At 42.0% G+C, this 115343-nt stretch carries 111 protein-coding genes, 1 tRNA gene and 1 pseudogene (2 of these 113 cut by a window edge); 84 read left to right on the top strand and 29 right to left on the bottom strand.

What is annotated here, in order from left to right; translation table 11 throughout:
- Both bamJ and mnmC2 read right to left on the bottom strand, forming a co-directional pair.
- Positions 1 to 354, bottom strand: partial view of a BamJ family beta-barrel-assembly machinery protein gene (gene bamJ, locus ATH1_RS18715; protein ID WP_029163888.1) — the start only. It extends 462 nt beyond the left edge of the window; 354 of the gene's 816 nt are visible here — the first part of the coding sequence; its start codon is at positions 352 to 354; the stop codon falls past the left edge of the window.
- Between the two features lie 108 nt (positions 355 to 462).
- On the bottom strand, positions 463 to 1134 hold the full coding sequence (gene mnmC2 / locus ATH1_RS0100830; RefSeq protein WP_010416249.1) for a tRNA (5-methylaminomethyl-2-thiouridine)(34)-methyltransferase MnmC2: 672 nt from the start codon (positions 1132 to 1134) through the stop codon (positions 463 to 465).
- A gap of 602 nt (positions 1135 to 1736) precedes the next feature.
- On the opposite strand from mnmC2, the gene dinB reads away from it, so the two are divergent.
- Positions 1737 to 2804, top strand: a complete 1068-nt coding sequence (dinB, locus tag ATH1_RS0100820; protein ID WP_010416243.1) for a DNA polymerase IV — start codon at positions 1737 to 1739, stop codon at positions 2802 to 2804.
- 197 nt (positions 2805 to 3001) lie between these two features.
- Here the strand turns inward: dinB and ATH1_RS0100810 are convergent, their stop codons facing one another.
- Positions 3002 to 4099: a nucleotidyltransferase domain-containing protein gene (locus ATH1_RS0100810; protein WP_010416240.1), complete on the bottom strand. Its 1098-nt coding sequence runs from the start codon at positions 4097 to 4099 to the stop codon at positions 3002 to 3004.
- A gap of 476 nt (positions 4100 to 4575) precedes the next feature.
- Between ATH1_RS0100810 and ATH1_RS0100805 the strand changes: the two genes are divergently transcribed.
- The 5 genes from ATH1_RS0100805 to folK all read left to right on the top strand — a co-directional run bounded on the left by ATH1_RS0100805 (position 4576) and on the right by folK (position 7448).
- A complete protein-coding gene (locus ATH1_RS0100805) occupies positions 4576 to 5094 on the top strand; it encodes an RNA polymerase sigma factor (RefSeq protein ID WP_010416238.1) in 519 nt (172 codons plus the stop codon).
- A gap of 422 nt (positions 5095 to 5516) precedes the next feature.
- Positions 5517 to 5990 carry a GAF domain-containing protein gene (locus ATH1_RS0100800; protein ID WP_010416233.1) on the top strand — a complete coding sequence of 158 codons (474 nt, stop codon included), beginning with the start codon at positions 5517 to 5519 and terminating at the stop codon, positions 5988 to 5990.
- A complete protein-coding gene (locus ATH1_RS0100795) occupies positions 5987 to 6706 on the top strand; it encodes an SDR family oxidoreductase (protein ID WP_010416230.1) in 720 nt (239 codons plus the stop codon). The genes ATH1_RS0100800 and ATH1_RS0100795 overlap by 4 nt, the downstream gene beginning before the upstream one ends.
- 8 nt (positions 6707 to 6714) lie before the next feature.
- The gene (locus tag ATH1_RS0100790) at positions 6715 to 7071 is read left to right on the top strand and encodes a dihydroneopterin aldolase (protein WP_010416227.1); all 357 of its coding nucleotides are present in this window, start codon (positions 6715 to 6717) and stop codon (positions 7069 to 7071) included.
- Positions 7071 to 7448, top strand: coding sequence for a 2-amino-4-hydroxy-6-hydroxymethyldihydropteridine diphosphokinase (gene folK, locus ATH1_RS0100785; RefSeq protein ID WP_010416224.1), 378 nt, complete (start codon positions 7071 to 7073; stop codon positions 7446 to 7448). Before ATH1_RS0100790 ends, folK begins: the two co-directional genes overlap by 1 nt.
- Positions 7449 to 7672: 224 nt before the next feature.
- Here folK and ATH1_RS0100775 read toward each other — a convergent pair whose 3' ends face one another.
- Positions 7673 to 9478: a glycoside hydrolase family 15 protein gene (locus ATH1_RS0100775; RefSeq protein ID WP_010416219.1), complete on the bottom strand. Its 1806-nt coding sequence runs from the start codon at positions 9476 to 9478 to the stop codon at positions 7673 to 7675.
- A 110-nt stretch (positions 9479 to 9588) separates the two neighbouring features.
- On the opposite strand from ATH1_RS0100775, the gene ATH1_RS0100770 reads away from it, so the two are divergent.
- From ATH1_RS0100770 to ATH1_RS0100755, 4 genes are all read left to right on the top strand, one after another.
- A complete protein-coding gene (locus ATH1_RS0100770; RefSeq protein WP_010416217.1) occupies positions 9589 to 11814 on the top strand; it encodes a bifunctional alpha,alpha-trehalose-phosphate synthase (UDP-forming)/trehalose-phosphatase in 2226 nt (741 codons plus the stop codon).
- A gap of 28 nt (positions 11815 to 11842) precedes the next feature.
- Positions 11843 to 12856, top strand: coding sequence for an FtsH protease activity modulator HflK (gene hflK / locus ATH1_RS0100765; protein WP_010416214.1), 1014 nt, complete (start codon positions 11843 to 11845; stop codon positions 12854 to 12856).
- Positions 12857 to 13136: 280 nt separating this feature from the next.
- Positions 13137 to 14078, top strand: coding sequence for a protease modulator HflC (gene hflC, locus ATH1_RS0100760; RefSeq protein WP_010416211.1), 942 nt, complete (start codon positions 13137 to 13139; stop codon positions 14076 to 14078).
- 663 nt (positions 14079 to 14741) lie between these two features.
- Entirely contained in the window at positions 14742 to 21506 is a 6765-nt protein-coding gene (locus tag ATH1_RS0100755) for an aminotransferase class I/II-fold pyridoxal phosphate-dependent enzyme (RefSeq protein ID WP_010416210.1), read from the top strand.
- Positions 21507 to 21902: 396 nt separating this feature from the next.
- On the opposite strand, the gene ATH1_RS0100750 is transcribed toward ATH1_RS0100755, so the two are convergent.
- A complete protein-coding gene (locus ATH1_RS0100750; RefSeq protein ID WP_010416206.1) occupies positions 21903 to 22934 on the bottom strand; it encodes a DUF4097 family beta strand repeat-containing protein in 1032 nt (343 codons plus the stop codon).
- Positions 22935 to 23324: 390 nt separating this feature from the next.
- On the opposite strand from ATH1_RS0100750, the gene ATH1_RS0100745 reads away from it, so the two are divergent.
- The 4 genes from ATH1_RS0100745 to ATH1_RS0100725 all read left to right on the top strand — a co-directional run bounded on the left by ATH1_RS0100745 (position 23325) and on the right by ATH1_RS0100725 (position 27358).
- A complete protein-coding gene (locus ATH1_RS0100745; RefSeq protein ID WP_010416202.1) occupies positions 23325 to 24608 on the top strand; it encodes a S28 family serine protease in 1284 nt (427 codons plus the stop codon).
- Between the two features lie 708 nt (positions 24609 to 25316).
- On the top strand, positions 25317 to 25598 hold the full coding sequence (locus tag ATH1_RS0100735) for a hypothetical protein (RefSeq protein WP_010416197.1): 282 nt from the start codon (positions 25317 to 25319) through the stop codon (positions 25596 to 25598).
- A gap of 466 nt (positions 25599 to 26064) precedes the next feature.
- Positions 26065 to 26259: a hypothetical protein gene (locus ATH1_RS0100730; protein ID WP_010416195.1), complete on the top strand. Its 195-nt coding sequence runs from the start codon at positions 26065 to 26067 to the stop codon at positions 26257 to 26259.
- A gap of 184 nt (positions 26260 to 26443) precedes the next feature.
- A complete protein-coding gene (locus tag ATH1_RS0100725; RefSeq protein ID WP_010416192.1) occupies positions 26444 to 27358 on the top strand; it encodes a patatin-like phospholipase family protein in 915 nt (304 codons plus the stop codon).
- On the opposite strand, the gene ATH1_RS0100720 is transcribed toward ATH1_RS0100725, so the two are convergent.
- Positions 27359 to 28579: a hypothetical protein gene (locus tag ATH1_RS0100720; RefSeq protein ID WP_010416190.1), complete on the bottom strand. Its 1221-nt coding sequence runs from the start codon at positions 28577 to 28579 to the stop codon at positions 27359 to 27361.
- A gap of 182 nt (positions 28580 to 28761) precedes the next feature.
- Between ATH1_RS0100720 and ATH1_RS0100715 the strand changes: the two genes are divergently transcribed.
- Entirely contained in the window at positions 28762 to 29877 is a 1116-nt protein-coding gene (locus tag ATH1_RS0100715) for a hypothetical protein (protein WP_010416188.1), read from the top strand.
- A gap of 282 nt (positions 29878 to 30159) precedes the next feature.
- Here ATH1_RS0100715 and ATH1_RS0100710 read toward each other — a convergent pair whose 3' ends face one another.
- The 3 genes from ATH1_RS0100710 to ATH1_RS18710 all read right to left on the bottom strand — a co-directional run bounded on the left by ATH1_RS0100710 (position 30160) and on the right by ATH1_RS18710 (position 31261).
- Positions 30160 to 30420: a hypothetical protein gene (locus ATH1_RS0100710; protein ID WP_010416185.1), complete on the bottom strand. Its 261-nt coding sequence runs from the start codon at positions 30418 to 30420 to the stop codon at positions 30160 to 30162.
- Complete coding sequence (locus tag ATH1_RS20985) at positions 30386 to 30622, bottom strand: hypothetical protein (RefSeq protein WP_139035162.1); 237 nt, start codon at positions 30620 to 30622, stop codon at positions 30386 to 30388. Before ATH1_RS20985 ends, ATH1_RS0100710 begins: the two co-directional genes overlap by 35 nt.
- Before the next feature lie 159 nt (positions 30623 to 30781).
- Positions 30782 to 31261 carry a helix-turn-helix transcriptional regulator gene (locus tag ATH1_RS18710; protein ID WP_010416178.1) on the bottom strand — a complete coding sequence of 160 codons (480 nt, stop codon included), beginning with the start codon at positions 31259 to 31261 and terminating at the stop codon, positions 30782 to 30784.
- A gap of 156 nt (positions 31262 to 31417) precedes the next feature.
- On the opposite strand from ATH1_RS18710, the gene ATH1_RS0100700 reads away from it, so the two are divergent.
- The 29 genes from ATH1_RS0100700 (at position 31418) to ATH1_RS19985 (ending at position 50672) form a co-directional block, all read left to right on the top strand.
- On the top strand, positions 31418 to 31627 hold the full coding sequence (locus tag ATH1_RS0100700) for a helix-turn-helix domain-containing protein (RefSeq protein ID WP_010416171.1): 210 nt from the start codon (positions 31418 to 31420) through the stop codon (positions 31625 to 31627).
- 11 nt (positions 31628 to 31638) lie between these two features.
- Positions 31639 to 31881 carry a hypothetical protein gene (locus tag ATH1_RS0100695; protein WP_010416168.1) on the top strand — a complete coding sequence of 81 codons (243 nt, stop codon included), beginning with the start codon at positions 31639 to 31641 and terminating at the stop codon, positions 31879 to 31881.
- Positions 31871 to 32107 carry a hypothetical protein gene (locus ATH1_RS0100690; RefSeq protein WP_010416166.1) on the top strand — a complete coding sequence of 79 codons (237 nt, stop codon included), beginning with the start codon at positions 31871 to 31873 and terminating at the stop codon, positions 32105 to 32107. Before ATH1_RS0100695 ends, ATH1_RS0100690 begins: the two co-directional genes overlap by 11 nt.
- 2 nt (positions 32108 to 32109) lie before the next feature.
- On the top strand, positions 32110 to 32307 hold the full coding sequence (locus tag ATH1_RS0100685; RefSeq protein ID WP_010416164.1) for a helix-turn-helix domain-containing protein: 198 nt from the start codon (positions 32110 to 32112) through the stop codon (positions 32305 to 32307).
- Between the two features lie 25 nt (positions 32308 to 32332).
- Positions 32333 to 33268, top strand: a complete 936-nt coding sequence (locus tag ATH1_RS18705; RefSeq protein WP_010416161.1) for a recombinase RecT — start codon at positions 32333 to 32335, stop codon at positions 33266 to 33268.
- A gap of 53 nt (positions 33269 to 33321) precedes the next feature.
- Complete coding sequence (locus ATH1_RS0100675; RefSeq protein ID WP_010416159.1) at positions 33322 to 34272, top strand: YqaJ viral recombinase family nuclease; 951 nt, start codon at positions 33322 to 33324, stop codon at positions 34270 to 34272.
- Positions 34273 to 34334: 62 nt separating this feature from the next.
- Positions 34335 to 34958, top strand: coding sequence for a phage antirepressor KilAC domain-containing protein (locus ATH1_RS0100670; protein WP_010416156.1), 624 nt, complete (start codon positions 34335 to 34337; stop codon positions 34956 to 34958).
- Between the two features lie 57 nt (positions 34959 to 35015).
- Positions 35016 to 35720: a helix-turn-helix domain-containing protein gene (locus ATH1_RS19990; RefSeq protein WP_010416153.1), complete on the top strand. Its 705-nt coding sequence runs from the start codon at positions 35016 to 35018 to the stop codon at positions 35718 to 35720.
- Between the two features lie 228 nt (positions 35721 to 35948).
- Positions 35949 to 36614, top strand: a complete 666-nt coding sequence (locus ATH1_RS0100660; RefSeq protein ID WP_211208047.1) for a hypothetical protein — start codon at positions 35949 to 35951, stop codon at positions 36612 to 36614.
- A gap of 282 nt (positions 36615 to 36896) precedes the next feature.
- Positions 36897 to 37343, top strand: a complete 447-nt coding sequence (locus ATH1_RS0100650; protein WP_139035160.1) for a hypothetical protein — start codon at positions 36897 to 36899, stop codon at positions 37341 to 37343.
- Positions 37344 to 37370: 27 nt separating this feature from the next.
- A complete protein-coding gene (locus ATH1_RS0100645; protein ID WP_010416143.1) occupies positions 37371 to 37802 on the top strand; it encodes a hypothetical protein in 432 nt (143 codons plus the stop codon).
- A gap of 48 nt (positions 37803 to 37850) precedes the next feature.
- Positions 37851 to 38567 carry a DUF2303 family protein gene (locus tag ATH1_RS0100640; RefSeq protein ID WP_010416141.1) on the top strand — a complete coding sequence of 239 codons (717 nt, stop codon included), beginning with the start codon at positions 37851 to 37853 and terminating at the stop codon, positions 38565 to 38567.
- Between the two features lie 50 nt (positions 38568 to 38617).
- Entirely contained in the window at positions 38618 to 39064 is a 447-nt protein-coding gene (locus ATH1_RS0100635) for a single-stranded DNA-binding protein (RefSeq protein WP_010416137.1), read from the top strand.
- Positions 39065 to 39361: 297 nt separating this feature from the next.
- Positions 39362 to 39859, top strand: coding sequence for a class I SAM-dependent methyltransferase (locus tag ATH1_RS0100630; RefSeq protein ID WP_010416135.1), 498 nt, complete (start codon positions 39362 to 39364; stop codon positions 39857 to 39859).
- Positions 39860 to 39882: 23 nt separating this feature from the next.
- Positions 39883 to 40011 carry a hypothetical protein gene (locus ATH1_RS22410; protein WP_010416131.1) on the top strand — a complete coding sequence of 43 codons (129 nt, stop codon included), beginning with the start codon at positions 39883 to 39885 and terminating at the stop codon, positions 40009 to 40011.
- Between the two features lie 313 nt (positions 40012 to 40324).
- The gene (locus ATH1_RS20260) at positions 40325 to 40660 is read left to right on the top strand and encodes a hypothetical protein (protein WP_081467407.1); all 336 of its coding nucleotides are present in this window, start codon (positions 40325 to 40327) and stop codon (positions 40658 to 40660) included.
- 14 nt (positions 40661 to 40674) lie between these two features.
- Positions 40675 to 41157 (top strand): hypothetical protein, encoded by a 483-nt coding sequence (locus tag ATH1_RS0100610; RefSeq protein WP_010416125.1) that lies wholly within the window; start codon positions 40675 to 40677, stop codon positions 41155 to 41157.
- Between the two features lie 7 nt (positions 41158 to 41164).
- The gene (locus ATH1_RS21335; RefSeq protein WP_010416123.1) at positions 41165 to 41326 is read left to right on the top strand and encodes a hypothetical protein; all 162 of its coding nucleotides are present in this window, start codon (positions 41165 to 41167) and stop codon (positions 41324 to 41326) included.
- Positions 41319 to 41585: a hypothetical protein gene (locus tag ATH1_RS0100600; RefSeq protein ID WP_010416120.1), complete on the top strand. Its 267-nt coding sequence runs from the start codon at positions 41319 to 41321 to the stop codon at positions 41583 to 41585. Before ATH1_RS21335 ends, ATH1_RS0100600 begins: the two co-directional genes overlap by 8 nt.
- A 50-nt stretch (positions 41586 to 41635) precedes the next feature.
- On the top strand, positions 41636 to 42127 hold the full coding sequence (locus tag ATH1_RS0100595) for an META domain-containing protein (protein WP_010416116.1): 492 nt from the start codon (positions 41636 to 41638) through the stop codon (positions 42125 to 42127).
- A 132-nt stretch (positions 42128 to 42259) separates the two neighbouring features.
- Complete coding sequence (locus ATH1_RS0100590; RefSeq protein WP_010416113.1) at positions 42260 to 42625, top strand: PDDEXK family nuclease; 366 nt, start codon at positions 42260 to 42262, stop codon at positions 42623 to 42625.
- Positions 42626 to 42678: 53 nt separating this feature from the next.
- The gene (locus ATH1_RS0100585; protein WP_010416110.1) at positions 42679 to 44226 is read left to right on the top strand and encodes a DNA methyltransferase; all 1548 of its coding nucleotides are present in this window, start codon (positions 42679 to 42681) and stop codon (positions 44224 to 44226) included.
- A complete protein-coding gene (locus ATH1_RS22680; protein WP_029163884.1) occupies positions 44153 to 44434 on the top strand; it encodes an S-adenosylmethionine decarboxylase family protein in 282 nt (93 codons plus the stop codon). Before ATH1_RS0100585 ends, ATH1_RS22680 begins: the two co-directional genes overlap by 74 nt.
- A gap of 1 nt (position 44435) precedes the next feature.
- Entirely contained in the window at positions 44436 to 45053 is a 618-nt protein-coding gene (locus ATH1_RS0100575) for a hypothetical protein (protein ID WP_010416107.1), read from the top strand.
- A 64-nt stretch (positions 45054 to 45117) separates the two neighbouring features.
- Positions 45118 to 45414, top strand: a complete 297-nt coding sequence (locus ATH1_RS0100570) for a hypothetical protein (protein ID WP_010416104.1) — start codon at positions 45118 to 45120, stop codon at positions 45412 to 45414.
- A gap of 22 nt (positions 45415 to 45436) precedes the next feature.
- Entirely contained in the window at positions 45437 to 46516 is a 1080-nt protein-coding gene (locus ATH1_RS0100565; protein WP_010416102.1) for a phage terminase large subunit family protein, read from the top strand.
- A gap of 20 nt (positions 46517 to 46536) precedes the next feature.
- Positions 46537 to 47871 (top strand): phage portal protein, encoded by a 1335-nt coding sequence (locus ATH1_RS0100560; protein WP_010416099.1) that lies wholly within the window; start codon positions 46537 to 46539, stop codon positions 47869 to 47871.
- Between the two features lie 13 nt (positions 47872 to 47884).
- Positions 47885 to 48079 (top strand): hypothetical protein, encoded by a 195-nt coding sequence (locus tag ATH1_RS0100555; RefSeq protein WP_010416096.1) that lies wholly within the window; start codon positions 47885 to 47887, stop codon positions 48077 to 48079.
- Positions 48072 to 50672 (top strand): hypothetical protein, encoded by a 2601-nt coding sequence (locus ATH1_RS19985; RefSeq protein WP_010416094.1) that lies wholly within the window; start codon positions 48072 to 48074, stop codon positions 50670 to 50672. The genes ATH1_RS0100555 and ATH1_RS19985 overlap by 8 nt, the downstream gene beginning before the upstream one ends.
- 77 nt (positions 50673 to 50749) lie before the next feature.
- Here ATH1_RS19985 and ATH1_RS0100545 read toward each other — a convergent pair whose 3' ends face one another.
- From ATH1_RS0100545 to ATH1_RS0100530, 4 genes are read right to left on the bottom strand one after another with little or no spacing between them, the layout of a single operon-like run.
- Entirely contained in the window at positions 50750 to 51589 is an 840-nt protein-coding gene (locus ATH1_RS0100545) for an ADP-ribosylglycohydrolase family protein (RefSeq protein WP_010416091.1), read from the bottom strand.
- A gap of 35 nt (positions 51590 to 51624) precedes the next feature.
- Positions 51625 to 52023 (bottom strand): hypothetical protein, encoded by a 399-nt coding sequence (locus ATH1_RS20250; protein WP_010416089.1) that lies wholly within the window; start codon positions 52021 to 52023, stop codon positions 51625 to 51627.
- 58 nt (positions 52024 to 52081) lie between these two features.
- Positions 52082 to 53224, bottom strand: coding sequence for a hypothetical protein (locus ATH1_RS0100535; RefSeq protein ID WP_010416086.1), 1143 nt, complete (start codon positions 53222 to 53224; stop codon positions 52082 to 52084).
- A 34-nt stretch (positions 53225 to 53258) separates the two neighbouring features.
- Positions 53259 to 53516, bottom strand: a complete 258-nt coding sequence (locus tag ATH1_RS0100530) for a hypothetical protein (protein WP_010416084.1) — start codon at positions 53514 to 53516, stop codon at positions 53259 to 53261.
- Between the two features lie 148 nt (positions 53517 to 53664).
- On the opposite strand from ATH1_RS0100530, the gene ATH1_RS0100525 reads away from it, so the two are divergent.
- The 16 genes from ATH1_RS0100525 (at position 53665) to ATH1_RS0100445 (ending at position 71923) form a co-directional block, all read left to right on the top strand.
- On the top strand, positions 53665 to 54309 hold the full coding sequence (locus ATH1_RS0100525) for a hypothetical protein (protein ID WP_010416082.1): 645 nt from the start codon (positions 53665 to 53667) through the stop codon (positions 54307 to 54309).
- Between the two features lie 6 nt (positions 54310 to 54315).
- Complete coding sequence (locus ATH1_RS0100520) at positions 54316 to 54705, top strand: hypothetical protein (RefSeq protein ID WP_010416079.1); 390 nt, start codon at positions 54316 to 54318, stop codon at positions 54703 to 54705.
- 27 nt (positions 54706 to 54732) lie between these two features.
- Entirely contained in the window at positions 54733 to 55827 is a 1095-nt protein-coding gene (locus tag ATH1_RS0100515; RefSeq protein WP_010416076.1) for a major capsid protein, read from the top strand.
- A gap of 13 nt (positions 55828 to 55840) precedes the next feature.
- Positions 55841 to 56173, top strand: a complete 333-nt coding sequence (locus tag ATH1_RS0100510) for a hypothetical protein (protein ID WP_010416073.1) — start codon at positions 55841 to 55843, stop codon at positions 56171 to 56173.
- Positions 56170 to 56487: a hypothetical protein gene (locus tag ATH1_RS0100505; protein WP_010416070.1), complete on the top strand. Its 318-nt coding sequence runs from the start codon at positions 56170 to 56172 to the stop codon at positions 56485 to 56487. Before ATH1_RS0100510 ends, ATH1_RS0100505 begins: the two co-directional genes overlap by 4 nt.
- A 1-nt stretch (position 56488) precedes the next feature.
- The gene (locus tag ATH1_RS0100500) at positions 56489 to 56929 is read left to right on the top strand and encodes a hypothetical protein (protein WP_010416067.1); all 441 of its coding nucleotides are present in this window, start codon (positions 56489 to 56491) and stop codon (positions 56927 to 56929) included.
- The gene (locus tag ATH1_RS0100495) at positions 56926 to 57330 is read left to right on the top strand and encodes a hypothetical protein (RefSeq protein ID WP_010416064.1); all 405 of its coding nucleotides are present in this window, start codon (positions 56926 to 56928) and stop codon (positions 57328 to 57330) included. The genes ATH1_RS0100500 and ATH1_RS0100495 overlap by 4 nt, the downstream gene beginning before the upstream one ends.
- 12 nt (positions 57331 to 57342) lie before the next feature.
- Positions 57343 to 57834, top strand: a complete 492-nt coding sequence (locus tag ATH1_RS0100490) for a hypothetical protein (RefSeq protein ID WP_139035159.1) — start codon at positions 57343 to 57345, stop codon at positions 57832 to 57834.
- A 3-nt stretch (positions 57835 to 57837) separates the two neighbouring features.
- A complete protein-coding gene (locus ATH1_RS0100485; protein WP_010416060.1) occupies positions 57838 to 58314 on the top strand; it encodes a hypothetical protein in 477 nt (158 codons plus the stop codon).
- A 253-nt stretch (positions 58315 to 58567) separates the two neighbouring features.
- A complete protein-coding gene (locus tag ATH1_RS0100475) occupies positions 58568 to 62758 on the top strand; it encodes a tape measure protein (RefSeq protein WP_010416054.1) in 4191 nt (1396 codons plus the stop codon).
- Positions 62755 to 63579 carry a hypothetical protein gene (locus ATH1_RS0100470; protein ID WP_010416051.1) on the top strand — a complete coding sequence of 275 codons (825 nt, stop codon included), beginning with the start codon at positions 62755 to 62757 and terminating at the stop codon, positions 63577 to 63579. Before ATH1_RS0100475 ends, ATH1_RS0100470 begins: the two co-directional genes overlap by 4 nt.
- A gap of 12 nt (positions 63580 to 63591) precedes the next feature.
- Positions 63592 to 69990, top strand: coding sequence for a discoidin domain-containing protein (locus tag ATH1_RS19980; RefSeq protein WP_139035158.1), 6399 nt, complete (start codon positions 63592 to 63594; stop codon positions 69988 to 69990).
- 28 nt (positions 69991 to 70018) lie between these two features.
- On the top strand, positions 70019 to 70543 hold the full coding sequence (locus tag ATH1_RS0100460) for a hypothetical protein (RefSeq protein ID WP_010416044.1): 525 nt from the start codon (positions 70019 to 70021) through the stop codon (positions 70541 to 70543).
- 166 nt (positions 70544 to 70709) lie between these two features.
- Positions 70710 to 71201 carry a phage holin family protein gene (locus ATH1_RS0100455; protein ID WP_010416041.1) on the top strand — a complete coding sequence of 164 codons (492 nt, stop codon included), beginning with the start codon at positions 70710 to 70712 and terminating at the stop codon, positions 71199 to 71201.
- Positions 71170 to 71655: a hypothetical protein gene (locus tag ATH1_RS0100450; RefSeq protein ID WP_010416038.1), complete on the top strand. Its 486-nt coding sequence runs from the start codon at positions 71170 to 71172 to the stop codon at positions 71653 to 71655. Before ATH1_RS0100455 ends, ATH1_RS0100450 begins: the two co-directional genes overlap by 32 nt.
- A 25-nt stretch (positions 71656 to 71680) precedes the next feature.
- Positions 71681 to 71923, top strand: coding sequence for a hypothetical protein (locus tag ATH1_RS0100445; RefSeq protein WP_010416036.1), 243 nt, complete (start codon positions 71681 to 71683; stop codon positions 71921 to 71923).
- A 121-nt stretch (positions 71924 to 72044) separates the two neighbouring features.
- Here ATH1_RS0100445 and ATH1_RS0100440 read toward each other — a convergent pair whose 3' ends face one another.
- Both ATH1_RS0100440 and ATH1_RS0100430 read right to left on the bottom strand, forming a co-directional pair.
- Positions 72045 to 73241, bottom strand: a complete 1197-nt coding sequence (locus tag ATH1_RS0100440; RefSeq protein ID WP_010416033.1) for a site-specific integrase — start codon at positions 73239 to 73241, stop codon at positions 72045 to 72047.
- A 164-nt stretch (positions 73242 to 73405) separates the two neighbouring features.
- Positions 73406 to 73480 (bottom strand) — tRNA-Pro (locus tag ATH1_RS0100430).
- Between the two features lie 192 nt (positions 73481 to 73672).
- Between ATH1_RS0100430 and ATH1_RS0100425 the strand changes: the two genes are divergently transcribed.
- The 6 genes from ATH1_RS0100425 to trxB all read left to right on the top strand — a co-directional run bounded on the left by ATH1_RS0100425 (position 73673) and on the right by trxB (position 80629).
- A complete protein-coding gene (locus tag ATH1_RS0100425) occupies positions 73673 to 74275 on the top strand; it encodes an RNA polymerase sigma-70 factor (protein ID WP_010416030.1) in 603 nt (200 codons plus the stop codon).
- A gap of 101 nt (positions 74276 to 74376) precedes the next feature.
- Positions 74377 to 74550, top strand: coding sequence for a hypothetical protein (locus ATH1_RS21800; protein ID WP_010416028.1), 174 nt, complete (start codon positions 74377 to 74379; stop codon positions 74548 to 74550).
- A gap of 87 nt (positions 74551 to 74637) precedes the next feature.
- Complete coding sequence (locus tag ATH1_RS0100415; protein WP_010416026.1) at positions 74638 to 75615, top strand: FecR family protein; 978 nt, start codon at positions 74638 to 74640, stop codon at positions 75613 to 75615.
- A 38-nt stretch (positions 75616 to 75653) separates the two neighbouring features.
- Positions 75654 to 78314 carry a TonB-dependent receptor gene (locus tag ATH1_RS0100410; protein WP_139035157.1) on the top strand — a complete coding sequence of 887 codons (2661 nt, stop codon included), beginning with the start codon at positions 75654 to 75656 and terminating at the stop codon, positions 78312 to 78314.
- 7 nt (positions 78315 to 78321) lie between these two features.
- Positions 78322 to 79242 carry a DUF4249 domain-containing protein gene (locus ATH1_RS0100405; protein ID WP_245531673.1) on the top strand — a complete coding sequence of 307 codons (921 nt, stop codon included), beginning with the start codon at positions 78322 to 78324 and terminating at the stop codon, positions 79240 to 79242.
- 373 nt (positions 79243 to 79615) lie between these two features.
- Positions 79616 to 80629 (top strand): thioredoxin-disulfide reductase, encoded by a 1014-nt coding sequence (gene trxB / locus ATH1_RS0100400; protein WP_010416020.1) that lies wholly within the window; start codon positions 79616 to 79618, stop codon positions 80627 to 80629.
- A gap of 106 nt (positions 80630 to 80735) precedes the next feature.
- Here trxB and nadD read toward each other — a convergent pair whose 3' ends face one another.
- The 3 genes from nadD to ATH1_RS0100385 form a co-directional block, all read right to left on the bottom strand.
- Positions 80736 to 81323, bottom strand: a complete 588-nt coding sequence (nadD, locus tag ATH1_RS0100395) for a nicotinate (nicotinamide) nucleotide adenylyltransferase (protein WP_010416018.1) — start codon at positions 81321 to 81323, stop codon at positions 80736 to 80738.
- Positions 81324 to 81591: 268 nt separating this feature from the next.
- Entirely contained in the window at positions 81592 to 82164 is a 573-nt protein-coding gene (gmk, locus tag ATH1_RS0100390; protein WP_010416015.1) for a guanylate kinase, read from the bottom strand.
- Between the two features lie 203 nt (positions 82165 to 82367).
- Positions 82368 to 83243, bottom strand: coding sequence for a YicC/YloC family endoribonuclease (locus ATH1_RS0100385; RefSeq protein ID WP_010416013.1), 876 nt, complete (start codon positions 83241 to 83243; stop codon positions 82368 to 82370).
- A 466-nt stretch (positions 83244 to 83709) separates the two neighbouring features.
- Here ATH1_RS0100385 and ATH1_RS0100380 point away from each other — a divergent pair, with 466 nt between their 5' ends.
- Positions 83710 to 84603 carry a MerR family transcriptional regulator gene (locus ATH1_RS0100380; RefSeq protein WP_010416011.1) on the top strand — a complete coding sequence of 298 codons (894 nt, stop codon included), beginning with the start codon at positions 83710 to 83712 and terminating at the stop codon, positions 84601 to 84603.
- A gap of 33 nt (positions 84604 to 84636) precedes the next feature.
- Here ATH1_RS0100380 and ATH1_RS0100375 read toward each other — a convergent pair whose 3' ends face one another.
- The gene (locus tag ATH1_RS0100375) at positions 84637 to 85971 is read right to left on the bottom strand and encodes an MATE family efflux transporter (protein ID WP_010416009.1); all 1335 of its coding nucleotides are present in this window, start codon (positions 85969 to 85971) and stop codon (positions 84637 to 84639) included.
- 359 nt (positions 85972 to 86330) lie between these two features.
- Here ATH1_RS0100375 and ATH1_RS0100370 point away from each other — a divergent pair, with 359 nt between their 5' ends.
- Entirely contained in the window at positions 86331 to 87851 is a 1521-nt protein-coding gene (locus ATH1_RS0100370; protein WP_029163881.1) for a DUF3078 domain-containing protein, read from the top strand.
- A 519-nt stretch (positions 87852 to 88370) separates the two neighbouring features.
- Here the strand turns inward: ATH1_RS0100370 and ATH1_RS0100365 are convergent.
- The gene (locus ATH1_RS0100365) at positions 88371 to 89999 is read right to left on the bottom strand and encodes a DEAD/DEAH box helicase (RefSeq protein WP_010416006.1); all 1629 of its coding nucleotides are present in this window, start codon (positions 89997 to 89999) and stop codon (positions 88371 to 88373) included.
- A gap of 816 nt (positions 90000 to 90815) precedes the next feature.
- On the opposite strand from ATH1_RS0100365, the gene ATH1_RS0100360 reads away from it, so the two are divergent.
- The 6 genes and pseudogenes from ATH1_RS0100360 to ATH1_RS22070 all read left to right on the top strand — a co-directional run bounded on the left by ATH1_RS0100360 (position 90816) and on the right by ATH1_RS22070 (position 96413).
- Positions 90816 to 91829: a GntR family transcriptional regulator gene (locus ATH1_RS0100360; RefSeq protein WP_010416004.1), complete on the top strand. Its 1014-nt coding sequence runs from the start codon at positions 90816 to 90818 to the stop codon at positions 91827 to 91829.
- A 70-nt stretch (positions 91830 to 91899) separates the two neighbouring features.
- The gene (locus ATH1_RS0100355) at positions 91900 to 93384 is read left to right on the top strand and encodes a xylulokinase (RefSeq protein WP_010416003.1); all 1485 of its coding nucleotides are present in this window, start codon (positions 91900 to 91902) and stop codon (positions 93382 to 93384) included.
- A 6-nt stretch (positions 93385 to 93390) separates the two neighbouring features.
- Positions 93391 to 94716 carry a xylose isomerase gene (gene xylA, locus ATH1_RS0100350; RefSeq protein WP_010416001.1) on the top strand — a complete coding sequence of 442 codons (1326 nt, stop codon included), beginning with the start codon at positions 93391 to 93393 and terminating at the stop codon, positions 94714 to 94716.
- A gap of 77 nt (positions 94717 to 94793) precedes the next feature.
- Positions 94794 to 94996: pseudogene (locus tag ATH1_RS22530) on the top strand (hypothetical protein).
- Positions 94997 to 95023: 27 nt separating this feature from the next.
- Positions 95024 to 95722 carry an MFS transporter gene (locus tag ATH1_RS22075; RefSeq protein WP_245531672.1) on the top strand — a complete coding sequence of 233 codons (699 nt, stop codon included), beginning with the start codon at positions 95024 to 95026 and terminating at the stop codon, positions 95720 to 95722.
- Positions 95682 to 96413, top strand: coding sequence for an MFS transporter (locus tag ATH1_RS22070; protein ID WP_342626172.1), 732 nt, complete (start codon positions 95682 to 95684; stop codon positions 96411 to 96413). The genes ATH1_RS22075 and ATH1_RS22070 overlap by 41 nt, the downstream gene beginning before the upstream one ends.
- A gap of 536 nt (positions 96414 to 96949) precedes the next feature.
- Here the strand turns inward: ATH1_RS22070 and ATH1_RS0100340 are convergent.
- A complete protein-coding gene (locus ATH1_RS0100340) occupies positions 96950 to 97354 on the bottom strand; it encodes a DUF134 domain-containing protein (RefSeq protein ID WP_029163880.1) in 405 nt (134 codons plus the stop codon).
- 609 nt (positions 97355 to 97963) lie between these two features.
- Between ATH1_RS0100340 and ATH1_RS0100325 the strand changes: the two genes are divergently transcribed.
- The 9 genes from ATH1_RS0100325 to ATH1_RS22065 all read left to right on the top strand — a co-directional run bounded on the left by ATH1_RS0100325 (position 97964) and on the right by ATH1_RS22065 (position 103891).
- Complete coding sequence (locus ATH1_RS0100325; protein ID WP_010415991.1) at positions 97964 to 98164, top strand: DUF5320 domain-containing protein; 201 nt, start codon at positions 97964 to 97966, stop codon at positions 98162 to 98164.
- Between the two features lie 105 nt (positions 98165 to 98269).
- A complete protein-coding gene (locus ATH1_RS0100320; protein ID WP_010415989.1) occupies positions 98270 to 98608 on the top strand; it encodes a NifB/NifX family molybdenum-iron cluster-binding protein in 339 nt (112 codons plus the stop codon).
- A gap of 10 nt (positions 98609 to 98618) precedes the next feature.
- The gene (locus ATH1_RS0100315) at positions 98619 to 99476 is read left to right on the top strand and encodes a damage-control phosphatase ARMT1 family protein (protein ID WP_010415986.1); all 858 of its coding nucleotides are present in this window, start codon (positions 98619 to 98621) and stop codon (positions 99474 to 99476) included.
- Positions 99477 to 99542: 66 nt separating this feature from the next.
- Positions 99543 to 100748: a tRNA 2-thiouridine(34) synthase MnmA gene (gene mnmA / locus ATH1_RS0100310; RefSeq protein WP_029163879.1), complete on the top strand. Its 1206-nt coding sequence runs from the start codon at positions 99543 to 99545 to the stop codon at positions 100746 to 100748.
- Positions 100745 to 101239 carry a metallophosphoesterase family protein gene (locus ATH1_RS0100305; RefSeq protein ID WP_010415980.1) on the top strand — a complete coding sequence of 165 codons (495 nt, stop codon included), beginning with the start codon at positions 100745 to 100747 and terminating at the stop codon, positions 101237 to 101239. The genes mnmA (ATH1_RS0100310) and ATH1_RS0100305 overlap by 4 nt, the downstream gene beginning before the upstream one ends.
- 408 nt (positions 101240 to 101647) lie before the next feature.
- On the top strand, positions 101648 to 102280 hold the full coding sequence (locus ATH1_RS0100300; protein WP_010415978.1) for a peroxiredoxin: 633 nt from the start codon (positions 101648 to 101650) through the stop codon (positions 102278 to 102280).
- Positions 102281 to 102375: 95 nt separating this feature from the next.
- Entirely contained in the window at positions 102376 to 102501 is a 126-nt protein-coding gene (locus ATH1_RS22405; protein WP_010415977.1) for a hypothetical protein, read from the top strand.
- Between the two features lie 45 nt (positions 102502 to 102546).
- Positions 102547 to 103578, top strand: coding sequence for a tRNA lysidine(34) synthetase TilS (gene tilS / locus ATH1_RS18665; protein ID WP_010415976.1), 1032 nt, complete (start codon positions 102547 to 102549; stop codon positions 103576 to 103578).
- A gap of 109 nt (positions 103579 to 103687) precedes the next feature.
- The gene (locus ATH1_RS22065; RefSeq protein ID WP_010415974.1) at positions 103688 to 103891 is read left to right on the top strand and encodes a tRNA lysidine(34) synthetase TilS C-terminal domain-containing protein; all 204 of its coding nucleotides are present in this window, start codon (positions 103688 to 103690) and stop codon (positions 103889 to 103891) included.
- Positions 103892 to 103922: 31 nt separating this feature from the next.
- Here ATH1_RS22065 and mnmA (ATH1_RS0100290) read toward each other — a convergent pair whose 3' ends face one another.
- The 8 genes from mnmA (ATH1_RS0100290) to ATH1_RS0100255 all read right to left on the bottom strand — a co-directional run bounded on the left by mnmA (ATH1_RS0100290) (position 103923) and on the right by ATH1_RS0100255 (position 114260).
- Entirely contained in the window at positions 103923 to 104996 is a 1074-nt protein-coding gene (gene mnmA / locus ATH1_RS0100290; protein ID WP_010415972.1) for a tRNA 2-thiouridine(34) synthase MnmA, read from the bottom strand.
- Between the two features lie 7 nt (positions 104997 to 105003).
- Entirely contained in the window at positions 105004 to 105780 is a 777-nt protein-coding gene (locus ATH1_RS0100285; RefSeq protein WP_010415970.1) for a prephenate dehydrogenase, read from the bottom strand.
- Positions 105777 to 106889: a bifunctional 3-deoxy-7-phosphoheptulonate synthase/chorismate mutase type II gene (locus ATH1_RS0100280; protein ID WP_010415967.1), complete on the bottom strand. Its 1113-nt coding sequence runs from the start codon at positions 106887 to 106889 to the stop codon at positions 105777 to 105779. Before ATH1_RS0100280 ends, ATH1_RS0100285 begins: the two co-directional genes overlap by 4 nt.
- A gap of 2 nt (positions 106890 to 106891) precedes the next feature.
- On the bottom strand, positions 106892 to 108055 hold the full coding sequence (locus ATH1_RS0100275) for a pyridoxal phosphate-dependent aminotransferase (RefSeq protein ID WP_010415965.1): 1164 nt from the start codon (positions 108053 to 108055) through the stop codon (positions 106892 to 106894).
- A 276-nt stretch (positions 108056 to 108331) separates the two neighbouring features.
- A complete protein-coding gene (locus tag ATH1_RS0100270; protein WP_044114724.1) occupies positions 108332 to 109252 on the bottom strand; it encodes a prephenate dehydratase in 921 nt (306 codons plus the stop codon).
- A gap of 319 nt (positions 109253 to 109571) precedes the next feature.
- Positions 109572 to 111440 (bottom strand): ABC-F family ATP-binding cassette domain-containing protein, encoded by a 1869-nt coding sequence (locus ATH1_RS0100265; RefSeq protein ID WP_010415961.1) that lies wholly within the window; start codon positions 111438 to 111440, stop codon positions 109572 to 109574.
- Between the two features lie 519 nt (positions 111441 to 111959).
- Positions 111960 to 112955 (bottom strand): L-glyceraldehyde 3-phosphate reductase, encoded by a 996-nt coding sequence (gene mgrA, locus ATH1_RS0100260; RefSeq protein ID WP_010415959.1) that lies wholly within the window; start codon positions 112953 to 112955, stop codon positions 111960 to 111962.
- 12 nt (positions 112956 to 112967) lie between these two features.
- Complete coding sequence (locus ATH1_RS0100255; RefSeq protein WP_010415957.1) at positions 112968 to 114260, bottom strand: M64 family metallopeptidase; 1293 nt, start codon at positions 114258 to 114260, stop codon at positions 112968 to 112970.
- A gap of 840 nt (positions 114261 to 115100) precedes the next feature.
- On the opposite strand from ATH1_RS0100255, the gene ATH1_RS0100245 reads away from it, so the two are divergent.
- Positions 115101 to 115343 carry the 5' end (the start) of a mechanosensitive ion channel family protein gene (locus ATH1_RS0100245; protein ID WP_044114699.1) on the top strand. Its footprint extends 1044 nt past the window's final position, so only the first 243 of its 1287 coding nucleotides appear in the window; its start codon is at positions 115101 to 115103; the stop codon falls past the right edge of the window.

Raw genomic sequence — 115343 nt, 5'->3', positions numbered from 1 at the left:
AATATCTGCAGTCATATCCGTAAAATATGATTTATCGTATGCTAATTCGTTGAAGAAGCCTTTTTTAAACATCTCTATGTCGATGGTGTCGAGTTGGTTTTTTCGAAAATCGATGTAGTTATCAACCAGTTCGGAATTTTTAAATGCCAATGCAACATATTTATAGTCGATGGTATCAAATGGCAGTTTTTCGAAATGTTGTTTCCAGCTGGTTGCTTCGTAAAATCCTAAAGCATAACTTAAACTGTCGAGTTGGTTTTCGAGTTTGGCTTCTCCTGTGTAGGGAACACGGTTACAGCTTGTTAGAATAATCATTGCTGTTATCAGGATAATTCCCGGTTGTTTTCTTTTCATGATAAAAAATAAATTTTGTTGATACAATGTTTTTAAATGCGGGTGAAAGTAAGAAAAAATATGGATAAACTACCTTTTGCCTGAAGGGGAATTTAGTGGCTTGTACCATTATTTTTTAAAAGCCCGGAGCATTTCTCTTTTGCCCGGGGGGCCTGGAATTTTTTCAATAATTAAACCCGCTTTTTGCATAGCCCTTTTCACACTTCCCTTAACGCTGTATGTCGTAAGAATTGCACCGGCATTCATGCCGGCTGAAATAGTATTGAAAATTTCAGGCTCCCATAGTTCAGGTTGTTTGTCCGGACTAAAAGCATCGAAATAAACAAGATCAAATTTTGTATCCGGATGAAAAGATGTCAGGTCCGTTTCTTCCTTATAAAGACTGAATTCAGGCGTTATTTCGACTATAGAATTCCACGGAGCTTTGTGTAATTGATCGAAATACGTTTTTGCATGAACGTTTTGAATATGCTGCGGATGGTTTATTTTTGAAACTAATTCCCCGGGAAGAGGGTACTTCTCAACGGCATGGTAATATATCTTATGGTCTTTTATGTTTATCAGGGTAAGTAATGCATTAAGACCGGTTCCGAATCCTACTTCGAGGATGTTTAAATGTTTTGCCGGATGATGCATCAGCCCGGCATTAATAAAGACATGCATCGATTCCTGAATGGCACCGTGGATCGAATGATAATGTTCTTCAATGTCCGGTCGGTAAAGGGTTGATGAACCGTCTTCTGAAGTTTTTAATATTAACCCTGGAAATGGTTTGTTCATCCGTATAAAATTTATTTTTAAGGTCTGATGCAACTCGTTCCGGCTTATCGGGACTCAGCTTATTATATTTTAATTGATGTTAGATTCTTCGCTTCGCTCAGAATGACAGACAGCTAAGGTTAAGGTTGAGGTTGAGAGTTCACCATAGTTGACGCAGATGAACACAGATTATTTTTATTAACTTCAATAAAAATCACATTTTAGTCTGTTTGCTTTTTTTAAATTCTCTCCCTTCGTCAGAATGACAAAGGGCCTCTTGTCATTCTGAGGAGGTAACGACGAAGGATCTGTTCCCTTTTTTTGGTTTCTTTGATTATTAGTGGTTAGCTGGTGTTTTATACCTGTTCTTATTGTGACAGTCTTATCCGTGCTCGTTTCATTTGGGTGCCTGTTTAATACAAAGATAATCTTATCTAACTTTGAGCCCCGTCTAAAAAGCATCTTTGTTGCCAAACTCGTTGTTGTTTTAAATTTTTGCATCCTCATTAACAATAAGTTAACTCCGGTACAAAAATTTAAAACGCCATGATTTTGACAAAAATATGCTTTTTATACTGCACTCAACTTTATGTCCCGCCACAAAAAATGGTTAAAATTGTAACATGTTGCGTAAAATTATCCATATCGATATGGACGCTTTTTTTGCTTCGATAGAGCAACGGGATGATCCTTCTTTACGTGGGAAACCGGTTGCTGTCGGCGGAAATACCGATCGTGGGGTGGTTGCCGCTGCCAGTTATGAGGCACGTAAATACGGTGTTCACTCGGCCATGCCTTCCAGAATTGCGGCCAGGAAATGCCCGGGGCTTATTTTCGTAAAGTCGCGGTTTGATGTTTACCGGGCGGTCTCTGCTACCATTATGGATATTTTTCGTGATTATACCGACCTGGTGGAGCCTTTATCCATCGATGAAGCTTTTTTGGATGTGACCACCAATAAGATGGGAATGCCCTCGGCAACATTGATTGCCCGTGACATAAAACGTCGTATTTTTGAAACTACCGGACTTACGGCCTCTGCCGGTGTCAGTATAAACAAGTTTATGGCTAAAATTGCTTCCGAGCAGGATAAACCTGACGGATTGTTTGTTATTAAGCCCGAAGAAGTACTGGATTTTATCGGCAATTTGCCGGTGGAAGAGTTTTATGGGGTGGGACCGAGTACAACGCGAAAAATGCATGATCTTCAATTATTTACTGGTCAAGATATTCGGAATGCTGATTTGTCAATGTTGACCAGAAATTTCGGAAAAGCAGGAATATTTTTTCATCAGATTGCCAACGGCATCGATGATCGTCCGGTTGTTCCACATCGTGAGCGGAAATCGGTTGGCATCGAAAAAACTTTCCTGAAGGATATTGATACCACTGATGAGATGTTGACAGAATTAGGTGACTTGGAAGAGGGATTATGGAAACGGATAAAAAAGCACAATGTTTTTGGCAAAACAATTACTTTAAAGGTTAAATATAATGACTTTGAACAGATTACCCGTTCTCTGACTTTTTTGAGTCCGTTGAAAAATCAGAAAGAGCTGCATGCTGTGGTTAGGGACTTATTAAAAATTGCAAATCCCCGTAAACCGGTTCGCCTTTTGGGAATATCCATTTCCAATTTTGAAGAAAAAGAACGTCCGAAGGAGGTGCAGCTGACTATTAATTTTGATTAACATGAATGCGGTATAAAAAGATGCTTTTCAGACCTTGATATTAATATTAATTGGCTATTAGTGAGCGTATTAAATTCCTTGTTGCTATAGAAGCCGAGGCAATGCCACTAATCAAAAAATTCGGACTTACCGAAGATGCTGTGTTTTCCCCTAAATTACCAATGCGAGCCTGGAAAGGCAAGTATTCCCTTTCTGGCTCAGAACCCTGATATTCGCCTGAAGTAAAGTTTCAGTAATGAAAATCCCCGGTGCCGGCCGTATTGTTGATCCATATATGCTTTTTCCGGGAAAAACTCTCTGAAGAGCATCAATATTTTTTTGTGTATTCCGGAGAGTCTTGAAATTTCGCGTAGTACAATGAATTTGTGTTTCTTTTCGGTTTCTACTTCTCTGTGAAAAATTGCCTCATCGGGAAACGGAACTGATGGATGAATATGCCATGGCACATCTTTTAAAAGAAGTGAGCTCCAATATATGGCCGATTCAATTTGTTTTTTGGACGTGGGATTTAGTGCAATAACTTTGTTAATAAATTCCGGGTCTGATACATTCCTTTTTAGCACAAGGGCAATGTCGAGCAACCATCCCAGGCGCATTCCTCCCATTTGAAATCCTTTAAAGGCATGGGCAGCCAGGTGATAGGTCTGCATGATGTCATCGAATATCAGTATATCAGATTGATTGGGAGGGTGGGTCGTGTGCGCGAAAAGATCGATACTATCGGGGTTTAACGGATTGCCCAGCGCAAACAGGCGTTGATGAGGCTCTATCATGATATTTTGCCAGCGGATAGCCGGAACATGTGCATTCACTTTGGCGTGAAGTTGAGAAATGGGAGCATAAAGTTGTTGTGCTCCGTTTCGGTACATGATTTCTTTAAATTTTTCGATCTGATTCTCTGGCAGCAGGATGTCGATGTCGCCCATGGGACGCAGTGATTCCTGGGGATATAGCGTAAAGGCAAGTGCTGTCCCTTTCAGCGGTATTATTTTTATGCCATGTTGTTGCGCTAAAAAATTTATGTCTCCGAAAACTTTCCATTTTTGCTGGTTCATAACCAGGGTTTGGAGATATTGCATCCTGAATTTGTTCTCTATCTCCCTGGGCAATTGAACTCCTTTGTCCAATTTTTTGTTTAACTGAAAATAGAACCAGGGGGCAACACCATTTCGGGCGGCAAAATCGAAAAGCTGCGATGCCAATTCGGGATTATCCGGAAGATCGGGTGGAGAAGTGGTGCCTGGACGACACCATTCGAAAACAATGCTGGCAATTTTCGAATAAAATGGTGGCATATAAATAATTTTTGTTTGAACCCAAATTTAGCAATTGTTCGCGGTAATGTTGATCTCACCAACCCTTTCTTGGCAATCATTAAAGGAACATGAGGAAAGACTGTACCGGACAAATGGTTTTTTTTTAAGAAGGATGGTTCGGACATTGTTGAACAAACGCTGGATGAAGAAAAGGACTCAAGGGCATCTGATAAGTCTGATGATAAATTGTAATCATTCTAAATTGCTCTTTCTGTTCTTATATTAGAACGCATTTTTCTTGTTTAACATTAAACACTATTGACATTTCTTCTTTTTTGATGTAATTTAGAAACTTGTTATTGTTTAAAATATAAATTCCAGATAATGAGGTTGTAGTGTGAATTATTATTTAGAATTAAACTAAATAGAGTTGAAGATGGATTGTTGAGTTATTTGGAAGCGTTTATTTTTTTTGTATTTTTGTTAGACGGAAAACAAATAAAAACCAATACACCATGACATCAATTCAATTCAACAATCGCTTGTTGGGGCTGCAAGACAAGCTCTTGTATTTTGCCCTGAGTCTGACTTCAAACGATGAAGACGCTCATGATTTGTTGCAGGAAACAATCCTTAAAGCGTTGACTTATCGGAACCAGTTTGTTGCAAATACCAACTTTAAGGCCTGGGTGTTCACCATTATGAAGAACACTTTTATCAATAACTATCGCCGTAATCAGAAAACCAGAAACACTTTTGACGGGTCTGACGATGCCTTTAAACATGCGTTCCGGAAAAATTTTGCATCTGAAACACCCGAAATGGTTCATTCCGTGACCGAAATGAACAAGTATATTGAACAACTGGGTGATGAATTTCGTGTTCCTTTCAGGATGCACACCGATGGATATAAGTACAAAGAAATTGCCGAAAAACTGGATTTGCCCATCGGCACTGTGAAGAGCAGAATTTTCTTTACAAGGAAAAAATTGCAGGTTATGTTGAGGGATCGTGAAGGTAGTTATGCAGTTTGATTTTTTTATTATCTTTAAACAGGTATTTGAGTGCCTGAATGATTTTTTTGTATTCGTTTAAGGTTTGGGTTTAGTGGATGAGTGGACAGCCGGTCATTTGTTTTAATACAATGGCCGGTTGTTTTTTGTTGTAGAATTGGAGAGAAGCGTAAATCCTGAAGGCCTTATAGCTAAATTCCCGTGAACAAAAAATGTAAAAGTCCGTGCGGATTGGGCGCAAAAAAGTTAAATACATTTTTGTCGGATAATAGCGCTTTTTTCTATCTTTAAGTGAAAATCTTATTATTTGCAGTGTGGAGTTATGGAGATGGCGAGTTTGTTTATTCACAATTCTCTGTTGATCTTTGTAATAAATTTCAACAATAAGATTGACAAAAAGAGACTTTCATGTGTGTACCCAAAACAATCTATTAAAGAAAAATATGAGCAACAAAACCAAAACCGGTCGATACCAGCGGATTTTCAGACAAATCGAGGGATTAATAGGAGCAACCAGGAGCCCGTGGTCACGAATGAGTACAATCGTTGCATTGCTGCATCACAAAATGCCGGATTTTTTCTGGACCGGATTTTATTATCTCGACAATGGCGATCTTGTTGTCGGGCCTTATCAGGGACCTGTTGCCTGTCTTAAGCTAAAAAAGAATACCGGCGTCTGCTGGACAGGTATCAATGAAAAAAGGAGCCTTATTGTGCCTGATGTGGAAAAGTTTCCTGGTCATATTGCCTGTTCGTCATTAAGTAAGTCTGAAATTGTGGTACCCGTTTATAACAAAACCGGCAAAATTTTGGCTGTTTTGGATGTGGACAGTAAAAAGCTGAATGCCTTTGACGAAATAGACCAGAGAGAACTTGAGAAAATTGTTGCTTTGATATATGAACCTTCTTCAACATGAAGCAAACAGTTTTAATTACCGGGTCGGCAAAAAGAGTAGGTGCAGCCATTACCCGCTTTCTGGCAGCCGAAGGATGGGAAGTAGTGTTGCACTATAACCACAGTCGTGATGAGGCGCTCGGTCTTTCCAAAGAATTAAAGGAAAATTATGGAGACCGGGAATTTCCAGTTATACAATGCGATTTAAGTAATATTGATGCTGTTTTGTCGCTTTTTGGCAGATTGCCTGAAGGGATTGACAGATTACATGCTTTGGTAAACAATGCCAGTACTTTCCATTCAGGCAGTATTGAAGAGACTTCCCCTTCTTTTTTACGAAAAGAAATGGCAGTGAACTTTGAAGCACCTTTCTTTTTGCTCCAGTCGTTCAGAAATTCCTTTAATTCCGGATGTGTTGTTAATATGCTCGATGCCAAGATAACAACCAACGAAGCATCTCATGCTGCTTATCTTTTGGCCAAGAAGAACCTGGAAGCCCTAACCAGAATGGCCGCATTATCTTTTGCGCCCGGGATTAGAGTGAATGCTGTGGCTCCAGGACCTGTACTGCCGCCATCGCGCAAAAGCGATGATTACCTGAAGCACGTTGTCGACAGAACACCGCTGAAACGCAGGGTTGATACTTCCGATATTGCTGCTTCAGTCTCTTTTTTGTTGAACAGTTCCTCTGTTACCGGTCAAATTATTTATTGTGACAGTGGGTTACATCTTCTATGACAATGACTATGGCTACAATTTTTATTAAAGACCTTTTGTTGCGTACTCAGGTTGGTTTCAATCCGCATGAATTGGGGAAAAATCAGGATTTACTGCTGAATATATCCATTAATTATCTTACTCAGGGCGAAGAACTGAGTGATGAACCGGGTGAGGCTTTGGATTACAGAGAAATATGTAAACAGATAATTGCCCTGGTAGAGGGAAACAGCTTTAACCTCCTGGAGAAAGTGGCCAATGATGTTGCCGATCTGATTTTGTCCATTCCAAGGGTACAGTCGGTCGAAATTGAAGTGGACAAACCGCATGCTTTAAGGTTTGCGCGGAGCGTCTCATTCTCCCTTTCCAAAAAAACCGGTCAGTAATGGGCAACCGTGTGATCATAGGACTAGGAAGTAATATAGATGCCCATTTAAACTTGAAACGGGCAGTTGATCTATTGCAGCAAAATTTCAGGCTATTGAAGCGGTCTTCCGTTCTCAGGACTGCCCCTGTAGGCATTATCAACCAGCCCGACTTCTATAACTCTGCCGTTCTACTGGAAACCGATCTTGAAAGGGACGAATTGTCAATACGACTAAAAGAGATGGAAGATATTCTTGGACGTAACCGTTTACGCCCAAAGTTTGGACCCCGCGAAATAGATATCGACATTCTGGTCTGGAATGATGAAATTGTGGACGACGATTATTACCATAGAGATTTTCTGCAACAGTTGGTTTCAGAAATAACTGCAAAGTGAGAAATTTTCAGGAATGATAATAGGATACGCGCGTGGGGTTCCCCTTAAAGGGGGTCAGGGGGCAGTGCGCTGGAGGATAAAAGAACTAATAAACTTCTGCAACGCCCATTGCAGACAGCTTCCGTATAGACATAAAAAATATTTTGCCAAAAAACACAAATATCAGGAGGAAGCGCCTGACACCCCCTAACAATCTAACAATCTAACAATCTAACAATCTATTATTATCCTATATTTCCCAAAATTTTCTCTTCGCTCGACATTTCCCCACCGGCAAGAAGCATGGCTACATCAATCAGTGCAAGATGTGAATAGGCCTGCGGAAAATTACCCAGCAGTCGCTTGCTTTCAAAATCCAGGTCTTCACTAAAAAGGCCCAGGTGATTGGAATATTTGAGCAGTTCATCAAACTTTCTTTGGGCTTCTTCCTTCTCGCCAATTATGTAAAGACTACGGATGAGCCAGAATGAACAGATGGTAAATGCCGATGAAGGCTGTCCGAAATCATCACGGTTTTTGTATCTGAACATAAGTCCTTTGTATTCCAGTTCTTTTTGAATTGCTTTCACCGTACTTCTGAATTTAGGATCATTTCCGTCTAAAAAGCCGAAAGACTCCATGAGCAGCGCAGAAGCGTCAAGGTCTTCAATGCCATAGGCTTGAGTGAAGGATTGTTTCTTTTCCGACCAGGCATTTTTCAGAATATCGTTCTTGATTTTATTCCGCAAGCGACTCCATGACTGGATATATTCTTTCTGGTGGAGTAGCTCTGCAATTTTGATACCCCGGTCGGCTGCTACCCAGCAAAGCACTTTACTGAATGTGAAATGTTTGGTACTGTGGCGGATTTCCCAAATTCCTTTATCGGGCTTTTGCCAGTTGGTCTCGACCACTTTTATGATATTACGTGTGATGGTCCACAGCTCTTCGCTGTGTTCAAGCGAAGTGGCGAACAGGTGAAACAACTGATAGATGACATCCACCAATATTCCGTAAATATCGTTCTGTTTTTGTTTATAGGCTGCATTTCCTATTCTTACAGGTTTGCTGTCTTCATACCCCGAAAGATGCGGCAATTCATATTCGGTGAGTTTTTTCTCACCATTTATGCCGTACATTATCTGGATTTTTTCTCCCTTGTCGGGGAGCAGGTCGATGATGAAATTCAAATATCTGTGTGCTACATTGAAGTGCCCCAGTTTTGTCATTACTTTGATGACCATTGAGGCGTCCCTTATCCAGCAAAAACGGTAGTCCCAGTTTCGTTCTTCCCCAATCGTCTCGGGAATTGATGTGGTTACAGCGGCAAGAATGGCACCCGATTTCTGATAACTCAACAATTTCAAAAGCAGGGCACTGCGCATAATTTCATCATTGTATTTTTTGAAACGGGTAGTTCGTTCCGCCCAGTTGAGCCAATAGACTTTTGTTCGTTGTAACTTCAGATAGGCTCTGCTAATAGTTTGTGCCAGTAACTTCTGATTATAGCTGATCAGAATAAACTCATCTTTTTCTATCGTAATGGGTAACTGCCCTACCACAGATAATTTGTCCATGCTCGTATACAGGTAGAGGGAATCGTAGCTTCCCTTGGAGGTATAGGCTTTTACATATTTCCCGTTAAAAGTGATATTGGTTCCAAATTTGGCATATTCCAACCGGGGATCAAATTGGATTTTGATCTTCGGTTTGCCTTCAATCCACTTAATGTATCTGATCAAATCGGGGGGTATGTAATACGAGCCGTTATCCGTTTTATACCGGGGCATGAAATCATGTATTTCAAAGGTACCGTCTGCACATTCAAAACGAGTTACCAAAATATTCGAGTGAAATTCATATCTTTGAGTAATTTCTGCTCCGGCAACAGAGATAATAGAAAAATGACCCCCTTTCTCCTTGTCGAGAAGAGAAGCAAAAACAGAAGGAGAATCAAATTTTGGTAAACACAACCAGTCAACGGATCCTTTGTCTGATATCAGTGCTGCACTTTTCCCGTTGCCGACAATGCCATAGTTTAGATTGTTCATGCGCTTTTAAGTGTTCAATTTGTTCGGTTTTCGTTTTATTTTGACGCTGCAAAGTTTGTAAAATAAAGAAAAAAGAACTATACTTTGAATAAAATAAAAATCATAATCCTATGAAAAAATTGCACATCGTTTCTAATCGATTGCCATTCAGCATAGTTTCCGATAATAAAGAATTGTCATTAAAGCCGAGCGTAGGGGGACTGGCCACCGGTATGAAATCGGTCTATAAGGATTTCGAAGGCCGGTGGATTGGCTGGCCGGGTATATCTACCGAGAGTTACACCAGTGATCAGTTCCGTGAAATTGAAAAAATGCTGAATAAAGAGGGATGTGAAATAGTTCCACTTACAGCCGATGAGGTACGTACCTTCTATGAAGGCTTTTGCAATCGAACAATATGGCCCCTTTTTCATTATTTCAATCAGTTTGTTGATTATTCATCCGAATTTTGGGAGTCGTACGTAAAAGTTAACCAAAAGTTTGCCGATAAAACACTTGAAGTTGTTGAAGAAAATGATTATGTGTGGGTTCACGATTATCAGCTGATGCTTGTTCCAGGCATGATAAAAGAGAAAAGACCCGATATCACTATTGGGTTCTTTTTGCATATTCCTTTTCCCTCTTACGAGGTATTCAGAGTTCTACCCTGGCGGAATGAGATTCTCAGGGGTTTGCTGGGGGCCGACTTAATTGGTTTTCATACCTACGACTATGAACGTCACTTTCTGAGTAGTGTACGCCGACTGTTTGGATATGAGATTACTTTTAACCAGATACATATTGAAGAGCGAATTGTGTTGGTCGATGCTTTCCCCATGGGGATCGATTACGACAAGTTTCATGATGCTGCGCTGAAGACAATGTCCAGGCCACTTCAGGAAAAATCAACTTTACACCAGGAACTGGAAAAGTATTTTCTTGTTTCTCCTGACCGCAAACTAATCCTCTCCATCGATCGTCTGGATTATTCTAAAGGAATTCCAAACAGACTGAAAGCATTTGGGAAATTCCTGGAGAAATATCCGGAGTATCGTTCTAAAGTAACTTTGGTAATGCTGGCAGTACCTTCGCGTAATTCAGTGCCTCAATATCAGCAGCTGAAGCGGGAGGTCGATGAACTGGTCGGGCGAATTAATGGTTTGTACGGTTCGGTAAATTATTCTCCTGTCTGGTATTTTTATCGTTCTATGCCATTCGAAAATCTCGTGGAACTTTACTGTATGAGCGATGTGGCATTGCTAACCCCTGTGCGCGACGGAATGAACCTGGTGGCAAAAGAATATGTAGCTTCACGTACCAATCAGACCGGGGTGATGATTATTAGCGAAATGACAGGTGTTGTAAAAGAAATGGGAGAGGCCATAGTGATTAATCCCAATAATGAAGACGAAGTGGCCGATTCTATTAAGCAGGCACTTGAGATGCCCGTGGAAGAGCAAAAGGCGAGAATGTCGGTGATACAGAAGCGCCTTAAACGGTATAATGTATTTAAGTGGGCCGAGCAATTCGTTGCGTCTCTTAAGCGGATTGCTCAAATTCAGAGTGATTTTCTCGCTAAGAAAATAACGCCTTCGCTGGCCCAAAAACTGTTGGATGATTTTTCAAAAGCTAAATCGCGTGCCATATTTCTCGATTACGACGGGACTCTTACCCATTTTAAGAAGGCCACACGTGAAGAGGAATCCAGTGCTGCGCCTGACGATACGCTTCAAGAAATTCTTGACGCGCTTACAAGTGATGATCGCAATGAGGTGGTTTTGATCAGCGGAAGAGATAAAGAAACACTAAGCAAATGGTTTGACCGTTCCAATGTAAGCCTGATCAGCGAACATGGCGTATGGATGAGAGAACGGGGTGGTGACTGGCAGATGCTGACCAATGCAACCAACTCGTGGATGCCGATGGTCCGGCCTATTCTTGACAGCTTTGTTGTCCGTACGCCAGGAACTTATCTGGAAGAGAAAAATTATTCCCTGGTATGGCATTACGAAAACGCTGAAGCCGAACTGGGCGAATTGAGAGCAAATGAGCTGAAAGATGAATTGACGACTCTGGTGGCCAATCACAATCTTGAAATTATGGAAGGCAACAAGGTTGTTGAGGTCAAAACTGGAGGCATTAACAAAGGTGTTGCAGCAAACAGGTTCCTTCTTAACAAACAATTCGATTATATTATGGCCATGGGTGATGACTGGACCGATGAATATCTTTTCAGGGAATTACCACCCGAAGCAATTACGATTAAAGTAGGAATAAAACATACGAATGCTTCCTATAAGCTCGAAACGGTAGATGCTGTGAGAGGCTTCCTTCGTATTATGGCAGAGAATCATTGAGGATTTTAAACTATTAACTTTTTTATTTATGAGTGAAATTCAATTTTCGAATCAGGAAATGTCACCTGGTTTAAAAAAAATCTTGAAGAACATCCGTTCTATCATAACGGTTATTGTTCTTTTGATTATTGCCTGGAGCGGATTTTTTCAGGTTGGACCCGAAGAAGCCGGCGTAATAGTTCGGTTTGGAAAATATACAAAAACTGTGATGCCCGGACTTAATTTTAAAATACCTTTTATTGAGCAGGTATACAAAGTTCCGGTGGAAAGACAGCAGAAACTGGAATTTGGTTTCAGAACAACTGAGGCCAATGTGCGTTCGCAATATACAAAAAGCGGAACCCGGGATGAGTCATTGATGCTTACCGGCGATCTTAATCTTGCTGATGTGGAATGGGTAGTACAATACCGCGTCAACGATCCTTATAAATATCTCTTTAAGGTTCGAAACCCCCAATCTACATTACGTGATATTTCTGAAAGTTCTGTCCGGCAGATCGTCGGAGACCGCACCGTGAATGAAGTTTTAACGGTTGGACGGACTGAAATCGCTTCCAGCGTACAGCAACTGATTCAGGAGTTATCCAATAGTTATGAACTTGGAGTTAAAATAGATCAGGTTGTGCTCCAGGATGTTAATCCTCCCGATCCGGTTAAGGCGGCATTTAATGCGGTTAATGAAGCACAACAGGAAAAGGAAACATTAATTAATCAGGCCAAATCGGAATATAATAAAGTGATTCCGAAGGCTAAGGGACAGGCCGAGGAGACTATTCAGAAAGCCGAAGGATATGCCGTCGAACGTGTTAACAATGCACAGGGACAAGTGGCCAGGTTTAATGAGTTGTATTCCGAATACATCAAAGCTCCTGACGTTACCCGTCGGCGTATTTATCTGGAAACCATGCAGGAAGTTTTACCTCGCCTGGGCAATAAAATTATTACCGATAAGGACGGCAATAATGTTTTGCCTCTGTTGCAGATGCAAATGGATAATGTGAAAACATTGAATACCTCAGCAGTTGCAGAAGGTGATAAATAATTACCTGTTTGCGGGTGAGGATTTGACCATCGATGCAAGACGGGAAAACTTATAAAATCGATTATGCAAATCGGCCGTCGGGCTGACATTCAAGCGATGAAACGAGCATGACAAAGATTGTCACAAAAGAACATGCATAAAACTCTATCATGCGAGTTCCATCCGCCCTTAATAAATAAATTTTTTATACGGATGAAATAACTAAATTTTATACGGATGAAACGACTCCCAGGTAACCGGGACGAGTTCCATAAGGCATTAAAAATTAAATTTTATACTAATGAAACGAAAAACAATAGCAATAGTCATTATAGCTTTTCTGGCATTTATCATTCTCCTCAGTAGTGTATATGTCGTCAACGAAACAGAGCAGGTGGTTGTTACACAATTTGGAAAACCTGTTGGTGAACCTGTAACAACACCTGGTTTGAACTTTAAGGTACCGTTTATTCAGACTGCCAATTTTTTTGAGAAGCGCTTTCTGGAATGGGACGGTGATCCCAATCAAATTCCCACGAAGGACAAAAAGTACATTTTTGTGGATACATACGCCCGCTGGCAGATAGTTGATCCGCTTCAGTTTTTTAAACGATTAAGAAATGAACTGGGGGCTCAATCGCGTTTGGACGATATACTGGATGGCGAAACCCGCGATTTTATCGCCAATAATAATTTAATTGAAGCGGTTAGGACAAGTAACAGAACACCTATGTCGAGCGGTATTATCGGGGAGTTAATTGGCGATAGTCTTGAGAATATAGAGGTCGGCAGGGAAAAAATACAGGCAATGATTTTGCAGGCTGCCAATGAGCAAACGCTTGACCTTGGACTAAAAGTATTGGACTTTAGGTTTAAACGTATTAATTACGTGGAAGATGTAAGAACCCAGGTGTATGAACGGATGAAAAGCGAACGTTACAGAATCGCAGATAAGTTTCGTTCCGAAGGCCAGGGAGAAGCTTCCAGAATCAATGGAGAAAAAGAACGGGAACTGAAAACAATACAATCACAGGCCTTCAGAGAAGCCGAAGAAATAATGGGACGGGCCGATGGAGAGGCTGCCGCTATTTATGCCAATGCCTATAACAAAACGTCTGCATCCCGTAGTTTGTACAAATTTATGAAGTCAATGGAAACCTTTGAAAAAACTTTTGATAATAATACACATGTTATTCTCTCGACAGACAGTGAATTGTATAACTATTTAAAAAATGCAGATTAAATGGTGTCTGTCCATAAAGTGCCATTTGCCGTGTTACGCTTGTTCGAAAATTACTCATTTACGAAACGAGCATGGCAAATTTTGCCATAATAAGAATATGTATAACACCATTTAACCACTAATCATCTAAAAAACAAAAAACAGGGAACAGATTCTTCGTCGTTACCTCCTCAGAATGACATAACAGTCTGTCATTCTGAGCGGAGCGAAGAATCTAATATCAATTGAAGTATGATAAGTTCCATTAAACCAATAACTTAGACTAATTTTATACTGATGAAAAGTAAACTCTGTTTTTGGCGGCTTTGCAATCCTTGCAACCGGCACTTTCTGAACAGATACATAATATGTTACAACTTTTCCGTTATAGACATGTACTAAATAAGATAATCGGCATTAAAAAATACCGGGTGATGAATAGATCAGGATAGTTTAAAAACAGACGAACTTGGTTTTAATTTCATCTGGTATTTGTCTATCTTTGTAACATTTTGAAATGAAAAGCACCAAATATTGTGAAAATTTTAAGTGACCGGATGGTGCGGATTTTATTTTCCTGATACAGGAAATAGAATTTTTCGGTGAGCCATTTTCCTGAAAATTGGCAGTAACGAAAATGAACCGGATAACTATAAAACTGGATATTTTTAACTGAGACAGACTATGCAAATCGAAGGAGTCCCCAAAGCGTTTTTGAGACAAGAGGCGCGTGATTACATCGACCTGTATGCTTCGTTGGGAGAAAGGGCTGAAGTTTTTTTGCCCAATTTTGTCTTTGACAACTTAAAGGCATTCGTTCGCCTTTGTTACGAAGAGCCCAATGATCCGTCACGCCAACAGGCCGAAATACAAAAATTCCTGCTCAAATTCCGGGAAGAGATACCCGCTTATGCTGATATTTCCCTGATGCTTTATCCCCATCAGGATTCCAAAGCCTTCATTTACAACTCTCTTAAACAGGAATTCAACCGACGTTTAGGCTATTTCGCCGATAATGATATTGTTGATAACCAACAAAAAGAATGGATTGAAAACATCCGAAATGTTCATGACTTTTCTGTTGGGACACCACCGGTAACAGAGCAGACTATAGATTTTCTTGCTAAGATTGTCATCGGTGATTCCCCTGTTGACCTGCGAAGATTTCGTGATGTTATAGGCGTTATTGGTGATATTGATGAAGCGCACTGGAACTATTTAATGGATACTCTTGAACAAATGGTTAATCAGAGTACCCATTATACAACAAAGGCCGAAAAAAATAATTTTCTTCACCGCACTGAATGGGCGGTGAACTTTAAAGGACTTAACGGCCTGATCCGCACAGTTGTTTCCGGTGACAGCGATACGGCTGTGGAATTACTTAAGGGTGAGGTCTTCGGAACCGATTGTGTTCGGGTGGTCGAAGATATTAAAGGCGAGGAACTTTATGAATTGATGCAGGAAGATACTTCCAGCGTTTTTGTTGTGAAGGTGAAACACATGCGCAAAAACATGTTTGCCGGTCATAAGTGGTTCCCTCTCATATCAAGAATTGTGGTGGTTGACGATTCTCCCGAATCGCATGCTTCCAATACATCTCTGGTCTTCAGTTTCCATAACGGAATTATCAATACTCTCAACAAAGTACACACCAAGAAGCTTGGAGCGCCTGCCAATACCCAACTCAACCTCCGGCTTATCCTGGAAAATGTTAATAGTAAAAATTTACAGGAATTTAAGGAACTTCTTGACCAGAAAATTGCCGATTATAATCAGGAACTTGAAGAAATTAAAAAAGAACAGTTGGGACAAACCAACGATCTTTTGAAAAATATTAATCTCTTTAAATTCGACGCTTTCTCGCGTCAAATTCTGAAAGACCGGTACTCTCTGGCACGTTTGCGTGACTTTATTCAGTTTATTCAGAATACAGCAACTCCTGAAAAACGGCAGAAGCAAAACGAAGCGCTGATTAATACTTTCGAAGAGAGGATACGAAGGTATTTTTATTCCGACACACCTGCCGTTCAGATTGCTACAATTCTCGAAGGTGGGGGAAGGAACCAGATACGCACGTATGGTGAGTATCTTTTGCAACGTAAAATTAAGCCACTGGATAATGAGGTACTTAATCGTTGCAAAACCATTATTAATTTTATTCCTGATAATTACAAGAGAACTTTACATAATCATTTCCATAAAAATTTCGGCGTCAATCTTTTCCTTGAAAAGTATCAGAAATATATAGCAAAGGTTGATAACGATTCTGACAATAAAGGCCGGTTCAGAAATGTACTGATCGATCTGGGTGTTTACAAGGACTTCGAGAAACTCGGAGAAAAGGAACAACAAATTATTAAGGACTTTATCAGCGATTTGAATAATCTGGACAAAACGTCTATTTCCGATGATGTTCAGATGATCATTCGCGATTTGTTGTTTTATAAAGACAGAAACCCCAAGCCTTATATCATCTATAATAAGGTGCTCGCCTGGGAATATACCGATCTTTTTGCTGATGATAAGTTTTACATCAATCCTTTCGACATTGAGATTGAAAATCTGGATGACCAAAGGATTGATTATGAGCGAATTCTGACCAAGTTATCGCGAATTAAAAATACCCTTCAGCTCTTTGATGCCAGCGGCAGTTTGTGGGACCGTTTCTGCGAAAATGTTACCATCATTATTAACGATCCTTCAAATCCCACCGGTTATAGCGACTTTAACAGAGAAAATCTCATTGAGTTTTTAAAATTTGTAAACAACAGTAAGATTACTCTGCTTCTTGACGAAGCTTACACCGACAGTGTAAAGGTAACCGATGAGATGATGCCCAAGTGGCGTTCCATTTCACGTTATATTTTCAATAATGAAAATGCATATTCAAAAATAAGGGCCGTCTCCTCATTGTCGACGACGAAAAACCTGGCTGGTTCGGGTGAACGTCTGGGTGCCCTGGTGGCTACTCCTGCAATGAAAGAGGTAATTGATTTTGCCCGGCAACGCAACCAGGCCGTTCGTGGAAACAGCTGTTCGCTGTATTTTCTGAATGCCGTATTGGAAACCGGATTAAGGTCCAAGGCCCTGAAAGATAAGCTGGAATCCAAATTGCCTAAAGATGCATCCCGAAGCCGGATTGTTAAGCATATTGAAGATTACATTATTGATCTGGTCTCGCAGGACGGAAAGACTAAAACAGCCACAGGCGATCCTGTTTTGTCAGGTTTTGAAGGGAGCCCGATGCATCTCTTCCTGCTCGACGAACTGGTCTCTCTGGCTAAACTTGATATCCTTGGTCTCCCCGACGATTTTAAATATAAGGATGTTCCGTTTTACATTTATTACCGGGGCGAACTTGTTAAGGGGTTGAACAGATTCAGGATTAATAAAAATTTCCGTACAGAATCGAACCTGCGTCTTAAAACTGCCACAAAAATTGCTGAAGAAGTCATCAGTGAACTTGATGTGGAGGATGTTTCTGTCATCAGGTCTGATGGTTCTTATCTTTTTAATTTGCTGTTCCGAAACTTCGGAAGTTTTAATGACCTTGAGGATTTTACGAAAAAAGTGGCGGGTGAAAGAGGTATATCCGTACTGCCCTATAAGACGGGTGTCGTAAGGTTTTCTCTTGGAGGTTATATCGAAGGAACACCCAAAAGCTACGAAATATTCCAAATGGAATTGCGTACTGCTTTTACCATCTTTCTTTCCTATTGGAAAAAACTCCGGTCGGCCAGGAAAGAAATGCCTGGAGCAGACGTTAATGAGCTAATGGATAAGATACTGAATGAGGGCGGAAATAGCGTTTTTCTCGATACGGTATTTGAGGATTACAGGCTGGTTCGTGACTTGAAGAAAAAAGTCAACCAGTCACTCCGCATCAATGAAAACAGATCGCTTTACCATGCTTCTCCCCAGGTGAGTGGCGTATCCATTACCACTATTGGTGATTCCCGCAATTCGGTTATCGAGTTTCAGGGCGATGTTGGTGATTGTCGCGATGTGGAAGAGTTTATACGAAGCAGGGCTTTTACCAAAATTTATGAAAACCTGCTGCCACAGATATATAAGAAGATTCCGCAATTGCGCAATCTCAACTTCAATATTGTGGCTTCCAGATATAGTAAGGCCACCATATTAAAGTATATCAACAATAAAAAGACATTTCATCCCAATCATTATGTGCTGGATGATCCGGAGGAAAAAAACATAATGCGCGAAATTCTTATCGAGATGGAACGTCTGCTGTTTTCCGATACGAAGATGAAGATACTGACTCTTCAGGCCAGCGGCGACTATTACATGGATGTTGCCAGACTTGAAGGGGTGAATATGGTATTGAAAAAGCACATTCAGGAGATATTGCTGCATTTTAACCTGCCGTTTGAGCAGCCTACCATTGAGCCAAGCAGGCGTGAAATTATCAGTACGGCCTGCGAGTTATTCGAGGAAGTGACCGGTTTGAAAGTAAAAGATATTGATCTTGAGCGGTATGTCAGTCATTTCATCGAAACCCTTCGTCAGGATGAAGCATTTTCTTCAATCGGTATATCCGATCGAAGTCTTGGATTTATTGCAGATGTAGTGAAGCGGCGTGTGTTCGGAAACGGACTATCTGTGAGTGATCAGGTACTTTATCTGTATCTTCTCAAAAATGACAACAGTTTCTTTAATCAGGTTACGTCGAAACTACGATATCTTCAGGAACGCATTGATAAAACCGATGATGCCGATCTGAAGATTTTTACCGAAAACATCCTGACGGATATACTGCCGCAGGAGGTTGACGATATAATGAATTATATCATCCGTAAGAAGGATATCAAAGTCGATGAAACCCGCCTTGGAGAGGTGACGCAGAAAGTGGTAGGATTCCTGGTGCTTTTGCAAAACCTGTCGAAAGGAACCGATTATTATCACAAATACACACATACACTGATTAAAGTGCTTGATACATATTTCAGGCGCCAGAACAGTGATGTGAACGAGATGATCCAGCACGGGATTACCCTCTACCGCAATTTTGATGTTAAGGATAAGACATTTAAAGACTTTGATAATGGACGTTTGCTTTGGATCAATGATATGATGACGAAGTGCGGCGTGATCTCGGTAGAACAGTCCGTTCAGCGGCATACCCGGATATCCACCGATGCGAAAAAGCGTGAATATCCTTTCCATAAGGTCGATCGTGGCGATGAAGAGCCTATGTACTTGCTCGACATGAACCGGAGCAAATCGAAGAACGACTACATTAAAGCACTTTCGACCAAACCCGATTCAAAATTTTTCGAACGTCGTCTGGCACGCTTTACCGCGAATATGGACCCCGATGACTACCGTTGTAAAGTCATGAAAAACGGGGTGGTGACACAGTTGATTATTTTCCAGAAAGGATATATCAAATATCTGACCGACTTTTTCCGATTGACGCAATACAAAGACATTTCATTGCAGGAAGCTCAGAACTTTGTGCCTGATGTGTTGCTGTTACTTGGTGCCCCGGAAAAGGTGATTTCTTTCCCGCAAGTCGGATACTTTGACATCAAAGGACCGAATGGTAATATCAAAACTCTTGTTACACCTCTGAGAAAAGAGGCTGACTATTTTGGTGATGTCAAAAAGCCGTGGCTCACCATGATGAATGAGAAGGTGAAAGAGATGGGAGGTATTCCCAAGCACGGTTCTCTTTTTGCAATTGAGCTGGAAGATGGTTCAATCTTTGTCGTTGAAGTAGACGGAGACAGCGGCGTCGGTAAGTCCGAGATGCTTGCCGGTCTTACGCTCAAGTGGTTACGTCAGAACCTGCCGGGTGTTCGGTCGATCAAAAATATTGCTGGCGACATGTTCCATGTTTTCCGGGACAAAGAGGGTAACTTGTATGGATTCGGAACTGAAGAAGGAGACTTTTCCAGAGTTACCGACTTCGATCCTGAATACATCAAATATTACAAATACCTTTTCGAAAGCAGTGCCGACAGCAATGTGGATGATTTGAATTCGAGAAGTACCATCAGCGGCCTTTGTGAGATTCAAATGCCCTATAAGATTGACATAATTCTGACAGCACACAACAACTCGAAAGAAGAGGCAGGTATTGTCAGGGTCAGTAATCCTGAAAACTTCCTTCTTTACATCGATTCGCATGGAGAACGAAAAGAAAAGGCTACCAGTCAGGACGGACCCCATTTTCAACGTACCTTGTCGAGATATACTGGCGATAAGAACATTGTAGAAGTTTTGTCGCAGCACGGCAACTACCTGGATGATGTTTTAGATTGGGAGCTTGATCCGCGTGATGGTAAGTATTACCTGGCCTCATCCTACAAAATGATGGATAAAATCGATATTGAGAAGGTGGTGAACCAGATTTTTGCGGGTAAGGAAATTCCTTATGAGAACGAGAAATGGAAGGTCACCGGCGTACATTTCGACCTGGTAAAGAACCGGTTTATTGCGCATGTCGAACTGGGCGACCAGAATGATGAGGTTGTCCTTTCAAGGAATATCTTCAGTGCTATTTTCGACTCTCTGGCCAGTACACCTGCCGGTCAGCCCTTTATCTCTCAGGAAGGTCAGATTGAAGGTCGTTACCACCTGATCGACGTGTTAAGTGGTGGTGCCGATGGTAAGGGAGAAGGTGCAAAGATTGAATGTGGTATTTTGTCGACAGAAATAGGCAAGAAGGGAAAAGAGATTACCGGACCACAGAAAGCAGCTGAATCGTTGACCAATCTGATTAAAGAGTTGCGGGCAGGAAGTGGTGAAATTAATCAGAAGAAAAACCATGTCAGGCGTATCGTCAGGGAGAAATATGCTCACATTTTCTCCAACGGGCAAACCAGCAATGAAATTTGGCGATACAACTTTTATCTGTATCAGCTCGACAAAATGATGAAGGCGGAATTTGTCCGGATTGATGATCCAACTGTCCCGGTAAATCTGAGTGGTGTGAATCTTTTCTGCCCCAAAGACAAAAAGGAAGAATTCAGTCCGTTATTGGTGACACCAAATCTGAATATCGAACTTAACAGCTTTGGTGAAACATGTAATGAACTGATGAGTCTTCCCAATTATCCAGATTTTGCACAGGAATTTCTTGAGGATGCAGGAAAACTTTATGTGGCAAAGGGATACAGCGATGAGACCATCATCAATAATATGATCACTCAGTTGTTGCTAATGGATGGTTACATCGAGTTCGATGACCTTTTAAAAGGCAGAATTACTGAGAAGGTTAACCGTGAGACTATTGCTGCTGCAAAGTATGCTGTTTTGCAGGAACTGGAACGCCGTAAAAAAGCCGGTGAACCAAAAGGTTCCGGCAATGTACAGTCCAAATCTCAGTCTTCAGCGGGCAAAGGCAAGCAACAAAACACTCCTTCAAAGGGAAATGCCTCAGGAAAAGGACAATCTGGAAAACAAAGCGATAAAGAAGAATAATTTACCGCTTTAAGATATGGGTCTCTTAGAAGCTGATATTATTATACAACAGTCCGTTAAGCTTTTACAATGCATTGCAAACCAATTGCTTGTGATTTAAGGTTGTATTTGTTAAAAGGCAGTTTATCGAGATTATATGAATCATCTTATATATAGAAATTTAACGGTCTATCGATTATAGGTGAAATATAAAAAACGGTCGTTCTTCTCTTAATGAAAAAGTACGACCGTTTTTTTATTTTGACTGAATTATTCTTGAGCCCGATATAAAAAGCATCTTTGTTGCCAAGCTCTGTGTTGTTTCAAATTTTTGCATCCTCATTAACAACGAGTTAACTCCGGTACAAAAATTTAAAACGCCTTGATTTTGACAAAAATATGCTTTTTATACCGCACTCATTCTTTCAAAGTAAATCTCTGAGGTCCGTTATTGGTTCTCCCTGTGATTACAATAGGTCCGTTCCCCGATTTCAGCTTCTTCTTTTTAGCTTCTCCGGGAATATAAAGAAATCCGTAATTCGATTCCAGGTCAAAAGTCAGTTCATTTAGCGAGTTTTTCAGTTCCATCTCTATTCGTCCCTTGGTGGTCTCGAAATATGTGTTTCCGGTAAGAAGTATTCCGGTACCAGTGAGCCTTCCGGCAATCGATTTTAAATCCATCGTGCCTTTCAGGTTTTCTATCCACACATCCCCGTCATCGTTAAGGGTTTGCAGATGCCCTTCAATGTTTTTCAATGTCAGCTCACCTGTAGATGTTCGCAGCATAAGTTTCCCGTCGATGTTTGCTATTTTTTGTGCTGCGGTGTTGGTTTGTGTTGTCAGTTCTCCCTTGATGTTATTTACTGAAATATCCCCTTTGTCTGAAATAGTAGTAACGTACCCGTCAATATTGGAGATATCAATATTTCCGCTTTTTGTATTAACGGATATATTGCCTTTGACATTCATGACAGAGACAGCTCCGGTAGAGGTTCTAAAATCATACTCACCCGAGATGTTTTCTGCAGATATTTTACCGTAAGAGGCATGTGCATTCACCGTGCAGTCCTTGAGATTTCCTGATTCTATGTATCCGGAAGAGGTTTTGACGGTAATATGCATTCCCTCAGGTATATTCACAACAATCCGACCCGATTTTGTGGAAATGTGTTCATCCGGGATGATAACGGAAAGTTGCAGCGTATTATTCACCAGTTCATCTTTCAGATCAAAACCATCTGCTTTTTGTGATGCTTCGATGATGGTTTCTACCTTTATTGAGTCTCCGTCTGAAGGCTTCAGCACCACTTTGCAGAAATCTCCCTCTATTTGAACCGATTCTGGTTTTTTAAATGATTTTGTGGATTTATAGACTTCCTGGATAGATGCTTCTGTAGAACCTAAACCCAGGAATACCGGAAGACAGATTAGCGTAAATAGTTTTTTCATAATTGCTTTATTTAATGAGTGGAATGATTGTTAGATTATAGACTGTTAGATTGTTAGGGTTGTTAGGTTTGGTGGATTGTTAGTGAAAAGTGTAACCTTTATCATCACAAAGTAAGTAAAAATGAAGTATTTTTGCATACTTATTGATGATTGCATTGATGAGTCTGCGTCAAAAAGAGACTTTTAGGATTTGGCACATTGATAAATTAAAACTATAAAGTGTCTGTCCATAAAGTACCATTTGCTGTGTTACGCTCGTCCGAAAATTACTCATTTACGATGAGTAAACTCCGTATTTTCGGACTTCGCAAGCCTTGCAACTGGCACTTTCTGAACAGACACACATATTGTGAAAATATTTTTGTGAGTTTATAGAAAGGAACTATAAAGATGTTAAAAAGAATACAAACCATTTTTCTTTTTGTTTTATTGATTTTTCCGGGAACACCATCTGGTGCAGTGACATCTCCTGGCGATTTTATTAATTCATGCGATGCGGTTCTTTCTTCGAAGGAGATAAACCCCGACTCTATGTTTTCGGATGCCTGGTTGATATGGGTGAAACAACCTGTCGATCATCACCATCCTGAGAAAGGATTTTTTAAACAACGGGTTTGGCTCTCCCATAAGTCGCAAACGGCACCGGTGGTTTTTGTTACGGAAGGGTATATGGCGCCTAACAACTACACTGCCGAATTGACAAAAATAGTTGAGGGCAATCAGATTATTGTTGAGCATCGTTATTTCGATAAATCAGTTCCCGATTCAGTTGGCTGGGAGTATCTGACCATTGAGCAGGCTGCAATGGATCATCACAGGATTGTAGAAATGTTTAAAGAATATTATAGCGGCAAATGGATAAGTACAGGGATTAGTAAAGGTGGACAAACAGCTATGATACACAGGGCACTTTTCCCGGACGATGTAGACATAACTGTTCCTTATGTTGCTCCTTTTAATCTTGAAAAAGAAGATCGCAGGCTTATTGAGTTTTTTGAAAATGTTGGAACGGAAGAGCAACGACGACGAATACGTGAGTTTCAGAAAGAGGTGCTGAAACGTCAGGATGAATTAATGCCATATTTTAAAAAACTGGCAAATAGAAAGGGATTTACTTACCGTATGGGTGACGAAAAAGCCTTTGAACTTGCGGTTCTTGAGTATCCTTTCAGTTTTTGGCAATGGGGTGTTCCGGTAGAAGAAATTCCCGAACCGGGCGCCTCTGCTGAAAAACTTTTTTGTCATTTGAGCAATGGAAGTGATTTTGGCTATTTTTCCGACCAGCAATGGGATCAAATAGGCCCGTTCTTTTATCAGGCATACAGAGAACTTGGCTATTATCCCTACCTGGCAACTCCCCTGAAACCCTGGCTGAATGAAATAAAGGAGGATACCGTTTCCAACCGGTTTATGGCACCCGGTGTTTCCAATCTCGTGTTTGAAGAGAAAACACCTTTACGCATCCTGGAAAAACTAAAAAATGCCGATCCCAAGATGATTGTAATTACTGGTGAAAATGATCCGTGGAGTGCAACAGCTTTGAATACTAAAGGTTTTACCAATGTAATAAAGATAGAAAAACCCGGAGGATCGCACCGTACCAGAATTAACAACCTTCCGGATTCTCTGAGGCAGGTTGTGATTAATCAGTTGGACGATTGGTTGAGGAATTGAAACATAAAGCCGGCATAAAAAAAGACGGCCCAACGTTTTGGGTCGTCTTTTTCTTTTTGAACATGGGTTACTTGGGTCAGGCTGTGCTTCTTGGGTTAAAAAGCACAAGCACTTTCTGACACACACAAATTTAAAGAAATATCCGGCTGTTGTCAGCTATTAATGCCTGATTTGTTGATATCTTTTATGAATGACCTTTTTTTTTGTGACAAATGGTGTTGAGAGGCATGTAAAAGGAATATATTTATTGTTTGGATTAATTCTGCAAGTCATACCTGATTTTTAGCCTGCATTATTCATAAATTTTCGTCATGAGATGTTCAAGTATCCAAAAACACAAGAAACCGCAGAAAAATTTGATGCAGTGAATAGTGAATTATTTTCAAATCAAATTTTTCGAGAATGCTTTTGTTTTGCCGATAATTAGTGTCCGTCCATAAAGTACCATTTGCTGTGTTACGCTCGCCGCCAAAATCCTCATTTACGATTAGTAAACTCCGGTTTTGGCGGCTTCGCAAGCCTTGCAACTGGTACTTTCTGAACAGACACACATATTGTAAAAATTTTTGCGAGTTTATAGACACGCACTAATTAGGCATCGTAATAGATAATTTTATGAATAATGCAGGTTAGCAAATTTTACTTTAGGTTTTTGGAATTACACCACAAAAAGGATTAAATTTGACATGAAACTTTAAACAATTAGTTATGGCAAGTATCAGAGACCTTAAAAAAGACATAAATTACCTTGCTTCCGAGATTGTTACCGAAGCTTATGTGCGAAAAATGCTTTTCGATGAAATAAAGGACGACGATTTTAAGAAAGTGGTTACCGATGCAATTGATTTCCGTAATTCGTTGATAGAGAAAATAAACCATCCCGATGGGAAAAATGATCCCAAAAAAGTGAAGAAATATTTTCAGGGCATACGAAAAGAAATGCATCAGAAGTTCTCTGAGTTAGTTGACGCAGTCAACCAATTGAAATAGCGTAGTCATTGCATCAACAAAAAGAGGAGCCTCCCCGGGGGGCTCCTTTTTTGTTATATGTAATTTGGGATTTTATTAATGAGTCTGCTTCTGAAATATCTGTTTTTGTCAAAATCAAGGCGTTTAAATTTTTGCACCAGAGTTAACTTCGTGTTAACGAGGAGTCATTCTTGTAAATTTTGTTTATTAAGGTCGAATGGAACTTGTATACAAGAACTTATACATGTTCTTATAGTGGCAAACTTTGTCATGCTCGTTTCAAAAATTTAAAACAATAATGAGTTTGGCAATAAAAACGCTTTTTAGACCAGGCTCATCTATTAATATAGAATACAATTACAACATATCCAGAGCATTCCTTTCAGCAATTAAAAATAGTCTCTTTTTTATGGAATAAAATGTATCAAAAACCCCATTATTGCGTACAACCAATTAGAAATGTTCAAACAAAAATAAAATCTGTTTTATGAAAAAAATACTTACAAAACATTTTCAGTACACCGGACTGGATGATTACGATATGTCTCTGGATGATCAGATTAATAAATTTCTTGAAGAAGAAAAGGTAGGGCCGGAGAGTATTGTAGCGCTGGAGTATGCAGCTCATTCCAGCCAGGGAATTAATACATACTCTGCATTGTTAATGTACAGTACTGAATAGTTGGGTTATTAACGGTTCAGAAACAAAAAAATAAAGGGAGGGACGTGAGATGTTCTTCCCTTTTTTGTAATTTTATATTACCTGATTACCGCACAGGTTTGAAATTTTTATACAATTCCTTGCGGATTATGGGTATTAGTCGAATAAATCGAGTCATATTATCTGTTTTTTTAACTCATTTGCCATGGGATTGTTTGACTGGTTTAAAAAGCACAATGAAAAGCCGGAGGAGGAAAAGGAAGAGAAGAGTTCCGAGGTTGAAGAAGACATAATACCGGCATCAAATGAAAATAAGTACAATCACGAGATTGGGATTGCTCTCAGTGGTGGGAGTGCCAGAGGATTTGCTCATATTGGTGTGCTGAAAGCCCTTGATGAAAACGGAATGTCTCCTGATATTATATCAGGAACAAGCATGGGGGCTCTGGTTGGTGTTTTATATGCCGCAGGGCATAGTCCCGATCACATTCTTCAGTTGGTTAAGAAGGACAAAATTTATAATATGGTTTCTTTGCGGTTTGGTCAAAACGGCTTTTTTGAGTTGGATGCTGTACGCCGGATACTGAAAGAAGAGATTCCTCAGGATGATTTTTCTGCTCTTAAAAAACCTTTTTATTTGTCCGTTGCCAATATAAGCGACGGACAGAATGAAGTGAAAGGTGAAAGTGGTCCTCTCTACGATTATGTGATTGCTTCCTGCTCGGTTCCTGTTATGCTTGTACCACAAGTAATTGATGGAAAAACTTACATTGACGGAGGTTTGTTTGATAACTTGCCTGCCGGGGCCATTAAAGATAAATGCCAGACTTTGATAGGCGTTCATGTTAATTATAACGGGCCAATGGAAAAACTTGACGGGATGCGTGACATTGCACAAAGAACTTTTAGTCTTGGTATCGAGCAAAATGTTGTCGAAAGCCGCAAAATGTGTGATTTTATGATCGAGCCTGAAGAAATGAAAAAATTTACTTTCCTCGATTTCGATAAAGCGGATGAACTCTTCGAAGTTGGCTATAATGCAGCCCTTAAACTGATAAAGGAAGAGCTTGCACCTGTTTTGCGAAAAGACAAGATTGAAGAGGAAGAAGCCGGCATATAGCTATTCTGCGTCCAACCAGGCACCAAAAAGTTTTTCCGCATCAGGGCTAACCATTGGGAGGAAGCCTTTTCTGAGTATGCCTTTTTCAAAAACAGGCGGATTTGCCTGGGTTTTCTTTTTGCAAAATGATTGCCATTTTTCTTGTTTAAAAAGTCCGGTTTTCCATGCGCCACGTGCCTCAGGGTGAATTCTTTTTTTTAAGCGGATGTTGGCAAGCCCCATATTGTACCGTAGATTAATTTCCAGGCATGGCTGGAGCTTCATTTCTTTTTGCTTATTTATGAAAAAGATACCGTCCACGCCTGCCGGACCTTTGTAGTTTTTATTTATTTCTGTTCTGATCAGGCCTTCTCTTACAATTTCTGCTCCCTGTTTTAATGCCGCCGATATTTGTGCCTGGTCTTTGAAATATGACGATGAGTTTTCAGGCGGGCCAATGGCACACCCTGCAAATTGACCGGATGGGTCTGTATAGAAATAGTTGTGCCCGACATACTCAATTTCATCATCTATCATGAACTGGAATGAAACATCCTGTATTTTAGGCAGCATCTGTTCTATGAACAATTTTCCCTGACGTTTCAGCATTCCTTTGATCCAGTCTGATTCTGCCGGATTGTCTTTTTCATCACGAATTTTGAATAACCCTCGTCCCGAAGCACTCCATTGTGTTTTGATCAGAGCCGGCGGTTCTGTTTTTTGAAATTCTTCCGATAGTTTGGCTGTGCTGCTTACTTCAACAGGTAAATATGGAATCTCAACCTGGGAATATTTGTCAGGATAATTTCTTCTGATCAATTCGATTTCTTTTAATAAAGCGTACCCGGTTTCACGACTCAATAACTGAGCCGAATTTGCATTCCACCTGGCTAAAGGATGAGTATGCCACGTTGGGGCAGCCAAATGGTAGAAACGTTTAAATTTGATATAAACTGCCGGACTCCATCCCCAGGGAGAAAATATCAACCTTACTTTTTCAGGTATTTCTTCGGGAGCGGTGACAATGGATGGTATCTTCCATCCATAATCGGATAGATGTTTCAGTGAATTTCCTTCCTTATGAGTGACAAGAATATAATCATCTTCGTCTGAAAGAATCCAGGGCAATGATGCCAGATCACTCTCAAAGCGGCGCAGGTTTGCCGGAGGCATGTAGGATACCTGTCCATTGGCTATGGCGAGTTCATTTGTAGGATTAAACAGAAATAATCTGGAAATCATCTTTTGGTTACTGTTTCAGAATTGTAAACCTGATAACATAAGTCTGCTTCTAAAATAGTCATTAAGAGTGGACTTATACTATTGATTTTATTACAAAGTCGTCGTACTTTGAGCGAAATCTTTGGATGACGGCAAAGATAAGTGAATATGGAAATTCTTTCTAATCTCAAAATTTTAATTGTATGAAGATTAACTATTTTTTTCTGGCCGTTTTGTTGATTCTGTTTTTTGGATGCTCTCCAGGTTCTGATGATGAGAATCCCGAAAACGAAGATTTGACAGAAGATATCAGCGGTGATGCAAATTCTGACGATAATGATGACGACAGTTCATCCGATGATAGTAATGATGACGACACCGGTGATGACAGTGATGATGATTCATCTTCAGACGATGACAATTCTTCGGAGGGAACTGTATTTATTGCCGGACACGACGTTGCCAATGAAACGGTAATGCGGAATATTCCTGAAGAATACATCAACAAAGCCAGAGAGGAGTTTCATGTTGCATATCAGCACACATCTCATGGAACACATGTTTCCAGAGGTGTTTTTGGTTTAATTGACTATAAAGATGGCGATGATGTGCTTTTCGGCGTTTCGCGAAATGAACGGACAAACGGAAAACTGACCTTTTACGATTATGCGCTTGAAGATTATGCTGCTGACGGTGAGAAAGCTACCGATTTAAGTGCAAATGAAACAGCCTTTATACAAGCTACCCGAAATTTTTTAGACGATTCCGATAATGCACATGTAAATGTGATTATGTGGTCGTGGTGTAATATCGCCAATCACGATGTTGAAGGAAACTATCTGCCGGGCATGACACAATTGATATCCGAATATGGTGAAGGTGGTTCCAAAATTGGAAGTGGTGATGGCAAGCGTGAAGTTCCTGTGCATTTTATTTTTATGACAGGTCATGCCAACAAAAACAATAATGTAGGCGAAGGTAAACCTAAAAACCAGGCTGAGTTGATTAATGATTATTGTTTGGAAAATAAGCAGTTCTGTCTGGATTACTACAGCATAGATACACATGATATGGATGGAAATTACTGGGAAGATGCCGGTGACGATGGTAATTCCGACAGCTATGGAGGTAATTTCTACGCCGACTGGCAGAATTCACACCAGTTAGGGGTGCATTACTGGGAAAACAGAATGTCGCCTGGTGGTGATGTTGCTTTCGGTTCACATAACAGCCAGCATATTACATCCAATCGCAAAGCCATGGCGTTCTGGTGGATATTAGCCCGTCTTGCCGGATGGGATGGCGAAACCGAATTATAATTTGTACTACCCTTTCAATAGATTGTAGGATTTATAGATTGTTAGATATGAGATGATTTGTATGGATTTGATATACTGCATTTTAATAAAGAAAAAACTTTTGATAATAAAAAAAAGGTTAGCACAACTATGTATGCTAACCTTTTTTTTTCTGTCGGGATGGCGAGATTCGAACTCGCGACCCCACGCCCCCCAGACGTGAGAGAAGGCACAATATGCCAATAATAAACAAGCAGTTGAGAAATAACCTTAATAGAGTTGCATGAAAATTGCATGAAAAAATTAATTTTTTGGTGAATAAAAGCTTCCTTTTCCCGTCAAAAGCCAATAAGCAGAAACGTTAAAATCCACAACTAAATAGGTCAACCAAGCTGTCTGAAAAATACCCCGTGAATAATCTTTTTCGAGCAAGTATAAATTTCGGCGATTAATACCATACTTCCGGGTGAAAGTCTGTTTGCCCCGAATGGCTTTGTCGTCTTTGAGTTGTTCGAGAGCTTTGAAGAATCTAATGATTACTTTCTGACTGTCTTTGTTTTGCATGGTCGTAACGGATTAAAGATTTCGACATTGATTTTTTAAACCGGGCGTCGAGGCTCCATTGCTTTAAAATTAATTTCTGTTCCCACCTCAAGACGTCGAAATAATCAAGTCTTACAGGTTGACCGAGTGAGAGAGCGCGATACACACTTTCGCGCTCTTCATCGGTCATTACGGACAAATAGTCTTGCCACAGTACACACATACACACATTATTTATTTTACACTTAGAGCCAAAAGGACACGATAAATTCCATTGATATCTGCCCTATTGACCTCAAAAGGTGGATAAGCTGGATTTATTGATTCACAAACAATTTTATCAGGATCGCTGGCTGGCATAAGCCGCTTCAAAATAACCCCGTTAATAGTATCCAACACAAACGCCTTTTCCCCACTGAATGAAAGCATTTTCATCTATCTTTTTTAATATTACCCGGGTACCCGCAGGGTATTCTGGCGCCATGTCGTCTCCGGATACTGTTAGAGCAAGTTCGCCCTCCCGAGTGGGAGTGACGAGATATTCAACAGGCATTCTCTCTAATTCCACTTTGAAATTCTTTATAGTACCCCCTTGAGATGAAAGTGGAAAAACTGGCACCTCGCTGTAAGACGCCTTACCATTTTTGTGATTCTCCGAGGGATTAATAATTACCACATCGTTTTTTTTATATGGCAATATTTTATCGCCATAGTGTTTATATAGCATTTCAAACTTCTGCCGGTTGAGGGGTCTCTTACCCGATTCAATGGCGGATACATACGGTTGCGCAATATCCAACACATAGCAAATTTCAGATTGGGAAATGTTAAAATCTTTCCTAAAAGCCTTTAAATCAAACATTTTCGTGATTATTTACACACACTTAAAAAAAATAATTGTCAATTTGTTTATGTATATAAACAAACTGTTTATATTTGCATCATGTCAATTAATCATTGACGAGTTAAAAGTAAACAAAATAACCAAAACGCAAATATTTATTAACACTTTTTTAATATGGGACTAAAAAGTTTTTACAAAAGCATTCCTCGAAGAAACGGTGAAACGCCTAAGCAAAAGTTCGTTAGGGAACTTTCAGAAGAGTGCGGGGTAACCCCGGAGACTGTTTATAGATGGATTAACGGCACAAGCCGCCCGGATAAACTGAAACAACAGCGCATTGCTGAAATGACCAATATCCCGGTGGATGAATTGTTTAACGATTAATTTTTAAAAGCATGGAAGCAAACGAATTAATCAATGTTACGGTGGAATACGACACCGTTAAAATGACCGCCCGACACAGCTTCGGGGCTAACATCTACGCTCTGACTGATATAAACAAAGGCACTGTTTCGATAACGCGGGACGGCCAGATGGTAAGACAATTACACGACCTGACAGTGGCAGAATACGAGCGGATATTATTATCCACCGCCAAGGACGCCGAAATGATAAAAAGATTCAACAATGAGTTGTGAAGTATGTAACGGGCGGCCCGGGTGTCCTGTATGCGGCCCTGAACCTGAGTTGGAAAAATGCCATGAGTGCAACGGAATCGGAGAGCGCTTTTTTAACTGTGACGGGGTGGAATTGGGCCCTGAAGCATGGCAGCGCGGAGAGAGAAACGATATAATCCGGGAGACTTGCGAAGAATGCAATGGTACCGGTGAAGTATTAACAGAAAAAGACGAATACGCATTTTAAAAATGACAGCAATAGAACCACAAGTTAATGATTCAGGACGCTACTCAGTGAAAGAAACGAGCGAAGTTCTAAAAATTAACAGGCGAACATTGCACCGCCACACAATCGCCGGTTATATAAAGCCCGGATATCGCCGCACCAACGGCAGGGCATTTTATACCGGGGCGGAAATAAAAAGGTATTGGAAATCACAATATTAAGTTTAAAACCCAATTTTTATCAATTATGACAGAGAATGCAAGCAAAGTGAGTGACGCAATGAAAAGCAGCGCCTCCGCAGCAAAGACAGCAGACGGGAACAACACACCCGCAAAACGGCTCTCGGTGCATCAAAAAGTTGCAAAGACCGGAAGCCTCGAAGGATTAAGTCAAGGGGAAATTGGCAATTACCTGAAAGGAATGGAAAACCGCATTGCAGCGGCTCTCCCCAAACACCTGACCGCCGACCGAGTAATCCAGATGGCAGCAACGACCATTCACAGAAACCCGGCTATTGCGAAATGCACTCCGGCCTCACTTTTGGGGGCCGTAATGCAAGCCTCAATTTTAGGCTTCCCACCGGTGGAGGCGCTCGGCTACTGTTATTTCGTGCCTTATGGTAAGGACGTGCAATTCCAGATTGGTTACAAGGGCTTTATTGAGCTGGCTCGGCGCTCTGGCCGCGTAAAGATGGTTTACGCGGAAGTGGTCAGAGAGGGCGATGAATTTGAAGCGACATTCGGGTTAAATCCAGACCTGAAACACAAGCCAAACTTTGACAGCTCCAAGCCACTGACCCACGTTTACGCCGTATGCCAGTTTACCGACGGCGGATATAACTTCGTGGTATTAAGCAAATCAGACGTGGAGCGACTAAGAATGCGAAACCCGATGCAAAAGGGGGCCCCAAAAGGAGCTTGGGCCACTGATTACGAGGCAATGGCAAAGGGAAAAGCGATGAAACAACTATCGAAATACCTCCCGCTGAACATCGACACTCAGACAGACCTCGCCACAGATGAAGCGGTATTGAAGCCAGAAGATTTTAACTCAGGCCGTGTAAGTGCTGAGAATATTCATTACGAAGATGCTGAAATAGTTGACCCGGAGACAGGCGAAGTATTGAATTCAGCCCCAAAAAGCCAAAGCGAAAGCACTTCTGAAAATCAACAAGGTAAATAATCATTAACACACTCCCCCGGGCGGCTCTGGCCCGGGGCTAAAATCTTTTAATTATGGCAACAATAATCCTCAGACCGAAAGACAGAAACGAATGGTTGAAACACCGCGAGAAAGGCATTGGAAGCTCAGAGGTGGGCACAATTTTAGGCGTAAACAAATGGGAAACCCCTTACCAGCTTTGGCGCCGCAAGCTCGGCATTGACCCTCCGAAGGAGATGAATTTCGCAATGCGGGCGGGCCATTACCTCGAGGACGCCGTTTCTCAGATGTGGGAGTATGAAACAGGTAAAGAGGTAATTAAGGCCAGCGCAGGGGACTGGCTGTTTATCAACAAAGAACATCAACACCGTAGGGTATCGCCCGACCGGACATATTGGCTGGATGGAGCAACGAAAAATACCCGGGATTGGAAGCAAAAAGGTATTCTTGAATGCAAGACAACCCGGATGCCTATTGACCCGGACGACCTTCCTAAAACTTGGTTTTGCCAGCTTCAATATCAATTGGGGACGGCTGAAATGGAGCAGGGCGCTTTGGCGTGGCTTGTTACTGGCACTGATTTCGGATATGCCGAGTTTGCTTTTGACCCTGAGTTTTACGGATGGATGATTGAGGAGGTGGATAAATTTTGGGTTGATAACATTATAGGCAAGAAAGAGCCGGAGCCAATTAACGCTGGCGACGTGGCTCTGAAATATTTTAAACATACTGATGGAAAGGTTATTGAGGCAACAGAAACGCACCTGAAAGCCTATGAAGAGTTGACCGGTTTAAAAGCCCAGATGAAAGAACTGGAGACCCGGAAAAAGGAACTGGAAGAAACCCTGAAAATGGGCTTTGGCGACGCTGAGGCGATGGAATATGCCGGGCGAAAAATTGCGACATGGAAAGCCCCTAAAGCATCCCTTCGATTTGATGAAAAATCATTTAAAGCAGACCAGCCGGAGTTGTGGAAGCAATATACGAAAGAATCGACACCATCTCGGCGCTTCTTGCTGAAATAAACATTCTCACAAAGGGCGCCAATTACGGCGCCTTTTTTCTTGATTAATAAATAATTCAAGCGATGAAAAGTAAAACACTTACGTCCCGGGAAATCGCTGAAATAACCGGGATGAAAAACGAAAGCATTGAAGAGGCAATCAGGAACCTTTCAAAACTCAGTGAGGTAACCACCATTCAGCACAAGGGGTTTCTGGCCGGTATGTATGACAGTGAGCCGGCGCCGGTGGTTATTGAGCAGTTTTTCAATATTCTGGGAAAAGTGAAAACACACGTTAGCATTAATCCCGCAGGGCTAAAACTCCTGGCCCAACACCTCCCCCCGGGCCCGGCTGGCAGGCTCCCCCTCCCGGGGAAAACAGAAAAGCCAGTGAAGAGAGTTTACCAGCCGGCGGAGGTATCAACGCCCGGGAGATATATAACATTTGGAGACTTCGCAAAAATCTACTTCCGGGAGTTCCGCCTTGGCCGCAATACCTTAATCAAAAAGCTCAGAGAAAAGCGGTTTTTACAGCCCAACAATATACCATATCAACGGTATCTGAAGAGCGGTTTCTTTGTGGTGGAAACGGCGCCTTTCCGGGGCGACAGGCACACCCCGGAAGAGAAACAGAGAATTGCATACACAACGAAATTAACTCACAAAGGGGCCCTCTGGTTGCGCGAAGAGCTGGCGAAAATGGATTGATATTTTAACAAACAGGAAGAATTGACGTAATTCGCGATATAAACAATTTGGTTATTTATGGACGGATGGATTAAAATGCACCGCTCACTCTTGGAGTGGGAATGGTATGATGACTTGCCGGTAAAGGTTCTGTTTATTCATGTGCTTTTACGGGCCAACCACGCCCCGAAGAAATGGCGCGGGGAGATGATTGAAACAGGGAGTTTAATAACGTCTCTTTCAAAGCTGGCAGAGGAAACCGGGCTGTCAATAAAACAAGTTAGAAACTCTATAAAAAAATTAGAAAAAACCGGAGAATTGGGCACACAAAGGGGCAAGGCTTGGACAAAGATAACTGTCTGTAAATATGAGGATTATCAGGCCCGCGAAGAAAAAGAGGGCACAGAAGAGGGCAAAGCAGGGGCACAGCAGGGGCACAGCGAGGGCACAGCAGGGGCAACAAACAAGAATGAAAAGAATGAAAGAAAGAAAGAAGATAGTATAGGGGGCGCGCGAAAAAAATCGCGCACTTTTACCCCTCCCTCACTGGATGAAGTTATCGCGTATTGCAAAGAGCGGAATAATAACGTTGACCCTAAGCGCTGGCACGACTTTTACCAATCAAAGGGCTGGATGGTCGGCAAAAACAAAATGAAAGACTGGAAAGCAGCCGTTCGGACATGGGAAAAAGACAGCCCCCCGGGCCCTAAAAAACAGGGCGGCGCCTCTGGCCCACTTTCTCCTCCTTCTGATGCAGATTACGAAACAAACCCCTTTAATTAAAAATCAAAACCGGGCCGGGACTTGCTTTTTTTTGAGCTTTACAGGGTTATTAAAGCGATTAAATATACTATCCCGGGCAAATCTTCGCATTATTTCTTTTTAAAGCAAAATACATCCCTTAAAACGTTTTTTGATATAAACAGAGTTGCTAATAAAAAATAAGCATCCCGGGGGTTTTAAATAAACATTTTGTTTATATTTGCCAGCGCAAAACGAAAATGGGTTTTTATGGAAATTGAAGTTTACAATGACGACAGAAACTCCCGCGCTTATGCGTATCATTCTAACTTACTTGTTGAAATAGCAAATGAATTGCTGGCCCCGGAGGGAAAGACCTTTGAGATAGGCGAAAACGGCGAAATTCTTCGCTTCCTTCTGTATTATTTTAACGGGCTCCGGGAGGCTGAACAGGTTATGCCTGAAAAGCAATACAAGATTCACAAAAATTTAATCATTTGCGGCAAAGTCGGCGTTGGAAAAACCTTTCTGATGCGGGTTTTTGAGGAATACCTCAAACGCACACGAAACCCTCGTGGATATGCAAATTTATCCGTTACGCAAATGGTGAATTATTACAAGATTAACAACCACCTCGACCGATACACCTACAACGAAGAAAACTCCCGAACCTTTGAGGGCAACCCGGTAAACATTTGTTTGAACGACATCGGGCTGAAAACACACACCCATTTCGGGACAGATACGAAAATCCTAATCGAAGATTTTTTGCATGCCCGGACTGAAATTTGGGAACAGCGCCGAAAGTTTACCCACCTAACAACGAATCTCACCCCGAAGCAGCTTATCGAGTATTTTGACGATGAATACGGCCGTCTTGCCGACCGATTTAAGTTTTACAATATCATTTTCTTAAAAGGAGATTCAAAGCGATGAATGATTTGATTTATCACCAAAGAAACGGGCAATTAATCACATTTTCCCCGGAGTATGGAAGAGGCCAACATTACGCATCAAAAGGGCCTGACCATTTCGGAGAGTATGAGTTATGCGGAGTCCGGCCGACGCCGGAATCAGTGAGGCGCGTCGCGATAGCTTGCGAAGAGTTTAACAGAGAGCGACCGAAATGGGATAGCAAAAAGCTAAAATCCCTTGTTAAGCTGGTCAGCCGCAAACACCGAATAAGTGCAAAAAAACTGGAGACAATTTTAAATTTAAATGCAAATGAAATTAACAAGAGAACAAAAATTAAAAAGGGCCGCCCGAAAGGCGGCAAGAGCAAAAAGAAGACCGCGTAAACAATTGACCCCGGCAGATGAAGTGAGGCTTGACCTTTATTTAACATTTATCATCGTATTACAGGAAGTCACAATGCGTTATGTGGCGCTGGTCAGGGACAACCCGGCTCTGGCTTTCAAACTCAAACAGATTATGAATAAATACGTTCGCGCTGGTTACGAACTGAATGAAGTATTTAGGAAGTATATCAGAGCAGACCCATACCACGACGACCCGGAAGAATTGATGGATATTGAGGCAGATCGCATTTTTGACCTTGTGAATGCAACGGCAACAATATCAAGCGATGAACAATGGCTGAAAGCAATCAGCGCGGTTAAAAATATCGCCGGCTTTAAAGAGTCAATGAAACCACAAACAGTATAATTTTTTAACACACAAAACACACAGAACATGAGTTCACTATTTCAGGATGTGCCATTGGCACAGCGAAAAACAATGCTTCAAGACAACGCCTATGCGGTAAAGGAAGATGAAATGTACCAAAAGCCCCTCAGCGAAGATGAAATTAAGGTCTATCAAAAACAGCTGGTCGAAACCACGATAAGCATTCAGCGCGACCGGAAAAGGCTGAAAGAGATAAAAAAGGAATACAGCGACCGCATAAAGGAAAACGAAGCAAAAAGAAACGAAGCCGCGCAAGCCGTTCAATTTGGCTCAATAACCACCACCGGGACAGTATATCTGATGGACGACCAAGAGGCCGGAATGATGGAGATTTACGCCGAGGATGGTACTTTCATTACCAAGCGACCACTAATGCCGGAAGAGCGCCAGCTGTCAATAATGACAGCACAAAGAACCGGGACTTTTGACGAAGAATAATTTTTAACCAGCGCCCCGGCCAGCCCCGGGGCCTAAATTTTTAACAATATGGAAGAATTTAAAATGAACATTGTAAGCGAAAACGGCGAAGTAACAATCAGAAAAGGCGATGCCTTGCCACTGAGAGAGCCAGAACCGCTGATTTTGAGCGGGACAATTAGCGCTGTCTCTCGCTTCCTCGCAAACCGCTATAAACAACCTGAATACCGACCGGAATGGAGCCATATAATGGTAAATCGCGATGCCAGGGAAATTCGCCTGGTTTGCGATGAAAGAAATTACTACAGAACCAAGATCACCGGGCGCCTATTGATTAGTCCTGAGTTTGAAAAATGGAACATCAACACCGGCACTGAATACGGCGCTAAGGAGCTGGCAGAGTTTATCAAAATGAACCGGGCCGCATTCCCAAACAAGGCGGAAGCTATGAAACTGGCAAGTGAACTGTCAAATATAAAAGTTAAAACCAAAAACGAGCTGGAAAAATCAGACAATAACCGGGGGGAAATGCGATACGCCATTAGTCAACAGGTAATAAGCAATAACATACCGGCAGAAATAACGCTCCTGCTTCCGCTCTTTAAAGGGGAAAATAAAGAGGAAATAAAGGTCGAAATCTATGTGAACGCAAGCACCTTTGATGTTCAGCTCGTCTCCCCGGATGCACAGGAGCGCCTTGATGAATCAGTAAACCGAATTATTGATGAAGAATTGCGTAAGATTAACGAAGTCACAAACAATGAAATCGTAATTATTGAACAGTAATAAACACGGGCCCGGGCTCTGACCCGGCGTCCCTTAAAAATCACTTTTTTATGAGTTTTAACAAGATAATTATTGTGGGTAATGTTGGCACAGACCCCGAGATAACAAACTTCGACAACGGCGGAAAGGCGGCAAGATTCCGGCTGGCAACATCCGAAAGGGCGTTTACCACCCGGGACGGCAAGCAGATACCAGAACGGACGCACTGGCACAACATAAGGCTGTCAAACGGCCTTGTCTCGGTGGCTGAACAGTGGGTAAGGAAAGGCTCCAAACTATTGATTGAGGGCAAAATACGTACACGTTCTTACACTGATAAAAACAACGAAACCCGGTATGTTACCGAAATCATTGCTGAAAACATGAGGATGCTCGGGGGTGGTAACAGGTCTGGCAGCGACCAGAACACAACGGCAAATACACCGCGAACACCGGCACCCGATGAACCCGGATATTCCGCTTCAAACAGCGACGGGGAGGATGGATTTCCCTTTTAGCACATGACGTGCCGCGTGTATGTTGTGGTGTCGTTTAATACATCACAACAGACATGTATATGAGCCGTGTGGAAATATAGCACAAACTTTGATGCGATTAAAAATAAAACAGGGTGTGGCGAAAACCTAATAGAGTAGCCAGAAATTAAAACTTATAATTATGTATTGTCCACGATGTAACGAACCATGTCCAAAACCTATGACAATAAAACAGGAGATAGAATGTGAGCATAAATATGGTTTATAACGTGTAAGCAATATGCCGTCGTGGCGTGATTTTAAATAAATTTTTCAGGTATGAACGAAAGTAAAAAAATAAAAAATAGCGTCGGCCGCAATATATTAGATGCTACATGTGGAAGCAAAATGATGTGGTTTGATAAAGACAATCCAGATGTTTTATTTGCTGACAAAAGAACTGAAAGGCATACGTTATGTGATGGAAGGGCATTGGAAATAAACCCTGATATTAAGATGGATTTTACTGATATGCCTTTTGATGATAACACCTTCAATCTTGTAGTTTTTGACCCGCCACATCTGAAGTCTTTAGGCAAAAAAAGTTGGCTGGCTTTAAAATACGGATATTTACTACCTACATGGGAAGCGGATTTAAAAGCCGGTTTTGACGAATGCATGCGCGTCTTAAAACCAAACGGGGTGTTGATATTCAAATGGAATGAAAATCAGATAAAGGTTAGTAAAATAATTGAAGTTATTAGTGCAAAACCTTTGTTTGGTCATACAACTGGTCGAAATTCACAAACAATATGGATGACCTTTATGAAAATGTAAGGCGGCCGTAAATCAAAGAAATTATGAAAGAATTTATCAAAGAAAAATGGGAAGGTATTGTAGTTGGGGCTTGTATTGCCTTTTTCATTACGATTGTGTTAGAGGTTATCGAAAGTACAATCCTGAAAATAGCCTTAATAATGGCTAAGTAGCCTTGTTGCTAACAGCTACGATAAAAGACATGCGGTATATTGCATGTTGTGGGCGCCGGGGCTGGTATAATTCACGAATCAGGCGTATTTACAGCGCTGGCGTTTATTGTGCTTTTCGGTTATATCGAAATGGTCAGCGACCATCTTGTTAAAACCTCACAGAATTTACAGACCTTTTCAAAAATTGTTTTAAGGGCTGGTAAAAAGGTTATTAAGCGCTAAAAAGGGAGCAAAGGCGAGCTGAAAGGAAATTTTATGGTAATTTAATCACTGGCCGCCCCTCTTCCCCGGGGTGGCTTTAATCTTTTAATGTATGCCAATAAAACCAGAAAACCGGAACAGATACCCGGATAACTGGCCAGATATAAGAGCCAAGATACGCGAAAGAGCCGGGGACAAATGCGAGTGGTGTGGTGTGGTAAATCATTCATATATCCACCGCCTGACCCGGGAGCTTTGTCTGCCAGACGAGGACGGCGCTATAAAAATAATTTGCACCGTTGCACACCTCGACCACACCCCCGAGAATTGCGATAATGAAAACTTGGCTTTTCTCTGTCAAAGATGCTACAACAGATACTACATGAAGCATCGACAGGAAACGCGCCGCAAGGCACGCCTAAAAGGCCAATTTAAACTGAAATTTTAATAAAAGCGAACCGAATGAACGTTATCAATCACAACCTCCCGAAAGCGGAAGCCTTTAAAATGATACGCCAAGCAGCGGAAACAGGCATTTTTACGGGCGACGGGATGAACACCTATTTAAACTCTTGCCGGTGGTTTCTCCCTCACTATGATTGCATCATTGTATTTACCCGGGACACGGGCTATCACTCTGGCGGGTGGTGGAAGAATCCCGAGTATGAAAGGTGCTATCACTTGTCAATATCTTTCCCCGGGGGCCGCAACCGAAAGGCCCTCAATGAAGTCCTTGCGGGGCTGTTTGGGTGGCAAAGGAAGTTACTTTGGGCCGAGCCTCCATACAGCAAAGAGGGCCGCGAAAATGAAGTATGGCATTACCGCCTATTTTGCGACCAAGGCTGGCAGCCTATCAAGCCCCGGGGGGGAGGTTTATTCAAAGCAGTTTACCGAAATCGGGTGGAAGTCATTCAGCGAATTACATTACAGAAAATAATCTCATAAAATTTTGATGGAAAGCATTTACAGACCAATGGACGCACACCTGATAGCCGCCGCGCCTGACCTTTTAAGGGCCTGCAATATGGGCCGGGCCGATATTATCAGAGGCTCCGTCGATGATGTCACGCTTGAAGTATTAGAGAACGCAATAAAAAAAGCAAACAATGAGTAAAAAGAAGAGACAGGAAGAAATGATTCCCGCCATACCCCCGGAGGATTACTCCGGGAGTGTTTGGACGTGGATGATAGCCCTTATTGAACGCGGTCTTTGGGACGGCGACGCAATCATTTATCAAGGGTTGGAGAGAACCGTAAACGCTCACAATATCAAACACGACAAATTTATGGGAACATCAATCTTTGGAGACTCCTATAAATTAGGCTACGAGCCTGTTCAAAGAGTTATTTACCACAGATGCAAGAATGGTTAACGCCTATATTTTGCTATTTTTGGCATCAAATTTTTAAAAACTTATCAATAATGAAGCAGTTTATCAGTTTATCAATCTTTGCGCTTTTATTAAGCCTCACAGGCTGCATTAAGCCAGAACAGAATCTTGTATCAGTGAACGGGGAACCAGCCTATTCAATCCCCGGTATCGAAGCCAATGAAGTAATCGAGCGATTGTATGAAAAGGGATTTCAAACATCAACCGACTTCGAAAAAACCCGTTCTCGATGGATGGCCCGCCAAAAGACTGGTTCAACAGACCTCTATGTCTTATTTGTAGGTTCAGGCGATAAAGAAGTAACAGAAATAGAAGTTTCCATTCTCGATGAAACAAATTCTTGGGGCGAATCTGCAAAAGGGGTTTTCTCTTATATTGCAGGGCTTCCAATCAAAGAGGGGAGCGAATGGGTCGATGCGAACTTCGGGATAGATGCCGAAATGATGTTTCCGGGCCTCATTTATGAATTAGATTCAAGTGAAGACTTTGTTGAACTAAAAATAACAGGTGTAAAAAAGCAATAAAACACGGAACAAATTAAAACAGACAGACCCTCGGGAATAGCCCCGGGGGTTTTTTTATGCCTGCCACCCAGATAAACGCTATTGAGTTAAACGAGTGCTTATGGTATATGCACTTTTCGTTATCTTTGTTGTATGAGAAAAAAAGACCTGTTCACTTCTGTTTTGAAAGCCGATTTAGACGTGGAGGCTGTCGCTGAATTGAAGTTTCACCCAACCCGGCGTTGGCGCTTCGATTATGCAATACCAGCCTATAAAATTGCAATCGAAATCGAGGGCGGCGTCTGGACACATGGCCGACACACCCGGGGTGCTGGATTTATCAAGGACATTGAAAAATACAACACTGCTGCCTCAATGGGTTGGTTGCTCTTGCGCTTCACCCCTGAAATGAAAATGAAAAGTGAAACGCTAAAAATTATCGGGGAGACAGTCAAACAGCGAAGGGCTGAAATTCGGGCCGGAACTCAAAAAAGCACATTAAAGGAAATGCTTACATAGTAAGCACTTTTTTGTAATTTTATCGCGTTAAATACGCTAAAAAAACTCAATTAATGGAAACAACGACTTTACGTTTATCACAGATTTCCACAAACAACGCAAACCCGCGACTAATTAAGGAACACAAGTTTGAAAAACTGGTTGATTCAATCCTTGTATTTCCTAAAATGCTGGCCCTCCGCCCTATTGTCGTCAATGAACAATACGTTGCGCTGGGAGGGAATATGCGATACCGGGCACTTAGCTATATTTCAGAAATGACCCCGGAAGAGGTTGCTTTCCGTTTGTCTGGATTGGCTGATTTTAAAAAGAAAACCGAGGCCGAACAGATTGAATTGAAAAACTATTGGTCTGCCTGGCTGGCAAACCCGCATGCTATTGTGATGAATGCGAGCGACCTGTCAGAGCAGGAAAAGCGCGAGTTTATCATTAAAGACAATGTTGGTTTCGGGGAATGGGACATGGACATGCTTTCAAACGAATGGGATGAAAAAGAGCTCGAAGATTGGGGACTTGACGTCTGGCAGACAGAAGATGAAGGAGAGGGAGCAGATATTGAAAAGAGGGAGTCTTCAGCCGGGGTTCTTAGAGAGCGTTTTATTGTCCCTCCATTTTCTATTCTTGATTCAAGGCGAGGCGAATGGCAAAAACGCAAAAAAGCATGGCGGGCGATTATCGGCGACAACGGAGAAAGCCGCAACGACACTCTAATTAAGTCGATTGAGCTTAAATATAAAGACCTGTATCAAAAGACCAGAGCCCACCGTCAGAAATTGGGAATTTCATTCAAAGAATACTTAGAGAAGTATGTTTCAGAGGAAGAGAAGCGGAAGGCTGAAAAGAAAGTGACTGCCACAGGTGTTTCAATCCTTGACCCTGTTATGGCGGAGATTGTATGTAAGTGGTTCGGTGTTGATGGCGGCAATGTCTTTGATTGTTTCGCCGGGGACAGCGTTTTTGGATATGTTGCAGCCCATGAGGGGTTTAATTTTACGGGAATTGAATTACGACCCGAGCAAGCACGGTTAAACAATGAGAGGGTTGAAGGTATGACTGCAAAGTATATTAATGACGACGGGCAAAATGTCGCTAAATATATTGAGCCGGAATCACAAGACTTACTTTTCAGTTGCCCTCCTTACTTCGATTTAGAGGTTTACAGTGACGACCCAAAGGATGCTTCAAATCAGGATAGTTATGAAGATTTTATTCACATTCTTAAAAATGCCTTTACGGAATCGTTAAAATGCCTCAAAGAAAACCGTTTCGCTGTGGTTGTTATCGGCGACGTTCGGAATAAAAAAACCGGGTTTTATTACAATATGATAGACGACCTGAAACGAACATTCAAAGAGGCCGGCGCCCCCCTTTACAACGAAATCATACTATTGGAGCAGACAGCAAACAGCGCCCTCAGAGCAGCCAAAGCGATGGAATCGCGAAAGGTGGTAAAGGTTCATCAAAACATACTGGTTTTTTACAAAGGCGACCCCAAACACATTAAAGACAATTTTAAAATCATTGAGTATGACGAGCAAGATTTGGAATCATTCAGAGTGGATTTCGGAGACGAACCCGAAGAGGCTGAAACAGAGTTTTGATAAAATCCTCCAAGAGACGGGGCACACCGTTTTAGATTTTACCGAACACCACTTCAAACCGGAGGGGTACACGGCGCTCTGGTTACTGGCAGAAAGTCATTTCGCGATACACACATTCCCGGAAGATGGGAAAACCTATTTTGAGATGTCGAGTTGCAATAGGGCTTTTTTCAGCCGCTTTATTGAACTAACTGAAAACATGAATTAAAATGTCTGTCCCAAGAAAAACACAAGTAGCAAGACAGAAGCGGGAAGCTCGGCGCGAAATCGTTGCCGAGCTTTACCGTAAGGGGTACAGCATCCGGCAAATCTGCAAAGAGGTAAAGCGCCGGTTAGACATCAAAAGTTGTTCCACCCGGTCTGTACACGACGATATACAGGCCCTTTTAAAAGAATGGCGCGAGGCCCGCATTGAGGACACCGACCAAGCCATCCAGTTAGAATTGGCCCGCATTGATAACATTTTGCAGGAGCTCTGGGAGCAGTGGGAAAAATCAAAGCAGGATTTTACCCGCACCGAAGAGAAACGCCGGGGGGCACCTCACAGGGGGCGCGGCGGGAACGGAGAAATAAGAACCGTTAACGTTGAGCGCGTGGAAAAACAGGTTGTCAATATTGGCGACGTTTCCATTATGGCAGAAATAAGGAAACAGCTTGAAGAGCGCCGGAAGTTGCTTGGTCTGTATGCACCTGAAAAAAGAGAGTTAACAGGCGCAAACGGGGAACCATTAGAGGGGGCCAAGGTAACGGTTGATATTTCCGGCTATTCAGAGGAAGTAAAAAAGCAATTATTAGAGGTAGCACGCAACATTGAGCCAGAAATTTAAAATATCGAGAGCGGTTTTAACTGAGATAGAACGCGAGGCTTGCACAAAATCACTTTATGAGTTTGTGAAGAGCTTCTGGGGCGTTATTATCCGGGAGGAACCGGTTTTTAACTGGCATATTGAGTACTTGTGTAATGAGTTGCAAAAGCTCAGTAAATCAATCGTTGCACGCTCAAAGAAGCCTTACGACCTTATCGTTAACATTCCCCCGGGAACCACAAAATCAACCATTACAACAATCATGTTTCCGGCGTGGTTGTGGACGCAAGACCCGAGCATCCGAATCATTACAAACTCTTATTCCGGCGACCTGGCTATCGAACACGCCGTAAAAAAGCCGCGATATTATCACATCGGATAAATACCGCTTACTGTTCCCGGACGTGGTTATACGCCGCGATAAGGCCGGAAAGAGTTCGTATGAGAACACAGCCACCGGGGCCCGGTATGCAACCTCCACCGGGGGAACCATTACAGGGAAGCATGCCCATGTAATCATTAACGACGATCCGCAAAACCCGGCTCAGTCTTCCTCCGAGGCACTCAGGGAAACGGCAAATGAACACACGAAAACGCTTGCCAGCCGTAAGGTGAATAAAGAGAACACCCCGACAATTACAATAATGCAACGCCTCCATGAAGAGGACGTGACAGGCTATCTTCTTAAAAAGAAAAAGGACAGAATCAAACACATCTGCCTACCGGCGGAAGCCACCGGGGACGTTCAGCCAGAAGAGTTACGCAACAATTACATTAATGGCTTTCTTGACCCAATAAGATTAAATCGGGCCGTTCTGGATGAAGCGCTGACCGACCTCGGCTCCAGGGCTTATGCGGGGCAATATAACCAATCCCCCGTTGCTGATAGTGGTAACATCGTGAAAAGGGAGTGGTTCAATGTTATTTCACGCGCCCGTTTTCGTGAACTCTGGCGAGGACAAACGATTACTTTTTTTGCTGATACTGCATACACCGAAAAGACAGAGAACGACCCTACGGGAATTATCGCAACGTGTAAAATCGGGAATGACCTTTACATCGTTAACGGGGCCAAGGTCAGATTGAAATTTCCTGACCTTATACGCTTCATAAAAAAATACGCTCTTAAAAACGGTTACACAGATGAAAGCACAATCCGCATAGAGCCAAAAGCAAACGGGATTTCGGTTATTGACCAGCTCCGGGAAGCAACCGAGTTGAACGTGACCAGCACCCCCTCTCCAAATGACAGCAAAGAAACGCGCTTAAATGCGGCGTCTCCAAAGATTGAGGCCGGACGCGTTTATCTGGTCGATGACCCCGACAGCGACTGGATTGAAGAGTTCATCACAGAGGTTTGCGGTTTTCCAAACAAATCACACGATGAGTACGTGGATATCCTCTGTTACGCTATTGATTACCACTTGAAAAATAAACCGGTGGTTACTACAGAGGTAAACGCCGATGAATTAGGATTATTCTAAAAACACAAACACACAGAAGCATGGCTACAATCAAAGAACTATTAGATGCCGGGGATATAAAAAAAGCCCTTGCGGTATTAACCCCAAAGCCTGGGGTTTCTGATTATGCAAAAGAGTATGAAAACGACCGAACATTACGCGTTTCTCAGGTGGGAAAACGAAAGGATAAGGTTCTGAAAAATGAGATTGTGACGGTCGCCAAGATTCCTATTCCCTTTCAAAAGAAAGTGGTGCATTCCGCGTCCGCGTTCCTTTTTGGGAGCCCCGTAAATGTGACCTCACCGGAAGAGAAAGCGAAGGAAGTAATCGCTCTTTGGAAAAAGTGTCGAATGGATTCCTTGTTTTTGGATTTCACCGAAACCGTAATGTCCGAGACCGAGGCGGCTATTGTATTTTTCCCTGTTGAGCGCACCGGAGAGGTTGTCATAAAAGCGCGCGTTCTTAAAAATGAAAACGGCACTTATTACCCGGTTTTCGATGAATACGGGGATTTAGTCGCTTTTTGTTGGCGGTTTTACCTTTCCAACGGTGCATCAAAAAAACAGTATTTCAGAGTTTTTACGGCTGAAAGTATTATCACCTACACACTGGCAAAGTCGGAATGGGTTGAAACAGACAAGAAAGATAATTTATTCCGCAAAATCCCGGTCGTTTATCAGTCACAAAAGAACCCGGAGTGGTGGGACGTCAAAGAATTGATAGACCGTTACGAAATGAATCTTTCCAAGTTTGCTGACACAAACGATTACTTCTCTTCCCCAATGTATAAGGCCAAAGGGGCGGTAAAATCAATACCCAAGAAAGACGCAACCGGTAAAATCGTGAAGCTGGATATTGTGGAGACGGATAGCGGTAAAATCATCGAGGCAGACCTTGACGTAATTTCATGGGACAGGGCCCCGGAGGCGTTAAAGCTGGAATTCGACACAGAAGAAAAACTCATTTACGGAATGACCGACACGGTTGATTGGTCTCACCTCAAAGAGCAGGGGCTCGGTAATATCTCGGGAGTTGCTTTAAAGCTGTTATTCTTCGGTTCTATTCTCAAAGCCAAGCGCCAACAAGGGGTTTACAAAACATCTGTGAGTCGGGCGCTAAACATCTTAAAAGCAGGGGCACAACACATTCTAAAAAAAGGCGATTTTTCAAATGTTGAGTTCGATATTGAGTTTACCAGTGTTCTTCCTGATAATATTAAAGAAACAGTTGAAACGCTCATTACAGCCACCGGTGGAAAACCTGTTCTCAGTCAGGAAACAGCCGTCGGGCTTACGTCTTATGCAAACGATGCAAGCATGGAATTTGAACGGTTGAAAGCTGAAAGCCGGGCCGATAGTTTTAATCTAACAGACTAAATAGGATCCAATCATGGAAGATGTTTTACTGCAATTCATTAAGGCGAAGATTGAGGAACGCAAAAAAGCGAAGAAACACCCGACGTTTTGTACGCTGGAAGATGTCCGCGCTGAATACACCCGGGCACTTAACCAGCTATGGAAAGATGGGAAGATTGAAGTTGGGGAAACGATTAACGGGAAATGGATAATACCGAAGAATGGCTAAAAAAGTAAATATTCACTTTGAGGAATTTAAAAAACACACTGAGGTACAGGAAAAGTACGCGAAGAAAGTTGCAGCCATATTCTCCGGGGCTGCACAAGACGCCGCTATAATTGGCGCAAGTCTTACGGCCCCGGCGGGTAAGGCTTTCAGTTTTAAACAATACCCCCGCGCAAATAAAGCCATTGAAAAACTCGTGGCAAATATGAAGAGCGATATTGTTGCGACCATCACTGAGGGCACAACTGAAGAGTGGTTGCACGCCGCGAAACTGAACGATACGATTGTAAAACAGGTTTTTCACAACTCAAAGCTGACCAATGACCAGATAAAAAAATACATGAACCGCAATCTTGACGCGCTCTATGCTTTTCAGACACGCAAGATTGGGGGGCTGGCATTGTCTGACCGGGTTTGGAAGTACACGAACCAGTTCAAGGAGGAAATTGAAATGGCTCTTGACTTGGGCCTTGGAGAGGGGAAGAGCGCCGCCGCGCTTAGTCGTGACGTTAAACAATACTTGCAGAATCCCGATAAGCTGTTTCATCGGGTACGCGATAAGCATGGCAAGCTCCAACTGTCAAAGAATGCAAAGGCCTATCATCCCGGGCGGGGCGTTTACCGTTCATCGCACAAAAACGCTATGCGATTGACCCGCACCGAGGTAAATATGGCTTACAGAACGTCAGATTTTACCCGCATTCAGCAACTTGATTTCGTTATCGGCATTCGTGTAAAGCTGTCAAACAATCACACCCTAAACGGGGTGCCTTTCACTGATATTTGCGACAATCTGGCCGGCGTTTACCCTAAAGAATTTAAGTTCACAGGCTGGCACCCTCAGTGTCGGTGCCATTCAGAAACCATCCTTGCAGACGAGGAAGAGTTCTTGGAATATCAACAGGCCATACTGGACGGGGGCGACGTCTCCGGGTGGAAATTTAAAGGCAGTGTTGACAGTATGCCTCCGCAGTTCATCCATTGGATAGACCAGCACTCGGATAGCATTAAAAACGCTAAATCCCTGCCTTATTTCCTCAAAGAAAACTTTCCCGAGGGAAGCATTCAGGGGAGCGTAAATCTGTTTAAAAAAGCACCCCAAAAAGCCAAACAGACTATTCAGGAATCACAGAAAGCAATGATTGAGCAGGCGTCCCTTGCTTATGAAAAAGAGTACGCACAAAAGAAGATTGAGCAGGCGCTCGCAGCGGGGCACACCGGCCCGGAACTTGACGCCCTGAAAATTGCGCTGGGAAACCCATCGATAACGGCCAGCCAGTTAGCCAGCAAATCAAACAAGTTGCTTCATGCCGTCAAAGGCACAACGAAGAAAGTAAATACCATACCCGCGCCGCCACCAAACAAGGCGTCAAAGGAAGCCATAAAAAAGGCCGTTGCAGACCACACCCCGACAGACCCTCTGAGGGCGAAGTTTGAAAAGAAGTACGCCAAAAAAGAGGTTGACGGACTTCTTGATGCTTATTACAAGCACACCGCTAAAAAGAGCAGCAAGCCCCCGGGGGAATATCTGTCTTATTTGGATTACGAAATAAGCTGGATAAAAGACAACAGCCTAAAAAAATACGCGACCGCTCCTGAGCTTTTAAAGCTCTTACAGGCCGAGAGGGATAAGATACAGGCCATTATCGCGAAAGAGGTAAAAGAGGCCGCTAAAAAGACTATTGCAGCGCAAAAAGAGGTATTAAAAAACTTCACAGGCGTCGCAACAGACTTCAAGACACACAAGGCCGTAACTGTCAGAAATGCCTCCAATGACCTAAAGCGCTTGGAAAAAGAGCTGGCCGGGGAACTAAAACCAGAACCAAAGACACTGCAAACCCATTACACCAAAGCAGAATTAAAAAAGCTCCGGGAGCTGGAAAAGAGGCACGCGCTTTCGGTTATCAAGGCCGAGGGGGACGACTGGCGAGACAGTGTTATTCAGGCAGAATCAGAAGTAAACGCTTTCAAAAAAGAAATGGCGATAAAATACCATGCAAAGAAGCGGAAACTTCCAAAGCTGGATAATATGACAGAAAAAGAGTATGCCGAATACATAAAAAATGAATCAAAGCGGTTAAACCTCGCGGACGTTCATATAAGCGGTTTCAATGATGAGAGGATAAAGAAAATTGCAAAGGATTTCGGCTTGGCGGAAGAGGAAGTTCGCGCCGTATTGATTTACACATCAAACACAGGTTACAGCATAAACGCAGCGCTTCGAAAAATAGAGCCCCTCACAGATGAACTCAGATTGTATTCCATTTTGGCAAATCGGGGAATTCCTAATTTCCCTCGCTTCGAAGGGGTTGTCCGTCGGGGAACTTCACTTTCGCCTGTCCTTGACAAGCTAAAACAGGCTATAAAAGAAGGAAAAACATGGCGCGATGATGGCTTTATCAGTGCTGCATTCCGGGGGAGCGGGTTTAGTGACAAATTAAAGATGCGGATAAAAACAAAGACCGGGGGCATACTGGATGAAATTTCAACGCATCCCCACGAATACGAAATCCTGCTTCGCTCTGGCCGCGAGTTTAAGGTGCTTTCTCTTTATGAAAGGGATGGTCAGTGGTATGCATATCTTGAAGAGATTTAGGCATAAAAAAACCAGCCTCCCGGGGGAAGCTGGCTGCAAACGAAATGGTAATTAAAAAGACTTTGACCGCCACAAACTTACAGATTATTGAATATATCGCCAAAAGTTATTGGGTCATTCAGATAAAGAAACTCGTAAAACTCATAAATGACAGAGCGTATATCCTCTGGTAGCCGGGCCATTGCAGCCCCGATTAATTCGTGGGAAATGTCCTTGTAAAACGTCTCTGCAATACCGCCCGTAATGGCCGCGATTGTATCGCTGTCTCCGCCGACCGAGACTGCCAGCCGGATAGCGCTTTCAAAATCATCGCTCTCCAAGAATGCGGTTATCGCTTGCGGGACTGTTACCTGGCAGGTTTCATCGAACTCATTTGTTACCCGTATTTCGTCACAAGAGGCCGATAAATCGTATTTATACTTTTCTTCGGCCAGATGCTTCAATTCTTTTTTCGTGGCCCCTCTTCGCGCTAAAAACATTAATTCAGCGACTGCCCGGGCCCCTTTCATCCCCTCCGGGTGGTTGTGTGTTACGCCCGTAACCATATCGGAAGCAGTGTAAACAGAATCAAGCGAGCTGAAATAACACCCGACCGGGCTTATCCGCATGGCCGCCCCGTTCCCGAAGCTGTTATACGGCTTCGGGAATGGCTCAGGCGATGCAATCCATCTTGAGAACTGAGCCCCGTAACTTTCATTCGGGTAACGCAAGCACCAATCTTTGAGAATACCTGCGAAACGCTCTCCGCTGGTTACGCCTTTCTGGCTTGACTGTATAATCCATTCCGCGACTGCAGTTGTGCAAACCGTATCATCGGTAAAGGTGCTTTCAGGGGTAAATAATTCAAAGTCGGTTTCCCTGTAATTGTTAAATTCAAAACGCGACCCAACAATGTCGCCAATAATAGCTCCAATCATTTTATTATCTATTTTTCTTTGATTAAGCATTAATATTACCCACGTCTTTGCGGTTTGCGGTAAACTAATTCCTGTTTGATAGTACAATAGTCATTTGAGAATTTCGCTCCGCCACTGATGCCGGCCTCCCATAGCTTTCGCACCGTACATCCGATTTGTTCTTCTGAAAAATGGTCGTAAATAGCCGCTAAACTGAAAAAATAAAAATCGCGTTTCCCGTCAACGGGCTTCTTCAATCGCAGGTGGTAAATCTTTGTCTCACTCATTGCTGTTGTTTTTAGAATAGCAAATATATTGGCGTTGTCTGATGAATGCAAACCTTCAGTTGCATTACTCCGTTGCCGGGCAAGATGAAACCAAAATGCAAGGATAGCCAGCGAAGCAGGTACGCCAAAAGCAGAAAGCCCGCCAATCAATAAAAGAAAATCAATCATTTTTAAAGGATTAAAAAACGCCCGAGAATTTCCCGGGCGAGGTTGGTTAAAATTCCGTTTACTTCACTCGGTTTAGCAATTCACCGCTGATTTCGTGCATTTCCCGAGCTCTTACCGGGTCGGCTGTCCGGGCATGAGCAGTTATTGCTTGCGTAAGTTTCCAGAGCGAGGGCCCGCCTGTCACACCGTCCTCGGGCTTGTTATTCATTATCAGTGTTTCCACTTCTTCCCGGTCTGGTTTTGTGAGAGCCCCCCGGGAGACAAGGTTTTTCAGTTCCTTTTCAAAATCCACATTCATTTCGCTGGCTTTCTGAATTTCGATTGCTTTTGCCATAAATGCATCTTTTGAAAATAGCCCCCTTGTAAGGTCATTTACGGCCGATACGGTGGTTTGTGTATCCAGCTCGTATGTTCGCTCGCTAAGAGCCAGATTGTCCGGTAATTTGGCCCCTAAATGCACCTGCTTCATTACTGATTCGCGCACCATGCCATTGAGACAAGCGCCGTTCAGCATGAAAGACCGCATATCCACAGCCCCATCCCCATAGTCTGAGGTGCTGAATCGGGCCCCCATAAATATTACCACGTCCCCATTCTGTTTCGTGGGCACCGTTATCGGGGTCGGGAGGATTGTCTCGGCCCAAACTTTCGTATCACTCATGTATGCATCGGCCATTAAAGCCCCCTGTTGAAGCGCCTCTTGCATAAAGGCCATTAGGATTACTGAGCTGTTTATCCGGCGATAGCTGTCAGATAAAACCGCCCTCACTTCGTTACCCACTGACCGCACTAATACCCGGTTTTTATGGCTGTTTAAACTGTGTTCATTCAATACAGTTGCGGCCAGTTTGCGTTCCCAATCAGAGCCCTTAGAAAGCCCTTTCAGGTATCGCACCGGCACGCCCATTTTTTCGGCCAGTTGCCCTGTTGCGTTATCATGCAATGAGAATTCACCAGATGGCAGATTAACCAAGAGTTTTTCCTCCCCGGCGAAAGTCATTGCCGGGGCCGTATTCTGGTTCCTTGCCCCTATAGGAACAATAAAATCTTGTGCCATTTTCTGTTCACTAATTAAACGCTGCATTGTATTTTCAACGTTCATCCGGTTGCGCTCAATCATGTTTTGCACCTTGTTAATTACCACTTGATTCAGACCCTCTTGTGCGGTCATTGCTTCGTTTTTCACAGTCAAAGCTTCCATAATTTTTAATATTTAAGTGTATACCAATTAAATGTTAAACAGTTTCGTAATCGATGCCAACTCTATCGGCTTCGCGCTCAATTATGCGGTTCAAGATGCGGTCGGCGTCTGCATCCTCCAGCCACCAGCAAAAAGAGAGAGCTTTTGAATATTCCGGGTTTTCCAAATATTCCCTTCGGATTTTAGCATACTCCGCCTCTGTTGACCTCTGACAAACCACTTTTGCAATTTTAGACGGTTTTAAATAATTCTCTTGGGTTTTGGCTTTGTAAAACACTGCAATAGTCTTCATATCAATTAGTTTTATGTTGTTTGACGGTTACAAACATAGCGCGCTATTTTAAAAATAACAAGCAAAAACACAAAAAAAAGTGCTTATATCATAAACATTTTGTAGATTTTCAATAAATTTGAAACTGAAATCAAAAAAATAAATCACTATGAAACAGGCAATTTTAGCATTCCTGAAAACCAAAATGCCAGGGGTTCAGGCTGCCTATCTGGATGGGGTTGCAGACCGGTACAGCAAAATCATTACAGAAGAGGGGCAGATTGAAACCGTTTTAAACGACGGGGTCATTGATGTTTTGACTTTTTCCGCCAAACATGCACAAGCCGAGGGAGACCGCCGGGCGCAAGATGCAATCAGGGGGTATGAAAACAAATACAATCTGAAGGACGGCGAGAAAATTAACACTGAGCCGAAAAAATCTGAACAGCCAAAACAAGATGAAGATGTTCCTGAATGGGCTAAGACTCTTATTGATACCAATAAGGAGCTGGCCGCAAGGATTGAGGCTTTTGAAAAGGAAAAGGAAACGAAAACCAAAGAGCAGGCCGCCGCGAAGGCTTTTAATTCTTCCGAAAAGCTGGCCGGACTCCATGAAGATTTGAAAAAATCTTGGCTTTCGCGCATTGACCCTGAAAAAGACCTCACAGAGCAGATTCAGTCCTTGGAGAAAGAGGCCGAAATCATTTCGCAGTTATCAACAGCGAAGCAGGCCGGCAAAGGTTTAGAGGTTGGAGGCCGTGTTGAGGGCACTGTTTCAGAAGATGAAGCTAAAAGTTTAATCGAAAAAATGTAGTGACGCATGGCACAAGTAACATTAAACAGAACGCAGACCGTTGATACCACCAACGACAACGTGGTTATTGCGGAAGCGATTGAATTTATCCGGGGTGGGCGCACACTTGATGTTACCGGATGGGATAAAGAAACCATTCCCGCCGGGCACCCGATTATTTATGACGCCGGGGAGTATAAACCTATTGCATTATCAGTTGACGAGGTAACGGGTGAAGTAACCATTGACGAAACCAACGCCGCAAAGGTGGTTGGTATTCTTGGAGGTACACTTTTAACCACCGACCCCCGGGCTTCTATCGTGGTGCGTGGCACCGTGAACCCGGAGGCGGCTGTTTATTCCATTCCCGCATCGGTACAGGATGCATTGCCTTTGATTCGTTTCGAGGCTGACTAATTGTTGAACGCTTAAAAGATTAAAAGAATGCAATTACAATCACTTTTCCCCGAGTATGTAAAAAAATACTTCTCGGCCATTGTGACGAAAGTCATTGAGACGGTAAACGGGGCAAAAAACGCGCCTGTTTACCTGTTTAAAACCATGCTTTCCGAAGAGTACTCCACCGACCTGAAGTGGTCGAGCTTGTCTCTGAATGGTAGCATTGTTGCCGCCGATGTTGTGGCAATGGATTCCCCGCTCCCGCTTAAAAAGCGCGATTCTATTAAGAAAGCCGAGGGGGATATCCCCAAGCTTGGTTTGAAACTGTATTTGTCAGAAAAGCAGCTTTCCGACCTGGATATTCTTGTTGCCCGAGGGGGCCGCGAGGCTGATGTTGTGGCAAAGCTGTTCGGTGACGCCAAGAAAGCGATTACCGGTATCGAAGAGCGCTTGGAATTTATGTTCCTGCAAGCTCTGAGTTCCGGCGTAACCTCCATTACCAGCGAAAACAACGCCGGTATTGGTGTTCGCATTGATTATGGCATTCCAGACGAGAATAAGGTAAAAGTTGCAACAGTCTGGTCTGATGCTATCAATGCTACGCCGCTTGACGACATCGAAAAAATTGTGGAGGCGGGCTCCCCTAAAGGGCACGTTTTTACAAAAATTCTGATGGACAGGGCTACTTTCAACAACTTCAAGAAAACCGCACAGGTTAAAGAGCGCAACGCGACAGCTCTTGGGCTGGCAGTGACCAGCGCAACCAAGCCGCCTGTTCCGACGCTTACTCAGGTTAACGAATTCTTGTTAGAGGATTACAACCTGATTATTCAAGTCGTTGACCGGGCCGTTCAGATTGAGAAAAACGGCAAGCGAACAGCTGTCAAACCTTGGACTGAGGGGGCTGTTACGTTCATTACCACCGAGCAAATCGGTAGCCTGTTTTATGGCTCACTGGCAGAGGAAAACCACCCTGTCGAAAATGTGGCTTACGAAAAGGCGACCAATTATACGTTGGTGTCGAAGTATCACAAGAACGACCCCTTGCGCGAATATACCAGCGCACAGGCAAATGTTCTTCCAGTTCTAAACGGCGTGGATGCTATCTACATTCTTGATACCAAAAACGCAGCCGCTTAAAAATTAGCATGAAATGACAGTAAAGGAAGCATTGACGGGCCTATCCGGGTATCCAATCCCGGGGGCGGCCCTTGAAAACATAGCCAGCAAACGGGGGCTTGATTTGGGGGTCTCGGTTAATACAGAAACCAGAACGTCGAGCGCTTTTCGTTTGTCAGAGGCGGATGTCCTAATGTGGCTAAGTATGGCCCCAAGTATTTCTGAGGAAGGCGTAAATATCAGTTTGTCAGAAGTGGAAAAGAGGCGTTTTAAAGATATGGCAAACATTATCTATCAGGAGTTGGGGGACAGTGCATACCAGCCTAATATCCGCCAAGTTTTCAGCTATGAGGGGGATGATGTATGAGTTTAGTGAATGGTTACATACTTGGGTTGTTAAACAGCGGGGCGGGAATTGACCAGAACGGCGACCCCGCCCCTTTGTCTTCCGGTTGGAGCGACCCGATACCGGCAAATATCAGAGCAAACACTCGGAACACAACAGGAACTTACACCGGGGGCCGATTCACAGTCGCAAAATATACAGCGATAATTGACGGTCTCGAGTTTCCATACACCCGGGTAAGATTAAAGACAGACGCCGGGGAAGAGCTGGGAGAGTTTGATGTTCAGAACGCGGAGAAACTAACATTCGTGAACCGCACGAAAATTACCGTTTGATATGGGAATTAAGTCGCTCACACCGAGAAAGCACATAGAACAGTACACCGTTCAGCAATTACGGCGGATTGAATTATCCGTCGTCAATACCTTAATGTATATCGGCGAGCAGTGTATCAATGAAGCTAAGAATAACGGGGCTTACACTGACCAAACAGGGAACCTCAGAAGTTCAATCGGGTATGTGGTTTTGCACAACGGGCGGGTGGTTTCGACAATGAAGTTCGAGCAAGTGAAGCAGGGCGGTAAGGGCCTGAAAAATGGTAAAAAATTCATCAATGAGCTGATAGGTCAATACAGCAAGGGTTTTGCCTTAATAGTGGTTGCCGGCATGGATTACGCCGCTTATGTGGAAGCGCGCGGACTTAATGTTTTGGCTTCGTCTGAGCTGAAAGCCGCAGATGTTACCCCTAAACTAATGAAGAAACTCGGATTCAAATGAAGAAAACAGGAAGCGCCATAGAGCAGGATTTTTACGACATTCTCAGGAGCTCACAGCTCCCGGGCGTTATCAATGGAACCATTTACAAACAGGGAATGCGACCGCTTGACGCCAAGACCGAGGACGCCGTTATCGCGTTTGTCTCTGGCATTGACGGACAGATTCAGTCGGGCGTGGTGGTTGTTAATGTTTACGTTCCTGATGTTGTGTATGATGGCCGCGCTTACAGAAATTCGGCCCGGTGCCGGGAGATTGAAACCGCGCTTAATGAAATCATCGGAAGCATAAACACCCCAATGTATGATTGTTCGCTAAACGATATGATTCAGACCTTTAAGGAAGAGGGCTTGGGACAGCACTTCGTAAATGCAAAGTTAAATTTCAGATTAATAACCGATTAAATATTTTGGATTATGTCACTAATAATGTCGTGGTCGAAATGTACCATTGAAATAGGAAAAACCGGGGCCGCCGATGCAATGGCTACCACTCTTCAAAGCATAGGCACTATTGCCGACCGTTCAACTTCGCTGGAATCCGCCGACGGGGAGGTTTTGGAAATGAAAGCTACCGGGGGCGTTACTGTTGCGAAAGAACAGAGCGAGGGCGAAATCACTCTTACAACCCGCATTATTGAGCCCGATTTTGCATTCTTGGCGACACTCATTGACGCAACACACGATGATGTTGAAGATAAGTTAACCGTGAAATCGCAAATTGTGAATGACCCGTATTCTGTGAAATTGACGCCTAAGAACACAGGCGCCACCGGGCTGGAAATTCGCAAGGCAAGCGTGACCTATAAAGATGGTTACAGCGAGGAAGAGGGGCATTACGCAGATGTAATATTTACCATTCTGGCTTGTGCCGACGGTGAACTTTACACAAAATTTAAAAAGGCATAAGGTATGACGATTGAGAGTAAAACTTCAAAAACCATACTTGAAGAGCCCACAGAATACACTATTCAGGGGGTGGCTATTAAGGCCGCCCCTCCCTCTACCGCAACACTGATAAAAATTTCCGAACTGGTTAGCAAAATGCCTTCTGTGAACAGCAATGTTGAACAGATGGTGTATGAAGTGTTGAGAGTGGCTCGGGATTGCAGGATTGTAGGCAAAATAGCCGCATATCTTTTATTGGGGGTAACAGGTGTTCAAGTTGTTAGTGAAAGGTCTTTTTTTGGCCTTTTTTCATATAAAAAAAAGATAACAGCAGACGAGCTGGCCGATATGCTTTTGCAAGAACCGCCCTCGGTGCTTTCTCAAATCATTGTTGAGCGCCTTAATTCGATGGAGGTCGCTGATTTTTTCGGAATTACCACTTCCCTCGCGGAGGTAAACATTCTCAGACAGACAAAAAGAAAAGCGGAGGAAGTGGTTTAAAAAATGACAGTATTTGGGCCATTATTGCCGGGGTTGCAAAGAATTATTCCCTGTCCTTTGATTACGTCCTATACCGCATGAGTTATGCAAACATGATTCTTTACAGTTCGGTAATTCCGAGTTACGACGATTTAAAGGAAAGCAATAAAAACAAATCAGGGGATCGCCCAAAATACGATGAAAGACTGGACGCAAACAATCCGGAAAACTTTAAATCAGAATCAGACCGAGAGGTCGTCAAACAATAATCAATATGCCAGCAGATAACGGGAGAATGTGGTACGGCGTGGGTTTGGATGACAGACAGTTTCAAACCACGGCCAGACGTGTAAACAGTCAGTTCTCAAAAATAGGAAACGTGGCCGAAAAAGAGGGGAACCGGATTGACAGCGCTTTCAGGAAGATAGGGGCCGGCATGGCTGTTTATTTTGGGGGTTCGCAGCTATTTTCATACGCGAAACAGATTGCAAACGTAAGGGGTGAATTTCAGCAACTTGAAGTTTCATTTAAAACAATGCTTAAAAGCAAGAGCAAGGCCGACGCACTGATGGCCGATATTGTTAGCATGGCCGCAAACACGCCATTTCAGTTGAAAGAAGTTGCAGCCGGGGCAAAATCATTGCTGGCATACGGTGAATCGGCAGACAGCACGACCGCAACACTGACAAAACTCGGGGATATTGCTTCCGGGCTTTCCATTCCTTTAAATGATATTGTTTACCTATACGGTACGACTATGACCCAAGGACGCCTCTATACACAAGATTTAAACCAGTTTACCGGGCGCGGTATTCCAATGATTAAAGAGCTTGCGAAGCAATTCGGGGTTGCTGAAAGCGAGGTGAAAGGGCTGGTTGAGGCTGGAAAGGTTGGTTTCCCGGAGGTGCAAAAGGTAATTAACTCTCTAACTCAAGAGGGGGGGATGTTCGCTGGCCTGATGTCCTCGCAAATGGAAACAATACCCGGGTTAATTAGCAACCTCGGGGACGCCTTTGATAGAATGTTTAACGACATCGGCAAGAATAACGAGGGGGTAATAACCGGGGCCATTAAGGGGGCGAAATTCCTTGTTGAGAATTACGAGGACGTATGGAATATCCTGAAAGTTATTATTGCCACATACGGCACATATAAGGCAGCCGTAATTTCATTTGCAGCCGTTCAAAAGGCGTCGATGGCGGCAAGCAATATAAAAGCATGGTTTGAGCTGGCAAGAGGCATAAAAACAGCCAAGGACGCACAAGTAGCCTTCAATTTGGTATCAAAAGCAAATCCACTTCTTTTGCTATCCTCTGTTATTGCGGGCGTGGTTACGGCTCTGGTCGTCTTTAAAAAAGAAACGAACGCCGCCGCCGAGGCCGCCGCCAAGATGTCGGAAAATATCGACCGGGAAACTGACCAGCTGGACGCCACATTTGAGGCCCTTAAAAAGACCAAGGAGGGCACCATTGAGCGCCGAAAGGCCATTGAGCAGATAAACACAAAGTACGGCGATTATCTGGATAATATGCTCACAGAGAAAACCACCGCGGAGGAACTGGCAGCCGCTTACCGAGATGTGAAAGATGCAATTGTAGAGGCGTCACTGGAAAAGGCAAAAGGGGAATTTCTGAAATCGCCACAGGAAGACCTTGAAGATGCAAACGAGAAATTCTATAAAGAGATTGCCAACATGGCAAAAGAGATTGCTGGGGCTGACCAGCGCGGGCGCTTTCAATCTTACATTGACCAGATAGCGCAAGAGGTGAAGAAAACCGGACAATTCTCAATGTGGGACGTTGAGGATGCTTTCCGGGCCGCGCAAGCGAAAAACAAATATCAGACAATAGACGATTGGCGCAAGGCATTTCGGGCCGGGGATGAAGAGCGAATGAGTTATGACGAGATTTTCAAACGCGTCGGGGGATTGGATTTAAGAGGCATTGAAACGGCGGGAACTGCATTTGCCAGGCAAGCAAAAGACCTAATGAATGCCAGGTCTGAATTTGATAAATACGCAAAAGGGTACCTATCAACGCTGGAAGATGACGAACAGACCAAAAACAACAAAAAAACAGAAACGCCGGAACTCCAAAACATTAACGAGGAAATTGAAAACACCCGGGCAAATATAAATAGACTGAAAACAGACATCAGGAAACTTCGCACCGGGGAGACTGAATCAGCCGATTATGCAGGCGATATTGAGGAAAAATCGAAGTCTCTTAAAGAGGCAGAGAAACGCCTTGAACTCTTAATTGGCGAGCGGGAAGAAAAGGTAAATAATGACCTTGAGAAGCTAAAACAGAGCATAAGCGAGCAGTCTGAACAGATGCAATTTGATATCGAACAGGCGCGCATAGATGCAATGAAAGACGGTATCGACAAAACGCTTGCACAAAACGAACTGAACTATAAAAAGGAACTTTATCAATTAAAAAAACACCGCGAAGAGCGGAAAAAAGAGCTGGAAAAGGCCGGAATGAGTGAAGAGACCACATCTTATTACTCAGATATGGAAAAAGCCGCCTTTGAGGCTTTTCAGCGTGCTAATGCGGAGGCGGTCAAACAGGAGCAGGAAAAGAATGAAAAACTTCTTTTAGAGTATGAAACACTCTTGCAAAAGCGGGAGCGATTAAAAAATGAATACGAAGAGAAGCGAACCGAATTAAAAGAAGCGGGCGCTACATCTGAACACCTATGGGAACTTGACCGGCAAAGGGATGAAGCGTTGGCAGATATTGACAACCAGATAGCGCAACGCGAGGCATCCTTCATCGTGTGGACTGAACAACTGGCAAACATGGGATTAAAACAGCTCAGGGACGCTCTGGAAGCTGCCGAAGCAACGCTGTCAAACACTGAAAGCAAACTGACAGACAAAGAGCGGGCTATACTCAGAGCCAAGATTGAGGAACTGGAAAAACGTCTGGAAATAGCAGAGGCCCGGGATAAAACGAAGGGTTCATCGGACGGCTCAAACGCCAAGTGGAAAGACACTTTGGAGGTAATGAATGAGGTTCAGGAAGCAACCCAAAACATTATTTCATCTTTTGACGGCATGGATGATGCCACAAAAACGGCCCTTTCGGCGGCTATGAATATTTCCGCAGGGGTTATTGGCATGATAACAGGCATTCAGACGCTATCAACAGCCGCCGCAGAGAGTATAAAAGCAGTTGAGCGGGCCTCTGTAATTCTTGCAATTGTTGGCGCCGCTGTTCAGGTAATGACCGCGATTTTTAAAGTCTTCGACCACTCAAAAGCGGAAGAGGAACACCAAAAAGCGATGCAAGAGCTGATGGAGCGCCGCATTAAGCAGCAACACGAATACAATATGTTGTTGCTTGAACAGAAACTACTGATGGAAGAGGCCGCAAGTATTTTCGGGGAAGACGTTATTTCTAAGGCTAAAAACTCTGTGGAAACATACCGGGACGCGATGGAGCTTTACCGGGAAACCATTAAGGGTACGCGAACAGACGCGGAGGAATGGATACGTGAAAAATACGGCGGTTGGGGTTACAACTGGATAAAAGACCATCCAGTTGTAAATGCTATGAGAGAGGCGAAGCAGGCACAGTACGACGCAGGCATTGGGGCACTGTCAGATATTGAGGTTGTGACAGGAAGCAAGACGGTTCGTTCCGGGTTTCTTGGACTTGGAAAGAAACAAAAGGACGTTTACTCCGGGATACTATCAGTTTACCCGGATTTAATAGACGCAGAGAATCGCCTAAATCTTGAGCGTGCTAAAGCTATTGTCTCGACTGAGAAGATGAGAGACGCTGACAAAGAACTGTTACAATCGATGATTGACCTTGAAGAGCAGGCCCGAGAAGCGGAAGAGGCTTTAAATGATTATTTACAGGAAACTTTCGGGGCGTTGGGAGATGGCATTATGGATTCAATTACCGAGGCAATTTCCGCCGGGACTGATGCTTGGGAAGACTTCGGGCAAGCCGGAGCCGAGGTGCTGGAAAAGCTGGGAAAACAGATTGCTTACACGCTCTTTTTCTCTGAATCATTTAAACAGTTGGAAAACGACCTGAAAAAGGTTTATCAACAGACCGGGAAGAGCGACAAAGAGATAGCGGAAGAATCCGGGGCGCTGGTTGAGCAGTTTTACAATGGGATAGGTTCACAGATGGAAGCTGCACAGGGTTTTTTAGAGGGATGGGATAAACAGTTTGAAAGCCTTGATTTGTGGGATGGTGCCAGACGGGAGGGTGCCTCAAAAGGTTTCGGTGCAATGACCCAAGATAGTGCAGATGAATTGAATGGGCGCTTTACGGCAATACAGGCGCACACATACGCAATTAACGAGGGCGTTAGGGCTCTGGTAGTCAACAGCGACGCTTCATTGTCTTATTTATCCGGCATTGAGCAAAATACGCGCCGGCTGGCACGTATTGAAACCTCACTGGATGAAATGAACACAAAGGGTTTAAAACTTAAGGCATGATTAACGGGAATTTTTTTCTGAATTATCAGAATGCATACGATTATTTCGGGGTTTTGATAGCCGACGGGGGGTATAAAGGTTTCTTTTCCCCTCCCCGGCTAAAAGCTATTGAAATGAATGATTGGCCAGAAGAGGATGGCATTGAGCCAGACCTCGAGGCACCGGCTTTTGATGGACGAACATTTGATGTCGATTTTCTCTGTGTTGACCCCGCTAAGTTGGATGCTTTCTTCAACAACTTAATTGCGCCCGGGTATCAACACTTTGAACTGTCAGAATTGGGCGTATCATTTGCTCTCCGGTATACCGGACAAAAGAAAACAAAACGATTTAAGGCTGGCGAGGTGTTCTCATTATCATTCGCAGAGGATGCACCGCTGGACGATTATGATTATGCTGCCCCGGCACCTGTTTCATATACAACACAGAGCTATACTCTCGACGGGGTGAATCTTTCGACCGGATACGGAGTGCTTGTTGGTGGCGACACAGACGATGAATTCCGAAAGAGAGCGGAAGCAAAAAGCAACTTATCGGTAAACACAAAAGCCAGTGACGGCATTACATACGATACCGGAATAATGAAACTAAAGAGCCGGGACGCCAACGCAACAATGCTTTTCAGGGTGCCAACAACAGCTGTTTTCTGGCAGAATTACCGCGCTTTTCTTTACGACCTTAAAAGACCTGGCGAAAGATTTTTTTCGGGCCCCTTTGGCGCTTATTCATGTTTTTACAGGAGCGGAGATATTAAACGCTTTGAAAAGCTGGCTGGGGGCGGCGTATGGTGTGAATTAAAAATGAAATTTACTATTCTTTAAATACTAAATGGCATGATAACGCTATTTTACGACGGGACGAGTAGAGATATTACACCACTTGATACAAGCTATCGGTATCGGTCGATAATGGGCGAGAATACACTCACATTGATTTTTGAGGCCGAGGAATACATCGAGATACCGGTTGGGGCTTATTGCGAGTTCGAGGGGCAAACATATACACTTCTAAAACCTGAGAACTTCAAGAAACAAGGCACCAGAAAATATAATTACACGCTTACGCTTGAAGGGCCACAAGGGGTTCTCAGAAAATATAAAATGCGGGATAAAGTGGATAAGCAGCTAAAATTCTCACTGACTGCAAAACCGCATGAACACTTGCAATTACTTATCGACAATCTGAACGAGCGAGAAACCGGGTGGGCGGTTGGTGAATATATAGACGCCCCGGAAAAGGTTATTTCATACAACCATACCTCACTGGATTCAGCGCTTCAACAAATAGCGGAAGCATTCGACACAGAATGGGAAATACAGGGCCAGACAATCCACCTCCGTAAAGTTGAGTATAATAAAACGAACCCTTTGGCACTGTCTTATGGAAAAGGTAATGGGTTCCGCCCCGGGGTTGGGCGGGCCAATACGGACGAGACGAGCGCCATTGAGATTTTATTTGTTCAGGGCGGCGAAAGGAATATTAATTGGAGCCAATACGGGAGCCGGGAATTAAGACTACCAAAAAGCGCTTCAATGACCTTTGAGGGGCGCCAATACATCACAGACGCCGCCGGGCTATCAGTCAGGCGCGGGGATAAAGCACTGACCACCGCAACGGAGGACAGTCTGGATTGTTCTCACATTTACCCCTCCCGGGTGGGTGAGGTTTCCGGGGTTGAGGCCGTCAACCCGGATAATAACGCATACGATTTTTTTGATTCCTCAATACCGGAAGATTTGGACTTCAAAGCCTGTTTGATTGCCGGGCAAAGTCTGACAGTGAAGTTTGAAACGGGAATTTTGGCAGGGCGTGAATTTGACGTTGACTATAAACATGCTGAAAGACGCTTTTTATTAATCGCTCAGGATGTGGACGGGGTGACGATGCCAAACGAGACTTTTAAACCGGCCATTGGTGACAAATATGCTGTTTTCGGTATGCAAATGCCAGAGCCATATATCTGTGATGACACAACTCAGACAGGGGCCAGTTGGGATATGTTTCGGGAAGCCGTGAAATATCTTTACGAACATGAAAATCCTCGCTTCTCCTTCTCCGGGGAATTAGACGGGATATGGGCCAAGCAAAACTGGCTGAATGTTGGTGGTAAAATCGTATTGGGCGGGTATGTTAATTTTTCTGACCCGGATTTTCAACCAAATGGAATAAACATTCGCATTGTTGGCATTCGGGACGCCGTAAACAACCCTTATTCACCGGTTATTGAGTTATCCAACGCCCCTGCGGGGGTCAGTATTGCCAGCGAATTAAAAAAAATAAAGCAAAACGAGGTTGTTGTTGACGATAAGGTCGGCGAGGTTTACGCTTATGCAAAACGCCGTTACCGGGAAACTTTGGAAACGGTGGAAATGTTGGAGGGGGCGGTTTCCGGCTTCTCAGACGGGGTTTCGCCTCTGTCTGTTCAGACCATGTCCTTGATTGTGGGAAGCGAGGCCCTGCAATTTCGTTTCGTTGATAGCGCGGAGGACCCGGCTGGCATATCGCATTCAGTGACCTTTGACCCGGCGACCAAGATAATGACCGCCGCCGCCGGAATCATTCAACACATGACTATCGGAATAACCACCCTGAAAGCAGGGGGGCACGAAACGACAGAGTACAGCTTTTGGGATGTTGCGGCTTTTGATTCTCCACCACTGACAGACCCGGCAAAGAAATACTATCTGTACATCAAGGCCAGCAAAGCAGAAAGTACAGCCGTTTTTTATCTGAGCGAGACGCCTATTAAAATGGAAGAGCTCGCCGGGTATTATCATTTTCTTGTTGGGTTTCTCAACAGCGAAATTGAAGGGGAACGGTCGTTTGCAAGAATGCATGGTTTTACGGAAATACTCCCCGGCCGGATTAGTGCATCTAAAATACACGCCGATACAGTTGAAGTAACAGAAGTTCTTGCTGAACAGGTGTATGCCACAGGGGTTCAGATTGACGGCAATCTACTGGTGAAAAAAACTGTTGATGCAGAAAAAATAGACGTAACAGGGCTTTTCGCGGATGAAATAACAGCAACGAACTTTAATCTTGGGCGCGGTAAAGTTGGCGGTTTCGACGTTGATTCGGTTTTAAAGAGCGAAAACGATCAGGGCCAAGGCATTTTTATTGACCCTCAAGAACGTTTAATCACCATAGAAGATAAAGCCGAAGGAGCCGGTATTTCAGCGGTAAGAATGCGAGGTGGAGCCTTAACTCCGCAGGCCGAAATAGATGGAGCTGCATCGGGAACTTATGAGACAAGTGTTATATCTGCACCCTACGATATTTATAGAAATAGCAACGAGCTAAGAGCCGGGGTTTTTAAAACCTTATATTTCGGGAAATACAGTGCATCACAGGGCCTTGTTAAAGATACAGAACCTGCCGGGACGGAAAGATACGATATGGTGGCAGAAAAAAATTATGCAGCCGACTTTCGTTTCTTATTATCTATTGTACATAGTGGAGATACAAGGTTAGACAAGCTTGATAAATTACAAGGGAATCTTTCTGTTTCCGTTACGTCAAAATTGACTGGAGTCAGGGCTGATGGAACTAAAAGAACTTTAGTGCCTGCAAGAACACAGACAATAGAGATTGAGCGTAGTGACCAACAGCTTTTGACAACGCACCCTATTACCCGGAAGTCGAATTTTTCAAATCCAGATTGCATTGCTTCTTTTTGGGAAGTGACTCTCAATTTTTTGGGGGATTTAACTTATCAGGAAAGATACAAAGACTGGCCATTTGGCGAGTATTGGAATACAAATACCGGGTTGGATATTCATTTTGAAGTTGCGGTAAACAAGGCTCACAGCTTTTATCCTTCATTGGGAGTTACCGAATTGACCACATCCGGATTTCAAACAATATGGGCACAGAATAGGTATTTTCGCATTGACGGGGAAGCCGACGGGGTTGATGATATATTCATGGCTTCGGCGGGCACATGGCACCACAACGGAGAATTTGTCCTTAACGGGGCTGAAATTGTTACTCTGGACAATGTTAGTTCTGCTATTGAAAGCGACCTTTCCGCTTATGCGACTAAGCAATATGTTCAAGACGGGTTCTTACTGAAAAGTGCAGCAGATGATTTTGCAAAACTCAGTCAGGACAATGTATTTCAAGGCAACGTAACAATTCAGGGGAATATTATCCAGCAAGGTTCAGCTTATGAAACACACGCCGAGCAGGTATATACTACTAAAGACTTTATTATTCAGCGTGAAGGAGCCGTATCAGCTATTGCTACCGGAGCAATCGCCGGTTCAAAAATCTTGAAAGCCGACGGCACCAACAACGTCATATTCGGCACAGGCCCGGACGCTGTGGCCCGCATTGGATGGGAAAACGACATATTGCAAGCTATCGCAACTCGTGAAGACAATCCTATTTCAAACGGAATTGCTGTTTGGAATTCTGCTAATTCACGGTTTGAAACACCGCTTTCAACAAGTCAATTCCTTCGTTCTGATGTGGATGATGAGGCTACTGGATTAATAACATTTAATGACGTGTTTACAGTAAAATCAGATAGTCAAGCACCTGAAGTTAAATTTTTAGACGAAGATGATGGGGATAATTTTTCTTGGGCATTCGCAAGAGCTTCTGATCGCTTTGATTTAGAAATTAACGGAGTTGATACTCATTCTTTTTTAAAAAACGGCAACGTAGGCATAGGCACAACATCACCTTCAGAAAAATTAGTTACAAAAGGAAATGGTTTATTCCAAAATGAAGATGGTAATATTAATGTATCAGTAGAAGATACAAGATACTCACCGAATAAGCATAAATCTAAATTATTTCCAGCTACATTACATTTTAGCAGATGGAGTGGTGGAAGTGCTCAAAATAACTGGACTATATCAAATCATAATGATACCCTTCAAATAAAATTTGGTCAATTTGATAACGGTGATTTTGATTCAATTGGAGTTGAAAAAATCATATTCAATAAAGATGGTGATATAATAGTATCGAGGAAGGGCTTATTCGGTTCTGATATATCAACTTCTTCAACCTTTATCAGTGGTTTCGCTGGTTCAGGCTGGAAATTAGACGCAGCAACAAATCATTTAACAGTTGATAATTTAACTGTTAGAAATCAGATGGATGTTTACGAATTGGTTATTAATAAAATACGTGCTACAAATGGCAGTTTGTGGGTTAGTGATGCTTTAAAAATAACAGCGACTCAATTAGTTGATAGTGGTGCAAGATATAGACTATTTTTTGATAATGACAGTTCAAATAAAACGGCACCTTTTTCACTATATGATATTGTTAAGGCTCAAAATTTTGATGGGCGAAATGTTAAAGTGTTTGTTGGCAAAATAGACAGATTTGATAGTGGTGTACCTGTTGTTTATCCGCTTGAAGGTACACCGTGGGATGGGATGGAGATTGTCCGCATTGGTAACACTTCAGACACTAACAGACAGGGAGCAATATATTTAACTTCAAGTGATTCAGGCGCACCTTATATTGATGTTTTGGATGGTGTTGATAGTCATATAACAACCAAACCCCGAAATATTAGATATATTCGTGACTGGTTGAATGGTTCAACCTCTAATACTGGAAACCATTGGGTTGAAATACAAGCCTATAAAAGCGGTGTTAATGTTGCTTTAAATAAAGATATTATTCTTAGTGATGGTGTAAGGGTAACAGGTACAACCGTAACAGATGGAAATACCGCTTCAGTTCCTTATCTCTCACATAACGGAGGTTTAAAGGCTTATATTACAGTTGATTTAGGTAGTATTCAAACTATTGATTCAATTAAAGTTTGGCACTATTATTCAGATGGAAGAACATACCACAACACCAAGACAGAGGTAAGTGAAGACGGTGTAAACTGGTACACTATTTTTGATAGTTCAGTTGATGGCGAATACACTGAAACAAGCGCAGGAAAAGAACATATTTTAGGTGTTGGAAAAAATAAAATGCGAATCGGAAAACTTTCAGGTATTGCCAATCAATCAGGTTATGGAATATGGGGAAGCCGTAACGGTAATGATACCGATTTTGTAATTTCCTCTGATGGATATGCTAAAATAGCAGGGTGGAATTTTGATGATAAAATACTTTACACCGCAAAATTTGGTTCTGGTTCTTCTGGTATTGAATTTAATTCTGATGTTGCTGGTGGTTCAAGGTTATTAATTCATAAAGATTCAAGTAATTATGTAAACATATTTAATTTTGGCTCAAATTGGGGTATCGATGGAAAAAATAACGGTGTTTCAATTTTTAAATTAGGCAGCACAAACCAAATTGCAGGTTGGGGATTCAACAATGAATCAATATATAAAGATTTAGGAACAACTAAATTAAGTTTAGGTGATTCATATTATTGGGGTTCAGCTTGGGTTGGTTTGCAAGTTGGTAAAGATACAAACAACCGCATTTGGATTGGTTCTGATGGTACAGATTATTCTATTTCATCACTTCAAGGAGGTTCATATAATTTCCAGCTTGGTTCTAATGTTAACCAAATAGCAGGTGTAAACTTTGACACTTCAAGGCTATGGACTACAAACTGGGAATTAAAGGCAGATGGAACTGCAACGTTTACTAAGGGTAATATAGGGGGTTTTACAATAGATTCAGACTCTCTGTCAACAACTGGTGTTAATGGTAAGATATTAGTGGAACAAGATGGAGGAAGATTCTTACGAATTAATGAAAGTACGTCCGCACCTGTGTTGTATGTAAGGTCAGATAATGGAGATGGCATCAGAATATATACTGAAGGGTATAGCGGTGTAGGATTATCCGGAGTCGGGCAAACAGGTTCGACATTGGTTGACTTGTATGGGAATATGAATTTCACCGCGCGTTCGTCTGAAAGTATTAATTTCAATGGAGAGGTTAATCTGGAGCACTCTTCAATAGGCCGATTAATATTAAATCCATATAAAAGTAGTTACATCTCTGCATCTTCAACTTACCCAACAACAATAGACACAAGCAAGTATGGCAGCGCATTAGTAAGATACTACAACGGTAGTGGTTATATCACATTAACAGACGGAGTAGACGGTCAAATATTTGTCGTTGTGGCTATTGATGATAGTCGTTCAGTTTATGTTGGTAATACTATTCACGGTGATTGGTATGGCCTTGGCGGTGGTAGTATTTTGGTACTTATGTGGGTTTCAAGCCTATATAATTCAACTAAAAGTGGATGGATTAGAGTAAGCGCGGTTGATAATAACTGGTAATATCAAATCACAATAATTTAATAATATCATGACAACACCAAAGAACGAAAAAGGCATCACAAATGCCGATTTATTCAGATTGAAAAACGCTATTCAGAGCGTAAAAGAAAAAGGGAGTAATAAGTTTAAACTGCCTTTAATCCTCAATGAAATGAAAATTGATGAACATTTGAAAGCCTTGGAAGAGCTTCGCAAGCCCTCTGAAAAGTTCCAGGAATACGAACAAAAACGCCGGGAACTAATACTCAAGCACGCCGAACTGGATGAAAAAGGGGAAATTAAACTTTACACACAAGAAGGCGGTAACGGGCAAAGAGCACGCGACTATGGATTTCCCAATATCGTCAAAAACAAAAAGGAATTTGACGAAAAAAACAAAGCCTTGCAGGAGGAATACAAAGAGGCAATCGAAAAGCAAAAAAAAGCTTCCGAGGAGTTTGAAAAAACACTTTCAGAACAGGCTGATATTGAACTGAAAACAATTGCTTTTGAGGATTTTCCGGAAATGAGTTACGATGAAATGAAGGGGTTGTTGACAATTTTGGAAAGTTAAAGCGCGTAGAGGAAGACAGTTTTAAGCCCGGTTATCATTGACCGGGTTTTTTGTATATTCAAAATGCTTATATAATAAGCACTAATTTTTTACCTTTATACCCGCACAACCAAAGTTAAATTCATACACCCCTGAAAATAAAAATTTACATGAAAGAAAAAGTGAGATGAAAGGAACAGAATTTAAGTATTTTTTCTCAGTGTCCGGGGGCTTTATGGCCTTTATTGTGCCGACGCTCGAACACGCCGCAATTTGCAGCTTTGCTATTGTGATAGATGTTATTACCGCTTATCGATTAAGCAGACGGGTAAAGCGCAAGAATCCGGGTGCCAATGATGGAAAATTTAAAAGCTCATACGCCCGGCGTGTTTTCGACAACATGATAAAGATTTACATTTTAATTCTTCTTGCCCATGCTATCGACATTCGGCTGCTTGTAATGTTCGATGGTCTATACCTGTCTAATTACGTTGCCGCAATTTTTACATTCATTCAGGCATGGTCGATATTGGAAAATGAAAGCTCAATGAACGATGCAAAATGGGCTCGCCTATTACAGAAGATAATGGTCAATAAAGCCGAAAGGCACTTCAATGTTGATATGTCAGAATTTAAACACTTAGACGATGAAGAAAAAACAGGATTATCCGTTAAGTAGGCATTTCTATTTTCACGAAATGATTGAGGGTTCATTAATGAGCCCCGAGGGGCACGCTATGAATTGGGTACACATTGACGAATGCGATGAAATGGCCCTAAAAAAGTTTTGCGCTCGAATGGAAGTTGTACGCGCTGACATCAATGCGAAATTCATGTCTGATTTGGGTTTTGACCAAATTCCCCTGATAGTTTCAAGTGGGTGGAGATGTCGGGCGTGGGAGTTGCACCGGGGGCGAAGTGGAAACAGCCAACATACAATTGCAGCAATGGACGTTTATCCGGGTAACTGTTCAAAGGCTCTGAGCGATAAAATAATGTTATACATGGAAAAGAAGTATTTCCCCCGGGCGACAGGCTGGCAGGGCGGTTTTGCTATACAGAGGCCAACGGCAAAAAGAACGGGTTTTGCTCACTTTGACGGACGCCCCAAAGTTGCGCGGTGGTGGTATTAATCTATAAACATTAAAAATTAAAGCTATGAAGGTAACTTGGCATCAACTTTCGTTTTTTGGAAAGGTACTCCTATTCTTAGTTGGTTTTGGATTTGGATTGGCTTCCGGGCTGAGAATTTCTGAGAATGAAACGAATACCGGGAACAGTGTAAATGTAGAAGTTAATGGAAAGGTAAAAAGAGGCTCAGACGTCAATATTCAGTTGGAGAGCCAACAGGAGCAAGAGCAGGAAGCGAAAGAGCGACGCAAATGGTGGCAAATTTTTTGATTTAAGGCGGGGAAATAGTACCTTTGACCTGTCTTTGTAACGGTAAGGATTTGCCATAAAAGCACATTTACACACACTTTTGCACACAAAAAAGAGGCCTCAAACGTGGAAGCCTCTTTTTTTACTCCTCCCTTTTCACATCCGCTATAAAATCAAGAACTTTACGGTTTGCTTCATCTACCTTTTTCCTTTCGAAATCTATGTAAATATCTGTTACCGTATTCCCACCATGTCCAAGTGAGGCCGCGATTGTTTCCTTACTTATATCCAACCCGGCGGCAATCGTAGCCCATGAATGCCTCGCATAGTATGACGAGAGGGCCGGCGCTTTAATATGCTCCCCGATAGTTTTCAAACGTTTATCAATCATTTTTGTAAAACTCCGGTATTGTTTGTAATGTTCCCCCCACCGTAAAAGGCGCTTTTCTCCGGGGTATTTTTCAATCAGGGCCATTGCCTCGGGTAAAACCTCAATCGAATAAAATCGCCCGGTTTTCTCCCGGTGGTATTCAATCCGGCCCTCGTGGGTTATACCAGACAGGGCCAGCAAATCGACCGTATTGATTCCAATAAGGTAAAACATAAGCATAAAAGCATCGGCGGCGACCTGTTCTTTTTCGGGCCAGTGTGTGTCCCGAATCTCTGCTATTTGTTCCGGGGTCAGTGACCGCTTTGCGGTAACTTGCTTTTTTATCTTAAACTTCCGGAATGGGTAAGCACTCAGAGGAACAAGGTCGTGGTTTATTGCATCATTGAAAATAGCGCGAATATTCCTTAAGTGAACGCCCCGGCCATTTACCGATGGGGTTGTGGTCATTAAATACCGTTCGAAACCTTTCAGCCATGCAAGATTCATTTTTGAGAAAGACAGGGTTTCAATGTCCGTATACTCTTTTACCCGGGTCAGAGTTGCCTCGTATTTTTCCCGTGTTGATTCTTTTATCTTTTCAGCAAGGAATTTTTCGAAATGGTCTCGGAAGAGATATTCCCCCGGTTCCGGCTCCACCTCTTCCGGCTGGTCTGAATTATGGTTTTCTATTGCTTTTTTCAGGTCTGCCTTGTTCATCCCCCGCAACTCCCCGGAGGTTGTGAGTGACAAAATAAGGTTTTCTACCTCTGAAAGTTTCTGTTTAACAATCATGTTCAGAAATCGTTTTTGCGGGTGGTTTACCACCTTGCCAGCTTCCCATTGTTCTTTCTCTAAATAAACTTTTAAATTAACTTGAAACGACCCCCGGTGGGAGACGTTTAATTTCAGCGGATAGGTTTTATCCTTTCGCTCTTTCCTCGTATCAAGATACACTCTAACGGATGCCATTTTCTAAAAAATGTAATTGCATGAAAATTGCATAGATTTTGCCCCAAAAATTCTCAAATTATCACTTTTTGTCCCCAAAACAGCTTTCAAAAGGCCACAAGCGGGCATGAAAAAAGCCTTAATAATCGCTATTTTCATGCTGATTATCAAGGCTTTCTGTGTTGTCGGGATGGCGAGATTCGAACTCGCGACCCCACGCCCCCCAGACGTGTACTCTAACCGGGCTGAGCTACATCCCGAAAATGATATCTTTTTAAGACGGTGCAAATATAAACAAAATAGAGGTTCCTGCAACCCGGGAATACAAAAAATGTAGCTTTCAGCAAATGGAATTATCGCGATTTAGCATGTGTGATAGTTTGTTTACAGAAAAAATAGTACTGTCTTTGTTTATTCGTTATTTTTGTGCATTGTAAAAATGTTACGATTAAATGAGAGCAAAGAATAGCGAATGGACCGAAAAAGGATTGTTAAGCGAAATATCCGATGGGAAGGAATCGGCCTTTCGTTATTTGTTTGATACCTACTACCAGGTTTTGGTAGCCTTTGCCAACAGGTATGTTGAGGACCTGGATTCTTCAAGAAATATTGTTCAGGATGTTTTTGTCGGTTTATACGACAAAAGGGAAATTATTAATATCCATACTTCACTGAAAGCTCACCTGTACCAATCCGTCCGAAACCGGGCATTGAATCATCTTAAGCGTGAGAAAATGCAGCGCGAACACCACGGAAGAATGCAGCGTGAATTGAATGAACGTACCGATTTTGATGAAACCTGGGCAATAAGTGAGTTGGAAGGAAGAATCGCTAAGGTGGTAAACGATCTTCCCTCGCAATGTCGAAAAATATTTGTAATGAGTCGTCAGGACGGAATCCCTAATTCCGATATTGCTGAACAACTTTCTATTTCCAAACGTACTGTCGAAACACAGATTAGCAAAGCATTAAAAAGAATCAGGGAAGACCTTAAAGCACATGGATATCTTACACTTTTTACTTTGATTATTGGATGGTTCGTGATGTTATTTTGAATCAGTCTAAAATAAATATTTTATACGTGTAAGCGTTAAGTTATTTGTCTTATAGAGTGCATGGGGAAGCTTGTGGTTATTAACCATTAAAACCAAAAGAAATGGAATTTTTGCTACAAATGTTCGCAGATTTTCTTGGTACACCAGATGCCGTGGAAAAAAATGCAAAGACCGAAAAGGTTAAAGAAAAGGAAATAAACACCAAAGCTGCTCCCGTTGGAGAAGAAATAAATGAAAAAGAGCCGGTTATATTCGGACTAATGCAGTTTCATTAAAAACGTTAGTCGCTTTTAAGCCGGATGGTTCAATATAGCGGAGTTTGAGTGGTCGACACGTTATATAGGCTAAAAAGACTAAAAAACATGGAAGATTCAGTAATCATACCGACCGAAATGCTGGTCCGCTATTTCTCCGGAGATATCAGTCCGGATGAAAAAAAGCGAATAGAAGCCTGGCGTCGACGGTCCAAAAAGAATGAAAGAACCTTTCACGAATTTAAAACCATCTGGGAGGCAGAATATCATTCTCTTTTGCCACAAGATGCTGTTGAAAGCGACTGGGAAAAAATACGGGATCGTATCCGTTTTGCATCGCCGAAAACACGATTTGCTTCTGTTGCAGATGCGTTCCTTAAAATCGCGGCCATATTTATTCTGATGTTTGCCGTGAGCGCAGCCCTTTATACTTACTGGAATGTTCCCGGCTTTGGTCGATGGGCTTCCTTTCAGACCGGTGATTATGTCGATTCTCTCCAGCTTCCTGATAACAGTGTGGTTTTTCTCAACAATTACTCATCGCTGAAATATCTGAAAAATTTTGACAATGGTAAGCGAAGTGTTTCTCTTGACGGAGAAGGCTTTTTTGATGTAGAATCCGATACAAAAAATCCGTTCAAAGTAAAAACCCCCGAAGGTGTGATAGTGGAGGTGTTTGGTACTTCTTTTCATCTGGAGTCGGGTAAGGGGATAGATAATCTTGAACTAAATGTCACCGAAGGTACTGTGTCTTTCGGTTACCGGAATCATCGTGAATATGTAGAAGCCGGACATTCTGCCACTATACAGGACGATGTAGTCAGCGTTATGGCTTTTTCTGATGAGAACTTCCTGTCATGGAAAACCGGCAAGCTCGAGTTCAATCAGAGTTCTTTACAGGCTATTGTTAAAGCCCTGAAAGAACATTATGATGAAATCAGGGAGGTACATATCAATACCTACAGTGATGTTAAAGTAACTACTTCATTTACGAATCAACCCATTTCAGAGGTTCTTGAAGAATTGGAGATGCATTTTGATAAAAAATTCCGTTTAAACGAAGGAGTTTTAACAATCTCTGACTAATTTCGGGAGCTATTTCACACAGCTGAAATCTCTTGAAGTTGAGAACCGAAAATCACAGAAATATAAAAGTGGGAATGGCTATTGTATTGTTTGCATTAGCCAGTGTTTCATTATATGCCCAAAGAGCCGGGCATGTGCGATTGTCTGTTGACAAAACGCGGGGGTCTGCCATTGAACTTATTGAGCATCTTCAGGAAAAAAGCGGGGTTGTCATAAGTTATAGTTCCCGGCTTTGCTTAAAAGATGATGTGAGATTATCTCAATCTGAGAACACCCTTATTGGATTCCTGAATGAAATTTTCAAAAATTGCCCGTTTGCCTATACTGAGCTGGACAACCGGATCATTCTTCGTCCCAAATCATTGTCCGAACAAAGCTTTACCATCAACGGTTTTGTGGTCGATCAAAAATCCGGAGAACGGTTGTTAGGCGCTAACATTTACAATGCTACCCGTGAAATAGGAACGGCAACAAATTTTTATGGCTTTTACAGTTTAACACTTCCCGGTGGAGAAACAGAGTTGAACGCCTCTTTCGTGGGATACAAGACAGAGACGAAGAGATTCTTGTTGCACGGGGATACGGTGATAAATTTTCGGCTCAGTCCTAATTTAGAACTGCCGGAGGTCTCGGTTTTGGGGTCGCGTATGCCTAATATGCTTGAGGGAAGCAGTTTTGGAGCTATGCGTGTTTCAATGGAGCAAATTGTTGATGCCCCGGCACTGTTTGGAGAACCCGATTTGGTAAGAGGAATTCAGATGCTGCCGGGAATTCAAAGCGGTTCAGAGGGTTTTTCAGGTCTGTATGTAAGGGGGGGAGGCCCCGACCAGAATATGATTCTGCTGGACGATGTTCCTGTCTACAATGTTGGTCATTTATTAGGTTTTTTTTCCATTTTTAATACCGATGCTGTCAGCCAGGTGTCTGTTACGAAAGATGGATTTCCGGCCCGGTACGGAGGCCGGTTGTCATCGGTTGTTGATGTTAGAATGAAGGATGGACGGGAAGAAGAGATTGGCGGTAATATCTCTCTTGGCTTGCTTTCATCCAGCCTTTCATTAGACGGACCGGTACTTAAAGATAAATCTACTTTTGCCGTTTCGTTCAGACGTACGTATGTTGATGCCCTGGCAGCTATTTATCAGCTGGGAGAAGAGGAGAAGACCAATTATTACTTTTTCGATTTCAACGGGAAAATCAATTATGAATTTTCCGATCGGAGTAAACTATTTCTGAGTTCTTACTGGGGTCGCGATAAATTTTATACCCGCTATAATTTTCGCGATTTCGAAGTTGAGGTGGGGGAAAGTGGTATCAGAGATTTTATATCAATTAATGATGAAAGTAACGCCGGGTGGGGAAATTTTACGGGTGCATTGAGATGGAATTATGTTGTTAATAAGCGATTGTTTTCAAATTTTACGGCTACTTATTCCAATTATCGCTTTTTCATAGGTCTGAAACGTGATGAAGCTGAGGGAAAGGCTTTAACTTCCTATGAGCAAAGATATTTGAGCGGAATCGAGGATTTTACCCTGAAATCTGATTTTGAATTCTATTATGCACACGATTATACAATAAGATTTGGAGCCAGTGGTGTCCTGCACAGGTTTAATCCCGGAGTTGATATTATGCAAACAACTCCCGGTAATGGAAAGTCTGAAGAAACGGTAATTGAAGATGTCAGGGTTTCGGGCCAGGAGTACAGAGGCTATTTCGAGAATGAATTTTCTTTTGGCGACCGTTTGCGCGGAAATGCCGGTCTGCATGCGGCCCTGTTTCTTGGAGAGACAACACCTTACTGGTCTGTGGAGCCCCGATTGTCGTTGCGTTACAGATTATCTCCCCGGTTCGATTTGAAAGGAACTTTGTCGAGGATGTCACAGTTCGTTCATTTGGTAGGTACGGCAGGTTTTTCCTTGCCAACCGATTTGTGGTTGCCGGTGAGTGATAAAATTGAACCTATGTATTCGGATCAGGCTACACTTGGCATTGATATTTATTTCGGACAAAGAAACAGATATGTTTTATCTCTTGAAGGACAAGTAAAATCCTTTGAAAACCTTCTTGCCTACAAAGAGAGCACGGGATTTTTTGATTATAGTTCAACATGGGAAGATAAACTTACTTCAGGACGCGGAGAATCGGCTGGAGGAGAACTTCTTTTACAGAAGAACAGTGGAAAACTGACCGGATGGTTGGGCTATACTTATGCACATACCAACAGTTTTTTCTCCGGGTTAAATGAGGGAAAATCTTTCCCCGGTCGATTTGACAGACGACACGATGCCAGTCTTTTTATGAATTACCGGTTTAATAAAAGGTTTACAGGAAGTCTGAGCTGGATGTTTGGTTCCGGAAATCCCATAACTTTGCCTGAGGAAAAATACTATGCGCCGCAGCTTCCATTTGAAAAAACGCCTGAATATGGTTATTCAGAAAGTGTGAAATCTATCAATAATTACAGAATGCCTGCATTTCATCGTCTCGATTTGGGTGTTAATTTTACAAAAAAAAGAAAAAGAGGTGAACGGACATGGAGCTTTGGTGTTATTAATGCATACGGGCATCAAAACCCTTTTTTGCTTTACTTTAGCGAAAGTGAAGATGCACCTGAAGGTTCAGCTTTGAGAGACCTCAAGCAATTAAGTCTTTTCCCTTTTCCGATTCCATATATCAAGTATTCATTCAAATTCTGATTCTAAAGTGAGAAAGTATATATGCATAGTTGTTACATTGGCCATATTTGTCTCCTGTGAAAAAAGTCTTGAATTCAGGTTTGAAGAAAAGGGAGGTAAACTGGTCATGTTTTCTTTTCTTACCCCTGACTCATCTTTTAATGTTCATCTGAGCAAGAGTGTGAGTCACATGTCTGTTGATGACTTTGAGCGTATTTATGATGGTAATATCACCGTTTACAGGAATGGTAAGATTGTCGATGATTTTATTTTCCCGTTCGATAAAACCTGGGCCTATCGGGATAATGTAGTTATTTCGGAGGGCGACATATTCAGAATTGAAGCTTATGACAGCGGGGAACAGAGTATATCTGCCGAAACCCGCGTGCCTTATAGTGTTCCCATCACCATTTCGGATACCGTCACCATAGAGCGGGAACAAAATGGAAACGGGAAGACGCCTATGCTTCAGTGTAAGCTTACAATTCCTGATCGGGAAGGTGTGGCAGACTATTATCAGCTATTGGTTTTTGAGGAACTATGTGTCGTTACTGCCGGTGATTCTGTTTGCAAAAGAACTGAAATAGATTATTCCAAAACAGACCCTGTTTTTTATGTACGTGACCAGGAAGGAAGCCTGATTGGTGGTCTCGATTTCGGTGGCTGCTTTTCCGATCATCTCTTTGATGGTGAAAATTATGCGTTAACAATTTATTTACCTGTTCAATATGTTACCGCTCCTGCGTCTTCCGGTATGTACCGCAAAATATTTTTCCTTTTGCTGTCACATACGCGGCAGTATTACGATTATTACCGGAGCCGTACCGTTGCAGAATATGGTTACGAACTGCCTTTGCTCGATCCGATACGCATCTATAGTAATGTTGAAGGTGGCCTTGGCCTTGTTTCTGCTTACAGTATATCGGCCGATTCTTTGGTGTTTTACTGATAGGTGCCTTCGGAATCCGGCCTTAATCACCAATTTTATGAAATAATGGCAGTAAAAATCGCCGCTATGTCATGCAAAAAAGGTTATATGACATGGCTTTATTTATCGTTTAAAAGAGAGCCAATGGTTAGTGGGGGGCATTCAGATTTTGGTACTCTTTTTGATATATACACATATTTCTATATTTAATTATGAGTGCGGTATAAAAAGCATATTTTTGTCAAAATCAAGGCGTTTTAAATTTTTGTACCGGAGTTAACTTGTTGTTAATGAGGATGCAAAAATTTAAAACAACAACGAGTTTGGCAACAAAGATGCTTTTTAGACCGAACTCAATTATATAAAATAATAAATTATAAACAATTCAATAATTATGGCACTATTTGGAAAAATGGACAATCTGGGGGCAGATCAACCCGGGAATCAGGACAAAAAGAAAGAGATAACTGATTTAGAGAAAGCAAGAGTTTTAATAATAGGTTCAGGTCCTGCCGGGTATACAGCAGCAATTTATGCAGCCAGGGCCAATCTTAAACCAATGTTGTATGAGGGATTACAACCGGGAGGTCAATTAACTACCACCACCGAAGTAGAAAATTATCCCGGATATCCTGAGGGTATATCCGGCCCTGAAATGATGGAAGATTTTAAGAAGCAGGCCGAACGATTCGGTACCGACGTTCGTTTCGGAATGGCGACCGATGCCGATTTATCGAAACGTCCTTTCAGGGTTACCATAGATGACAATAAAATAATTGAAGCAGATGCGCTGATTATTGCCACGGGGGCAACCGCCAAATACCTTGGGCTTGAAGATGAGAAGAAATATGCCGGTTCGGGTGTTTCTGCCTGTGCTACCTGTGATGGTTTCTTTTATCGGGGAAAAGATGTGGCTGTTGTCGGGGGGGGTGATACTGCATGCGAAGAATCTATTTACCTTGCCGGGCTCGCCAATAAAGTTTATATGATAGTTCGTCGTGATGTTTTGCGAGCTTCAAAAGTAATGCAAAATCGGGTATTTAATACCCCGAATATTGAAATATTATGGGAACACCAGACCAAAGGTCTGTATGGTGATGGTGTCGTTGAAGGTGCTGTTTTGGTTAAGAAAAAGGGAACGCCTGAGGAAGAAGAGGTGAAGATTAAAATTGATGGCTTCTTCCTGGCTATCGGGCATAAGCCCAATTCAGACATTTTCAGGAATTACCTGGAAACCGATCAGGTGGGATACATCAAAACCATTCCGGGAACAACCAGGACAAATGTACCTGGGGTTTTTGCCTGCGGCGATGTACAGGATTCGGTCTATCGTCAGGCGGTAACGGCTGCCGGCACAGGCTGTATGGCAGCGATTGATGCTGAGCGTTGGCTGACAGAGAATTCGTGATGATTTATTATGATATGTTGTAAAAGTCGCTGTCAATCCTTTTGGCAGCGACTTTTTTCAATTCAGCAATATGTTAATATTCAGAATTTTGTGGGTTTTCTGTGGTTTAAGTGCTGTTATACAGGCGGTTGTTTTTGATGTAATCATAAACTCCCGAGGGTACCAAAAACCTTAGCTGTTTTCCTTCACTTATCCCTTCCCTTATGAGGGTTGATGAAATTTCCAGAACCGGCGCCTTTAGTACCTTGACTGTTTTGCTGTGGGTAATATCTGCATTTTCCAGTGGAAATCCGGGCCTCGGATAAACCAGTATCGAGTGTTCTTTGAGCAATCGGTGAGAATCATGCCAGCGGTCAATATTGAGCAAATTGTCGCTTCCGATAATCATTGAGAAATGATTATCAGGATACGACTCTTTCAATTTTTGCAGCGTATTGATTGTATAAGAGGGTGTGGGTAGTGAAAATTCTAAGTCACAAATTTTGAACCGGGGCTCTTCTTTTGTCGCAATGGCAACCATTTCCAGTCGAGATTGGGCAGGCGCCAGGGCTTTTCGGTCTTTGAACGGATTGTGAGGACTCACGACAAACCATATTTGGTCGAATGGTGCATATTCCATGGCAAAGTTGGCCAGAGCAAGGTGTCCGACATGAATGGGATTAAAGGAGCCGAAAAGAAGTCCGATCTGATGCATTCAGTTTAATTTATTGATTGTCTGTCTATAAAGTACCATTTGCTGTGTTACGTTTGCCGTCCAAATACTTATTTACGAAACGAGCATGGCAAAGTTTGTCACAATAAGAATATGTATAAGTTCTTGTATGCGAGTTCCATCGGGCCAATAATTTAAGTAAATAATGAAAAGTAAACTTCGTTTTGGCGGCTTCGCAAGCCTTGCAACTGGCACTTTCTGAAAAGACATATGATTTGGTACAACTTTTCCGGACTTTACGGACGGGGCACTATTTTGGCGGTGAGATAAAATCTTTCACGAGCCGTTCTGCCTCGCGACAAGCTTTTTCCAGTTGGTCATTCACAATGATTTTATCAAAAAAGCGGGCATATCCCAATTCTTTTTCAGCCTTTGTCAGCCTTTTCCGGATGGTTTCCTCGCTGTCTGTATTCCGGTTTCTCAGTCGTTTTTCAAGCTCCTGCAGCGATGGTGGTTTGATGAAAATAGCGAGTGCGTTTTCTCCAAAGTGCTTTTTTATATTGGTTCCACCAACAACGTCAACATCAAACACAGCAACTTTTCCTTCATTGATGATCCTGTCCACTTCGCTTTTCAGGGTGCCGTAGTACGTTCCCGGATATACTTCTTCCCATTCCAGAAATTCGTTTTTGTTGATTTTTTCGCGAAAATGGTCGGTAGTCAGAAAATAATAATCAACTCCATCTTTTTCATTGGGTCTGGGTAACCGGTTTGTTGCTGATACAGAGAATGAAAGTTCAGGAATCTTTTCCATTAAAGTGTGAACAATGGTAGTTTTGCCTGAGCCCGAAGGCGCTGAGAATATAATTATTTTGCCTGCCATGGTAGTACTACAATTCTCTATTATTCTGCAATACTTAAAATTAGTAGTGGATGCATTTATGGGTGCGGTATAAAAAGCATATTTTTGTCAAAATCAAGGCGTTTTAAATTTTTGTACCGGAGTTAACTTGTTGTTAATGCGGATACAAGAATTTAAAACAACAACGAGTTTGGCAATAAAGATGCTTTTTAGACCGGGCTCATTTATAAAATATTAAGGATTTGTTCCTTAATCTTTTCCAGATCATCTTTCATGTTGACAACCAGTCGTTGTATATCAGAATCACTCGCTTTGGAGCCGAGGGTGTTGATTTCCCGTCCCATTTCCTGCGAAATAAATCCAAGTTTTTTACCTACGGGCCCTTCTTCTTCCAGTGTTTCTTCAAAATAATCGATATGGTTTTTTAATCTGACTTTTTCTTCAGAGATATCCAGTTTCTCGATATAGTAAATCAACTCCTGTTCGAACCGGTTTTCATCTACATTTCCATTAAGGGCTAATTCATCAAGGCTTTCGCGTATCCTGACTTTTATTTTTTCAGTTCTTTGCTTTTCAAATGGGGTAATTTGTTCCAGCAGTCTTCTGATATTCCTGCTGTGTTGCTTAACATCCTGCAACATCGATTCCCCTTCCTGTTTCCTGAAATCGTCCAATTGTTCAATGGCCTTGTTCAATCCTTCCTGAACCACCTTCCATTCTTCTTCATCGAGCTCCGGCTGAGCTGCTTTCAAGGTATCGGGAAGAGGCATTATGATGCGTAGAAAGTCGGTATTATCACTTATCCCAAGTTTTTCTGCAACATGTTTGAGCTGATCATGGTATTCACTAATGACTTCTTCGTTGACCTGCGAAATCTTATCGGGCATCATCGATTCTAAATAGAAAGTGACATCAATCTTTCCTCTTTGCAGTTTCTGTCCTGTTTCATTCCTGATGGCAAGGTCTTTTTCCCTGTAAAGGTTAGGCAGGCGGGTATTTATGTCAAGTTGCTTGCTGTTTAACGATTTGATTTCGATAATTATACGTTTGGAAGGGAGTTCGCATGTGGCCTTCCCAAAACCTGTCATGGATTTTATCATTGATAAGTAATGTTTTATGAGTTTTTAATTACAAAGTTAGCTAATATTCGGTAAGTAAAAATATAATTTGCCCGCGTTCTCATTAATTAGTATCTGTCCTAATGTTCCTGTGGATGTGCAAGGTACCAATGGAATTGTTCATGTTATTGATAAAGTGATAGTTCCTTAAAATAATAGATCGTTAGATTTTTAGATTTAAGATACAAGAAGAATCTTAAGACACTGATAATTTCATTTTAAGTCATAATAACTTTTAAATATAAGCAATTGATTTAAAATCGTTTGTAAAAGTTTAACGGACTATTGTTAAAAGTTAATCTCCATTTTTTGTGTCGGAGGCTTCCCAGTGGGCCTTTGATTGTTCGCGGGAGGTCTTTTTTTTATTATTTTGTTTTGTTCGTTAATTTTGTACTCAAAATGAACAAATTATTCATGAGCTCGTTAAATTGTTGAAATTAGTTTAAATATGGCCGTCTATTCCATAAAAGACCTGGAGAAAATATCAGGTATTAAAGCACATACCATAAGAATATGGGAGCGTCGCTACGGGCTCATTCATCCAAAGCGGACCTCTACCAATATAAGATACTACTCGGACGAGGAGCTGAAAAAGTTGCTGAATATTTCTATTCTTAATCAAAACGGGTTTAAGATATCGAAAATTGCCGGTTTGGATGAGCATCAGCTGCGTGACAGAGTGTTGGATCTTTGTATCGATGCTCGTAACAATAATGTTCAGATAGAGACCTTAATGGTATCGATGCTGGAATTGGACGAAAGAAAGTTTTTGAACGTGCTGTCGGGAGCAGTTATTAAGTATGGGTTTGAAGATACCGTTGAGCAGATTTTGTTTCCGTTTCTTGAGAGGATTGGGATGCTATGGCAGGCCGGGACAATTAACCCGGCTCAGGAACATTTTATTTCCAACCTTATCCGGCAAAAAATCATTGTTGCCATCGATAATGAGATGCAAAATATTGCTGTAAAAGGGCCCAGGATAATTTTCTTTTTGCCGGAAGATGAATTGCATGAAATCGGAATTCTTTTTTACAGCCTGCTTGCACGGAAAGAAGGTCTGGATGTCGTTTATCTCGGAATGTCCGTACCTTTGGCCGATTTAAAACTTGTTCACCAGGTCAGGCCCGCAGACGCCTATTTTACTTCATTTGTTACTGCCCGTGAGAAAAACGAACTGGAAGGTCTTCTTCAGCAATTGCGTGACTATTTTCCTGAAGTGCCGTTTATGGTCACCGGCATGCAGATAAAGGAGCTTCATCCACGATTGCCCAATGATTTTTCAGTAATATCGTCTATCAAAACCTTTAAGGAGAATATCAGATTATTGATGTTTAGTGATTGATTTTGTTGCTGTAGCGCAGGATATTCTTTGGCTTTATTTCCCGGCAACGCCTTTGTTTTTCCATTTCCCCGACAGATAATAGCTGATAGTTCCGATCAATCCAATACTCCATCCGCAGGGAATTGCCCACCAAATTCCTACTACGCCTATTTGTGCCGACAAATAAGCTGCAAGCGGGATACGAACAATCCACAAAGATATCATGGTAATGAACATAGGGATCAGGGTATCTCCTGCTCCCCGAAGTGTTCCATGCATGGTAAACATTGTTGCAAACACGGGGTAAAATGAACTGATTATGACAAGGTAATCTTTTCCATATTTAATTACTTCTTTATTATCTGTAAATAAAGACATCAGGCCTTCTCCGGCCAATATGACAATCAGCATGACGCCCAGGCTTAGTCCCCATGACATAAAGAGAGTGGCGCGTACCCCTTTTCTAATTCGTTTAAGCTGACCGGCTCCCAGGTTTTGACCCACAAAAGCAGCAAGTGCCGAGGCCAGATTTGTGGCCGGCATGGAAGTAAGTGCGTCTATCCTGCTCGCGGCAGTGTAGGCTGCAAGAACGGTCGTATCGAAGTTGTTTATGATTCTGATCAGGGCCATCATCCCAAGGGCTATGAAAACCTGCTGAAAACCTGTTGGCAAGCCTATTCTTACACTTTTTTTGAATATTTCCCAATCAAATACCATCGACTTTCGACTGAAATGAATGAGATGCTGGCGCCGGTTTAATATCAAAATAGCACTCATAAAGGCTCCTCCCTGCGCAGCAATGGTTGCAAGAGCGGCGCCCTCTATACCCCACTCGAAAACAATGATAAACAAAAGATCGAAGCCTATATTGGCCAGTGTGGATATTGTGAAAAAGATAAGGGGCGTTTTACTGTCACCCAATCCCCTGAGTATGGATGCCGTACTGTAAAAACCGAAGTAGATAAACAATCCCAAAAGATAGACCGAAAAGTAGCTGATGGCCTCAGGCATAATATCACTGCCTATCTTTAACAATGTGAAAATTTCATGGCTGAAGATGATTCCTGCTGCAGATAAAACAATGGAAGCAAAAAAAATAAAAATGTAAAAGGTCCCGATGGCCCTTTTGACTTCTTCGTAACTCCTGGCTCCGAAATATTGGCTGATAACAACTGTTGCTCCGCTTCCAATGCCAATAACAAAGGCGATGAGCGTGTAAATAACGGGAAATGATGCACCCACCGCAGCCAGAGCCTGTTCTCCCAAAATTTTACCTACAATAATGGAATCGACAACATTATATAGTTGCTGGAATATGTTTCCAATTATCAAGGGAATAGCAAATCTGAAGATAAGTCTTCCTTCCGGTCCGTAAGTCAAGTCTCTCATCTATGATTTTTATTCAGAATGCAAAGCTATACAAAATTATTTTGGCATGAATATGGTATTTTGGACAGTCACACATATTGTAAAAGTGATTAAATATTTTTTTTTCGAAACTAAGGTGTTTTAACCCAACTTGCAGTTTATACGGATGAAACGAGCATGACAAACCTTATCATGCTCGTTTCAAAAATTTAAAATAATAACGGGTTTGGCAACAAAGATGCTTTTTGGAACGTGGGCTCATGGATGAAAAGATTTTATGATCTTTTGTGCTTTTGCGTGCTAATTTTTTGCGGCTTTTGCGTGGAAAATTTTACCAGCACCTTAAAAACATTTAATTTTGCCATTTCAATATGGAAAAAATGAGTAAAAGGCTTTTCCTTTTTTTTGGGTTATTTGGTTTTATCTTGGTTTCTTTGTCATCACAAGTGTTGACCGTTGATTCAATTGAGGTATCAATAGTGATACCGGAACAACATCGGAAACAGTTGATAATAGGCCAGGATGCTGGAATAAAAGAAGTTGAAAACAAGATGTTCAAGAGCCTGCTTGAAGTGGATGCTCTTTTTCCCGGGGAATATTTTTTTTCGGCCGGGCGAATCAAAGTGAAGGTAGATAATTTCTATAATCAGAAAATTAAACCTTATGTTTTGAAACAGAGGATTTGGAAAAATCTTATTCTGGAGAATGAGTCCGATGATGCGTTCAATCCATATAGTATCAACTTGTTGTGGAGAGACACGATTAAGTATAAGCCTTTTGCATTTTCGCTTAAATACACCAATCGTCAGTATCCTTCAATAATTGACTATCCCTCAATGTTTGACAGCACTCCGCTTGAACAATATCATAATTTCCTTGAACATCCTTCCGGCGCAGATACACTTATTGCCACTTACGAGAGCAGTCCTGTTAAAATGCTCATGGATGAAATGTTGATTCGGAACCCTTTATTGGCTGAAGAAGTATGGGATAATATTCCCGAGCCTCCAAAAATTTCTTATGGCGACGGATATATTGAAAAGCGCAATGCTCAGGAGGAAATTAACCGACTACTGAATTTAGAGAACCTGAATACAAAAAACAAACTTGAGAAAAGGGAGGTACTGAAGCGTCCCTGGACTTATGGCGGAACAGAAAATATACAATTTTCACAGGCTTTTCTCGAAAATTGGGTAAAAGGGGGTGAAAATGCTGTGTCATTGCTGAGTGACCTGAGAATTCAGGCAAAATATAAAATGGATAATGTGGAGTGGGAAAGTTATGCCATTCATAAGTTGGGTATACTCAGCTCAGAAGATCAGAAAACCCGCATTAATGACGACTTGATAGAACTTAATACAAAATATGGTCTCAGTGCCAGCAAGAAGTGGTTTTATAGTGGAATGTTTAATTTTAAAACCCAGTTTTTCAACGGATACGAAAAGAGTGATGAATTGAAGGAAAATCCAATATCTGGTTTTCTGGCTCCTGCATATATTACAATGGCTTTGGGGATGGACTATAAGGAAAAGAATTTTACCCTCATGCTGCTGCCGTTTACATCTAAGATGACTTTTGTTTCGGATACGGTAAAGTTCGACCAGACCAGGTATAATATTCCAAAGGATAAAAAAAGTGACAATATGGGAGGAGCTTCTCTGGTTAATAATTTTACCTGGGAATTTGCAAAAGATTTCAACTTATCCTCAAAACTTGATTTTTTTTATGAATATATGAAGAGTGATCATCAGATTCAGTCGGAATGGGAATTAATTCTTGACATGAAAATTAACATTTTTCTTAGCGCAAGGATTAGTACTTATATGAGGTATTACAACAACGAATCCGACAAGATTCAGTTCAAGGAAAATTTGAGTATCTCGTTCAATTACAGATTTTAAGCTGATTTATTCATCAATCTATCGGATAATGGGAGGTGTATGTATTTAACTAAGTTTAACTGATATTTTTCTCTAAAATGCTGAATTCATTTTATCTTTGTGGTCGGAAAAACAAAGGGTTTTTTTTGAGGTTTAACTGAGTAAAAACTGAGTAAAAAATATCCAGATTTTTACTGATCCTTTTAATCTTTTTTCTGTTTTGATTGTTTTAATTATAAACAGCTGATAAATTTGGAATTTTAACAAAGTTTCTATTGACTTAGGCACGGGCTTTGTTTATATTTAGATTAAGTTTTCTCATAGTTTAGGGTTAGGTTTGGTTAATGGAGGGTCGTTCACTTTGTGTGGGCGACCCTCTTTTTTGTTTTGGAAGATAACATTGAGAGTACTTACTAAACTCTAATCTGAGTTTTTGCAAGCGAGCTGCGGAGCCGGGCGGAGCGGTATTCCGATAATCCGGATCGCTCAACTTAAGCTATGCTTTTAGCTCCGCATAAACCCGACCAGAAAAAAGGTACCTTACCTTGCGTTATTTTGAAAAGCCTGAACCATTAACGGGCTTCCTTTATATTTGGCTTTTCTGAACGCTTTTACCAGTTCTTGCTTGTAATGCCAGTCTGCTTCAAAAATGGTGTGTTTTGACTGAATGTCTATTCTTCCTATTTGTATTTTGTATTCAGGTGTGTGTCTGTTGATGATGTTTATCAGTAAGTCGGGACGCATGTTGTTTTTCCGGCCCAGGTTGATGGAAAATCTTGAAAACCGGTTTCCTTTTTCCGTGTCTTTTCTTTTTCTCCCTTTTCTGTCAGAGCTCACACGTTCAGAAGTAACATTCAAATCCGGGGCGTTTTTATAATCCTCGTAAATGTGAGAAAATTCTTTTGCCACTATTCCTTTAATTAAGTCTTCTTTTGACAGATGACTCAGTTTTTCTTCTATTAGTGCCGGAAGTTCTTCCAATACAGGGTTATGAACATCCATCGATTCGAGAGAAACAATGTAATTGGCAAGTCTTGTCTGGAAGACATCCATTCCCTTCGGAACGGGCTTTCGGACAAAGGTTTTTCTAATTTGCCGTTCCAGCATCTTTATTTTTTTTAATTCACCATTTGTTATAATGGCCACAGAAATGCCTGATTTTCCTGCCCGTCCGGTTCTCCCGCTCCTGTGAACATAGTTTTCGGGATCATCGGGTAAATGGTAGTGTATCACGTGTGTCAAATCGGTTACATCCAGTCCTCTGGCTGCAACGTCGGTGGCTACCAGTATCTGAAGATGTTTTTTTCTGAATCGTCCCATCACTTGATCACGTTGTCCCTGTGATAGTTCACCATGCAACGAATCTGCATTATATCCGTCAGCAATAAGCTTGTTGGCGATATCTTTTGTTTCCTGTCTTGTTCTGCAGAAAACGATGCTGTATATGTCCGGATGCATATCGGCATATCTCCTCAGGGCTTGATATATTGTAGATGCTGATGTTACCATGTATTGATGCTCGATGTTGCTGGCGGTCTCATTGCGCGAAGTAACACTGATCTTGTGGGGTGTCTGCATGTACCTGCCGGTAATGGATTCTATGTCGGGGGGCATGGTGGCCGAAAAAAGCAGTGTTTGTTTCATCGCCGGTGTCTGTGCCAGTATGGCATCCATTTCCTCTTTGAACCCCATTTTAAGCATTTCGTCTGCTTCGTCAAGTACCAGGAAACGAACCGATGAGAGATCGAGTTTCCCACGATTGATGAGGTCGTTCACCCGTCCCGGTGTTCCAACAACCATTTGACATTCTCTCTTTAGAGCTCCGAGCTGTTTATACAGAGGTTCTCCACCGTAAACGGCCACTACCGATACCGGGAGATTTGAGCTGTATCTTTCTATATCAGCAGTTATTTGAAGGCATAACTCTCTTGTGGGACAAAGAACAATGCTTTGGATTTCGTTTCGTGCGGGTTCGATCTTATGAAGTATAGGGAGCCCGAAAGCGGCGGTTTTGCCTGTTCCTGTCTGCGCCAAAGCCACTAAATCATTGTCGGAGTCCAATATAAAAGGTATTGCTTCAGCCTGAATGGGTGTGGGTATCTCAAATCCCATTTTTTCTAACGATTCGAGAATTTCGGGACGAAGCCCGGTTTCAATAAAATTTTGCATAGAGTAATTTTAGAAAATGACTTAATTGTGTATGTTAAATTTTTTAATAATCATTAAATCAACTAATTATGATTTTCGGTGCCCTGGTTTAAATGCTTTACATCGAGCTTTTGCTGCCGGGTGTCTAAAAATCTGATGGTTTACTGATTGAACAGTTTTATTGATCCTTGTACTCGTCAGGGTACATTAATCATATAAGCATTAACGCCTTCTGTAAAGAAGAACTGTCAGATGTTTCCAAGTGTTTGTAAGTCTCTTTTGTAGAATGAAGATTTGAACTGCAACCAAAAAAGAAACGTGTCCACTCTTACGGTATCACGTTATGCAACCTCGCCATCTTTTTGGTTGAACTGAACGTGAAGTATTGATGAATTTTATTCGTTGCGGAATAATATGCTGTATCTATTCCGGCTTATCCGTTTAATTCGCGTGCAAATGTAGTGTCTTAAATTGAATAAGTTGCTGTTTGGGCTGATAATTAATGAAGTTTAACTAAAAACCTGAATTTTGCTGGTAAATGGCGGAGCCGGGCGGAGGAAAGGTGCAAGTTTTGCGAAGTATCGCTTTACTTACTGCCCGCCTGTAAAGTCGTGGAAAGTTGTAACAAATCGCCTGTCTGTTCAGAATGTATCATTTGCCGGGTTACGCTTGCCGCCAAAATATCAGAATCTCTTGTTAATAAAAAAGACATTGGAAATCAATTATATATGTTATTATTGAATAATGTTTTCGCATTTTTCCAAAAAAATTTGATGATTTGTTGAATGAATATAATTGAAAAAAATTATATTTGTACAGACTACATACCAGAACAGAATGGCTGAAGATGTTGAAAATAAAGTATTTAGCTTTGCATTAAATAAATCTTCCAATGTTCCGAAATTCAGGCAATTGGTTGAATCGGTTAATAATGCGATTTCCGAGAAGCGTTTAAACATTGGGGATCATCTGCCATCGGTTAACCAGGTTTGTAAGGAGTATCAACTTTCCCGTGATACAGTCTTCAAAGCCTACTCTTTATTAAAAGAGCAGGGAGTTATTGAATCCGTTCCTAACAAAGGGTATTTTATTGCCAAAGAGATACGAAGGGTATTTTTGTTTCTGGATACTTTTAAGGCTTATAAAGAGGTTTTATACGATTCATTTTTTAAAAATCTTCCCGAAAATGTTATCGCCGACGTTCATTTCCATCATTACAATCCTGATGTATTTCGAAAGCAGGTTGAGGAAAGCATTGGCAAATATGCAAAATATGTGATCATGCCGTTTGATCATCCCTCAATGCCCGATACGTTGGGATTATTGCCTGAAGACAAGTTGCTGCTTATCGATTGGAATATTTATGCTACGGAGACGAGTAATGTGTTGTATCAGGATTTTGGGAAGCCGGTGATGGATGAACTTGAAAAAATACTGCATCTGGTCAGAAAGTATAAGAAATTTGTATTTGTCTATCCTGAATATACCAACCATCCTTACGATTCTGTTGAATATTTTAAAAAGTTTTGCAGGAAACACCATATCAAATATGATGTGTTAAAAGACAGTAGCTTGTTTGAAATTGAAAAGGGTGTTGCTTATCTTAGTGTAAGCGATCGTATTCTTGGGCGGTTTCTTGAACAGACACGCGAAAAACAGCTTGAACCCGGGAAAGATGTTGGATTTATTTCTTACAATGAAACCCCGATGAAAAAATTTATATATAAGGGCATTACCGTTATTTCAACAGATTTTAGAATGTTGGGTATGAAAGCTGCCGAATTTGTTGCCAACGATACTTCAATGCGTATTTGTGTACCGACAACAATCCGGGTTCGTGAATCCCTTTAAGTAAGAATGATGTGAGAATTTGAATAGAAAAAATTTAACAATTACTAACCAGAACAGAACAGAGTAACAAATGAAGTACACACTGGGTTTTGACATAGGGAGCTCATCGGTAAAAGTGAGTTTACTCGACATAGAACAGGGTACCTGTGCAGCGTCGGCATTTTACCCTAAAAAGGAAATGACCATCTCGGCACCACAGCCCGAATGGGCAGAACAGTCGCCGGAAGACTGGTGGACCAATCTGAAAAGTGCTTTGAAGGAGGTTTTAGCTACGTCTAAAGTTAAATCGTCTGATATTAAAGCCATTGGTATTACTTACCAAATGCACGGGCTGGTAGCTCTGGATAAGGATGGCGAAGTTGTCAGACCATCAATAATATGGTGCGATAGCCGTGCTGTTCCTTACGGGCGTAGGGCTTTTCAAAAACTTGGCGAAGAATGGTCGCTTAGCCATTTACTTAATTCTCCGGGAAATTTTACTGCGGCAAAGTTGGCATGGGTTAAGGAAAACGAACCCGAAACCTATCAGCGTATTGATAAAATAATGCTTCCGGGCGATTATATAGCCTATCGTCTTACCGGGGGAAAAAATACTACCTTATCAGGACTGTCAGAAGGTATATTTATTGATTTTCAGAGCGACGATATTTCCGGGAAATTGCTCGATTATTTCGGGTTTTCAAAATCACTTATTCCTGATCGTGTGGGAACCTTTGCTCCTCAGGGACATCTCAGAAGTGATGTGGCAAAAGAACTTGGACTTGACGAAGGAATTCCTGTCGCCTACAGAGCTGGTGATCAGCCCAATAATGCATTTTCGCTTAATGTTTTGAACCCCGGAGAGGTTGCTGCTACGGCAGGAACTTCGGGAGTTGTTTATGGAGTAAGTGATCAGTTGGCAGCTGATCCCAAATCCAGGGTAAATATTTTTGCTCATGTTAATCATTCCCGTGAGCAGCGACGGCTTGGTATTTTGCTGTGTATCAACGGGACGGGGATTTTGAATGCCTGGCTGAAGCACAATACCGCCAAAGACCTGGATTATCCGCAAATCAACGATGTAGCACTGTCGGCTCCTGCCGGGGCCGAAGGACTTCGTTTTTTCCCTTTTGGCAATGGAGCTGAACGTGTTCTGGAAGATGCCAATCCCGGGGCCACGTTAAGCGGTCTTAATTTTAATATCCATAAACAAAACCATTTGTTGAGAGCCGGACAGGAAGGTATTGCTTTTAGTTTTAGATACGGAATGGACATCATGCAGAATATGGGGGTAAATACCAGGGTAATTCGTGCGGGTAAAGCCAACATGTTCCTGAGCCCTTTGTTCCGCCAGACCCTTGCCAATCTTACAGGGGCAACCATTGAACTTTATGACACAGACGGTTCGCTTGGGGCTGCTCGTGGTGCTGCTCTCGGCGCCGGAATATGGGCAACACCCGAAGAGGCGTTCCGAAATCTGAAAAAGCTGGAAATGATTCAGCCCGATAATGAAAAGGATATTATTAATGAACATTATGAAGATTGGAAACAAAAATTAAATAAACTATTAAAATAGAAGACAATGGATGTATTAACAGGAAAAAAGGAGTATTTCCCCGAAATAGGGAAAATTGAGTTTGAGGGTAAGGATTCTAAGAATCCTCTTGCTTTTAAATGGTATAATGAGGATGAAGTAGTAGCCGGAAAAACCATGAAGGAACATTTCCGGTTTGCACTATCATACTGGCATTCGCTCACCGGTGAAGGAGGTGACCCTTTTGGCCCGGGAACCAAAAGTTTCCCATGGGATGAGTCGCAGGATGTGATGGAACGCAACAAAAACCGGATGGATGCTGCTTTTGAGTTTATGACTAAGGTTGGCATTCCTTTTTGGTGCTTTCATGATATTGATGTAGCTGAAGATGGGTCGGTGGGTGAAATTGAAGAGCGTTTACAAAAGATGGTTGAATATGCCAAAGAAAAACAAAAAGCATCCGGTATTAAACTTTTGTGGGGTACGGCAAATGTTTTCAGTAACCCACGATATATGAACGGTGCTGCTACGAATCCTGATTTTACCGCTTTAGCACATGCCGGTACACAGATAAAGAATGCCATTGATGCAACCATCGGGTTGGGAGGAGTAAACTATGTTTTCTGGGGTGGCCGCGAAGGTTACATGTCGTTGCTTAATACCAACACCAAACGCGAAAAGGAACATTTGGCCCGGATGCTCACAATGGCCCGTGATTATGGTCGGAAAAATGGCTTCAAAGGAACTTTCCTGATTGAACCCAAGCCAATGGAGCCTACCAAACATCAGTACGATTTTGATGCTGAAACTGTTATCGGCTTCCTGCGTCACTATGGGTTGGATAAAGACTTTAAACTGAATATCGAAGTTAACCATGCTACCCTTGCACAACATACTTTCCAGCATGAGTTACAAATGGCTGCGGATGCCGGCTTGCTCGGTAGTATTGATGCCAACAGGGGTGACTATCAGAATGGATGGGACACGGACCAGTTCCCGATAAATATTTATGAAACCATTGAGGCCATGCTGGTTATTCTGGAAGCCGGTGGATTTACAACCGGTGGAGTGAATTTTGACGCCAAATTGCGCAGGAATTCAACCGATCCCGAAGATCTTTTTATTGCACATATTTCTGCAATGGACGTTTTCGCACGGGCACTCAAAGCAGCCAACCGTATTTTAACAGAGTCGGATTACAGGAAAATGCGTGCCGACAGATATGCTTCTTTTGACTCAGGAAAAGGCGCTGATTTCGAAAAAGGTAAACTGACACTCGAAGATTTACGCAAGATTGCGCTTGAGGCTGGTGAACCCGCTCAAATAAGCGGCAAACAGGAGCTTTACGAACAACTCATAAACTTGTATTTCTAAGCTTGTTTTTTTGCTTGTTTTACAAGGAAGCGACATGCGGAAATTTCTGCTGTCGCTTCCTTTTGTGAAATATTGAAATGTTAAAAGAATATTTGATTTTGAAAAAAATTGTAGTTTCGTTTTTGTTTAATGAGTCCAGTCTAAAAAGCCTTTTGACCCCTAAATCCCCTAAAGGGGACTTTTTCAAACTGCTGATTTTTAGCAGTTCCCTTTAGGGGTCAGGGGTAAAAATGGTAAAAATCAGCAGTTTGAAGGCTTTTTATACTGGGCTCATAAATAAATCAACAAAACGCTAAATCATGGTTCAATGGATGGACAAAATAAATTTTATGTAATCGGTATCACCCTGGTGGCAACGCTGGGAGGATTGCTTTTCGGGTATGATACCGCTGTTATTTCCGGTGCTGAAAAATCGGTTCAGGCATATCTTATCGATAGTCAGGGGCTTAGTTCTTTAATACATGGAATTACTACCTCCAGCGCGCTTATTGGCTGTATCATAGGAGGCCTTATTTCCGGCGTGTTGGCCACCAGATTCGGACGAAAAAAATCGTTGCAATTTGCAGCTGTTCTTTTTTTCATTTCCGCGCTTGGTTCAGGTTATCCCGAGTTTTTATTTTTCAAAGTGGGTGAGCCAACCATCGGGTTGTTGCTGATGTTTAATTTTTACCGGGTTATTGGAGGAATTGGCGTTGGCCTTGCCTCTGCTCTCAGTCCTATGTATATTGGCGAGGTGGCTCCCGCGAATATTCGCGGGCGGTTGGTTTCCCTTAACCAGTTTGCCATTATTTTTGGTATGTTGGTTGTGTATTTTGTAAATTGGGGCATTGCACACGGACAACCACTGGAATGGATTAATGAAATAGGATGGCGACGAATGTTTCTGTCCGAAACCATACCGGCCGGTCTTTTTGGTCTGCTTTTGTTTCTTGTTCCCGAAACACCGCGTTATCTGGCATTAAAAAATCAGGACGAAAAAAGCCTTTCAGATTCTTACCAAAATTAGCGGTAGAGATCGAGCTCAGACTGTTTTACAGGATATTAAAGAGAGCCTGAAACATCACACCTCAGGGAAGCTCTTCTCTTTCGGGAAAACAGTGATAATTATCGGTATTTTGTTGTCTGTTTTTCAGCAATTTGTAGGAATAAATGTGGCACTTTATTATGCACCGCGTATTTTTGAAAGTATGGGAGCGGCCAAAGATGCTTCAATGCTTCAGACGGTGATCATGGGACTTGTCAATGTTATTTTTACAGTTGTTGCAATATTTACGGTTGACAATTGGGGACGAAAGCCGCTTTTAATTGTCGGCTCTGCCGGTATGGCCCTTGGCATGTTTGCTATTGCCGGACTCGCGTTTTTCGATATTATCGGGATCAGTACTTTGGTATTCATGATTGTTTATACTGCCTCTTTCATGATGTCGTGGGGGCCGATTACCTGGGTGCTGATATCAGAAATTTTTCCGAATAAAATACGTGGCAAAGCCGTTGCTATCGCTGTTGCAGCACAATGGACGGCCAACTATCTCGTATCTTCAACCTATCCGGCGATGATGGAGTTCAGTGCATCGATGACGTATAGCATTTATGGAATTATGAGTATACTGTCACTTCTTTTTGTATGGAAATTTGTTCCTGAAACCAAAGGCCGTACCCTGGAAGACATGGAGGCACTTTGGGTAAAGAAAAAGTAAGAGAAATAATATTGAGTGCGGTATAAAAAGCATATTTTTGTCAAAATCAAGGCGTTTTAAATTTTTGTGCCGGAGTTAACTTATTGTTAATGAGGATGTAAAAATTTAAAACAACAACGAGTTTGGCAACAAAGATGTTTTTTAGACCGGGCTCAATATTGAAAAGATTAAAAACCGGCGGGAATTTGTTTCATCCGTATATCATTTATTTTTTAAGGTCGGATGGAACTCGCATATAAGAACTAATACATGTTCTGCTGTGGAAATCTTTGCCATGCTCGTTTCATCTTACATTTAATAAATTGTTACGGCTGTTAGAATTGTTAAAGTTGTTAGAATTGTTAATATTGTTAATATGTTAGTTGTCAGAATGTTATAAGTTTTATTACATTAGTTAACAATTTAACAATCCTAACAACCCTAACAATTCCATTCGTATAAAATTAGTCTAAGTTATTGGCCTGATGGAACTCGCATGATTGATTTTATACATGTTCTTTTGTGACTGTCTTAGCCATGCTCGTTTCGTCGGTTTTTTAATCTGGTTGATGAATATTATTGAGCTCGGATGAATGACAATGTGGGCAGTTTTTTAAAGGAGTGGGACTAGTGGCTAACCTGGAGCATTTCTTGCATCGGGCCCAGTAATTTTCTGAGATATATGTGCCACCCCCGATGATAATTGCTTTACCCTCAACAAGAGCTTTAGCAATAGTTTTTCTGGCTTTTTTGTATACACGTGTAAAAGTGGGGCGGGAGATATTCATGTGGCCCGCTGCTTCTTCCTGGTTCATATTTTCGTAATCTATGAGACGAATCGATTCATATTCTTCAAACAAAAGAACCACTTTATCGATATTGCGCATTTTTACTCCGACCGGTTTAAAGCCATCTACCATTGGCGGGTATTCTATTCTTCTGTGTCTGCGTTGATTAGGCATTTCCCTGAAACTAAAATTGATTATCTTCTTATATTTTTTGGCTTTCAGGGACAAATATAGATAAAATAGCCTGAAACGGGAACCGGATGTGAACCAATGCTCTTTTGAAAAATAAATGATTATTTTTTATGATTGTAAAAATGAACAAGATGTAACAGATGCAAAACGGTAAGGGTTTATATAGCGAAGCTGTGACAAGACAGTGCAAAATGGCTTTTCCCGCAACACTGAACGCAAGCGATATCCTTTTTGGGGAGAGTTTATGAAATGGATGGATGATGATGCCTTTATATGGGCTACCAGGGCTATCCGCCAGAAAATGTTCACTGCTTCTGTGGTGAAATGGAATTTTTTCTCAGATTAAAGAAATCGCTGCAATGGGGTTGGTTGCGAATGTAAAAAAAAGTGCAAAAAAATTTGGATTTTAAATGAACAAATGTTCACTTTGCATTAAAATTGATATTAAACAGCAGTTAGTAAGTGATAGTTACCACTATATTGAAATGATTTAAGGTTTATAGTTCTGAATATCAATTTGTAACATGTTGAGAAAAATGGTTGTTCTGATTTTTTATTTTACGGAAAGTCGAATCTTTTAAAATGTTAATTATGCCAGCAGGAGACAGAACCGGACCAATGGGACAAGGTCCCCGTTCCGGAAGAGGAAAAGGTTTTTGTAGTGGAAATACTACCCCGGGTTATGAAAATGATGAGAACCGCCGAAGAGCGGGGAGTAATGCGGGTGATGCTACAAGTGGTAATGGGCGTGGCCGTGGACGTGGACGCGGCCGTGGATTAGGAAGACGTTAAAATATAGTGTTTTCTTTGTGATTGATTTCAACCGGTCGTTTTTTGTTTGATAGCGTTTTGTTAAAACGGCCGGTTGTTTTAATTTATCTTTAAAAATAATTATATATGGAACAAAAAATCGGAATTCCCGTTGTTAACGGAATTTTAAGCGCTCACTTCGGACATTGTCAATATTTTCTTATTGCCGTTGTTGTTGATGGTAAAGTTAAAGATGTTATCGAAGAAGTACCGCCTCCACACGAACCAGGTGTTATACCAAGTTGGTTAAGTAGCAAGGGCGTTAATACTGTTTTAGTTGGAGGAATTGGACAAAAGGCAGTGAATTTATTCAGACAATTCGGGGTCAACGTTGTTATTGGAGTACCTGAAAAAAATCCCCGGGAGTTGATTGATGATTTTTTGAGCGATACATTGATTACAGGAGATAATCAGTGTAGTCATTAAGCGTTTATTTATGATCGATGTGAATTGTGTTCCCTGTTTTCAGAAACAGGCAGCACGTTTATTTGAAAAATATAATATTCCGGAAAAACGTAGAGAAGTACTTTCAGAGAGATTTAATGACTTTCTTTCTAAAGATGGCTTTGATAAACCTTCGCCTTTAAGTGTTCAGTTCCTGAATGTCCTTATGAAAAAGGAAACCGGCATCGAAGATTTATATCTTAAGGAGAAGTCATTTTATAATAAGTTGCTGATGGAGCGATATCAAGCGATGAAGGGCGATGTTGAATCAAGCGACAATCCTGCCATGATCGCATTGAAGTATGCTCTGGCTGGTAATATTATTGATTTTGGTCCGCCTCGTCGCTTCGATATTGAAAAGACATTTTCGGAAGCTCTTGAGAAAAAGATTGCTGTTAATGATTCAGATGCGCTTTTTAAGGCAATTAGGAATGCCGGAACGGTTTTGTACCTGGGCGATAATGCAGGCGAGATTGTAACAGATAAGTTGTTTATTGAAACTCTTACTCATCCCGGTGTTATATTTGCTGTTCGAGGTGGTCCTGTATTGAACGATGTTACTTATGCTGATGCTGAAGAAGTTGGTATGCAAGAAGTTGCTACGGTGATTGAAAATGGTTTTGATGCACCGTCCACTTTGCCGGAATATTGCTCTGATGAATTCAGGGATATCTTTAATTCTGCGGATGTAGTAATTTCCAAAGGGCAGGGCAATTTCGAAGGCCTGTACGGGCAGGTGAAAAAGAAGAATATTTTTTTTCTTTTTATGGTTAAGTGTGAGGGAATTGCACGTGTTACCGGCAGAAACGTTGGCGATGCAGTGATAATGAAAGGAGCATGGCAAAGTTAGCCATGCTTGTTTCACTTTTAATTGTTTTCTGTAAAAACCTTAACTTTGCAGCCTAAATTTGTACAGATGACAGCTCAAAAAAAACGTGTGGTAGTCGGACTTTCAGGAGGTGTTGACTCAAGTGTTGCAGCACAGGTACTGATTGACCAGGGATACGAAGTCATCGGTCTTTTTATGAAAAACTGGCATGATACAACCGGTGTGCTGGAAGCTGATTGCCCATGGCTCGATGATAAATATGATGCTGAAGCCGTAGCAAGAAAGTTGGGTATTCCTTTTCATTTTGTCGATCTGAGTGCTGAATATCGTGCACGCGTCGTTGATTACATGTTTTCGGAATACGAAAAGGGAAGAACACCCAATCCTGATGTTCTTTGCAACAGGGAGATAAAATTTGATGTTTTTATGAAGAAGGCTTTTGAACTGGGTGCCGATTTTGTTGCAACCGGTCATTATTGCCGCAAAGAAACTATAAAAACAGCTTCGGGCGAGATTTACCGGCTACTGGCAGGAGCCGACAGCAATAAGGATCAGAGTTATTTCCTTTGTCAGTTGTCGCAGGCGCAACTTGCCAAAGCATTATTTCCTGTCGGTGATATGGTAAAACCGCAGGTGAGGCAAATCGCCGGGGAGTTAAAGCTGGTAACTGCTCACAAAAAAGATTCGCAGGGCATCTGTTTTGTTGGTAAAGTTGATCTTCCGGTCTTCTTACAGCAAAAACTTGAGGCGAAGAAAGGGAAAGTCTTTTTAATTCCACCCGAAAGCGAAATTTTTGACAGGCAATGGCATAAGGCGGACAATGAGCCTTCGGACGAAATATTAGAAGATCTGGCAAAACCGTATTACTTTCATCCGAAATACGGGGAAAAAATCGGAGAACATAATGGCGCACATTTTTATACCATCGGACAGCGAAAAGGACTTGATATTGGTGGTTTTCCCGAACCTTTATTTATAATAGGCATTGATGTTGATTTCAACCAGGTGTTTGTCGGTATGGGAAAGGAACACACCGGTTTGTTCAGACGTGTTTTGAAGATCAATAATAACGAAGTGCATTGGATCCGGCCCGATCTGGCTCTGAAAACGGGTGAGTCCAGACGGCTAAAGGTGCGTATTCGCTATCGCCAGCCGCTTCAGAATGGTGTGTTACATCAGCGTCCCAACGGTTTATTTATTGTTTTTGATGAACCTCAGCGAGGCATAACCCCAGGCCAGTTTGCTGCATGGTACGAAGGCGATGAATTAACGGGTTCAGGAGTGATATCATGAGGAAAATAGGTCTTTTGTCAGACACCCACGGCTATTTAGATGCCAGACTGTTTGAACTTTTTAAGGACGTTGATGAAGTATGGCATGCAGGTGACATAGGTTCGGGAAATATTCTTTCCGACCTGGAATCGTTTAAAATATGCAGGGCCGTTTATGGTAATATTGACGATTGGGATATCAGGATGCAGATACCGGAACACCAGAGGTTCGAATGTGAAGGACTCAGAGTTTGGATGACACATATCGGCGGTTATCCGGGTAAATATTCACCAAAAGTCAAACATGAATTGATAAAGAATCCCCCCGGCCTTTTTATTTCAGGTCATAGTCATATTCTGAAGGTAATGAACGATAAAAAACTTGGATTACTACATATAAATCCCGGTGCTGCAGGTAAGTCTGGCCTGCATTATATTCGGACGGCCGTTCGTTTTGTTATTGATAACGGCGAAGTTAAAAACCTCGAAGTTATTGAACTCGGTAAACGATGACATTTATCAGCCTGTTTTGTGCTTTGGAAGAATTACTGGGCTCACAACAAACTCCACCAACAAACCATTCCTCTCTATCTGACCAGTGTATCAAATCCAAAAAATGAGTGCAGCATAAAAAGCATATTTTTGTCAAAATCAAGGCGTTTTAAATTTTTGTACCGGAGTTAACTTGTTGTTAATGAGGATGCAATAATTTAAAACAACAACGAGTTTGGCAACAAAGATGCTTTTTAGACCGGGCTCAAAAAATCAATAACCGATTGCAATATAGATTTAATTTATAGCAATAGATAAATAAAAAGGCAAAATGGTACCAAAATAATTGCAGGGAAAATTCTCCTTTGTAAATTTGCAATGAAGATTGTTAATGAATAGAAAGTATAATCAACCAAAAAAATTTAAATTATGTCTGTATTAGTAGGTAAAAAAGCACCGGAATTTGTAGCACCCGCAGTGGTTAACGGTGGTGAAATTGTTGAAAACTTCTCCCTGAAACAGTATGAAGGGAAGAAGTATGTTGTATTTTTCTTTTATCCCGCCGATTTTACATTCGTCTGCCCGACCGAAATTGTTGCCATGCAAGATAAAATGGAAGAGTTTGAAAAGAGAAATGTGGCAGTTGTCGGAGCCAGTGTCGATCAACAGTTTAGTCACTGGAAGTGGCTTCAGACAGAGAAAAAAGACGGTGGTATTAAAGGTGTTAAATTTCCATTGGTTGCCGATAACGGATTGACCATTTCAAAAAACTACGACGTGCTTGCAGGGGAATATGAATATGATGAGAATGGAAACGCCGTCTTTAACGGCATTCCACAGGCTTACCGCGGACTTTTCCTTATTGATAAAGAAGGAATTGTGCGACACCAGGTGGTAAATGATATGCCTTTGGGACGTAACGTTGATGAGGTATTACGTATGGTTGATGCATTGCAGTTTTTCGAAGAAAATGGCGAAGTTTGCCCGGCTAACTGGCACAAGGGAGATGAAGCATTGCAGGCAACTCAGGAAGGAATTGCCAACTATCTTGGTAAAAAGTAATACCATTCTTTGACCATAGCTTTTTAGGTGGGTCATCCTTTTCAGAGGATGGCCTTTTTTTTGTAAAAGAGAATTTTACGGTTAATTTTGCAACCATGCGTAAATGGTTATCATTTTCTGCCGGGTCACAGGCTCAGGTGTTTGAGCAGAAACTTATTCAGTTGGAAGTGCCATTACAGATTCCTGCATCCCGGCAGAAGAGTACAACGAATGTCTTGTGAAAGCCGAAGCCTTAAAGACGATCTTTAATAAGAAGAAGCTCAAGTATGGTTAAAGAGGAGGTACAAAAGGTGCTTGCCAGATATGGTGTCAGAAAGGAGCATCCTGTTTTGGTGGCTTTGAGCGGCGGGGCCGACTCAATGGCATTGTTGAACGTTTTCATGGAATCGGGCTATAAATGCCAGGCAGCACATTGTAATTTTCATCTTCGGGATGAAGAGTCCGATGAAGATGAAAAGTTTGTTGTTAATTATTGTATCGGTCAGGATATTCCGCTTCATGTCCGGCATTTCAATACCAAAGAAGAAGCCGTGAAAAGAGGAGTCTCTATTGAAATGGCAGCCCGCGAACTTCGATACAGCTGGTTTTGGGAACTAATGGACAAGGAGAATTTCTATTGGCTGGCAACCGGACACCATGGTGACGATATGATTGAAACCTTTTTTCTTAATCTTGCCAGAGGTACAGGACTGCGTGGATTAAAGGGAATGCAATTCAGGAGCGGACAACTGATCAGACCCATGCTTGCCTTGCGCCGGACGCAAATTGAGCAATATTGTTATGGACAAGGGATTCCTTTCCGGACAGATTCTTCAAATACCGATATGGCATTTCAACGCAACAATATCCGGCACAATGTTTTACCGGTAATGAATTTGCTTAATCCTTCCTTTTTTAACACGATGATGCATAATTTCCGAAACCTGGAAGAAGCCTGGCAAATTGTTGAGAAGGAAGTTGTTGCTGTTCGGAAAGAAATGGTTGTCGAAGAAGGAGACCAAATGATGATTCCTATCCGGTTGATAGAAAAACATCCTCAAAGAAGCACCATTCTTTTTGAACTGTTGCGGCCTTATGGTTTTAACAGTCAAACCGTATCCGAAATAATAGACAGTTTTGATTCCATTCCGGGAAAACAATTCTTTTCCGGGAGTTACCGCCTGGTAAGAGACCGGTTTAACCTGGTTGTTGTGCCAATCAGGGAATTTAAGGACGAACTTTTTTTCATTAACAGCGGGGAAAAAGAAATTCTTTCCCCTTTGCATTTAAAAAATAAAACAGTTCGAAAGGAAGGATGATTTTAACATTTCACGTCTTCATGATTGTGTTCATTTAGATGCCGATCATATCGACTTTCCGCTTGTAATAAGGCACTGGCATAAAGGAGACCAATTTCGTCCATTGGGAATGGAGACTTTTAAGAAGTTGAGCGATTTTTTTGTGGATGAGAAATTATCTCTGGTTGAGAAAGAAAGAACCTGGCTTTTACTTTCGGGTAATGATATTGTATGGGTGATTGGTCAAAGAATAGACGATCGTTTTAAGGTAACTTCAAATACCAAAAATATTCTTGAGATTAAAGTGCTGAATTCTGACCAGGAGGGGGATTAATTATTTGTCAATACTGACCAAACTCGGTTTACTAAACAATACCACCACCAATTACAACATCATCCCGATAGAAAACAATACTTTGACCAGGTGTGATTCCCCATGCCGGATGATCAAAATTAACTTCCAGTCCTATGGGTTGAATGATTTTCAAAGTACCTGGTATGGTTGGCACCGTATCGATTCCGCGTATGCGAATGTCAACTTCGAGTTCGAGTAGCTCTTTTCCGGATGGAAGCGCTGAAAGGTAATAGTTTGAAAGATAAATTTTACTTGTTTTTAAAGATGCTGATTTTGAAACGACTACCTGGTTGTTTGAAGAATCTAAACGTACAACAAAATATTTGTTATCGGGGAGTCCCAATCCTTTTTTCTGACCTGTGGTAAAGAAGGCAAGTCCCCTGTGTTTCCCCAGTATTCTACCGGTTTCGTCGACGATGTTTCCCGGCCGGAGAGAAGTAAACCCGTTCTGTTCAACTATGAAATCGCGATAATCAGTGCCGTCGAGGAAACAGACTCCCATGCTTTCCTTTTGAACGGCAACATCCTGAAATCCGTTATTTAATGCCAGTTCCCTGACTTTTTCTTTCGATAATTGCCCAAGTGGAAACAGGGCCCGCTGCAATATCTCCTGGTTGAGATTCCACAGAAAGTAGGACTGGTCTTTTGAAGGATCGGCTCCTTTTTTTAGATACCAGCGGTTGTTTAATAATTGTTTTCGGACATAATGACCGGTTGCAATATGCCGGCAACCTGATTCGTCGGCTTTTTGCAGCAGTGCCGGCCATTTGATAACGGGATTACACCGGTTGCAGGGATTTGGCGTTTTGCCCATCATGTATTCACGACAAAAATAGTCAACGACCTCCTTTTTAAAAGATTTTTGTATGTCCATAACATGATGCTCTATGGCGAGTTTTTCAGCCGTCTCCTTCGCCTTAGCCGCGTTTTGTTCCATTATACCGGGGTTCCGGTGCCAGGTTTTTAGTGTCAGACCAATTACGGAATAACCTGCTTCTTTTAGAAACAGGGCCGCCATGGTGCTGTCCAGTCCACCGCTCATTCCAAGCAATACTTTGGTTTTGCTCAAAGATTGGCTGCGCATTGATGTTTTATTCCTTTATGTTTTCCCTTACTTTTTTAAGAAAAGCCTGAAGTCCTTCGGTATCTTTGTCTTTTATTAGTCCGATGAGGTGCTTCAATTCCTGGCGAATTTTTTCTACCTGTCCTATGGTAAAAGGGTTCATCAGTATTTCAGTAAGCAGATAGTCATCTTCAGACAGAAGGCCTTTTGCAATGTCGAGATGTTTACGGAAGGTTGTACCGGGTGCATCCTGCTTTTTCATGCATGCTGCAAATACAAGCGTGGAAGAGAAAGGCACAGAAAGAGAATAGGCAATGGTCTTATCGTGTTCTTCGAAACTGTATTCGTGCAGATTGAGCCCGAGGGAACCGAAGAAATCTTTAAAGAAGGCCTTTCCCATGTGGTCCGACTCTTTGATAATAATGGCGTGGTGTTGTCTTAATTCTTTCAGGTTGCCGAATGTCGGGCCAAACATAGGGTGTGTGGAGACAAAGCGGCGGCCCGATTTTTCATAAAACTCTTTAAGTCCGGTTTTTACCGATGCAATGTCGGATATAATGCAATTCTCTGGCAAAAACCCCATCACCGATTCAAAGGCCGGGATGGTATATTTCAGGTTTGCCGCGTTGATTAAAAGTTCCGGTGCAAATTCAGTTATTTCTTCCGGTTTGGTAAGCCTCTGGGTATTAAAAACAAAGCGCAGACGTTCCAGGTCGGGATCGTAAACAGCCACTTCGTGTTGTAAACAGAGGGCATCTGTAAGCCAGGTTCCCATTTTTCCTGCGCCAAGGATACATATCTTCATTCCTGAGGTTTTTGTTTTTTCGACAATGCCTTGTTCATTATCTCGTTTTGCCGGCTGATCGACTCTTCGTGAATGGATTCAAAAATACGGGTAATAAATTCTTCATCCAAACCCCGCTGAGATCCGCGGTCTCTTCTGTTATTCATTAGTTCGTCGTAGCGTCTGGTCTGGAGAATTGTGATGTTATTTTCGAATTTGTATTTTCCGATGGCTTCTGATATTTTCATTCTTTCTTTCAGAAGGTCCAGCAATTGGTCGTCGAGTTTATCGATTTGTTTTCTTAATTCGTCCAGAGTGACACGTGGTGTGTCTTCCCCTATCTTTGGTCTGCGAAGCACAAGGTTATCCACAATCTCTTTTAAACGTTCCGGTGTAATTTGCTGTTTAGCATCGCTCCATGCCTTATCGGGGCAGATATGCGATTCTATGATGAGGCCGTCGAAGTTCAGGTCCATAGCTTCCTGCGAGAGGTCAGCCAGCAATTCACGGTTACCGGCGATATGGCTTGGATCGGTGATAATTGGTAATTCCGGTATACGGCGTCTCAACTCAATTGGGATTTGCCACTGCGGATGATTTCTGAATTCAGACTGGTCGTAAGAACTGAAACCACGATGGATGGCAGCGATTTGCGTGATGCCGGCGCGGTTGATGCGTTCGATGGCACCAATCCAAAGGTCAAGATCAGGATTCACCGGATTTTTGACCAGTACCGGTATATCCAAACCTTTGATGGCATCTGCAACTTCCTGTACTGCAAAGGGGTTGGCCGATGTGCGGGCGCCAATCCAAACCATATCCACGCCATACTTTACAGCTTCGTAAACATGATGTGCAGTGGCAACTTCGACGCAAACAAACATCCCGGTTTCTTCTTTTACACGTTTTAGCCAGGGGAGCCCAAGTGTCCCGACGCCTTCGAACGCACCCGGGCGTGTTCGTGGTTTCCAGATGCCGGCACGAAATATCCTGATCCCCCGGGCTGCCAGCTCTTTAGCTGTGGAGAGCGTTTGTTCCTCGGTTTCGGCGCTGCAGGGCCCGGAGATAATAATGGGACGTTTCAGTTCCAATCCCGGAAGTGTGATTGGTTGAATGTTCAGATTGTACATGGTTAATTGGTTATGATGTTTTTTATTCTGTTTAACGATTCTTTCAACTTTTCTTCGGGCGTACAGAGAGATATTCGTATGTATCTCTCGCCCCGGCTACCAAAAATAAATCCCGGCGTTATGAATACATTGGCTTCATAAAGGATTTTGTCGGATAGCTCCTTAGCGGAAGAATATTCATCCGGAATTTTTGCCCAGATGAACATGCCTGCCTGGTCTTCATTCCAGGAGCATTGAAGCGCCTTCATAATCTCCAGAACAAGTTTTTTGCGGCTTCGGTACACATTGTTTACTTCTTCGTACCACTCCTTCTCAAGCGACAATGCTTTAGCTGCTGCTTCCTGTACCGGTCGAAACATCCCTGAGTCCATATTGCTCTTGATGCGCAACACATATTTAATGAACTCTGCATTCGATGCTGCCATACCTACCCGCCAGCCGGCCATGTTATGCGACTTGCTCAAAGAATTTAATTCTATCGCAACATCTTTAGCACCGGGAACTGAAAGTATGCTTTGGGGCTCGGCATTAAGAATGAAACTATAGGGATTGTCGTTGCAAATCAAAATATCGTTACGTTTTCCAAAAGCTATCAGTTTTTCAAAAAATGACCGGCTGGCTTTGGCACCTGTGGGCATGTTGGGATAGTTGACCCACATGAGTTTGACATTTGATAAGTCCTCTTTTTCGAGGGCCTCCAGATCAGGTTGCCAGTTTTTTTCTTCAATCAGGTCGTAGGAACGTTTTTCGGCACCTACAATTTCTGTTACTGCACTGTAGGTCGGATAACCGGGATTTGGAACAAGAACTTCATCTCCCGGATTAAGAAAAGCCATGGAAATGTGCATAATCCCTTCTTTTGAACCCATCAGCGGTAAAATTTCCTTTTCAGGGTCGAGACTGACCTTATAAAAACGTTTGTACCAGTTGGAAAAACTTTTTCGTAATTCAGGTATTCCGATATATCCCTGATATCCATGGGTATCGGGGCGGGCTGCTGCATCGTTTAGCGTTTTCAGGACTTCGGGTGCCGGCGGCTGATCAGGATTACCTATGCCAAGATTGATGACCGGTTTCCCATTTGCTTGCATTTCTGCTATTTCTTTCAGTTTCAGTGAGAAATAGTATTCCTTTACCTGACTGATTCTTTGTGCTGGTGTAATCATTGCAATTTACTTAGTGTTCGTCTATAAACAATACTCCGTTAAAATTTTGCAATACGCTGCAAACCAACTGTTTGTGCCTGTTTGTTAAAATTCAGTATATCAAGGTTGTATAAATTATCTTACCTCTTAAAATCTCACAATCTATTGTACCAATTCGCAAAACTTTTTACAAAATGTGTGTCTGTTCAGGATGTTCCGGTTGTAAAGTTTCTGGCCGCGTGTTGTCTGAAAATCAAGCGTAACTGAGCGAGTAGTATTTCCAGACAGACACTAAAATTATATAGATGTCAAAGCATTATGAACTTTCTCTTTTTCAAAAGTTTCTCCATTGGTTGTCTGTGTTGCTGTACAGGCCTCATATTCGCCGAGAACACGTAACTTTTTGCACAGAGGACGAATGGCGTCCAAAGATTGTAAATAACGTTCATAGTTATCAAACATAACATCAATGTAAAAAAGGTATTCCCATTCAATACCAACAATAGGAAGCGATTGTATTTTAGTGAGGTTGATATTGTAAAAGGCCAGAATGGTAAGGATTTTTGAAAGACTTCCCTCTTCGTGCGGCAGGGAGAAAACAAGCGACGCTTTATTGATTTTGTTTTGCTCCAGCAGTTCAGCTTTTACTGCTTTGTTTTCCTGCCCGATAATCAGAAACCTGGTATAGTTATGTTTATTGGTTTCTATGCTTCTTTCAATAATTTCGAGGTTGTAGAGTTCGGCTGCAAGTGACGAGGCAATGGCGCCGGTTCCTTTTAGTTTTTTGTCCGATATGGTTTTGGCACTAAAGGCGGTATCTTCACTTTCGATAAGTTTTATGTGAGGATGTTTTTTGAAAAACTCTTCACATTGCGCCAGGGCCATGGGGTGGGAGTGAACTTCTTTCAGGTCGTTAATGTTTTGACCGGGAAGAGCCATCAGATGATGTTTTATTCTCAATTTATGCTCGCCCTGAACGTTAAAGCCCGATTCTCTTAACATAGTGTAATTGGGCAGCAAACTACCGACCAGAGTGTTTTCGATTGCCATGATACCAAGAATCTTTGGATTTGACTGCATGACATCAAAAACTTCCTGAAAAGTGTGGCAGGGTACAACTTCCACTTCTTTGTCTTTGAAATAGGCCCGGGCGGCTATTTCATGGTTGGCTCCGGGGATACCCTGAATGGCGACTTGTATGGTTTTGTTTTTACTCATAGTACAGATAAAAAAAATCCCGCCTGAAGGGGCGGGACGCATATTTTGTAACTCCGAATTTTTGATTTATTTATGCATGAGCCTGCCCCTTCTGGTTGATGAACCAAAAAAATAAAAAAAGAAGAAAAAGAAATATGAACAGGCATGCTGTAACATGATAAGTATTGCTTTTTATTTTTAACCATGGCAAAAATAGATATTTATTCTATTCCAAACAACAGATTGTTGAAAAAATCGCAAAAAATATCACTGATGTATGGAAAAAGCTTTGTAAAACTGCTAATTTCTAAGTTTTGGGACAGACGGTAAGAATATTTAGTTACTCCTTTTCGCTTAATTCCAACCAGCGCATTTCACACTTATCCAATTCTTTCATCAGGTTGCCAAGGGTTGAAGATGTTTTGAGCAGTTCATCGCCCGATAAAGAACCTGAGTTGAGTTGGTCTTCCAGTTCTTTTTTTTGGTCTTCCAGTTTTTCAATTTGTTGTTCAAGGCTCTCCATTTCTTTTTTCTCCTTGAAGGTAAGTTTGTTCTTGTTTGGCAAACGGGCAGGTTTTTGTTTTTTGGGTTGTTGCCCGGCTGATGTCGCGGCTCTTTTTTCCTGAAGCTCCTTTGCCATCTGTTCGCGGTAATCTGTATAATTTCCCGGAAAGTCTTTTATGGTTCCGTTTCTTTCAAAAATGAACAGATGGTCGGTTACCTTATCGAGAAAATAACGGTCGTGCGAAACCACCAGGACACAACCGTCAAATTGCTGAAGGTAATCTTCCAGAACATTGAGGGTAAGAATGTCCAGATCGTTGGTAGGTTCGTCGAGTATCAGAAAGTTAGGGGTTTTCATTAATATTGTCATCAGATAGAGACGTTTTTTTTCGCCACCACTTAGTTTCTGTACCCTTACATTATGCATCTCGTTGGGGAACATGAAATAGCGTAAGAATTGGGAAGCAGACATCGAATGATTTTTCCCGAGTTTTACCTGGTCGGCAATATCGGTAATCACTTCCAAAACCCGTTTGTTTTCATCCGGCAACATTCCTTCCTGTCGGTAATAGCCTGTTACGAGAGTTTCCCCGGGTTCAACATATCCACTGTCGGGTTGAAGTTCTTCTGTCAGGATGTTGAGAAAGGTTGATTTGCCGGTTCCGTTTTTCCCGATAATACCGGCTTTTTCTCCTCTTACAAACTTGTATGAAAAGTCTTTAATAAGATTCAGATTGTCGAAACTTTTACTTACATGATATAAATTCAGAACTTTCCGGCCCAGTCGTGCCGAACCAATATTAATTTCCATGCTTTGTTCCTGCGTGTTTTGAGAAGCCGTTTTTTTCAGGTCATGAAATGCATCAATCCGGTATTTTGCTTTTGTTCCTCTTGCCTGAGGCTGTCGGTTCATCCATTCCTGCTCTTTTCGCAGGAGGTTACGCGCCCTCTCCACTTCCTGGTTTTTCTGATGGATGCGCTCCTGTCTTTTTTCCAGATAGTAGGCATAATTACCTCTGTATTGAAAGAGGGTTTCGTCCTGAAGCTCAAAAATTTCATTGCACACACGGTCAAGGAAATAGCGGTCGTGCGTAACCATCAGTAAAGTCATTCGGCTTCGTTTCAGGTAATCTTCCAGCCATTCAATCATATCCAGATCAAGGTGATTGGTAGGTTCGTCAAGTATCAGAAAATCGGGGTCTGTGATCAATACTGCTGCCAGGGCTACCCGCTTGACTTGTCCTCCTGAAAGTTGCTCCATGGGTTGGTCAAACCGGTTGATGTTTAACTGTGAGAGTATTTGTTTGGCTCTTTCTTCATAGCTCCAGGCATTAAGTTGCTCCATTTTTGGCAGCAATTCCTGAAGGGATTCGTGGTCATTTTCTGCTACAGCTTTTTCATACAGCTTAACGATACGGGCCGTTTCATTGTTGGATGTGAAAAGCGTTTCCAGTACTGTTAGTTCGGGGGTAAATCGGGGTGTTTGTTCAAGGTATCCGAGTGTAATATTTTTTCTTATAGTAACCTGTCCTTCGTCGGAAGGCAGAACCCCCGCCAAAATGTTGAGAAGTGTGGTTTTTCCTGTTCCGTTTCGTGCTATCAGGGCGGCTTTGTCTCCTTCGTCGAGACCAAAAGAGAGGTTGTTGAAAAGCCGGATATCGCCCCAATGGTGAGTGACGTTTTCAACTGAGAGTATATTGGCCATAAACTTTGTCTGTTTTTGGCAAAGATAGCATCAGTTAAGGTTTATTTAAAGGTTTCATCCGTATAAAATTTGTTTATTAAGGTCGGATGGAACTCGCATGCAAGGGTTTATACCTGTTCTTTTGTGACAAACTTTGTCATGCTCGTTTCATCCGTTTAAAATTTGTTTATTAAGGTCGGATGGAACTCGCATGCAAGAATTTATACTTGTCTTTATTGAGGTAAAGCCCGTTATTTTCGTTTTATCTTAAATCTTAAATCTAAAAATCTAATAATCTATTAAGGCAAACCTTGTCATGCTTGTTTCATCTTACATTTAATAAATTGTTAAAGTTGTTAATATGTTAATTTTTAGTTTTTAGAATGTTATGAGTTTTATTACAGTAGCTAACAATCCTAACAATCTAACAGTCCTAACAATTTTACAACAATCTTTGCCATGCTCGTTTTAGTAAGCAAAAATTCCCCTTGCAGTAGAAGAATAATCTTTATTCTGCAAGGGGGAAGAATGATAGCAGATTTATTGTTTCAATATTTCTTCGATTTTTTTGAGTTCTTCATCGGAAAAGGTAAGATTGTTAAGCGCCTCCAGATTGTTACTTAACTGGTTTACACTGCTGGCTCCGACCAGTACCGAGGTGATACGGTTGTCTTTCAACAGCCAGGCAAGAGCCATTTGGGCAAGAGACTGACCTCTTTGGGCTGCAAGATCGTTAAGTTTGTTCAGTTTTTTCTGAATTTCGGGTGTTAATGCTTCACGTTGCAGGAAACCATGCGGGTTGGCCATTCTTGAATTGGCAGGAATTTCTTTCAGGTATTTATCGGTCAATAATCCCTGGGCAAGCGGGGAAAATACAATGGAACCGACGCCTCTTTTCCCAAGAACATCCAGAAGGCCGTCTTCTTCAACCCAGCGGTCAAGCATATTGTACCGTGGTTGATGGATCAGTAATGGTATTCCCATATCACGAAGAATGCTTTCGGCCTTTTGCGTCATTTCGGCATTATAGTTGGATATTCCGGCATATAGCGCTTTTCCCTGTTTTACCGCCTGAGCCAGTGCACCCATAGTTTCTTCGAGGGGGGTGTCGGGATCGGGACGGTGAGAGTAAAAAATATCCACATAGTCGAGTCCCATTCGCTTCAGACTCTGATCAAGGCTGGCCAGCAAATATTTTCTGGAACCCCATTCGCCATAAGGGCCCGGCCACATCAGGTAGCCGGCTTTTGTTGAAATAATCATTTCGTCGCGATAGGGTTTAAAATCGGTAGCTAAAATGCGCCCGAAATTTTCTTCCGCACTGCCGGGAACCGGACCATAATTGTTGGCCAGGTCAAAATGTGTAATTCCGTTATCGAATGCATGATGCAAAATTTTACGACCATTTTCAAAAACATCCACAGAGCCGAAATTGTGCCACAGGCCAAGCGATATGGCCGGCAGTTTAATGCCGCTCTTTCCGCAACGGCGGTAATTCATTGTTTCGTAGCGCTTTTCGTTGGCAAGATAATTCATAGTGTTATATTATTATTGTGCGTAAAAATTAATAATTCTTTTTATTGATTGGCGGCAAACTTCACAAAATCCTTCGGCTTCGTTCGACTTCATTCTGCAGTTGAGTGCCGGGCGGTAGATTCCTTTTGCCGAATAGCCGGCACCTTCAAAAACTCCGGTGACATTTTTATATTTTGGAGTTGGGGGTGTTGGAATTGGAACAGTATCCGGCACCAAATGTTTCCATTTGATGTCAAAATTTACCAGGGTTGTCAGGTTTGGCGCCCATGGTTCACTTTCTTTATCGAAAAAATCGGGGATAGGAGAATCGTTATAATAATATTCATCGCCAAGTCCGGCCAGCCCATGTCCTGTTTCGTGCACGAACACTTCGGGCGATGACGGGTGCCGGGCCGACACAATTGAGAAATGATTGTATACCCCGCCACCACCATATTTTGAAGTATTTACAAGCACAATGATATGATCATGCGGTACTCCGGCGGCATAATCATATATTGTCCATGTGCTGAAACTTTCCAGGTAGCGGTCGGAACCGAATGTGTTGAACGAACTGTTCATTGCTGTTTCTCTCCGGATATTTCTGACAGGATCATCGGTTCCTGCCTCTGCAGATATTGTATGTAATGCTCTGACCGTTATTTTGTCTTTTAAATTCGTATAGGGTGCAATACTGAAAAGGTAATCGGTTATATTTTTTGCATCGTGCAAAAAGCTTTCTTTTTCATCTTTGGTGTACCCTTCAGCAAGGATGAGAAGATCGGCTTGTTCGTCAGGATTGTTGATGCCGTGTATTATCTCAGCCTGATTTTCATCAGGAATTATCTGAGTTACAGGAACAGTCTCTTTGGGAGAGAACAACTCATTGATGAGTGTAACAAATTGACCGTCTTTTTTTCTGAATTCAATCAAAATCCGGACTTTAGAAATTGGCCAGGGCGCTTCAACGGTTTGTTCAAAAGCGCGGGATACCTTTCCGGCCTGTTCGGTTGTCCTCCATTCTTCAAACAGAGTACAAAATCCTTTGAGAAAAAGGGTATCATCGGTTTGAGGATTTAGAAGGACCAGTCTGTAAGTTCCATAGTCGAAAGATGGAGTGTTTTGATTTTGGCCGGCACTGTAACCAGGTGATTTTTTATATACTGCAATAGCAGATTGCTGTTGCTCATGATCTCCTGACAGCACAAAATCAATTCTAAGCGTTTGCCGGTAGTTGAAATGATGTTGTGTCTGTCCTATGGTACTTGCTCCTGTCGTAAAGAAATATGAAAAGAGCAATAATAAAATTCGAAAACGGATTTTCATTCGTATACAATTTACTTAAGTTATTGGTCGAATGGAACTCACATGATTGAGTTTTATACATGTTCTTTTGTGACAAAGCTTGTCATGCTCATTTTATCTTACTTTTAATAAATTGTTACGGCTGTTAGAATTGTTAAAGTTGTTAATATTGTTAATGTATTAGTTGTTAAAATATTATAAGTTTTGTTACATTAGCTAACAGTTTAACAATCCTAACATTTTTATTCGTATAAAATTAGTCTAAGTTATTGGAATGATGCAATTTATCATACTTTAATTGATGTTAGATTCTTCGCTCCGCTCAGAATGACAGAGCGCTCAGTGTCATTCTGAGGAGGTAACGACGAAGAATCTTTCCCTTGTTACAACAAGTTCCTTTAGCCGTTTTTTATCATTCAAAGACTCTTTACCACTGATGTGATTCTTCGCTCCGCTCAGAATGACAGACTGTCTAATGTCTTTCTGAGGAGGCAAGACGAAGAATCTGTTTCCTGTTTTTGGTTTCTTTGATGATTAAAGTTTAGATGGTGTTTATACATATTCTTGTTGTGGGGAACTTTGCCATGCTCGTTTTATCGGTATAAAATTCAATTTAAAATGTATGGGTACGGTATAAAAAGCATATTTTTGTCAAAATTAAGGCGTTTTAAATTTTTGTACAGTAGTCAACCCGTTTAATGAGGAGGTAAAAATTTAAAACAACAATGAGTTTGGCAACAAAGATGCTTTTTGGTTCGGGCTCATATTTGTTTGTTTCTTGAACGTTTACCCGATTTTGAGCTTTCCTGATTATCACCAGGGATGCATAAATATATGTATAATTTTTTGAATTGTATAAAAATGGATGAGGTAAGTGCAAAATCAGATTGGTTTTCAAAATGGTTTTATCAGCAAGTCGAGCCATTGAATATTTCTGATTATTGGATTGGAGTTATCGAATTCCTGGTATCGGGATTGATAATACTGTTATTATCCTATCTCGCGTACATTATAGCAAGAAGGTTTTTTCTTTTTGCGGTCATCAGAATGGTAAGAAGAACAAAATCTAAGTTGGATGATTTTCTGGTTCAGCGAAAGGTTTTT

It is taken from the genome of Anaerophaga thermohalophila DSM 12881 (genome assembly GCF_000191885.1).
Classification (GTDB): Bacteria; Bacteroidota; Bacteroidia; order Bacteroidales; family Marinilabiliaceae; genus Anaerophaga; species Anaerophaga thermohalophila.
Note: the sequence above shows the minus strand (reverse complement) of the source record. Positions and strands in the feature narration are given on the sequence as shown.

What these genes read in the sequence shown, in the direction of transcription:
- mnmC2 (WP_010416249.1), bottom strand. Translation starts at nt 1,134, where the DNA reads ATGAACAAACCATTTCCAGGGTTAATATTAAAAACTTCAGAAGACGGT.
- dinB (WP_010416243.1), top strand. Translation starts at nt 1,737, where the DNA reads ATGTTGCGTAAAATTATCCATATCGATATGGACGCTTTTTTTGCTTCG.
- ATH1_RS0100810 (WP_010416240.1), bottom strand. Translation starts at nt 4,099, where the DNA reads ATGCCACCATTTTATTCGAAAATTGCCAGCATTGTTTTCGAATGGTGT.
- ATH1_RS0100805 (WP_010416238.1), top strand. Translation starts at nt 4,576, where the DNA reads ATGACATCAATTCAATTCAACAATCGCTTGTTGGGGCTGCAAGACAAG.
- ATH1_RS0100800 (WP_010416233.1), top strand. Translation starts at nt 5,517, where the DNA reads ATGAGCAACAAAACCAAAACCGGTCGATACCAGCGGATTTTCAGACAA.
- ATH1_RS0100795 (WP_010416230.1), top strand. Translation starts at nt 5,987, where the DNA reads ATGAAGCAAACAGTTTTAATTACCGGGTCGGCAAAAAGAGTAGGTGCA.
- ATH1_RS0100790 (WP_010416227.1), top strand. Translation starts at nt 6,715, where the DNA reads ATGGCTACAATTTTTATTAAAGACCTTTTGTTGCGTACTCAGGTTGGT.
- folK (WP_010416224.1), top strand. Translation starts at nt 7,071, where the DNA reads ATGGGCAACCGTGTGATCATAGGACTAGGAAGTAATATAGATGCCCAT.
- ATH1_RS0100775 (WP_010416219.1), bottom strand. Translation starts at nt 9,478, where the DNA reads ATGAACAATCTAAACTATGGCATTGTCGGCAACGGGAAAAGTGCAGCA.
- ATH1_RS0100770 (WP_010416217.1), top strand. Translation starts at nt 9,589, where the DNA reads ATGAAAAAATTGCACATCGTTTCTAATCGATTGCCATTCAGCATAGTT.
- hflK (WP_010416214.1), top strand. Translation starts at nt 11,843, where the DNA reads ATGAGTGAAATTCAATTTTCGAATCAGGAAATGTCACCTGGTTTAAAA.
- hflC (WP_010416211.1), top strand. Translation starts at nt 13,137, where the DNA reads ATGAAACGAAAAACAATAGCAATAGTCATTATAGCTTTTCTGGCATTT.
- ATH1_RS0100755 (WP_010416210.1), top strand. Translation starts at nt 14,742, where the DNA reads ATGCAAATCGAAGGAGTCCCCAAAGCGTTTTTGAGACAAGAGGCGCGT.
- ATH1_RS0100750 (WP_010416206.1), bottom strand. Translation starts at nt 22,934, where the DNA reads ATGAAAAAACTATTTACGCTAATCTGTCTTCCGGTATTCCTGGGTTTA.
- ATH1_RS0100745 (WP_010416202.1), top strand. Translation starts at nt 23,325, where the DNA reads ATGTTAAAAAGAATACAAACCATTTTTCTTTTTGTTTTATTGATTTTT.
- ATH1_RS0100735 (WP_010416197.1), top strand. Translation starts at nt 25,317, where the DNA reads ATGGCAAGTATCAGAGACCTTAAAAAAGACATAAATTACCTTGCTTCC.
- ATH1_RS0100730 (WP_010416195.1), top strand. Translation starts at nt 26,065, where the DNA reads ATGAAAAAAATACTTACAAAACATTTTCAGTACACCGGACTGGATGAT.
- ATH1_RS0100725 (WP_010416192.1), top strand. Translation starts at nt 26,444, where the DNA reads ATGGGATTGTTTGACTGGTTTAAAAAGCACAATGAAAAGCCGGAGGAG.
- ATH1_RS0100720 (WP_010416190.1), bottom strand. Translation starts at nt 28,579, where the DNA reads ATGATTTCCAGATTATTTCTGTTTAATCCTACAAATGAACTCGCCATA.
- ATH1_RS0100715 (WP_010416188.1), top strand. Translation starts at nt 28,762, where the DNA reads ATGAAGATTAACTATTTTTTTCTGGCCGTTTTGTTGATTCTGTTTTTT.
- ATH1_RS0100710 (WP_010416185.1), bottom strand. Translation starts at nt 30,420, where the DNA reads ATGCAAAACAAAGACAGTCAGAAAGTAATCATTAGATTCTTCAAAGCT.
- ATH1_RS20985 (WP_139035162.1), bottom strand. Translation starts at nt 30,622, where the DNA reads ATGTGTGTACTGTGGCAAGACTATTTGTCCGTAATGACCGATGAAGAG.
- ATH1_RS18710 (WP_010416178.1), bottom strand. Translation starts at nt 31,261, where the DNA reads ATGTTTGATTTAAAGGCTTTTAGGAAAGATTTTAACATTTCCCAATCT.
- ATH1_RS0100700 (WP_010416171.1), top strand. Translation starts at nt 31,418, where the DNA reads ATGGGACTAAAAAGTTTTTACAAAAGCATTCCTCGAAGAAACGGTGAA.
- ATH1_RS0100695 (WP_010416168.1), top strand. Translation starts at nt 31,639, where the DNA reads ATGGAAGCAAACGAATTAATCAATGTTACGGTGGAATACGACACCGTT.
- ATH1_RS0100690 (WP_010416166.1), top strand. Translation starts at nt 31,871, where the DNA reads ATGAGTTGTGAAGTATGTAACGGGCGGCCCGGGTGTCCTGTATGCGGC.
- ATH1_RS0100685 (WP_010416164.1), top strand. Translation starts at nt 32,110, where the DNA reads ATGACAGCAATAGAACCACAAGTTAATGATTCAGGACGCTACTCAGTG.
- ATH1_RS18705 (WP_010416161.1), top strand. Translation starts at nt 32,333, where the DNA reads ATGACAGAGAATGCAAGCAAAGTGAGTGACGCAATGAAAAGCAGCGCC.
- ATH1_RS0100675 (WP_010416159.1), top strand. Translation starts at nt 33,322, where the DNA reads ATGGCAACAATAATCCTCAGACCGAAAGACAGAAACGAATGGTTGAAA.
- ATH1_RS0100670 (WP_010416156.1), top strand. Translation starts at nt 34,335, where the DNA reads ATGAAAAGTAAAACACTTACGTCCCGGGAAATCGCTGAAATAACCGGG.
- ATH1_RS19990 (WP_010416153.1), top strand. Translation starts at nt 35,016, where the DNA reads ATGGACGGATGGATTAAAATGCACCGCTCACTCTTGGAGTGGGAATGG.
- ATH1_RS0100660 (WP_211208047.1), top strand. Translation starts at nt 35,949, where the DNA reads ATGGAAATTGAAGTTTACAATGACGACAGAAACTCCCGCGCTTATGCG.
- ATH1_RS0100650 (WP_139035160.1), top strand. Translation starts at nt 36,897, where the DNA reads ATGCAAATGAAATTAACAAGAGAACAAAAATTAAAAAGGGCCGCCCGA.
- ATH1_RS0100645 (WP_010416143.1), top strand. Translation starts at nt 37,371, where the DNA reads ATGAGTTCACTATTTCAGGATGTGCCATTGGCACAGCGAAAAACAATG.
- ATH1_RS0100640 (WP_010416141.1), top strand. Translation starts at nt 37,851, where the DNA reads ATGGAAGAATTTAAAATGAACATTGTAAGCGAAAACGGCGAAGTAACA.
- ATH1_RS0100635 (WP_010416137.1), top strand. Translation starts at nt 38,618, where the DNA reads ATGAGTTTTAACAAGATAATTATTGTGGGTAATGTTGGCACAGACCCC.
- ATH1_RS0100630 (WP_010416135.1), top strand. Translation starts at nt 39,362, where the DNA reads ATGAACGAAAGTAAAAAAATAAAAAATAGCGTCGGCCGCAATATATTA.
- ATH1_RS22410 (WP_010416131.1), top strand. Translation starts at nt 39,883, where the DNA reads ATGAAAGAATTTATCAAAGAAAAATGGGAAGGTATTGTAGTTGGGGCT.
- ATH1_RS20260 (WP_081467407.1), top strand. Translation starts at nt 40,325, where the DNA reads ATGCCAATAAAACCAGAAAACCGGAACAGATACCCGGATAACTGGCCA.
- ATH1_RS0100610 (WP_010416125.1), top strand. Translation starts at nt 40,675, where the DNA reads ATGAACGTTATCAATCACAACCTCCCGAAAGCGGAAGCCTTTAAAATG.
- ATH1_RS21335 (WP_010416123.1), top strand. Translation starts at nt 41,165, where the DNA reads ATGGAAAGCATTTACAGACCAATGGACGCACACCTGATAGCCGCCGCG.
- ATH1_RS0100600 (WP_010416120.1), top strand. Translation starts at nt 41,319, where the DNA reads ATGAGTAAAAAGAAGAGACAGGAAGAAATGATTCCCGCCATACCCCCG.
- ATH1_RS0100595 (WP_010416116.1), top strand. Translation starts at nt 41,636, where the DNA reads ATGAAGCAGTTTATCAGTTTATCAATCTTTGCGCTTTTATTAAGCCTC.
- ATH1_RS0100590 (WP_010416113.1), top strand. Translation starts at nt 42,260, where the DNA reads ATGAGAAAAAAAGACCTGTTCACTTCTGTTTTGAAAGCCGATTTAGAC.
- ATH1_RS0100585 (WP_010416110.1), top strand. Translation starts at nt 42,679, where the DNA reads ATGGAAACAACGACTTTACGTTTATCACAGATTTCCACAAACAACGCA.
- ATH1_RS22680 (WP_029163884.1), top strand. Translation starts at nt 44,153, where the DNA reads ATGACGAGCAAGATTTGGAATCATTCAGAGTGGATTTCGGAGACGAAC.
- ATH1_RS0100575 (WP_010416107.1), top strand. Translation starts at nt 44,436, where the DNA reads ATGTCTGTCCCAAGAAAAACACAAGTAGCAAGACAGAAGCGGGAAGCT.
- ATH1_RS0100560 (WP_010416099.1), top strand. Translation starts at nt 46,537, where the DNA reads ATGGCTACAATCAAAGAACTATTAGATGCCGGGGATATAAAAAAAGCC.
- ATH1_RS0100555 (WP_010416096.1), top strand. Translation starts at nt 47,885, where the DNA reads ATGGAAGATGTTTTACTGCAATTCATTAAGGCGAAGATTGAGGAACGC.
- ATH1_RS19985 (WP_010416094.1), top strand. Translation starts at nt 48,072, where the DNA reads ATGGCTAAAAAAGTAAATATTCACTTTGAGGAATTTAAAAAACACACT.
- ATH1_RS0100545 (WP_010416091.1), bottom strand. Translation starts at nt 51,589, where the DNA reads ATGATTGGAGCTATTATTGGCGACATTGTTGGGTCGCGTTTTGAATTT.
- ATH1_RS20250 (WP_010416089.1), bottom strand. Translation starts at nt 52,023, where the DNA reads ATGATTGATTTTCTTTTATTGATTGGCGGGCTTTCTGCTTTTGGCGTA.
- ATH1_RS0100535 (WP_010416086.1), bottom strand. Translation starts at nt 53,224, where the DNA reads ATGGAAGCTTTGACTGTGAAAAACGAAGCAATGACCGCACAAGAGGGT.
- ATH1_RS0100530 (WP_010416084.1), bottom strand. Translation starts at nt 53,516, where the DNA reads ATGAAGACTATTGCAGTGTTTTACAAAGCCAAAACCCAAGAGAATTAT.
- ATH1_RS0100525 (WP_010416082.1), top strand. Translation starts at nt 53,665, where the DNA reads ATGAAACAGGCAATTTTAGCATTCCTGAAAACCAAAATGCCAGGGGTT.
- ATH1_RS0100520 (WP_010416079.1), top strand. Translation starts at nt 54,316, where the DNA reads ATGGCACAAGTAACATTAAACAGAACGCAGACCGTTGATACCACCAAC.
- ATH1_RS0100515 (WP_010416076.1), top strand. Translation starts at nt 54,733, where the DNA reads ATGCAATTACAATCACTTTTCCCCGAGTATGTAAAAAAATACTTCTCG.
- ATH1_RS0100510 (WP_010416073.1), top strand. Translation starts at nt 55,841, where the DNA reads ATGACAGTAAAGGAAGCATTGACGGGCCTATCCGGGTATCCAATCCCG.
- ATH1_RS0100505 (WP_010416070.1), top strand. Translation starts at nt 56,170, where the DNA reads ATGAGTTTAGTGAATGGTTACATACTTGGGTTGTTAAACAGCGGGGCG.
- ATH1_RS0100500 (WP_010416067.1), top strand. Translation starts at nt 56,489, where the DNA reads ATGGGAATTAAGTCGCTCACACCGAGAAAGCACATAGAACAGTACACC.
- ATH1_RS0100495 (WP_010416064.1), top strand. Translation starts at nt 56,926, where the DNA reads ATGAAGAAAACAGGAAGCGCCATAGAGCAGGATTTTTACGACATTCTC.
- ATH1_RS0100490 (WP_139035159.1), top strand. Translation starts at nt 57,343, where the DNA reads ATGTCACTAATAATGTCGTGGTCGAAATGTACCATTGAAATAGGAAAA.
- ATH1_RS0100485 (WP_010416060.1), top strand. Translation starts at nt 57,838, where the DNA reads ATGACGATTGAGAGTAAAACTTCAAAAACCATACTTGAAGAGCCCACA.
- ATH1_RS0100475 (WP_010416054.1), top strand. Translation starts at nt 58,568, where the DNA reads ATGCCAGCAGATAACGGGAGAATGTGGTACGGCGTGGGTTTGGATGAC.
- ATH1_RS0100470 (WP_010416051.1), top strand. Translation starts at nt 62,755, where the DNA reads ATGATTAACGGGAATTTTTTTCTGAATTATCAGAATGCATACGATTAT.
- ATH1_RS19980 (WP_139035158.1), top strand. Translation starts at nt 63,592, where the DNA reads ATGATAACGCTATTTTACGACGGGACGAGTAGAGATATTACACCACTT.
- ATH1_RS0100460 (WP_010416044.1), top strand. Translation starts at nt 70,019, where the DNA reads ATGACAACACCAAAGAACGAAAAAGGCATCACAAATGCCGATTTATTC.
- ATH1_RS0100455 (WP_010416041.1), top strand. Translation starts at nt 70,710, where the DNA reads ATGAAAGGAACAGAATTTAAGTATTTTTTCTCAGTGTCCGGGGGCTTT.
- ATH1_RS0100450 (WP_010416038.1), top strand. Translation starts at nt 71,170, where the DNA reads ATGAAGAAAAAACAGGATTATCCGTTAAGTAGGCATTTCTATTTTCAC.
- ATH1_RS0100445 (WP_010416036.1), top strand. Translation starts at nt 71,681, where the DNA reads ATGAAGGTAACTTGGCATCAACTTTCGTTTTTTGGAAAGGTACTCCTA.
- ATH1_RS0100440 (WP_010416033.1), bottom strand. Translation starts at nt 73,241, where the DNA reads ATGGCATCCGTTAGAGTGTATCTTGATACGAGGAAAGAGCGAAAGGAT.
- ATH1_RS0100425 (WP_010416030.1), top strand. Translation starts at nt 73,673, where the DNA reads ATGAGAGCAAAGAATAGCGAATGGACCGAAAAAGGATTGTTAAGCGAA.
- ATH1_RS21800 (WP_010416028.1), top strand. Translation starts at nt 74,377, where the DNA reads ATGGAATTTTTGCTACAAATGTTCGCAGATTTTCTTGGTACACCAGAT.
- ATH1_RS0100415 (WP_010416026.1), top strand. Translation starts at nt 74,638, where the DNA reads ATGGAAGATTCAGTAATCATACCGACCGAAATGCTGGTCCGCTATTTC.
- trxB (WP_010416020.1), top strand. Translation starts at nt 79,616, where the DNA reads ATGGCACTATTTGGAAAAATGGACAATCTGGGGGCAGATCAACCCGGG.
- nadD (WP_010416018.1), bottom strand. Translation starts at nt 81,323, where the DNA reads ATGCATCAGATCGGACTTCTTTTCGGCTCCTTTAATCCCATTCATGTC.
- gmk (WP_010416015.1), bottom strand. Translation starts at nt 82,164, where the DNA reads ATGGCAGGCAAAATAATTATATTCTCAGCGCCTTCGGGCTCAGGCAAA.
- ATH1_RS0100385 (WP_010416013.1), bottom strand. Translation starts at nt 83,243, where the DNA reads ATGATAAAATCCATGACAGGTTTTGGGAAGGCCACATGCGAACTCCCT.
- ATH1_RS0100380 (WP_010416011.1), top strand. Translation starts at nt 83,710, where the DNA reads ATGGCCGTCTATTCCATAAAAGACCTGGAGAAAATATCAGGTATTAAA.
- ATH1_RS0100375 (WP_010416009.1), bottom strand. Translation starts at nt 85,971, where the DNA reads ATGAGAGACTTGACTTACGGACCGGAAGGAAGACTTATCTTCAGATTT.
- ATH1_RS0100370 (WP_029163881.1), top strand. Translation starts at nt 86,331, where the DNA reads ATGAGTAAAAGGCTTTTCCTTTTTTTTGGGTTATTTGGTTTTATCTTG.
- ATH1_RS0100365 (WP_010416006.1), bottom strand. Translation starts at nt 89,999, where the DNA reads ATGCAAAATTTTATTGAAACCGGGCTTCGTCCCGAAATTCTCGAATCG.
- ATH1_RS0100360 (WP_010416004.1), top strand. Translation starts at nt 90,816, where the DNA reads ATGGCTGAAGATGTTGAAAATAAAGTATTTAGCTTTGCATTAAATAAA.
- ATH1_RS0100355 (WP_010416003.1), top strand. Translation starts at nt 91,900, where the DNA reads ATGAAGTACACACTGGGTTTTGACATAGGGAGCTCATCGGTAAAAGTG.
- xylA (WP_010416001.1), top strand. Translation starts at nt 93,391, where the DNA reads ATGGATGTATTAACAGGAAAAAAGGAGTATTTCCCCGAAATAGGGAAA.
- ATH1_RS22075 (WP_245531672.1), top strand. Translation starts at nt 95,024, where the DNA reads ATGGATGGACAAAATAAATTTTATGTAATCGGTATCACCCTGGTGGCA.
- ATH1_RS0100340 (WP_029163880.1), bottom strand. Translation starts at nt 97,354, where the DNA reads ATGCCTAATCAACGCAGACACAGAAGAATAGAATACCCGCCAATGGTA.
- ATH1_RS0100325 (WP_010415991.1), top strand. Translation starts at nt 97,964, where the DNA reads ATGCCAGCAGGAGACAGAACCGGACCAATGGGACAAGGTCCCCGTTCC.
- ATH1_RS0100320 (WP_010415989.1), top strand. Translation starts at nt 98,270, where the DNA reads ATGGAACAAAAAATCGGAATTCCCGTTGTTAACGGAATTTTAAGCGCT.
- ATH1_RS0100315 (WP_010415986.1), top strand. Translation starts at nt 98,619, where the DNA reads ATGATCGATGTGAATTGTGTTCCCTGTTTTCAGAAACAGGCAGCACGT.
- mnmA (WP_029163879.1), top strand. Translation starts at nt 99,543, where the DNA reads ATGACAGCTCAAAAAAAACGTGTGGTAGTCGGACTTTCAGGAGGTGTT.
- ATH1_RS0100305 (WP_010415980.1), top strand. Translation starts at nt 100,745, where the DNA reads ATGAGGAAAATAGGTCTTTTGTCAGACACCCACGGCTATTTAGATGCC.
- ATH1_RS0100300 (WP_010415978.1), top strand. Translation starts at nt 101,648, where the DNA reads ATGTCTGTATTAGTAGGTAAAAAAGCACCGGAATTTGTAGCACCCGCA.
- ATH1_RS22405 (WP_010415977.1), top strand. Translation starts at nt 102,376, where the DNA reads ATGCGTAAATGGTTATCATTTTCTGCCGGGTCACAGGCTCAGGTGTTT.
- tilS (WP_010415976.1), top strand. Translation starts at nt 102,547, where the DNA reads ATGGTTAAAGAGGAGGTACAAAAGGTGCTTGCCAGATATGGTGTCAGA.
- ATH1_RS22065 (WP_010415974.1), top strand. Translation starts at nt 103,688, where the DNA reads ATGGAGACTTTTAAGAAGTTGAGCGATTTTTTTGTGGATGAGAAATTA.
- mnmA (WP_010415972.1), bottom strand. Translation starts at nt 104,996, where the DNA reads ATGCGCAGCCAATCTTTGAGCAAAACCAAAGTATTGCTTGGAATGAGC.
- ATH1_RS0100285 (WP_010415970.1), bottom strand. Translation starts at nt 105,780, where the DNA reads ATGAAGATATGTATCCTTGGCGCAGGAAAAATGGGAACCTGGCTTACA.
- ATH1_RS0100280 (WP_010415967.1), bottom strand. Translation starts at nt 106,889, where the DNA reads ATGTACAATCTGAACATTCAACCAATCACACTTCCGGGATTGGAACTG.
- ATH1_RS0100275 (WP_010415965.1), bottom strand. Translation starts at nt 108,055, where the DNA reads ATGATTACACCAGCACAAAGAATCAGTCAGGTAAAGGAATACTATTTC.
- ATH1_RS0100270 (WP_044114724.1), bottom strand. Translation starts at nt 109,252, where the DNA reads ATGAGTAAAAACAAAACCATACAAGTCGCCATTCAGGGTATCCCCGGA.
- ATH1_RS0100265 (WP_010415961.1), bottom strand. Translation starts at nt 111,440, where the DNA reads ATGGCCAATATACTCTCAGTTGAAAACGTCACTCACCATTGGGGCGAT.
- mgrA (WP_010415959.1), bottom strand. Translation starts at nt 112,955, where the DNA reads ATGAATTATCTTGCCAACGAAAAGCGCTACGAAACAATGAATTACCGC.
- ATH1_RS0100255 (WP_010415957.1), bottom strand. Translation starts at nt 114,260, where the DNA reads ATGAAAATCCGTTTTCGAATTTTATTATTGCTCTTTTCATATTTCTTT.